Below are 111478 nucleotides of genomic sequence, written 5' to 3'. Positions count from 1 at the left end.
CTGGAGCTGGTCTCCGACCCCCAGGGCGAACGCCTGGCCGTGGCCTCGCACGACGGCCGGCTGCTGCTGATCGACGTGCCGGAGGAGGAGACGGAGGAGGAGACGGAGACAGGGGCGGAGGCGGAGACAGGGGCGGAGGCGGAGACGGAGACACCGGAGCCACAGGAGTCGCAGGAGCCGCAGGCCGGGAGCGATGAGCCCGGTGCCGCCGGACCGCGCGGCACCGTCACCGAGCTGATCCGGTCCGTCAACGGCCCGGTCCGCGACCTCGCCTTCTCCCCCGACGGCTGCTGGATCGCCTGGTCGCACCCCGGCATCGGCCGCTCCCTGCGCCAGATCAAGCTGGCCCGCATCAAGGACCGGCTGATCGTGGACGTGACGAACGGCCGCTTCGAGGACGAGAACCCGGTCTTCACCCGCGACGGCCGCTACCTCGCCTTCCTCTCCTGGCGCGGCTTCGACCCGGTCTACGACGTGCACACCGGCGACCTGTCCTTCCCGCTCGGCTGCCGCCCCTACCTGGTCCCGCTCTCCTCCGCGACCCCCTCCCCCTTCGCCCTCAACCCCGAGGGCCGCCCGGCCGCCGGCGGGCTCGACCCGCTGGAGGACGAGGAGACCGGCGAGGCCGGCGCGGTGACGGTCGAGGTGGAGGGACTGGCGAACCGGGTCACGCCGTTCCCGGTGATCGCCTCCAAGTACTCCGGGCTGCACCCCGTCGCGGGCGGCGGTCTGGTCTGGCTGCGCTGGCCGATCTCCGGGGCGCTCGGCGAGACCTTCGTCAACCCGGCCGACACCAGCGGACGCCCGACCCTGGAGTACTTCAACATCACCAAGGCGAAGAAGTCCGAACTCGTCGACCACCTGGACTGGTTCGCGGTGAGCGGCGACGGCACCCGGCTCGTCGTGGTGGACGAGGGCGACCTGCGGGCGGTGCCGTCGACCGAGATCGGCGACGCCGACTCGACCGTCTGGATCGACGTACGCCGGATCCTGCACGAGGCCGACCCGCCCGCCGAGTGGCGCCAGGCGTACGACGAGGCGGGGCGTCTGATCCGCGCCTACTTCTGGGAGCCGGGCATGTGCGGAATCGACTGGGACGCGGTGCTCGACCAGTACCGCCCACTGGTCGAACGCGTCGCCTCCCCCGACGAGTTCGCCGACCTGCTGCGCGAGGTCCTCGGCGAACTGGGCACCTCCCACGCCTATGTCACCGCCGCCCGCCGCAACGAGGGCCCGCCCCACTACCAGCGCTGGCAGGGCCTGCTCGGCGCCAACTTCGTCCGCCGCGACGGCCGCTGGGTGGTCAAGCGGATCCTGCCCGGCGACTCCTCCGACTCCAAGGCCCGCTCCCCGCTGGCCGGCACGGGCATCCGCGAGGGCGCCGTCCTGACCCACGTCGACGGCCGCCCGGTCGACCCGGTGACCGGCCCGTATCCGCTGCTGGCCGGCTCGGGCGGTACGACGGTGGAGCTGACGTTCCTCACGGCCGAGGGCGACACCGGGCACGCGCGGCGGGTGGCCGTCGTCCCGCTCATCGACGAACGGCCGCTGCGCTACCAGGACTGGGTGGCCAAACGCCGGGCCGTGGTGCGGGAGTTGAGCGGCGGCAAGTGCGGCTATCTGCACATCCCCGACATGGGCGGCTCCGGCTGGGCCCAGTTCAACCGCGACCTGCGGATGGAGGTGTCCCGGCCCGCGCTGATCGTGGACGTGCGCGGCAACGCGGGCGGGCACATCAGCGAACTCGTCATAGAGAAGCTGACCCGTACGATCCTGGGCTGGGACCTGACCCGGGACGCGCAACCGGTGTCGTACACCTCGAACGCCCCGCGGGGTCCGGTGGTGGCCCTGGCCGACGAGGCGACCTCGTCCGACGGCGACATGATCACCGCGGCCTTCAGGCTGCTGAAGCTCGGCCCGGTCGTCGGCCAGCGCACCTGGGGCGGAGTCGTCGGCATGACCGGGCGGCACCGGCTCGGTGACGGCACCGTCATCACCGTCCCGATGAACGCGGCCTGGTTCGACGCCTACGGCTGGTCCGTCGAGAACCACGGCGTCGCCCCCGACCTGGAGATCGTGCGCACCCCCCTCGACTGGGCCGAGGGGCGCCACGCCCAGCTGGCCGACGCGGTGGAGCTGGCGCTGAGCCTGCTGGAGACCAACCCGGCGGCGATCCCCCCGGACTACAGCGACGTGCCGAACCGCTCGCGTCCGAAGCTGCCGCCGCGGACCGGCACATGACGGAACGTGGGGCGCCCTCCGGGAAGAAGGGCGCCCCACGCCGACCGAAGCTCAGCGGCTAGGACTCGTAGTCCCGGCGGAGCCGGTCCTCCACCTGCTGCTCCGTGTCCTCGATGTCACGGTAGTTCTGACCGCCGCGCTGCGGCTGCTGGCCCTGCCGGCCGCTCTGCTGACCGCGCTGGCCGGCCTTCTCCTTGGCCTGGCCCATCTTCTCCTTGGCCTGCTCCTTGGCCTGGCGCGACTTGTCCTGGAACTGGTCCTTCATACCCATGTGGGTTCACTCCCGTGGTGGGTGGGGGTTCAGGCCCCTCTGTGGGGCCTCGACCAGATTCACACGCCCGAACACGCCCTGCATGTCGATCAGTCACGCTGCGTAGCCCTGGCTGCCTCGTCGGCCGCCCCACCTGCGCCGACGAGCCCCGAGCGCATCCCCTGCAGCCGCGGCGCGAACCGCTTCATCTCGCGCTGTCCGACCGTCCCGATGAGCGCCGGCAGATACCCGCGCACGCCCTGCATGCCCCGCAGCCACCACTGCCCGTACACATGCGCCGAGCGCCGCTCGATCCCGGCCACGAGCCGGTCCACCGCGGGACCCAGCGGGTACGTCTTGTTCGACGGCCACGGCAGCCGCTGGCGCAGCTCCCGCATCACGTCGTCCTGGTCGGCGCCGCGCACCATGTCGGTGTCGGTCCAGGACAGGTACCCGACGCCGACCCGCACGCCCTGGTAGCCGACCTCGGCGCGCAGACTGTGCGCGTACGCCTCCACACCCGACTTGGACGCGCAGTACGCCGTCATCATCGGCGCCGGGGTGATCGCGGCGAGCGAGGCGATCTGCAGCAGATAGCCGCGGCTCTCGACCAGCACCGGCAGGAACGCGCGCGCGGTCACCGCCGAACCGATCAGGTTCACCTCGATCACCCGCCGCCAGGCCTGCGGATCGGAGTCGGCGAAGGGCCCGCCGGTCGCCACACCGGCGTTGGCGACGACGATGTCGACCTTCCCAAACCGCGCCTTCACCTCCTGCGCGACCCGGCTCATCGTCTCGTGGTCGGTGACGTCGGCGTACCAGTGGGCGCTGTCGGTGTGCAGCCGCCCGGAGACCTCCTTGAGCGCCTCCTCCTCCAGTCCGACCAGCGCGACCTTCGCCCCGCGCGCGGAGAGTTTGCGCGCCAGCAGCTCGCCGACGCCGCGGGCCGCTCCGGTGACGACCGCGACCTGCCCTTCGAGGCTGACCCTGCTCATGCGACCTCCTTGATCCGCACGGGGTCGGCCCCCGTGACATAGGTGTCGACGAGTTCCCGTATCCGGCCGGTCACCAGCTCGGGCGCCTCGATCGGGGTCATGTGGCCGATGCCGGGCAGCTCGGTGAGGCCGACGCAGTGCGGCAGCGCGGCGGCCAGCGCCCGGGCGTGCACCGGGGGTGTGAGCCGGTCGTCGGTGCCCTGCACCACCGCGGTGGGCGGGCTCAACTCCCGTACGCCGTGGTCGAGGTCGAGCGCCGAGAGAACGGCCGACCAGGCATGTCGGACGGCGCGCGGGCAGGCGTGCACGATCCGCGCGCAGGCCTCCACCCGGTGCGGGGCGGAACCGGCGCCCATGGTGGCGTACTTGAGGACACGCATCGCGAGCGGCGTGACCGGACCGAGGGGGGCGCGCGAACCGAGGATGCGCCCGGTGATCCAGGTGCGCACCCGCCCGGCGCGCAACGGCACCACGCGCGCCTCGGCGACCAGCCGCGAACTGCCCGTGCTGCACAGCAGGACGGCGGCGGCGTGGTCTTGGAAGCGGGGGCGGCCGGACGCGGCCATGACCGTCATGCCGCCCATGGAGTGGCCGACGACGACCGCCTTCTCCCCGGGCGCGAGAGTCGCCGCGAGCACCGCTTCGAGATCGTCCGCCAGCGCCTGGGTGGTGCACGCGGGGCTCGCGGGACTGCGCCCGTGCCCCCTCTGGTCGTAGGCGATGACCCGGTGGTCGGCCGCCAGCTCCCGTACCTGGGCCGCCCAGAACGCCGTCGAGCAGGTCCAGCCGTGGGAGAGGACGACCGGGGGCGCGTTCTCCGGGCCGTGCACCTCGACGTGCAGCCGCGCGCCGTCGGCGGAGACGGCGGTGAGGGTGCGGGCGGGGACGGGCGGGGCGTAGGGGCCGCTCGTGACGGAGGCGGTGCGGCTCATGCGACGGCCTCGCTCTTGCGCGCGGGGGCCGTCACGGGCTTCCGGATCACCTCGTACTCCGCGAGGTCCACCCGCCGGGTCGCGCGCCGGAACTCGGTGGTCGTGCCCGGCCAGATGGTGGTGTTGCGGCCGCTCGCGTCCAGGTACCAGCTGGTGCAGCCGCCGGTGTTCCACACGGTCCGTTTCATGCGTTCCTGGACCTTGTGGTTCCAGGCCTCCACGGCGCCGGGCCGGGCGTCGAGGGCGGTACCGCCGCCGAGGACGTCGAGCTGGCGCAGATAGTCGGCCATGTAGTTCAGCTGGGACTCGATCATGAGGATCATGGAGGAGTTCCCGAGGCCGGTGTTGGGGCCGATGATCGTCATCCAGTTCGGGAACCCCGCCGCCGAGGCGCCGCGCAGCGCCTGCATACCGCTCTTCCAGGACTCGGCGAGCGTGACGCCCTCCGCGCCGACCACCCGCTCGGCGATGGGCATGTCCGTGACGTGGAAGCCCGTACCGAAGATGATCGCGTCGACCTCGGCCGCGGTGCCGTCGGCCGCCACGACCGTCGAGCCGCGGATCTCGCTCAGCCCGCTCGCGACGACGTCCACATTGGGCTTGGCCAGCGCCGGGTAGTACTCGCTGGACAGCAGGATCCGCTTGCAGCCGATGCGGTAGTCGGGGGTGAGCTTGGCGCGCAGGGCCGGGTCCTTGATGGCGCGGGCCATGTTCCGCTTGGCGAGCTGTTCGACGAGGCCGAGTTCGTCCGGGCGCTTGGTGAACGCCTGCACCTGCAACTCCCGGATGCCCCACAGCAGCCCGCGCCGGGCCTGGGCGGTGACGGGCAGCCGCCGGTGCAGCCACCGCTCGGCGCCGCTGATCGCCCGGTCGACGCGGGGCATCACCCACGGCGGGGTGCGCTGGAAGAGGGTGAGCCGGCCGGCCTGGGGCTGGATGGCGGGCACGATCTGGATCGCGGAGGCGCCGGTGCCGACCATGGCGACCCGCTTGCCGCGCAGGTCGTAGTCGTGGTCCCAGCGGGCGGAGTGGAACACCTTGCCCGGGAAGGAGTCGAGGCCCGGGATCTCGGGGACCTTCGGGTCGGACAGCGGCCCGGTGGCGGAGACCACGACGTCGGCGCTCAGCGCGCCGCGGGTGGTCTCGATGTTCCACCGCAGCTTGTCGTTGTCCCAGGTCATCAGCTTGACCTCGGAGTCGAAGCGGATGTGCGGGCGCAGTCCGAAAAGGTCGGTGACATGCTCCAGGTAGGCGCGGATGTGGCGCTGCCCGGAGAAGGTGCGCGGCCAGTCGGGGTTGGGCGCGAAGGAGAAGGAGTAGAGGTGCGAGGGCACGTCGCAGGCGCACCCGGGGTAACTGTTGTCCCGCCAGGTGCCGCCGACGCTGTCGGCGCGCTCCAGGACGACGAAGTCGGTGATCCCCTCGCGGCGCAGCCGGACGGCGGCCCCCAGACCGCCGAACCCGGACCCGATCACCGCCACCCGTACATGCTCGTGCTCGGCCATCCCGAAGCCTCCACGCATCACCTAGGACTCTGCCAGTGATTACTGGCGCAATGGGACTGTAGAGCAGCCGCGTACTGAGCGGTAGGGGGCGGGGGCGGGAAAGTTACCGGCGGTACACCATAGGCTGCGGGAGTGGCAGAGGACGCAGAACACCCCGGGGCCAGGCGTGAGTACCGCATGGAGGAGCTGGCCCGGCTGGCCGGCATCACCGTGCGCACCCTGCGCTTCTACCGCGAACGCAAGCTGATACCGCCACCCCGCCGAGAGGGCCGTATCGCCTGGTACGACGACCACCACCTGGCCCGGCTGCGCACCATCGCCGCCCTGCTGGAGCGCGGCCACACACTGAACGGCATCGCGGAGCTCGCGGACGCCCTCGACCAGGGCCGCGATGTCGCCGACCTGCTCGGCGTCGGCACCCCCACCGAGGAGGAGCCGGTCCGCCTCACCCCCGAGGAACTCGCCGCCCGCTTCGAGGGCGAGGTCACCCCGGAGAACCTCGCGGCCGCCATGGAGCTGGGCTACCTCGGCACCGACGGCGACGCGATCGTCCACATCAGCCGGCGCCTGCTGGACGTGTCGTCCGCACTGGTCCGCGAGGGCATCCCGCTCGCCGAGGTACTGGCGGCCGGCGCCCGTGTCCGCGAACACGCCGACGCCCTGGCCGAACTCTTCGCCGACCTGGTCCTGCGCCACGCCCCCGAGGAGGACCTGCCACGACTGCGCCCACTGGCCCGCAGTGTCGTGGAGGCGGAACTCTCACTGGCACTGGACCGCCGGCTGAACAAACCGGAGCAACGGCCTCAGAGGTCGTAGACGACCGTGACCGGCGCGTGGTCCGACCAGCGCTCGGCATGCGTGGCCGCGCGCTCCACCAGACCCTTGACCGCCTTGCCGGCCAGCCCGGGCGTGGCGACGTGGTAGTCGATACGCCAGCCGGAGTCGTTGTCGAAGGCCCGCCCCCGGTACGACCACCAGGTGTACGGCCCCTCGGCGTCGGGGTGCAGGGCGCGGACCACGTCGACGTACCCGCCCTCGCCGGCGGCGAACACCCGGCCGAGCCAGTCCCGCTCCTCGGGCAGGAAGCCGGAGTTCTTGGTGTTGCCGCGCCAGTTCTTCAGGTCGGCCTGCTGGTGGGCGATGTTCCAGTCGCCGCAGACGAGGACCTCGCGCCCGTCGGCGGCGGCCCGCTCCCGCAGCTCCTTCAGATGGGCGAGGAACGCGTCCATGAAGCGGATCTTCTCGTCCTGCCGCTCGGTACCGACCTCGCCGGAGGGGAGATAGAGGGAGGCGACGGTGACGCCGGGCAGCTCGGCCTCGACGTACCGTCCGCTGCCGTCGAACTCGGCGGAGCCGAAGCCGACCCGGACCCGGTCGGGCTCGCGCCGCGTGTAGAGGGAGACGCCCGCGCGGCCCTTGGCGGCGGCCGGGGCGTGCACCACGTACCAGCCGTCGGGCTGCCGGACCTCCTCGGGCAGCTGGTGCGGCTCGGCGCGCACCTCCTGCAGGCAGACCACATCCGCCTCGGTCCCGGCGAGCCACTCCACGAAGCCCTTCTTCGCGGCGGCCCGCAGTCCGTTCACGTTCACCGAGGTCACAGTCAGCACCAGGGCACGATACCGGCACACTGGTCCGGGTCCGCAAAATCACGGGCCCCCGCCTCCTGCATAGAAGTACGATACTCAGCATGATTATTCGCCGCGTTCGCTTCGATCACCCCGACGCCGTGAAGCTCAACGACGAGGTTCAGGCCGAGTACCACCTGCGCTACGGCGACGGGGGCGACGCCACGACCCTGGACGCCACGGACTTCGACCCGCCCCGGGGTGTGTACCTGATCGCGTACGACGAGCACGACCGCCCGGTGGCCACCGGCGGCTGGCGCAGCCAGGACCGCAACGAGGAGGGCAACGAGGACGGCGACGCAGAGCTGAAGCGGATGTTCGTCATCGAGGAGATGCGCGGCCGGGGCCTGGCCCGCCGGATCCTCGCGGCCCTGGAAGAGGACGCCCGCATGGCGGGCCGGGTCCGCATGGTCCTGGAGACCGGCACCAAGCAGCCGGAGGCCATAGCCCTGTACACCTCCAGCGGCTACGAGCCGTGCACCAAGTTCGGCTACTACCGCCACTACGAGGACAGCCTCTGCTACGCCAAGCGACTCTGAGCGACCGACGGCTCGGCGCGTCCGCGAGCCATCCGGGCCGCCTCCAGTGGCCCGGGTCCGCCCCCGGAAACGACGAAGATCCCGACCGGTCATGAAGACCGACGGGATCTCGTCGTGCAGTGGACCTGAGGGGATTTGAACCCCTGGCCCCCTCGATGCGAACGAGGTGCGCTACCGGACTGCGCCACAGGCCCTTGCAACGAGTGAAACTTTAGCATCCCGATCGGGGTGCTTGGAAATCCGCTCCCTGACTGGTCAGGGCGGGGATTCCGGAGGGTGACCTGGGTCACTCGTTGGCCGCGCGCGGGCGGTCGCCGTCCTCGTACTGGTCGAAGAGCGGCGTGCGTCCGCGTTCCCGCGCCCGCCGTGCCGAGGCCGCACGCCGGGCGTCACTGGGGCCGCCCGCCGGCTTCTCCCCGGCCGCGGGCGCCGGCACCCCCGCCTCGGCCTGCGGCGCCTGCGCCTCCTGCTCCGGGGCGACGGCGCTGGAGCGCGCCGAACTCCAGGTGTCGGGCGCGCCCAGGTCCACGTCGGAGGTGGCGCGCGGGGCGACCGGCGCGGTGACGTACGTCGGCAGGGGCACCGGCACCGGGTCCCAGCTGTCCCCGTGGCCGGGCCGGCGCTGCCGCTCGCGCTGCTGGTCGACCCACTCGGCGTGATCGGTCTGCTCGACGAGGGCGCGCCGGTCGGCGGCGAGCGCGGAGAGGCCGGTGTCCGTCCCGGTGGCCGGGGCTTCCTCCGTCTCGTCGGCGCCGGGGCCCGCGTCGAGCGGCGCGCGGCGGTGCGGCTGGCGCTCCCGCAGCCGCTGGGCCGCGGCCTCGGCGTGCAGGCGGTCCATCTGGTAGGCGAAGCGGCGGCGCTCCTGTGTCCGCAGGTAGGCGATGTACCCGCTCAGCAGGACCGCGGGCACGCCGGGCGCCCACAGGAAGGCGAGTCCGCCGACGGCGGCCACGATCGCGCCGAGGGTGAAGGCGAGGAAAAGCATCACCGTGGTGCGCCGGCGCCGGGCGAGCACCTTCGAGCGCCGGGCGCGCGCCGCGGCCGTCTGCGCCGAGGAAGCGTGCGCCGAGGGCGCGTGCTTCTGCGCCGGCACGAACACGGGGGCGGATTCGGGCGCCGGCTCGGGGGCCGGGTCGCGCGCCGGGTCGGCGTTGCCGGGCGGCTCGACCTCCGGCGCCGCCTGACGGCGGGTCGGAGGCACGGCGAAGGCCCGGACGTCCACCGCGTCGGTGACGGCGTCCGGATCGACGGCGTCCGGCTCCCCCTCCTGGGCGGAGCGCGCCTTCAGGTCCCTGGCGTACCGGCGCTCCATACCCGCCCGTCCGGACAGCAGCCGGATGGCGGTGCTGAAGCGTTCCGTCGGACGGGCCTCGTTCAGCTCGTCCTGCCTACGGAGCCACATCGGCACCAAGTAGGCGGCCCAGGCCCCGACAATGACTGCGTAGATGAGGCCGCTGCTGCTCACGCCTCACACGGTAGAGGGGTTTGCGTGAGGCCATCCGCCAATTGGGCCGGTGTGTCGCACGATCTGGCTGATATTTCGAGCATTTTTTTCGGCGGTGTGATCAGTTCAATTTCGAACACATTTTCAATTTACTGTTCTGATCACTGGCTCTCGGTGCGCTGGGCCCCTTGCGAGCGTGCCCGCTTCCAGCGCGCGAGCAACCCGTCGGGCACCTCTTCCGCGGTGAGCGCGAAGACGAGATGGTCGCGCCACGCGCCGTCGATGTGCAGATAACGCGGCCGGAGCCCCTCCTCGCGGAATCCGAGTTTCTCGACCACCCGCCGGCTCGGCCGGTTCTCGGGGCGAATGCAGACCTCGATGCGGTGCAGACCGACGGTGCGGAAACAGTGGTCCACCGCGAGCGCGACGGCCGTCGGCATCACCCCGCGTCCGGCCACCGCCTCGTCCACCCAGTAGCCGACGTGACCCGAGCACATCGACCCCCAGGTGATCCCGGCGACCGTCAACTGCCCGACCAGCCGCCCTTCGTACTCGATGACGAACGGCAGCATCCGGCCCGCCCCGGCCTCCGAGCGCAGGTGCCGGACCATCTGGCGGTAGGTCGGCCGGTGCACGATCGGCCCGCTCGGTGTGGGCGGCGGGATCGTCGCCTCCCAGGGGCGCAGCCACTCGCGGTTGCGCCGGTTCACCTCGCGCCAGGCCCGCTGGTCGCGCAGCTTTATCGGCCGGAGGACGACATCGCCGTCCGCCAGTACGACGGGCCAGGAAGGGCTGTTCAGCTCGCACCCCCGCTGCTTTCGGGTCTGGGGTGGTCACCGCCGCGGATCTGGTCGACGGCGTGGGCCAGCAGGGGCTCCAGTACGGCGAGGCCGTCGCGCACACCGCCGCTCGAGCCGGGCAGGTTGACGATCAGCGTCCGCCCGGCGACCCCGGCCAGGCCCCGGGACAGCGCGGCGGTCGACACCTTGTCCCGCCCGTGGGCGCGGATGGCCTCCGCGATGCCCGGCACCTCGTAGTCGATCACCGCGCGGGTCGCCTCGGGGGTGCGGTCGGTGGGCGAGACGCCGGTGCCGCCGGTGGTGACGACGGCGTCGTACCCGGACTCGACGCCCTCGCGCAGGGCCGCTTCGACGGGGGCGCCGTCGGGGACGACCCGGGGGCCGTCGACGTCGAACCCGAAGCTCCTGAGGCCGTCGGCGACCAGGGGGCCGCCCTTGTCCTCGTAGACACCGGCGGCGGCCCTGTTGGAGGCGGTGATCACCAGAGCGCGGTAGGTCATGCCCGGCTCCAGTCGCCCGACTTGCCGCCCGTCTTCTCCTCCACCCGTACGTCCGTGATGACCGCTCCCTTGTCGACCGCCTTGACCATGTCGATCACGGTGAGCGCGGCGACCGTCACCGCGGTGAGGGCCTCCATCTCGACGCCCGTGCGGTCCGTCGTCTTCACGGTGGCCCGGATCTCCACGGCGTCGTCCGCGACCGACAGATCCAGTGTCACACCGGACACCGACAACGGGTGGCACAGCGGGATCAGATCCGGGGTGCGCTTGGCACCCATGATCCCGGCGATGCGCGCGGTGGCGAGGGCGTCCCCCTTGGGCACCCCCTCACCGCGCAGCAGCTCGACCACGCGGGGGGACACGAGGACCCGGCCGCTGGCGCGGGCGGTGCGCGCGGTCACGTCCTTTGCGGATACGTCGACCATGCGGGCCGCGCCCGCGTCGTCGATGTGCGTCAGTCGGTCCTGCGAACTCATGGTGGCGGCGCTCCCGGTCCGGGCCCGTCGCAGTGCGGTGCACGGGCCTGCTGTCCGCGACACCGTACCGCCAACCAGGAGGGCTCAGCCGAGCAGGACCACCTCGACCTCGGTGCCGGGCTCGGCGGACTCCATGTCCTCGGGCAGGACGATCAGCGCGTCGGCCTGGGCCAGCGCCGCGATCAGGTGGGAGCCGGAGCCGCCGACGGGGATCACCTCGCCGTCGGCGTACGACCCGCGCAGGAACTGCCGGCGGCCCTTGGGCGAGCGGAGGGCCTGGTCCGCCTTCAGGGTGGCCCGGGTGCGGGGCCGGTGGACGTCCTCCAGGCCCATCAGGGTGCGGATCGCGGGGCGGACGAACAGCTCGAAGGAGACGTACGACGACACCGGGTTCCCGGGCAGCGCCAGCAGCGGTGTGTGGTCGGGGCCGATGGAACCGAAGCCCTGCGGCTTGCCGGGCTGCATGGCGAGCTTGCGGAACTCCACGCCGCTGCCCGCCTCGTCCGCGTCCCCGGCGTACGACAGCGCCTCCTTGACGACGTCGTACGCCCCGACGCTCACCCCGCCCGTGGTCACCAGCAGGTCCGCGCGGATGAGCTGGTCCTCGATGGTGGTGCGGAGGGTCTCGGCGTCGTCGGCGACGGCACCCACCCGGTAGGCGATGGCGCCCGCGTCCCGCGCGGCGGCGGTCAGGGCGAAGCTGTTGGAGTCGTAGATCTGGCCGGCGGCCAGCTGCTCGCCGGGCTGGACGAGTTCGCTGCCGGTGGACAGCACGACCACGCGCGGGCGCGGGCGCACCCGGACCGTGCCGCGGCCGATCGCGGCGAGCAGCGCGATCTGCGGCGGGCCGAGGACCGTCCCGGCCGCCAGGGCGAGGTCCCCGGCCTTCACGTCGCTGCCCTTGGCCCGCACGTGCGCGCGTGCCTCGGCGGGGCGGTACACGTGCACCTGCCCCTCGGCGCCCTCCGGGGCCAGGCTGCGCGCCCGCATGCCGCTCACCGGGCCCTCGCCGAGCCCGCCGTCGGTCCACTCGACGGGGACGACGGCCTCGGCGCCGGGCGGCAGCGGCGCGCCCGTCATGATGCGCGCGGCCTGTCCGGGGCCGACCCGGACCAGGTCGGCCGCGCCCGCCGCGACGTCCCCGACGACCTCCAGGACGGCCGGGAACTCCTCGCCGACGCCCGCCACGTCCGCGACCCGCACCGCGTACCCGTCCATGGAGCTGTTGTCGAACGGGGGCAGGGACACCGGCACCGTGACGTCGTCGACCAGGACGCAGCCCTGGGCGTCGAGCAGTTGCAGCTCGATGGGTTCGAGAGGGCGGACGGTCGAGAGGATGTCCTCCAGGTGCTCGTCCACCGACCACAGGTCGTCCGGGCCGGCGGTGCGGGTCGCGGCGCTGCTCAAGATTGCTGCATCTCCTCGGCTACGAAACTGCGGAGCCAGGTCCGGAAGTCCGGGCCCAGGTCTTCACGTTCGCACGCGAGTCTGACAATGGCACGCAGATAGTCGCTGCGGTCCCCGGTGTCGTAGCGGCGGCCCTTGAAGACGACGCCGTGCACGGGGCCGCCGACCTTCTCGTCCTGCGCGAGCTGCTGGAGGGCGTCGGTGAGCTGGATCTCGCCGCCCCGGCCCGGCTCGGTCGTGCGCAGTATGTCGAAGATGTGCGGGTCGAGGACGTAGCGGCCGATGACCGCGTAGTTCGACGGGGCGTCCACCGGGTCGGGCTTCTCGACCAGTCCGGTGACCTTCACGACGTCGCCGTCGGCGGTGGCCTCCACGGCCGCGCAGCCGTAGAGGTGGATCTGCTCGGGCGCGACCTCCATGAGGGCGATGACGCTGCCGCCGTGCTGCTCCTGGACGTCGATCATGCGCCGCAGCAGCGGGTCCCGCGGGTCGATCAGGTCGTCACCGAGGAGGACGGCGAAGGGCTCGTGGCCGACGTGCGGGGCGGCGCACAGCACGGCGTGGCCGAGACCCCTGGGGTCGCCCTGGCGCACGTAGTGCATGGTCGCCAGGTCGCTGGACTCCTGCACCTTGGCGAGCCGCTCGGCGTCGCCCTTCTTCTCCAGCGCCGATTCCAGCTCGTAGTTGCGGTCGAAGTGGTCCTCCAGGGGGCGCTTGTTGCGCCCGGTCACCATGAGGACGTCGTCGAGCCCCGCCGACACGGCCTCCTCGACCACGTACTGGATCGCCGGCTTGTCTACGACCGGCAGCATCTCCTTGGGAGTGGCTTTGGTAGCCGGCAGGAACCGGGTGCCGAGGCCGGCCGCGGGAATGACAGCCTTGCTGATCCTGGAGTGGGACTGAGTCATGCCCGCCACCCTATCCGGTGCCTTTGTTGGGAATCTGTGGCTCCGGTTGCTTGACCCTCATATGACCTGCATTAAGAAGGGCGCGAGAACGACCAGTGGAACACGACGGACGTACGGACGAGCCTGACAAGCGCATGTTGCGGCGGGAGTTCCTCTCGGTGAGGAACAGGTTGACGGCGGATGACGTGCGGGAGGCGGGCCGTGCACTGGCGGAGCGCGCCCTGGAGCTGCCCGAGCTGGCGCACGGTCGCACGGTGGCGGCGTACGTCTCCGTGGGGAGCGAGCCCGGCACGCTCGCTCTGCTCGACGTGCTGCGCGCGCGGGGCGTGCGCGTCCTGCTCCCCGCGCTCCTGCCCGACAACGACCTCGACTGGGGCGAGTACACCGGCCCCGACTCCCTCGCGCGCGTCCAACATGGCGGAAAAATGGCGCTCTTCGAGCCCTCCGGAGCGCGGCTGGGACCGGACGCCGTGACGGCCGCGGACGTCGTCCTGCTGCCCGGGCTCGCGGTGGACGCGCGCGGGATGCGCCTGGGACGCGGCGGAGGGTCGTACGACCGCGTCCTCGCCCGCCTGGAGCGCGCGGGCGCACACCCCCGGCTCGTGGTGCTGCTGTACGACACGGAGGTCGTCGCCCGGGTCCCGGCGGAGGCGCACGACAAGCCGGTGCACGCGGTGGTGACGCCGTCGGGAGTGCGCAGCTTCCCGGGCCCTGGGCCGGACCCGTCCCGCTGATGCGGAACGGCCCTCCACGCGCGTGCGTGGAGGGCCGTTCCGCGGTCGGCCGCCTCAGGGGGCGGTCACGGCTTGAGGACGAGGGTGTCGCTCGTGCTCTGGTCCACCGCCTTGCCCGAGAACGACCAGGGCAGCAGCTCGCCCTTGGCCCACTTGCCCGTCTGGTCCGTGTAGTGCGCGCTGAACGCGTGCCCGGAGGCGCCGCTCAGGTTGATCCACTTGGACTTGTCGAGGTCGGCGAGGTTGACCACCATCCGCATGGACGGCACCCACACCACGTTGTAGCCGCCGGCGGCGTTCCAGCCGGACGCGTTCACCGTGGACTCGCCGCCGCTGAGCTTCCAGGGGCCGCGGTTCAGGAGGTACTGCAGGACCTTGGGACCCTCGGTGCCGAGTGTCTGGTTCTTCAGGAACAGTCGGTGCAGGCGGCCCCAGCTCCAGGTGTCGATGTCCTTGCCGAGCTTGGCGGTCAGCTCCCAGCGGGCGTCGATCATCGCCCGGCGGAAGAGCTGGTCGCGGTTGTCGGCGCCGGGCCGGGTGCCCGACTTGGGCGTCTTCCACCAGTCGCTGTCCGGCTTGTCCATCAGGGTGCGCACGACCTCGAACCAGCGGTCGCCGCCGTCCGGCTGCGCCTGGTCGGCGTCGCGCTGACCGCACTCGCGCACCTTGGTGTCGTCGTCCACCGGGCCGGTGCTGTCGATCTTGTCGACCCACAGGCACTGCCCCTTGACGCGCACCTCCTTGGGGAGCTTGTTGCCGAAGGAGAGCTTGAGGATGTTGCGCCAGACGGCGTTGAAGTACGCGGCCGCCGCCGAGTCGGCTTCCTGGGTGTAGTCCCAGCCCTCCAGCAGCTTCTGCGCCTCGCGGACGTCCGGGTCGTCCAGGTTGATCTTCAGCAGCTTGGGCACCAGCAGCTTGGCGATCTCGCTGCTGTTGTCCAGCTGCATCTGGCGCATGTCGTCGGTCGAGATCCTGCCGCCGTCCTTGATCTTGGACTCGATCAGGTCGGAGATGCGCTGGCTGCGGGTGCCGTAGGCCCAGTCGGTGGTGAGGGTGTACGGGTACTTCTCCGGGTCGACCACGGCCTGGTTGGCGGTGACGATGTAGCCGCGCTTGGGGTCGTACTCGTAGGGCAGCTCGTCCTGCTTGATGAAGCCCGTCCAGCGGTACTTCGAGTCCCAGCCCGGTGCCGGGATGGCGCCGGTGTCCTTGGCGGAGCGGGTGGGGATCTTGCCGGGCAGGGTGTAACCGATGTGGTTGTCCGTGCTGGCGAAGACCAGGTTCTGCGAGGGCACGTCGAACAGGGCCGCCGCCGCGCGGAAGTCGTTCCAGTCCCCGGCCTTGTCGAGGGCGAACACGGCGTCCATGGTCGTGCCCGGGTCGAGCGCGGTCCACCTGAGGGCGATGCCGTAGCCGTCGCCCCGGTCGGGCGCGGCGGTGTTCACCGAGGCCTTCTTGCCGACCTGGACGAGTTCGTCGTCACGGTCGGACAGCAGCGGCATCCCGTCCTGGGTCTGGCGGACGACGATCGTCTTGGCCTTGCCGCCGGCGACCTTGATGGTCTCCTCGCGGGTCTTGAACGGGCGGACCTTGCCGTCGTACAGGTAGCCGTTCGCGCTCACCTTCTCCAGGTAGAGGTCGGTGACGTCGACGCCGGAGTTGGTCAGGCCCCAGGCGATCTTCGCGTTGTGGCCGATGATCACACCGGGCATGCCGGCGAACGTGTAGCCCGTGACGTCGTACTGGCACTTGCCGGAGACGGTCCGGCAGTGCAGGCCCATCTGGTACCAGACGGACGGCAGGGACGCCGACAGGTGCGGGTCGTTGGCGAGCAGCGGCTTGCCCTTGACGGTGTACTTCCCGGCGACCACCCAGGAGTTGGAGCCGATGCCCTGGCCGTTCACGCCGACGGCCGTCGGCAGGTCGTCCAGGACGTTGTAGAGGCCGCCCAGCTGGCTCGTGAGGCCCGAACCGGTCCCGGCCGAGGCCGAGGAGCCGGTCGTGCCCGTCGTGCCCGCGGAGGAGCCCGTGGCGCCCGTGGTGCCCTGCGAGCCGGTGACGCCGCCCGTCGTGCCCTGCGTGCCGCCCGTCGCCCCCTGCGAGGAGCCGGTGGCGCCGCCCTGCTGGAAGGCCTTGGTCAGCTCGTCGTACTGGCCCTCCTGGACGATCGGCTTGTTACGGCTGTACGGGTACGCCGGGTACAGGTCCTGGATCTGCTGCGGGCCGAGGCGGCTGGTCATCAGGGCGCGGTCGATCTCGTCCTGCATGTTGCCGCGCAGGTCCCAGGCCATCGCCTTCAGCCACGAGACGGAGTCGACCGGGGTCCACTTCTGCGGCTGGTAGTCGTTGGTGAAGCCCAGGGCCGCGTACTCCAGGGAGATCTCCTTGCCGCTCTTGCCCTGGAGGTAGGCGTTGACCCCCTTGGCGTAGGCCTGGAGGTACTTCTTGGTGGCGGGCGACAGCTTGGTGTCGTACTCCTGCTGGGCGATCCGGTCCCAGCCGAGGGTGCGCAGGAATTCGTCGTTCTCGACCTGGCTCTTGCCGAACATCTCCGACAGGCGCCCGGAGGTCATGTGCCGGCGCACGTCCATCTCGTAGAACCGGTCCTGCGCCTGGACGAAGCCCTGCGCCATGAACAGGTCCTCGTCCGAGGAGGCGTAGATCTGCGGGATGCCGTAGCCGTCCCGCTTGACGTCGACCGGTCCGGACAGGCCGTCGAGCCTGATCGTTCCCGTGGTCTGCGGGAAGGAGGCGCGAACCGTGCTGATCGACCAGTACGCCCCGTAGGCGACGCCACCGATGATGGCCAGAACCAGCACAAGCACGATCAGTCGGGCTTTGCGCCCCTTCTTCCTGCCGGACTTGCCGGGCGTGGCACTCGCACTCGTGGTGGCGGTGTCACCCGTTGTGGCGGTGGTGTTGGGGGGCATCGCTGTCCTTGCTGTCCTAACGCGAGCGGCAGGTCGGGCTGTGACTTTGAATGAGCGCTGGAGCAACCATAGGCGCAGGGCCCTGTCCCGCTTGACGCGGAGTCGGGAACCAGCGCGCACGAGCGTTCGATCTTGCCTCGGCGAACGTCAAGAAAGCGTCAAGACTTAGGTAAGCTAACGAAGTAACCGGAGATCACTTGCCCGATCCGAGGAGGAACGCCCGCTGACTGTCCACCACCTCAACCAGCTCCTGCTCGTCTGCTCCGTCGTACTGCTCGTCGCCGTCGCGGCCGTCCGGATCTCCTCGCGCAGCGGGCTCCCCAGCCTGCTCGTCTACCTGGGGATCGGCGTCCTCATGGGCCAGGACGGCATCGGCGGCATCCACTTCAACAGCGCCGAAGTGACCCAGGTCATGGGATACGCGGCCCTGGTCGTGATCCTCGCCGAGGGCGGTCTGGGCACGAAGTGGAAGGAGATCCGGCCGGTTCTGTCCTCCGCCTCCGTGCTGGCGACGGCGGGCGTCGCGATCAGCGTCGGTGTCACCGCGGCGGGCGCGCACTATCTGGTCGGGCTGGAATGGCGGCAGGCGCTCATCATCGGCGCGGTGGTCTCGTCGACGGACGCGGCGGCGGTCTTCTCGGTCCTGCGGAAAATCCCCCTCCCCGCGCGCGTGACGGGAACCCTGGAGGCGGAGTCCGGCTTCAACGACGCCCCGGTGGTCATCCTGGTCGTCGCCTTCTCCACGGCCGGCCCGGTCGAGCACTGGTACCTCCTGCTCGGCGAGATCGCCCTGGAGCTGGCCATCGGCGCGGCCATGGGCATCGCGGTGGGCTGGTTCGGCGCCTGGGGGCTGCGGCACGTCGCCCTGCCCGCCTCGGGCCTCTACCCGATCGCCGTGATGGCCATCGCCGTCACCGCGTACGCCGCCGGCGCCCTGGCCCACGGCAGCGGCTTCCTCGCCGTCTACCTGGCCTCCATGGTCCTCGGCAACGCCAAGCTGCCCCACTGGCCCGCCACCCGCGGCTTCGCGGAGGGGCTCGGCTGGATCGCGCAGATCGGCATGTTCGTCGTCCTCGGCCTGCTGGTCACCCCGCACGAGCTCGGCGACGACGTCTGGCCCGCCCTGGTCATCGGCCTGGTGCTGACGATGGTGGCTCGCCCGCTGAGCGTGACCGGCAGCCTGGCGCCGTTCCGGGTGCCGTGGCGCGAGCAGGCCCTGATGTCCTGGGCCGGACTGCGCGGCGCCGTGCCCATCATCCTGGCGACCATTCCCATGGTGAACGGCGTCGACGCCAGCCGCCGCATCTTCAACATCGTCTTCGTCCTGGTCGTCGTCTACACCCTCGTCCAGGGACCGACCCTGCCCTGGCTGGCCCGCACCCTGCGGCTGGGCGAGACGGGCGAGGCCGCCGACCTCGGCATCGAGTCGGCTCCGCTGGAGCGGTTGCAGGGGCACCTGCTGTCCGTCTCCATCCCCGCGGGCTCCCGGATGCACGGCGTGGAGGTCAGCGAACTGCGGCTGCCGCCCGGCGCGGCCGTCACGCTGGTCGTGCGCGAGGAAAAATCGTTTGTTCCGCTGCCCACGACGGTGCTCCGGCGCGGCGACGAACTGCTGGTCGTCGCCACCGACCCGGTCCGCGACGCGGCGGAACGGCGCCTGCGCGCGGTCGCCCACGGCGGCAAGCTGGCGGGCTGGCTGGGCACGGACGACAACCAGAGGTGAGCCCCGCGGCAATCCCCAGCGAGCCCCTCGGCAATCACAGGTGAGCCCTGCGACGGTGCTCACTTTCACAGGGGCACAAGCCATGATCCCTGTAGTATTAAGGCACCCTGATCGAACCAACTCTGCCTGATGCAGAGCTGGCGCGACCGTATGGCGGCCGGGACGCCCTAGGCAGTGGCACCGGTATCTACCGCAGTTCCGCGCAAGAGGACAGCTCTCGGCGCCCCCGCACGGGCGCGCTACCAGGCGGAAGAAAGGCACGGGCCGTGGCATCCACGGTCACCACCGAGCCGGCGGAGAACCCGTCAGCCTCGTCCCGCCCGGGATACGGACAGCTGCTGCGCACCCGCGGCGCCTGGACCTTCCTGCTCCCCGGCTTCGCGGCACGCCAGCCGTTCGCCATGCTCACGCTCTCCATCGTGCTGCTCGTCCAGCACACCACCGGCTCCTACGGCGCCGCGGGCGCCGTCGCGGCCGCCACCGGCGTCTCCATGGCGCTGTTCGCGCCCTACAGCGGCCGCCTCGCCGACCGCTACGGCCAGCGCGCCGTCCTGGTCCCCGGCGTCCTGGTGCACACCCTCGCCGGCCTCTCCCTGACGGCGCTCGCGCTGGCACACGCGCCCCTGTGGGCGCTGTTCCTGGCGGCCGTCCCGACCGGCGCCTCGGTGCCGCAGGTCGGCCCGATGGTGCGGGCGCGCTGGGGCGTGAAGCTCCAGGGCTCGCCCCTGATGACCACCGCGGCGGCGTTCGAGTCGGTCACCGACGAGCTGACCTTCGTCTTCGGCCCCCTGCTGGCGACCGCCCTGTGCACCGCCGTGACACCGGCGGCGGGCCTGGTCACGGAGGCCGCGCTGACCCTCGTCGGCGGGCTGCTGTTCGCCGCGCAGAAGAGCACGCAGCCGGCGGTGTCCGGTGACAGCGGGCACGCGCGCGTGCGGCACGCCTCCGCGCTGCGCGTCCCGGGCGTGCGCGTGCTGGTCGTCACCTTCCTGGGCATCGGCTCGGTCTTCGGCGGCATGCAGGTCTCGCTCGCGGCCTTCACCGAGTCCATCGGCGAGCCCGGCCTGAACGGCGTCCTGTACGGCGTCTTCGCCGCCGGCAACATGCTGTCCGGCATCGCCTGCGGCGCGATCGCCTGGAAGGCGGCCCCCCAGAAGCGCATCGTGATCGGTTACACGGCCCTCGCGCTGGCGGCGTCCGCGCTGTGGACGGCCCACTCGGTGCTGCTGCTCGCCGCGCTCGGCCTGCTGGTCGGCATGTGCATCGCGCCCTCGCTGATCACGGGCTACACGCTGGTCGAGAGCCTGGTCCCGGCCGGTGCCCGCACCGAGGCCTTCACCTGGCTGACCGGTGCCGTCGCGCTCGGCCAGGCCGCCGCCGTGACGGTCGCCGGACAGCTGGAGGACCGGCTGTGGGACGGCGCCGGGTTCCTGGTGCCGATGGCCGGCACCGTGCTCGCACTGGTGACCCTGGTGACGCTGCGGTCCCGGCTGGTCCCGCGGCACGCGAACCGCACGGTCGCGCGTGGCGTCGGTCACCGCGTGCCGGTCACGGTGGACTGATCCCCGGGAATACGTCACTATGGACCGTCGTTAGCACTCATTGAGTGAGAGTGCCAGGAGGAAGACAGTGCCGACCTACCAGTACCAGTGCACCGAGTGCGGCGAGGGCCTTGAGGCGGTGCAGAAGTTCACCGACGACGCTCTGACCGAGTGCCCCAGCTGCAAGGGCCGCCTGAAGAAGGTGTTCTCCGCGGTCGGCATCGTCTTCAAGGGCTCCGGGTTCTACCGCAACGATTCCCGCGGCTCCACGTCGAGCAGCACCCCGGCGTCGAAGCCGGCCGGCTCCTCGTCCGACTCGAAGACGTCCTCGTCGTCCACGTCGACGTCCTCGACGTCCTCGTCCGGCTCCGCCAGCAGCTCGGCCGCCTGACAACTCACGTCCGGACCCTGCCGTCGCCCGACGGCAGGGTCTTCGGCGTTCCCCGGCGCCCGCTCCCCCGCGCTGTCGCGGGCCGCTAGTGTGCTGGTCATGGCGAACGCAGAGATCGGCGTAATCGGCGGTTCGGGTTTCTACTCGTTCCTGGACCACGTGACCGAGGTCCAGGTGGACACCCCCTACGGAGCGCCCAGCGACTCCCTCTTCCTCGGCGAGATCGCCGGCCGGCGGGTCGCCTTCCTGCCCCGGCACGGCCGTGGCCACCACCTGCCGCCCCACCGCATCAACTACCGCGCCAACCTGTGGGCGCTGCGCTCGGTCGGCGTCCGGCAGGTGCTGGGCCCCTGCGCGGTCGGCGGGCTGCGCCCGGAGTACGGCCCGGGCACCCTGCTCGTCCCGGACCAGTTCGTGGACCGTACGAAGTCCCGGGCACAGACGTACTTCGACGGGCTGCCGCTGCCCGACGGCACCGTGCCGAACGTCGTGCACGTGTCCATGGCCGACCCCTACTGCCCCACCGGGCGGGCCGTCGCGCTGAAGGCGGCCCGCGGCCGGGACTGGGAACCGGTGGACGGCGGCACCCTGGTCGTGGTCGAGGGCCCGCGCTTCTCCACGCGCGCCGAATCGCTGTGGCACCGGGCACAGGGCTGGTCGGTGGTGGGCATGACCGGCCACCCCGAGGCCGCGCTCGCCCGTGAGCTGGAGCTGTGCTACACGTCCCTGACCCTGGTCACCGACCTCGACGCGGGCGCCGAGACCGGGGAGGGCGTCTCGCACGAGGAGGTGCTGGAGGTCTTCGCGGCCAACGTGGACCGGCTGCGGGGCGTGCTGTTCGACGCGGTGGCGGCTCTGCCGGCGACCGGGGAGCGGGACTGCCTGTGCGTGAACGCGCTGGGCGGGATGGATCCGGGGTTCGAGCTGCCGTAGGCCGCCAGGAGAGGGAACGGGAGCGGGAGCGGGACCGGGCGGAACTTCTCGTTCGGGTGGGCGAGTTGTCCACAACCGGTCGGTGATCCACCGGCTCCGGCGGGATCCGGCGCGAGGCCCCATCGTGGGAGCGCAAGCCGAACTCCTCGTCGCAGGCGGTGACCCCATGCCTTCGCCCATGCCTTCACCCATGTCTTCGCCCACCCCGTCCCCGCTCTCCTCGCCCCCGCATCCCCTCCGGCTCCCGCGCCCGCTGGGCACGGACGCTCCGCCGACCCGTGAGGTGCCCCCGTTCGACCCGGTGCGGGTGCGCGGCGGGCGGTACCGGCTGCAACGGCTGGTACGGCATCGCCGGCGGGCCGTCGCGGCCGGCCTCGCGGTGACCGCGGCGGCGCTCGTGGCGGCGGGCCCCGGGGCCGGTACGGAACCAAGTGGCAGGGAGCGGCCCCGCGGCCACCCGGTGGCGGAGCCCGCCCGAGGGCACCCGGGCACGGAACCGGTACCGGGGCACGCGGGGGCGGGTCCTCTACGACGGCACCCGGTGGTCGAGGCGGTGTCGGCGCCGGTGCGGATCGCCGACGCGGCGACGGTGCGGCTGCTCCGGCCCGGTGACCGCGTCGACGTGATCGCCGCGGCGGACCCGTCGGCCGGGGGCGGGCCCCGGGTGCTCGCGCGGGGGGTGCGGGTGACCGAGGTCCCGGAGGTGCCGGAGCCGTCGGCCGGCGCGGCCGAGAGCGGGGCGCTGGTCGTGCTGGCGGTGCCGCGGGCCGCGGCGGCCCGGCTGGTCGGCGCGGGCGCCACCGCACGCCTGGCGGTGACGCTGTGCTGAACCAGTTGCCGTGCGTTCTCGGCGGCTTGCTGTCAAGTCCCTCGATCGAGCGATGGGGGTGGACACACCGGCCGCACCGTGCCGTAGGTTGCGGAGCGTTTCGTTCCACACCCTGTGCATGCGAGGAGAGTCCCCTAGGTGAGCGCGAAGCAGGAACCGAGCGTCTGGCAGGGCTTCAAGGCCTTCCTGATGCGCGGCAACGTCGTCGATCTGGCGGTCGCGGTGGTCATCGGCGCGGCCTTCACGAACATCGTCAACTCGGTGGTGAAGGGGATCATCAACCCGCTGGTCGGAGCGATCGGCACGAAGAACCTCGACAGTTACAGCGCCTGCCTGAAGGACCCGTGCCAGGTGGGCGCGGACGGCACGGTCAAGAGCGGGGTGCCGATCATGTGGGGCTCCGTCCTGGGCTCCACGCTCAGCTTCGTGATCACCGCTGCGGTGGTGTACTTCCTGATGGTGCTGCCGATGTCGAAGTACCTGGCCCGGCAGGCGGCCCGGAAGGCGGCGCGCGAGGGCACGAAGGAGGTCATCGAGGTGACCGAGCTGGAGGTGCTCAAGGAGATCCGCGACGCCCTGGTCGCGCAGCGTGGGGCCGGGCACGACGAGCGCTAGCGGCGCCGCGGCGGACGGCTCAGAGGTGGTGGGGCGGCTTCTCGTCCAGGAAGCGCCGCAGGTCGGCGGCGCTGTCGCCGTCCGGGCGCTCGCCCCAGCCGCGGTCGGTGTCGTCCGAGGACTGCTGGTCCAGCGGGTCGTCGAAGACCAGCGCGGGCTTCGGATCGCGCGGCTCGGGCTCGGGGGCGGTGCTCATGCCACCAGGGTACGGCGCCCACCGGTCCGGCCCGGCGGTCTGCTCCCCCCTGACGCCCGCCGCCCCTCCCCCAGCGCTTGTGAATGCGTTCACAAGATTTCGGGGCGGTTTTCTGCTGTGCTGGGACCATGACGTCGAGTTCCGCCCCGGCGCCCGCCCCCTCGGGCGCACCACAGCCCTCCGGCCCCCTGCGAAGGCTCACCGCGCGCGGGCGCGACGAGGCACACCGCGTCGCCTCCCCGCTGGAGCTGTTCTTCGACCTGTGCTTCGTCGTGGCGATCGCGCAGGCGGGCGTGCAACTGGTGCACGCCGTCGCGGAAGGGCACGCGGGCGAGGGCATCCTCAACTACGCGATGGTGTTCTTCGCCATCTGGTGGGCCTGGATGAACTTCAGCTGGTTCGCCTCGGCGTACGACAACGACGACGCGCTCTACCGGGTCGTCACCCTGGTGCAGATCGCCGGCGTCCTGGTCCTGGCCGCCGGCATCTCCCGGGCCGCCGCGCAGCACGACTTCCTGCTGGTCTGGCTCGGCTATGTGATCATGCGGCTGGCGATGGCCTCGCAGTGGCTGAGAGCCGCGAGATCGGCCACGGGCGCGGAACGGACCACCGCGCTGCGGTACGCGTACGGCGTGCTGCTGTGCCAGGTCGGCTGGCTCGGCCTGGTGCTGCTGCCCGAACCGTACCGGCCGTGGGTGTTCCTCGTGATGCTGATCGCGGAACTGTACGTGCCGCTGTACGCCGAGAAGGTCCAGGAGACCTCTTGGCACCCGCACCACATCGCCGAGCGGTACGGCCTGTTCACGATCATCGTGCTCGGCGAGACGATCGCCGCGGCGACGGTCGCCGTGAAGTCGGGCGTGGACGAGCACGACGCGCTGGGCGAGCTGCTGCCCATCGCGGCGGGCGGGCTGCTGATCGTCTTCGCCGCGTGGTGGATCTACTTCGTGGTGCCCATCCACGGGCACCTGCGCTCCACGCGGCGGGCGTTCGTCTGGGGGTACGGGCACTACCTGGTCTTCGCCTCGGCGGCGGCGATCGGCGCGGGTCTGGAGGTGGCCGTGGAGCAGGCGGTCGGCAAGGCGCACATCTCCACGCTGTCCGCCTCGGCCGCCGTCACCCTGCCGACCGCGCTGTACCTGCTGACCGTGTGGGCACTGCACTCCCGCCACTTCAAGGTCGGCCTCGCCCAGCAGCTCGTCCTCCCGGTCACGGCTCTGCTGGTCATCTGCTGCACCTTCCTGGGCGAGTGGGCGGTGCTCGTGGCGGGGCTCGTGTCCTCGGCGGCGGTGGCGACCGGGGTGATCCTGACGGCGCGCATGGCCGCCCGGGAACGCGAGGCGGGCGCCGCCGCCCCGGCCGCCTGAGTCCTTCGGCCGGGGGCGCCGGCTGGGCCAGACTGGCGTCCATGACAGCTGACGCTTTGACGGATGTCGCCGGGCTGCGGGTGGGGCACGCCACCCGCAGCGGCGACGGCTGGCTCACCGGTACCACGGTCGTCCTCGCCCCCGAGGGCGGCGCCGTCGCCGCCGTGGACGTGCGCGGCGGCGGCCCCGGCACCAAGGAGACCGACGCGCTCGACCCGCGCAACGTGGTGCAGAAGGTCGACGCCGTCGTGCTGACCGGGGGCAGCGCGTACGGGCTCGACGCGGCCTCCGGGGTGATGGCCTGGCTGGAGGAGCAGGGGCGCGGGGTGCCGGTGGGGGTGGATCCGGCGCATGTCGTGCCGGTGGTGCCGGCCGCGTGCGTCTTCGACCTGGGGCGCGGCGGCGACTTCCGGGCGCGTCCGGACGCGGCGACGGGACGCGCGGCGGTCGAGGACGCGGCGGCCTCTGTGCCGGGTGCGCGGGTTCCGCAGGGGTGCGTCGGCGCCGGCACGGGCGCCGTCGCCGGGCGGCTCAAGGGCGGGGTGGGCACCGCGAGTACGGTGCTCGCCTCGGGGACCACCGTGGCGGCGCTGGTGGTCGCGAACGCGGCGGGGGCGGTGCTGGATCCCGAAACGGGCGCGTTGTACGGCGAGTTGTTCCAGGGGCGGGTGGAGTACCCGGACGAGCGCGTGCACGCCGCCGCGCTCCGGCGCCTGGACGAGGCCGCCGCCGGAAACGCGCCCGCGCCGCTCAACACGACGCTGGCGGTGGTCGCCACGGACGCGGACCTCACCAAGGCGCAGGCCCAGAAACTGGCGGGCACGGCGCACGACGGGATCGCGCGCGCCGTGCGCCCGGTGCACCTCCTGCACGACGGCGACACGGTGTTCGCGCTGGCGACCGGCACGCGCCCGCTCGACCCGCACCCGCTGGCGCTCAACGACATCCTGGCCGCCGGCGCGGACCTGGTGACCCGCGCGATCGTACGGGCCGTGCGCGCCGCCGAGTCGACCGCCGGACCGGGCGGAGTGTGGCCGTCGTACGGGGAGTTGTACGGCCGGTAAGGGCGCTCCGCCGGCGTCAGGGGCGGGGGGTTGAGCCCTGGATTGTCGCGGTTCTGTCACGTGATGGCGTTCACGGGAGTGGAGGGGAACCTTCCGCAGTGCCGGAGCCCTCTTTCTCCACGCACTGGAACGGACCACGCACATCACACGAACCTGGAGCAGCCCGTGACAACGCCGGACATTGCAGCGCGGCGCGCACTCGGGGCCTGTGCCGCCCTGATGGTCGGCGCCCTCACCCTGACCGCCTGCGGCGGCAACGCCAACGCGAACAACGACGACGGCAAGGGCGGCAAGGACTCCCCGAAGACGTCGACGGCGAAGATCGCGATCTCGGCCAAGGACGGTTCGACCGGGGCGTCCATCAACGCCACCGGGGTGAAGGTCAGCGACGGCAGGCTGACCGACGTGAAGATGACGGTGGCGGGGTCGGGGCAGACCGTGCCGGGGGCGATATCGGCGGACGGCCACACCTGGAAGCCGAAGGAGCAGCTCGAGCGCGGGACCAAGTACCAGATAGCCGCGACCGCCAAGGACGCCGAGGGGCGTACGGCGGCGGCCAACTCCATCTTCACCACCGTCAGCTCGTCGAACAGCTTCATCGGCACCTACACGCCGGACAACGGCGCGACGGTCGGCGTGGGCATGCCGGTGTCGTTCACGTTCGACAAGTCCATCACCGACAAGAAGGCCGTGCAGTCCCACATCACGGTCAACTCCACCAGCGGCCAGCAGGTGGTCGGGCACTGGTTCGGGGACCGGCGGCTCGACTTCCGGCCGCAGGACTACTGGAAGGCCGGGTCCAAGGTCACGCTGAAGATCGACCTGGACGGCGTCGAGGGCGCGAAGGGCGTCTACGGCGTGCAGAAGAAAACCGTCTCCTTCACGATCGGACGCTCGCAGGTCTCCACGGTCGACGTGAACACGCAGACCATGACGGTGGTGCGGGACGGCAAGACGTTCAAGACGGTGCCGATCTCGGCGGGCAGCCCGCAGCACACCACGTACAACGGGCAGATGGTGATCTCCGAGAAGTTCGTGCAGACCCGGATGAACGGCTCGACGGTCGGCTTCGGTGGGGAGTACGACATTCCGGACGTGCCGCACGCGATGCGGCTGACGACGTCGGGGACGTTCATCCACGGCAACTACTGGTACAATCGGGGCAACCCGCCCTTCGGGCGCACGGGCACCAGCCACGGCTGCGTCGGCCTGGCGGACGTGCAGGGCGCGCAGGGCGCCACAGAGGCCAAGTGGTTCTACGACAACTCGCTCATCGGGGACGTCGTGATCGTGAAGAACTCCCCCGACACGACGGTCTCCCCCGACAACGGGCTCAACGGCTGGAACATGTCGTGGAGCGCCTGGACCGCGGGGAGCGCCGCCTGAGCGGCGGTTTTTGACGGGGTGACGGGGCCGCGCGGGAACTTTTCGCGCGGCCCCGGCGTTTTCCTGGCGTACGTTTTCTCGGTTCCCGGACATGATGTCCGACCGAGGGGCTACGGTATGCACCCACAAGGTGACATGCAGCAACGCCGGGAGAAACCTTGAGCGTTCCGTACGAGACCGCAGCGTACGAACCAGCCGAGTCGCCCGAGTCTCCTGAGGAGCATCTCGCGCGACTCCTCGGCCGTGCCCTGAACTCGTTCGAGCTGCCCGACGAGGTGATACGGCGCCTCGACTGCGCGCTGGCGCACGACAGTTCGCTGCACTCCGCGTACCACAGCGCGGGGCTGCACCGGGAGACGTACCGGCACACCTGGCTGCTCGCCGACGGCGCGGCGGTCACGCTGTGGGAGCTGGTGCACAACCCCACGCCCGGCAGTGCCGCGCAGCACGAGGTGTACGTCGACGAGGAGGAGCTACAGGCCGCCACGGCCCGACTCGGCCTGCCTCCGGAGCCGCAGGACTTCGAGCTGCCCGCGCTGATGCGGCTGTGGGCGATCCCCGAGCCCCGGCAGGTGTTCGCCTCCGACGACTCCGCGGACCACGCGCGCCGGCTGCTGCGCCGCGCCGAGAACTCCGACCGGCCCGGCGCTGAGACGGCGGCCCTGCTGGCGACGGCGACCGCCCACCAGATCACCCAGGCGTTCGGCCGCCCCGGCCGGGCCGGCCGGACGGGGCTGAGCTACGCGCTGTACGAGCACGCCTTCCTGCTGCCCGACGGCACCGAGATCTCCCTGTGGGAGGTCGAGCACACGGCGACGCCCGACGGGCGCCACATGTGCGAGGTGTACATGTCGGAGGACGCGGCGCGGGACGCGATGGAGCGGCGCGCGGCCCGGCAGGGGTAGAGCGCCCGCCTCACGGGGCAGGGTCCGGGACTGCCCGTCCCGGACCCTGAGTGTCTCGCTATGGCCCGCGGCGTGGCTGCCGGAGCGGGCGCGGCTGCCGTCAGGCGGCTATCGGCTGCTTGGCCCCCTTGGGAGCGGCCGCCTCCTGCGCGGCCGGGTCGGCGGCCGCGGACTCGGGGCTCGGCTTGCGCAGGCCCTTGAGGAGGACCACCAGGGCCGTGGTGACGCAGACACCGGCCGCGATCGCCACCAGGTACAGCAGCGGGTTGCCGATCAGCGGGACCACGAAGATGCCGCCGTGCGGGGCGCGCAGGGTGGCACCGAAGCCCATCGACAGGGCACCGGTGAGCGCGCCGCCCACCATGGAGGACGGGATGACCCGCAGCGGGTCGGCCGCCGCGAACGGGATCGCGCCCTCGGAGATGAAGGAGGCGCCCAGCACCCAGGCGGCCTTGCCGTTCTCGCGCTCGGCCGGGGTGAACAGCCGGCCGCGCACGGTGGTGGCCAGGGCCATCGCCAGCGGCGGGACCATGCCGGCCGCCATCACCGCGGCCATGATCTTCATGGCGGAGTCGCTGGGGGTGGCGACGGCGATGCCGGCGGTGGCGAAGGTGTAGGCGACCTTGTTGACCGGGCCGCCCAGGTCGAAGCACATCATCAGGCCGAGCAGGGCGCCGAGCAGGATGGCGTTGGTGCCGGTGAGCCCGCTCAGCCAGTCGGTCAGGCCCTTCTGGGCGCCGGCGATGGGCTTGCCGATCACGACGAACATCAGGAATCCGACGATCGCCGCGGAGATCAGCGGGATCACCACCACGGGCATGATGCCGCGCAACGCCGCGGGGATCTGCACTCTCTGGATGGCCAGCACCACGCCACCGGCGATCAGACCGGCCGCCAGGCCGCCGAGGAAGCCCGCGTTGATGGTCACCGAGATCGCGCCGCCGACGAAGCCGGGGACCAGGCCGGGCCGGTCGGCCATGCCGTAGGCGATGTAACCGGCGAGGACCGGGACCAGGAAGCCGAAGGACACCACGCCGATCTGGAACAGCAGCGCGCCCCAGCTGTCGGCCTGGGTCCACACGAAGTGGTCCATCACCGACGGCGCCTTGTTGATCTTGTAGCCGCCGATCGCGAAGCCCAGTGCGATGAGGAGGCCGCCCGCGGCGACGAACGGGACCATGTAGCTGACGCCGGACATCAGCCACTTGCGGAGCTTGGTGCCGTAGCCCTCGGTGGAGTCGCCCGCGCGCTCGACCGGCGTGCCGGACGGCGCCTGCGCCGGGGCACTCGCCTCGCCGCGCGCCGCCTTCTCGCGTACTTCCGCGATGAGCTGGGCGGGGCGGCTGATGCCCGCCTTCACGCCCACGTCGACGGTCGGCTTGCCCGCGAAGCGGTCCTTGTCGCGGACGGGGACGTCGTGCGCGAAGATCACGCCGTCCGCCGCCGCGATCACCGCCGGGTCCAGCCGGGTGAAGCCGGCCGAGCCCTGGGTCTCGACGGCCAGCTCGATGCCCGCCTCACGGCCGGCGTTCTCCAGCGACTCGGCCGCCATGTAGGTGTGGGCGATGCCGGTCGGACAGGAGGTGACGGCGACGACACGGAAGGGGCGCTCGCCCGGGGCGGGGGTGGCACCCGGCGCCGGGGCGGATCCGCCGGCGACGGTCGCGCCCGGAGCCGGGGCCCTGGTGCCCGCCGCGGCGTCGGCGGAGGCCGCCACCGACGCCGCAGCGGTGTCTTCGGAGGCGTCCGCGGCACCCTGAGGAGGGGGAGTGCCCACGGCGCCCTGGGGAGAGCCCGGGGCGCCCTGGGGAGAGCCCGCGTCCGCTGCGTCCGCCGCACCGCCCGCACCCTCGCCCGCGGCCGTCGGCGCCTCGTCCCCGCGGATCAGCGCCGCCGCCGTGGCCGCGTCCCCCGCCGACCGCAGCGCGTCCGTGAACTCGGCGTTCATCAGCTGGCGGGCGAGGGAGGAGAGGATCGTGAGGTGGGCGTCGTCGGCGCCGGCGGGGGCCGCGATCAGGAAGATGAGGTCGGCCGGGCCGTCCGCGGCACCGAAGTCGACACCGGCGGCGCTGCGCCCGAAGGCGAGGGTCGGCTCGGTGACATGGGCGCTGCGGCAGTGCGGGATGCCGATACCGCCGTCGAGGCCGGTCGGCATCTGGGCCTCACGGGCGGCGACGTCGGCGAGGAAGCCCTCCAGGTCGGTCACCCGGCCCTGGGCCACCATGCGCCGGGCGAGGGCACGGGCCGCCGCTTCCTTGGTGTCGGCGGACAGGTCGAGATCGACCAGGTCCGCGGTGATCATTTCGCTCATCGCGGGCTCCTATGCACGCGTACCGCCCGGGGAGAGAAGTGGGCGGGGGTGGGGACGGGGGTGCGGTGGGGGGACGGGGTGGTGCGGAAGGCGAGGCCGGGGGAACCCCGCCTCCCGCGGGCGGCACGGCGGCACGGGTGGGCCGTGCCGCCCCGTGGCCGCGGCGAGTAACGGGGAGCCTCGCCGCTCGGAGGCCGGTCGGGCGGGCGGTTTCGGCGTCGCGGTCCCGGCGCGTCCGCCCAGCCGGCGGAATCCGGGGCGGGTACCGCCACGCGCGAGCGAGGTCATGACACCGGCTCCGTCAGTTCGCGGTCCAGCGGGACGTCGGCCGTGACCGTCACCGCCGCGGGATCCAGGTCGGCCGGGGTCGGCATCACGCTGCCGGGGAGCTGGACGGCGGCTGCGCCATGGGCGACGGCTGAGGCGAGGGCCTCGGGGCCGGTGCCGCCGGCGATGAGGAAGCCGGCCAGGGAGGCGTCGCCGGCGCCGACGTTGCTGCGGACGGCGACGACGCGCGCGCTGCCGAACCACGCGCCGGTGTCCGACACCAGGAGCTGGCCGTCGGCGCCCAGGCTCGCGAGCACGGCGCGTGCGCCCAGCGCGCGCACTTCCTCGGCCGCCTTGAGCGCGTCCCCCACGGTCACCAGGGGGCGCCCGACGGCTTCCGCCAGTTCCTCGGCGTTCGGCTTCACCACGTCGGGCCGGGCGCGCAGCGCCTCCAGGAGCGCACGCCCCGAGGTGTCCAGCGCGATACGTGCGCCTCCGGCGTGCGCCCGCGTGACGACGTCGGCGTACCAGGAGGGCGCGAGCCCCCCGGGCAGGCTGCCGCAGCAGGCGATCCAGTCGGCGTCGGCGGACTGGGCGCGGATCGTGTCCAGGAGCAGTTCCTGTTCCGCCGCGGACAGCTCCGGGCCCGGCGCGTTGATCTTCGTGAGCACCCCGTCGGCTTCCGCCAGCGCGATGTTGGAGCGGGTGGCGCCGGCCACCGGGACCGGCGCGACCTCGATGCCCTGCGCGTCGAGCAGATCGGCGACGAGCGCCCCCGGCGCGCCGCCCAGGGGCAGGACGGCGACCGTACGCCGGCTGGCGGCGGCGACGGCGCGCGAGACGTTCACGCCCTTGCCGCCGGGGTCCATGCGCTCGCCGGTGGCGCGGACGACCTCGCCGCGCTCCAGGGCGGGGACCTCGTAGGTGCGGTCGAGGGAGGGGTTGGGGGTGACGGTGAGGATCATGCGCGCACTACTTCCGTGCCGCCGCGCTCGATGGCGGCGGCGTCTTCCGGGCTCAGCCCGCTGTCGGTGATCAGCAGGTCCACATCGCTCAGGTCGCCGAAGCGGGCGAAGTGCTCCTGGCCGTGCTTGGAGGAGTCGGCCAGCAGCACCACACGGCGCGCGGCGGCGACGGCGGCCCGCTTGACCGCGGCCTCGGCGAGGTCGGGAGTGGTCAGACCGTGCTCGGCGGAGAAGCCGTTGGCGGCGACGAACAGCACATCGGCGCGGATCTCGCCGTACGCGCGGAGCGCCCAGGCGTCCACGGCGGCGCGCGTACGGTGCCGTACGCGCCCCCCGACCAGGTGGAGCTGGATGCCCGGGTGGTCGGCGAGGCGGGCGGCGATCGGCAGGGAGTGCGTGACGACGGTGAGCCGGGACTCCAGCGGGATGGCCGCGGCCAGGCGGGCGACCGTCGTACCGGCGTCGAGGATCAGCGTGCCCTCGGCCGGCAGCTCGGCGAGGGCGGCCTTGGCGACGCGGTCCTTCTCGTCGGCGGCGGTGGACTCGCGTTCGGCGAGGTCCGGCTCGAAGTCGAGACGGCCGACCGGAATGGCGCCGCCGTGCACCCTGCGCACGAGACCGGCGCGGTCGAGGGCCTTCAGATCGCGGCGGATCGTCTCCGCGGTGACCTGGAACTCCTCGGCCAGCGACAGCACGTCCACCCGGCCGCCGTCACGGGCGAGCCGGAGGATCTCCTGCTGCCGTTCCGGTGCGTACATGTCCGTTCGCCTCCGCCTCATGCCCGAACGTGTGGTTTCACAGGGAGAGTACGTCCGGTTTTCCGGAATGTAAACAAGTTCGGACCAAATTCGGGCACGAACGGACTTCCGGTGTGCGTCCGGACAGCAGTGGGGCCCGGCATCTGATCGGTGCCGGGCCCACGTCATACCTGCTCAGGAAGTGATCGGGTTCCGTCCGGAAGTCGGTCCGGGTTCGCCGGGAAGTCGGTCCGGCTCCGTCACGGAACCAGTTCCGGCTCCTTCGCCACCGCCGGCGCCTCCTGCTCCGCGCCCTCCGCGCCCTCCACATGCTGGGCCGGCCGCTTCGGCAGGGCGGACATCAGCAGGAAGATCGCGCCCATGATCCCGGCGACCCACCACAGCGCGTGCTGGAAGGCGTGGACGTACGCCGGGCCGACCTGCGCGAGCGTGAGCCGGTCGCTGATCTGCCCGAAGAAGACCACCGACACCAGCCCCAGCCCGAGCGCGTTGCCCATCTGCTGCACGGTGTTGATCAGCCCGGACGCGGAACCGGCGTGCTCGCGCGGCACCTCCGAGAGCACCGCGTCGGTCAGCGGCGCGACGATCAGGCCCATGCCGACCCCCATCACGACCAGCGGCAGCGCCATCTGCCAGGAGGCGATGGACAGACCGTAGCGGTGGGCCTCCCACAGGTAGAGCAGCACACCGATGCCCATCACCAGCGCGCCCGCCTGGAGCACCTTGCGGCCGAACCGCGGGACCAGCTGCTGCACCGACAGCCCGGCCGCCGTGGACACCGCGAGGGAGAACGGCACCCCGGTCAGCCCGGCCCGCAGCGGGCTCCAGCCCAGGCCGATCTGCATGTACAGCGTCCAGACCAGGAAGAAGATGCCGAGCGCGACACCGAAGACGGTCTGCACGGCGATGCCCGCGGCGAAGCTCTTCACCCGGAAGAGGGACAGTTCGATGAGCGGGGAACCGTCCCTGGCGGCCTTCCGTTTCTCGTACGACACCAGCGCCGCGAAGACGACGAACGCACCGGCCATGCAGACGTGCCCCCACAGCGGCCAGCCCAGCTCACGCCCCCGAGTGAGCGGATACAGCAGCATCAGCAGGCCCAGCGTCACCAGGGCCACGCCGACCAGGTCCAGCTTCAGCGCCCTGGGGGCCTTCGACTCCGTGATGAAGCGACGGCCCAGCAACCAGGCGATGACACCCACAGGAAGGTTGATGAGGAAGATGGGGCGCCATTCGAGTCCGAACAGGTTCCACTCCGTCAGCAGCGCGCCCAGCAGCGGGCCGGAGACCGCACCGAGGCCGACGATCGCGCCGAACAGGCCGAAGACCTTGCCGCGTTCGTGCGCCGGGAAGGTGGCGTGCACGATCGACAGCACCTGCGGCACCATCAGCGCGGCCATGGCCCCCTGGAGGATGCGGGAGGCGACCAGCATCTCCGGGTTCACGGCGAAACCGCACAGGGCGGAGGCGAGGGTGAAACCGCCGACCCCGAGGAGGAACAGCCGCTTACGGCCGTGGATGTCACCGAGCCGGCCACCGGTGATCAGACCGGCGGCGAACGCGAGGGCGTACCCGGCGGTTATCCACTGGATCTGACTGACCGTCGCATGGGCGCTTCGCCGGATGGACGGGATGGCGATGTTCACGATCGTCACGTCGACCAGGTCCATGAAGGCCGCGGTCATCACGATGGCCAGGGCCAGCCAGCGGGTTCGGTCGGGCGTCCCGCGCCCCGGTGCGGTGTTGCTGTCGTTCGGCGTCATGAGAGAAAGGTAGGACCGCATTAGGTCAGTTGGTGTCCTAGATCTGCGGCATGCTCATCGGTATGACAACCGACACTCCAGCCCGGCTGCTCCAGCTCCTCTCCCTCCTCCAGACACCCCGCGAGTGGCCCGGCGGTGAGCTGGCCGACCGGCTGGGGGTGTCGCGGCGCACCGTGCGGCGGGACATCGACCGGCTGCGGGAGCTGGGCTATCCGGTGCAGGCGTCGAAGGGCGCGGACGGCGGATACCGGCTGGTCGCGGGCAAGGCCATGCCGCCGCTGGTCCTGGACGACGAGGAGGCCGTCGCCATCGCGGTGGGACTGCGGGCCGGTGCCGGGCACGCCGTGGAGGGCGTGGACGAGGCGTCCGTGCGGGCGCTGGCCAAACTGGAGCAGGTGCTGCCCTCCCGGCTGCGCCACCGGGTGTCCACGCTCCAGGCCGCGACCACGCCGCTGACCAGCGGGGACGGACCGAGCATCGCCCCGGAGACGCTGACCGTGATGGCGTCGACGGTGGCGGGGCACGAACGGCTGCGGTTCGCCTACCGCGACAGGGACGGCAGCGCCTCCCGCCGGCTGACCGAGCCGCACCGGCTGGTGTCGACGGGCCGGCGCTGGTACCTGGTCGCGTACGACCTCGACCGGGCCGACTGGCGCACCTTCCGCGTGGACCGGGTGAGCGAGCCGTTCGCGACCGGAGTCCGGTTCCCGCCACGGGAGTTGCCCACGGGAAGCGCCGCCGAGTACCTGCGGCAGTCGATCCACCGGCGACAGGAGACGTACGCGTTCGAGGTGCGGTTCGCCGCGCCGGCGGAACAGGTCTCCGCGCGGGTTGGGCAGTGGCTCGGGACCCCCGAGGACGACGGCACGGGCGGCTGCGTCCTGCGGGGCACCACCGGCGACCCCACGGAGTGGCTGGCGGTGCGGCTGGCGATGGCGGGGTATGAGTTCTCGGTCCACGGGCCGGCGGAACTGGTGGAGGCGGTGCGGGAGTTGGGGGGACGGTTGAGCAGGGCGGCGGGGGGCGGGGGGTAGGGGGCGAGGCGGGGTATAGAAGGCGGGGCGCCCGGGACGTAGGGGCGCGCCTCACGACTCCCCGTCCCCGCCCGCACCTCCGCTCCCACTCCCACGTCCGCCCCCATTCCCACGTCCGCCCCCACTCCCACGTGCGCTCCCACTCCCACTTGCGCTCCCGCCCCCGCTCCCACTTCCACTCCCGCTCCACTGAAAGTCCCGCAGGGCGCGGAGGTTGCGCAGGGCCAGGGCTGCCGGGCTTCCGGGGCCGGTGGGCGGAGTCGTCGTGGTGGCCCAGGACTCGACGGCCACACGGACGGCGGCACCGGCCACGGCCGCGGCGAACCGCAGGTCCGGGCCGGGTCGTACCGGCTGGGCCTCTGCGGTCTCCTGGCCCCCCGTGGCCTCCCGGGCACCCCTCGCCTCCCCGCCCCCCGAGGTCTCGCGTTCCAGCAGGATCTCCGCCAGCGCCCCCTCCGACGCCTGGCACACCTCCGCCCAGACCTTGCGCAGGGCCGGGCTGGTGTCGGCGAGGCGGACCAGGGTGCGGAGCCATTCCCAGGAGGCGGCCGAGACGCCGATGCCGGGGACGAGGGTGTGGTGGACGGCGTGTTCCAGGGCCTCGGGGAGGGACAGGTGGGCCGGGGCCGTACGGACCGCCTCGATCCAGCGTTGGGCGCCGGCCGCGTAGAGCGGGGCGACCGCCTCTTCTTTGGTGGCGAAATAGCGGTAGAACGTGCGCGGTGCGATGCCCGCGGCCTGGGCGATGTCCTCGGCGCGGGTCGCCCGCAGGCCCTGCTGGACGAAAAGGGCTGCCGCCGCCCGGGCGATCTCCATCCGGGTCTCGGCCTTACGGCGTTCGGTGAGGGACACCGGCGCGGAGGCGGAAAACGGCTGGTGGGCGGGGCTGGGGGTGGTGCTCATCCCGGCAGGCTATGCCCGTGTGGCAGAATCTGCCATCCGGCGGTCCACCCCGGGGTTCAGGTACGGGGTGGGCCGCCATTCCAGCATGTCGGCACGCCGAACCGCAGGCCACTCAGGCAGGCCACTCAGGCCCCACAGGCAGGCCGCACAGGCCGCCGCAGACGTCTACGAGAACCTGGACGAGAACCTCTGCGTGAAGAGGCCGGACTCCGGCGCCCGGGGGGGATAGGCGCCGAAGCCCGGCTCGGGAAGTCCCGGCGCCGGGGGGGGGATTGCGTCGGGACGTGGTTCACGTGGGGTCGGCCGAGGTCGGTCGGCCAGGGGTGCGGTGTGAGTGGGGAGTGCGGTTTCCCGGGGCCCACTCCTGGGCCCGGAAGGGTTGTTCCCTCGGGCCCAGGGGTTGAAGCGACGGGACCACGTCATGTTTGCGCCGTCTTTCGCCACCGGGCGTACGCCCCGTACACCCCCTGCGTCACGCCGCCGCGTCGAAACCGGTCTGGTGGGCCAGCTTCTTCAGCTCCAGCAGGGCGTGCTTCTCGATCTGCCGGATCCGCTCACGGGTGAGTCCGTGCTCCTTGCCGACCTCGGTCAGGGTGCGCTCGCGGCCGTCCTCGATGCCGTACCGCATCTTGATGATGGAGGCCGTGCGCTGGTCCAGGCGGCCGATCAGGTCGTCCAGTTCCTCGCTGCGCAGCAGGGTCAGGACGGACTGCTCGGGGCTGACCGCCGAGGTGTCCTCCAGCAGGTCGCCGAACTGGGTCTCGCCCTCGTCGTCCACCGACATGTTCAGCGAGACCGGGTCGCGGGCCCAGTCGAGGACGTCGGTGACGCGCTCCGGGGTCGAGCCCAGCTCCGCGGCGATCTCCGCGGGCTCCGGTTCGCGGCCGTGCTCGCGGTTGAACTCGCGCTGGACGCGGCGGATGCGGCCCAGTTCCTCCACCAGGTGGACGGGGAGCCGGATCGTGCGGGACTGGTCGGCGATGGAGCGGGTGATGGCCTGACGGATCCACCAGGTGGCGTACGTCGAGAACTTGAAGCCCTTGCGGTAGTCGAACTTCTCGACGGCGCGCACCAGGCCGGCGTTGCCCTCCTGGATCAGGTCGAGGAGGGGCAGGCCGCTGCGCGGGTAGCGCCGGGCGACCGCGACGACCAGGCGGAGGTTGGAGCGGATGAAGACGTCCTTGGCGCGCTCACCGGCGGCGACCAGGGCCTCCAGCTCCTCGCGGGTGGCGTCCGTCGTGGACTCCTCCTCGCCGTCGAGGACCTGCCGCGCGAACACACCCGCCTCGATGGTCTGGGACAGCTCGACCTCCTTGGCGGCGTCGAGCAGCGGCGTACGCGCGATCTCGTCGAGGTACATGCCGACCAGGTCGCGGTCTGCGATCTCGCCGCCATGAGCGCGAACACTGCTTGCCGAGTCGGCCGTCTCGCCGGTGGCGGACTGACGACGGGCGACGGCACGGGTTGCCATGCGTGCTCCCTTGCGATGGTGGGCTGGCGGGTGGTCCTGGTGGACGCTCGGCACCGAGGGGGGCCGTCTCTGGGACTCGCTCCGAGACTGTCCCCGAGTGCCCGGCATCCGTGGGAAACAACGACTGGAATCCGGACAGAATTCCCAACCCGCCCCCCGAATTTTCTGATCATGCAGTACCCTGTTCCGCCACGCGGGGAGGCGAGATGCCGTCGGAACACGCTGAGGTGCAGGTCAGACCGGGAATCGAGGGGGACCTCGAAGCCCTTACGGCGATCTACAACCACTATGTACGTGAGACGGCCATCACATTCGATACCGCGATCTTCACTCCGGAAGAGCGCCGCCCTTGGCTGCTCTCCCACCCGGAAGACGGCCCGCACCGGCTGATGGTTGCCACGGACCTGGCATCACAGCAGATTCTGGGGTACGCCACATCCAGCCCTTACCGGCCGAAGCCGGCGTACGTGACGTCCGTGGAGACCTCGGTGTACGTCGCCCCGGACGCCGGTCGCCGCGGGATCGGCACCCTGCTCTACGACGCCCTGTTCAAGGCCCTGGCCGGGGAGGACGTGCACCGCGCGTACGCCGGGATCGCCCAGCCCAACGAGGCGTCCACCCGGCTCCACGAGCGTTTCGGCTTCCGGTACGTCGGCACGTACCACGAGGTGGGCCGCAAGTTCGGCCGCTACTGGGACGTGGCCTGGTACGAGAAGCGCATGTAGGCCCCTCGGCCTTCCCCGGGACCCTTATCCGAACTGCACGGACCGCTTGGCCATTCCCATCCAGAACCCGTCGATCACCGACTTCGGCGCGTCCAGCTCGCCGCCGGCCTCCGCCGCGCCCATGGTGACGAAGAGCGGGGCGAAGTGTTCGGTGCGCGGGTGGGCGTAGCGGCCGGCCGGGGCCTTGTCCAGGAAGTCCAGCAGGGCGTCCCAGTCGCGCGCCTCCAGGGCCCGCCGGCCCCAGTCGTCGAACTCGGAGGACCAGCTCGGCACGCCGCCGGCGTGGCGCAGGGCGGCCAGGTTGTGGGTGAAGAAGCCGGAGCCGACGATCAGTACGCCCTCGTCGCGCAGGGGGGCGAGCCTGCGGCCGATGTCCATCAGGCGGACCGGGTCGAGGGTGGGCATCGAGATCTGCAGGACGGGGATGTCGGCGGCCGGGAACATCTCCACGAGGGGGACGTAGGCACCGTGGTCGAGGCCCCGGTCGGGGATGTCCTGGACGGGGGTGCCGGGGGCGCGCAGCAGCTTGCGGACGGCTTCGGCGAGCGCCGGTGCGCCTGGGGCGGCGTACCGGACGCGGTAGTAGTGCTCGGGGAAGCCCCAGAAGTCGTAGACGAGCGGGACGGTCTCGACCGCGCCGAGGGCGAGCGGGGCCTCCTCCCAGTGCGCGGAGACCATGAGGATCGCCTTGGGCCGGGGCAGACCGGCGGACCAGGCGGCGAGCTGGCCGGGCCAGACGGGGTCGTCGGCGAGCGGCGGGGCGCCGTGGCTGAGATACAGGGCGGGCATGCGCTCCTGGGTGGTGGCGGACATCGCGGCGGCTCCCAGTGGTCCAGGTACTTTAAGTCTCAAGCTCCCCGTGACACACTACGCCCGACTTGTTCAAGTTTCAAGAAGCTGCCTCGTACAGTGGATACATGAACACGGCACCGGACTCCGCCGCCGCACAGCACCGCTGGCTCAGCGACGAGGAACAACGCGTCTGGCGCGCCTACCGGCACGCCACCACCCTGCTGGAGGACCACCTCGACCGGCAGCTGCAACGCGACGCGGGCATGCCGCACATCTACTACGGCCTCCTCGTCGGCCTCGCCGAGGCACCCCGCCGCCGGCTGCGGATGACCGAGCTGGCGATGCAGGCCAAGATCACCCGTTCCCGGCTCTCGCACGCGATCGCCCGGCTGGAGAAGAACGGCTGGGTGCGCCGCGAGGACTGCCCCTCCGACAAGCGCGGCCAGTTCGCCGTACTCACCGACGAGGGCCACGAGGTGCTCCGGCGCACCGCGCCCGGCCATGTGACCGCCGTACGGCAGGCGCTGTTCGACCGGCTCACCCCGGACCAGCAGAAGGCCCTCGGCGAGATCATGGAGATCGTCGCCGAGGGCCTCCAGCCCAACGAAGCGGGTGCGGACCTTCCCTGGCTCCGCTAACGGCTCACGGTCAGTGGGCCACCACCGGCACCGGAACCTCGTCCTCGACACCCTCGCCCGTGATCACCTCGGTGCCGCCGGGCCGGCCGGCGTTGACGAAGGTGAAGGCGATCAGGGAGGCGACGGCGAGGATGCCGACGGCGAACCAGATCGCGCTGCTGTAGCCGTGCACCATGCCCTGGAGCTTCACCAGGTCCTGCTGCGGCTTCGCGGCGGCACCGGCGATGTGGTCCTTGACGTACGAGGTGGTCGCCGAGGCGGCGATGGTGTTCAGCAGGGCGGTGCCGATCGCGCCGCCCACCTGCTGCGAGGTGTTGACCATCGCGGAGGCGACACCGGCGTCCCGGGGCTCGACGCCCTGAGTGGCCAGGGACATCGCCGGCATGAACGCCGTACCCATGCCGAGGCCGAGCAGCACCATCGCGGGCAGCAGCAGGGCGAGGTACGAGGAGTCGATCTCCAACTGGGTCAGCATCAGCATGCCGACGGCGGCGGCCAGGAAGCCCGGGCCCATCAGCAGGCGGGCCGGGACCCGGGTCATCAGCCGGGTGCCGATCTGGGTGGAGCCGGTGATCATGCCGGCCACCATCGGCAGGAAGGCGAAGCCGGTCTTGACCGGCGAGTAGCCCTTGACGATCTGCAGGTAGTAGGTCAGGAAGAGGAACAGGCCGAACATGCCGATGATCGCGAGACCCAGCGAGAGGTAGATGCCGCCGCGGTTGCGGTCGGTCACCACGCGCAGCGGCAGCAGCGGGGCCTTGACCTTCGCCTCGACCACCACGAACGCGAGCAGCAGCACCACGGACGCGACGAACATCGACACGGTCACCGTGTCGCCCCAGCCGTCGGACTCGGCGCGGGTGAAGCCGTAGACCAGCGCGACCAGGCCGAGGGTGGACAGCAGGACGCCCGGGATGTCGAGCGGGTTGCGGTTGCGGCCGCCCTCCGGCTCCCGGATGACGAAGTAGGCGCCGGCCGCGGCGACCACGGCGAACGGGACGTTCACGAAGAAGGTCCAGCGCCAGTCCAGGTACTCGGTGAGGAAGCCGCCGAGGATCAGGCCGACGGCACCGCCGCCGCCCGCGATCGCGCCGTAGATGCCGAACGCCTTGGCGCGCTCCTTGGCGTCGGTGAACATCACCGCGAGCAGCGACAGCGCGGCCGGGGCGAGCAGCGCGCCGAAGACGCCCTGGAGGGCGCGGGCGCCGAACATCATCGCGCCGGTGGTGGCGGCACCGCCGAGCGCGGAGGCGGCGGCGAAGCCGGCCAGACCGAGCACGAACGTGCGCTTGCGGCCCCACAGGTCGGCGATCCGGCCGCCGAAGAGCAGCAGACCGCCGAAGGCGAGAGCGTAGGCCGTGATCACCCACTGCTTGTTGCCGTCGGATATGCCGAGGTCCTGCTGGGCGGCGGGCAGGGCGATGTTCACGATGGTGGCGTCGAGGACGACCATCAGCTGGGCGAGCGCGATGAAGACGAGCGCTTTCCAACGGTTGGCGTCACCGCTCGGAGCGGTGACGCCGGGAGCCTTGAGGGCTGTTTCGGACATGGAGATACCCACTTCGGGACTACCTTCGGGACCACGAGGCTTCGGAACGTCGTGACGGAAGGCGTGACGGAAGACGTGACGGAAGACGTGACGAAAAATGACGAGAAAACGGAGTAAGGCGGAAAGACGAAGAGGCGGAAACGAGGCGGAAGGGCGAAGAGGAACACGGCGGCCGGAGGACTGCCGTGCTGCGAGGGTGGACTGGACGCGGGAGCTGAACTAATCGGTCATCTGATCGGTTCGGACATCTGATTCGGTCAGGAGTCGCGCAGCTCCCTGATGCTGACGGCCTGCCCCGGCAGGGCGGAGCGGGCGGGGGCCCGCAGACCGTCGAGGAAGAGTTGCAGATGGCGGTGGACGAAGCGGTCGCCGCGCATGCAGTCCGTGCCGGCCGGGGGCCGGCTCAGCTGGGCCACGACGATCAGCAGATCGCCGACGCCGACGTCCGGCCGGAGCTGCCCGGCCGCCTTGGCCCGGCCCATGATCTCCTCCACGAGCCGCTCGACGCTCTCGCGGGAGGCTTCCAGGTCGGGGTGGTGCTGGTCGAACGTGCTGGACACCATGGGGCACAGCGCGCTGATCCGCTCGTCGGCGGCGGCGTGCACGAAGCGCTCCAGGGCGGCGAACGCGTCCCCGGTCTCGGCGAGGGCCAGTTCGGCCGCCTCGACCGTGCGGTCCATGACCGAGCAGACGACCTCGCGGACGAGGGCGTCGCGGTCGGGGAAGTTGCGGTACACCGTGGCGTTGCCGACACCGGCCCGGCGGGCGATCTCGTCCAGCGGCACGTCCGGACCGTGCTCGACGAACATCTCCCGGGCGGCGGTGACGATCCGCTCCCGGTTGCGCAGGGCGTCGGCGCGCGGCCGGGGCGCCTTGCGCGGTGCGGGGGCGGTCATGGCCGGCACGGAGTACTCCTAGGTCGATGGGGTGATGCGGGCCGTCCCCGTATCACTCGGCGTATCACTCGGCGTATCACTCGCGTCGCGGGCGATCCGGGGAGCGGGTCCCCGTTTCGCTCGGACACAGGGCTAAACGGGGAAACGATCCCCGGTTATTTCCCGGCCGCCGAAAGAACCCGTGTGACCTGAGACACAATCACCAACCGCCGGGATTCACCCTGGTGCGGCTCCGCTTTCCCACGATCGGTCTCCTCCAGCGCGCGCCCGCAACGGCGCCGACACAGGGTGAGCGCAAGGGTGCAGCCGGAGACCGGGCGGCTGCCGTGGCGCGAAAGGTCCCCGCATGCAGCCGCCGCCTCGCCGCCGCATACGCCCGCGCCGGGTTCTCGCCCTGTCCGTGGTGACCGCACTGACCCTCGCGGTCAGCACCTCGGCCGGGGCCGGGAACCTGACGGCGCCCGCCACCACCGCCGGGCCGGTCAACCTGGCCCGCTCCTCCGCACTCGTACCCTGCATGATCCGTGGCGGCCTGGACGTGCAGATGACCGAGGGCCTGCCCACCCCGCCCGGCTACTCCCGCGCCACGGGCACCGTCCGCGCCCTGACCCTGATGGTCGACTTCCCCGACGCACCCGGCCAGGGCAGCGCGATGGACCGCTACCACGAGTTCTTCCCGCAGACCCAGGAGTGGTTCCGCACCGCGTCGTACGGCCGTCTCGACTACCGCCCCGAGACCCCGGTCACCGGCTGGCTGCGCATGCCGAGATCCTTCCACTCCTACGGCATAGAGCGCGGCGCCCCCTTCGACCCCGGCTACCGCAACCTGGTCCAGGACATCGTGGCCGCCGCCGACCCGACGGTGGACTTCCGCGAGTACGACCTGCTGAACGTGCTCGTCACCCCGAACGCCGGCCCCTCCGCCCTGGACACCGTGCTCTCCGTGACCTTCGCCGGCAACGACGACGCCCCGGTCGCCGACGGCGTCCGCATCTCCAACGCCTCCTTCGTCTACTCCCGCCAGGACGACGGCTCCGGCTCCTACTCCCGCACCGGCTACCGCGTACTGCCGCACGAGAACGGCCACACCTTCGGCCTGCCCGACCTGTACACGCAGGAGGGCGGGGGCGCGGTCGGGCACTGGGACATCATGAGCGAGGACTGGGGCGCCAACAACGACCTGCTCGGCTGGCACAAGTGGAAGCTGGGCTGGCTGGACGGCGGCCAGGTCGGCTGCGCGGCAGGGCGGGGCACCGTCGACTACACCCTGTCTCCGCTGTACAAGCCGGGCGGCGGGAAGCTGATCCTGGTGCCGGTCACCACGCGCACCACCTACGCGCTGGAGGTCCGCGCCCAGGGCGGCAACGACGAGGCGGTGTGCCGTCCCGGCGTCCTCGTCTACAAGGTCGACGCCACCGTCGACACCGGCCGCGGCCCCGTCACCGTCTACGACAGCCACCGCCACAGCGGCGGCTGCACCAGCAGCCCCAACGTCCACACCGAACTCTCCGACGCCCCGTTCGCTCCCGGGGAGAGCTTCAGGGATCCGCGCCACGGGATCGCCGTACAGGTGGTGAGCACGGACGAGGAGGGCAACTACCGGGTGCGGATCACACGGGACAAGTGAGCCGGAGTGACCCGGAGTGACAGGGACGGGCCGGGGTTTACCGTAGGCGTGCCCCGACGCCGTTCCGGAGAGACGATGCCCGCGATGACCGCAGTGGATGCCGCCCTTGCCGGGACCACCGGTGCCGCGGCCGGTACGCCGGCGGAGGTGGTCGGACCGCTGGTGCGCGGGGTGGGCGTGCTGCGGCGGCTCACCGAGGCGGACGGCGCACTGAGCCCGAGCGCGCTGGAACGGGCCACCGGCCTGGCCCGCTCCACCGTGGACCGGATCACCGGCACCCTCGGCCGCATGGGCTACGTCCGCCCCGAGGGCCGGGACATCGTCCTCACCCCGCGGGTGATGGAGCTGGGCAACGCCTACCTGGCCGCCCTGCGCCTGCCCGCACTGCTCGGCGCGCGCGCCGACGCCCTGGCCGACGAGCTGGACGAGTCGGTGTCGCTCGCGGTCGCCGACCTCGACGGCATCCGCTTCATCCACCAGGCCACCCGCCGCCGCGCGCTGTCGGTCAGCTTCCGCATCGGCGACCTGCTGCCGGCCGAACGCACCGCGCCGGGCGCGCTGTTCGCGACCGAGTGGACGGAAGCGGACTGGGCCCACTGGCGCCGGCGCCGGACCACCGACCCCCAGGACACCTCCTTCACGGAACGGGTGGAACGGAGCCGCCGGGACGGCTGGGCCCTGGACGACCAGCTGATCGAGCCGGGCCTGGTCGCCGTCTCGGCACCGGTACGGCACCCCGGAACCGGTCGCATCGCCTGCGTGGCGAGCGTGGTCAGCCACACCAGCCGCCACTCCGCGGCAGACCTGCGCACCAGCCTGCTGCCCCGGCTGCGTACGGCGGTGAAGGCGATGGAGTCCGACCTGCGCGCGGCGCCCCCGGTACAGCCGGGCCCGGCGCCCGCCGGCCTCGCGACGTGGACGACGGCGTCCAAGCACGAACTGGGCCGGGACTTCGTGGAGTCACTGGCCCGCGGCCTGACCGTACTGACGGCGTTCGACGAGGGCCGCCCGGCGCTGACCCTGTCGGAGGCCGCCCACGCGACCGGCCTGTCCCGGGCCACCGCGCGCCGGGCCCTGCTCACCCACGAGCACCTGGGCCTGGTCACCGCCCACCCCGACCGCACCTTCACCCTCACCCCCCGCGTCCTGGACCTGGGCTTCCCACCGCACGCCCGGACGTCACTCCCCCGCCTGGCCCAACCCCACCTGCGATCACTGGCAGCTCATCTGCGGGAACCCACGGCCCTGGCGGTACTGACAGCCGACGGCAAGGAGATCCAGCACACGGCCGGAGCGACTACGAGCCGGGTCCTGACGGCGCACATCCCGGTGGGCACCCGCCTACCGGCAACCGCCACCTCACTGGGCCGAGTCCTCCTGGCAACCACCTCCACCCCCCTGCCCCCCGACCTCCGTGAAGTCAGAACCCAGGGCTACGCCCTGGTGGACGAGGAACTGGAATCAGGCCTGCGGTCCATAGCCGTACCCGTCCGCGACCGCACGGGCCGCACCGTCGCCGCCGTGAACGTGGCCACACACGCGGCCCGCCGCACCCTGGAGGACTGCGTCCACACCCTCCTCCCCGCCCTCCGCTCGACGGCCGACCTCATCCAGACCGACCTCCACACCGCCTCCCGCTTCACCCCCGTCCCCCCGACCTGACCCCCATTCCCCCCACCCCGCCCCACCCTGATCCGGTACCCTGTGGACCAAGCGCCCACCAGGACGCCTACCCACGCCTTCGTAGCTCAGGGGATAGAGCACCGCTCTCCTAAAGCGGGTGTCGCAGGTTCGAATCCTGCCGGGGGCACAGGCAGAAGGGCCAGCTCAGGAGGAGTTTCCTCCCAGGCTGGCCCTTCGGCGTTCCAGGGCCCGTAGTCCACAGACGTGCCACTACGGGCCCGCAGGGTCCTCCTCGGAGGGCTCGGAGGCCGCTCCCGCACCGCCCCGGATCATGGCACCGAGCCGGTCTGCGAGGGCGCGGTCCCAGTCACTGGCCATGTGCTGATGTATCAGCGCGGCCCGCGAGCTACTGTGGCCCATCCGCGTCATCAGCTCCCCCTTGCTGGCCTCTGCGGCCGGGGCCAGGGTGTTGCCCGTGTGCCGCAGGTCGTGGAAATGCAGATCGGCCGATACACCCGCAGCCTTCCGAGCCTTCACCCAGTCCTCCCGGAAGTTGCTCCGCCGTACTTGCCCACCCTGGGGGCCGACGAAGACGTGACCGTCGCGGCCCGGGCAGCGAAGTCCTCCAAGTGGCGCGTCACGTCGCCAAGCAGTTCAGCCGGGAAGGAGACGGAACGAACCCCGGCCGCCGACTTCGGCGCCTTGTCGAAGAGCCGGCCGTCCTGCAGCTCGGCCTGTCCCCAACGCACGGTGACCCTCTAGCCGGCCGTCGCAGTCGCAGACGTGCCCGCCGCGTGCCCCCATCAGCGGACAACCTGAGCGGTTCGAAGAAACAGCAGTACACCATGCACAGCACGTGCGCGATAGTGAGCAATCACTTCGTGAGCATCGTCAAGTGTTCAGCGCTGCCAATATCGCGACGTGCGAGCATCGTGCCAGCACTACCCCCGTCCAGAACTGCATACATTTGCCGCGCCCCTACTCCTGACCCAACCTTTCCTTGCCATAAATCATGGCGGCTTGAGACCACGAACACGCGCTACAGCGCTCAAGCCACCTGTGAGGCGAGGCATCCTTTGCCATCTTCTCGCTCAGCCGCCTGAAGTTCCGAAGGTCCCGAACACGCCCGCAGGGCGCATCAGCCGAGTGATAGATAGTCAGCTCTGGTCCCGGCGTCCAGCGCACCAAGCAGGGAATTCCTTCACTCTCCCTCGCCACCTTGGCCGCTTTCAAGGAGATCTTGCACAGCTCAACATCCGCCTCCCTATGAAGGCGCATGACCCGGGAATGCAAATTTTTCAGAACCTTGTCCCGTTCCTGCCTCAACTCACTGAACACATCAACGTCGCTCACACTCACTCCTAAATCTTTGGGATGACGTCATAGAAGTAGTAGCGCACACAACCACCCAAGGGAGTCACATAATCAACTTTGATCAAGATAGGCATATTCTGACCATTTACTGATAGGGGTGGCTGCTAAGCGATGCGGTTCCCGCACGAGATAGAACAGCAGCACAAAAGCCTCTGACCGTGAGACCTGGTGGGTGGCTGTCCAACTCTGTGATGTCGAGCGTTCGCCGAGGGGGAAGCAGTGCGACCAAGCGGCTGCACTCCGCTCCGCCAAGCGCGCTCCCGGCTCTGCTGCAGGCGCCCACCTGTGCAGAGCCGCTGGCCTACATGAGTCGATCACCCCGGGCGACAGCGAGGAGGCGTCGCTACTCGGCATCCAGAAGGCCGCCCTCGTCACGCGCATTCGGCGGACGTACTACAGCGATCTGCGGCGACCCGTGGAGACGGCGGCCATCGTCGTGCCGGCCGCTCACTGCGAGATCCTCTACGGGATCCCGATCAACCGGTAGCCGCCGTATCCCCCTCAGGGCGTGCCCCAGTCGCGCCCCTTCCGTGCCCGACCGGCCGGGACAGGCATCGTCTTCACCATCGACGTCCAAGAGACGCCAGCGTCGTTGCTATCACCCACGGCGACAACTGGAACCTTCTCGACAACACCCATATCGTCGAGGTCACGACGGGCCAAGTCGTCATCGCCACCGGCAACGACGGCGGCGGCTACTCCGACAGGCCTTCCACTTCGTCGCAGCAGGGGCACAGACTGCGCAGCAGGCCAGTGAGTTGCAGGCCCCCGTTCTGTCCGAACGGGGGCCTGTTCCGCGTCCGGAGTCCACAAAGAGTCCACATCGCCACGTGATCTCGGTGCGACCTCGCCCATTCGAGGGTCTGGACTCCCTGCAGGTGACACGTGGAGTGTCGGCGTCGGGACGGGTAGGCGCGTCCCGCTGTCCTGCGCGGTGCTCGGCGGGGAGGCCGACCCGGGCAGGTGGAGGGGCTCCGTCGGGAGTATGGATTACGCGTCCCCGACGTCGGCGATCTGCTGCTCCTCGCCGACGCCCTTGACGTGCCCTCGCCTCTCTGGTCGCCTGACCGGATCCGCCGGGCCATGGCGGCCCGGCGGCAGGAACCGAAGGGCTTCTGGTGCGTGTCTCAGCCGCCCGCCCAGTCCACCTGCTGGCCCGCGGGCGTGATGGCGATCTCGAACTGTTCCAGGGACGGAGCGTCGTCTGCCTGCCAGCGCAACAGGTGCTCCTCGATGTCGTCCCACAGACGAGCGGGTCCGCCCTGGCGCACCACCGAGCGCGCGCCGTCAGCGTCTGCCCAGAGCACCGCCCATGCGCCAGCGTCGACATCGAGAAGGACGTGCTCCGTCCCGGACGAGCCGGACAGTGTGAAACGTTGCGTGCGGGGCGCCGCGAGTTGAGCGACGAATCGGGCCGTCCAGTCCGTCAGGACATCGGGGCTGAGCCGGGCTGGTCGTTCCTCCCCGGCCACCAGGTCGGGCAGCGTGCCCAGGAGCGGCGGCACCTGGGCACGGGCGAGCATGAACGAGACGGGCTCAAGGACCCGGCCCCGGGCCACACCGTCATCACCGACCGTGAGGCGTGCCAGGCCCGAGGCGTGCATCCATCCGTTGACCGTGGCCAGGATGGTCCCGCCCGGCCGGGCCTGCTCGACCCAGGCGTACGGCACCTCTACCACACTGCATGTCGCGATGACGCGGTCGTACGGTGCGCCATCCTTGTGGCCGGCGAGGCCGTCACCGACCACCAGGTCCGGGAAGTAGCCGCATGCGCCGAGGCTCGTGGCTGCCCGGGTGGACACCTCCGGGTCGACCTCCATCGAGGTCACGAGGCCGTCGCCGAGGCGGTGGCACAGCAGGCCGGTGGAGTACCCCGTGCCGGTGCCGATCTCCAGCACGCGGTGACCGTCCTCGAGTTGGAGGCCTTCCAGCATCCGAATGACCAGACTGGGCAGCGTGCTCGACGACGTGGGCTCGCGCAGGATCTCGCCGCGGATGTCTGCCGGTGCGATCGTGCCGGCCACCTGGGTCACGAACGACTCGTCGTCGTAGCAGCGCACCAGCCAGCCGGGGGACTCTGCCAGTACCGGCCGCCACGCGGTGGGGCCTGGCCCGATCACCCGCTCGAAGAACCCGGCGCGGAGGAACTCATGCCGCGGCACGGACTCGACGGCCGTGCGCCACTCCTGGGTGTGCAGGTGGCCGCCGTCGGCCAGTTGGTCGGCGAGTGCCCGGCGCAGGGCGGTGGTGTCCACGTCGCTCATAGGGGTTTCCTCTCCAGGAGATCGGCCATGGCCGCGAGCATGGGCAGACCGGTCTCCGGTTCGAGCCAGTACCACTGGCCGCTGGGGTTGCACTCCAGAAACCACCATGTCCCCTGCCGGTCGACGGCGAAATCGAATGCGCCGAAGACAAGTCCGAATCGGGCGAGGTAGGCGTACAGGGCGTCGGTGATGCCGGTCGGAGGTACGACGGGGCTGTAGCTGAGCCGGCCGTAGTCGGTGCGCCAGTCCAGCAGGTCCGAGTCGATCCGGACGACGAACACCTCGCTGCCGATGACAGTCACGCGCACGTCCGCGGTCTTGTCGACCATCTGCTGGAACAGGTGCGCTGTGCCGGCGACCGTCGCGTCGATGTCATCAAGTGCTACCTCAGCGACCTTGATGGTGTGGGAGACCCCGTTCACCAGGTAGGCCGGTGCCGACAGGGGCTTGTAGATGGTTGGGCCGTGTCGCTTGATGAACGCCCGTGCGGCGTCCGGCTCGGAGGTGATCAGTGTCGGTGGGACCTGGAAGCCGACGGCCGCCGCGGCGGTGAGGCCAGCCGGCTTGAATTCGGCGTCACCGATCCTCCAGGGGTGATTGACGTACAGGCAGCCCGGCAAGGAAGCCAGCAGGCCGCCGAGTCCGTAGCGGGCCTGGGTGGTGGCGAATCGGGCGTCCTGCTCGGTGAGGTGCGGGTATGAAAAGCCGGAGGGCCTCCGGTAGTAGAGGGAGCGGATCTGTGAGAGTTCAGCGGTCCGGGTGGGCGTGGACAGGGTGCCGTCCACGCCGTCTGCGGTGATGGTGGCCGCGACCGACAGGGCGTGCGGGAAGTCCCCGCTGTCGAACCGCACGACCGGGACGCCCCGCTCGTGCAGCTCGTTGATCACCACGTCGGCGGTGGGGTCGGTCAGGCAGGTGACGACCAGCACCGGACGAGAGTCATTCACTGGTCGTTGTCGCTCCCGGTGTCGTTGTCCTGGGTGGTCCCGTTGCCGTCGGGGCTGGTGCCCGTCGGCGGCTGGGTGCCGGTGCTGGTGCCGTGGCCGGGCATCTCCATGACCTGGCCGGTCTCGCTGAAGAACACGGCGGTCTGGGTGGCCGGGTCCAGCACGGCGCGCGCGTAGCCCGGGCTCATCGCCGGGTACGGGGCCATGCGCCTCAGTCCCCAGGGGATGGGGGTGGTGGTGCCGGACGGCACCGGTGTTCCAGTCGGGAGTCGATCGGAGTGCACGTACAAGGCAGTTCCCCTCGTCGGTCCTTCGGGTGGCCCGCCGTTCGGTTGCGGCGGGAGCGTGGCGAGCGGGTGTGTAGGGATTCGCCGTCGGGACGGGGCGACCCGGCGAGCGAACCTGTGGCCACCCTGCAAGCTCATGCGGATGGCCGACCGGCGCCCACCTCAGGCGCCGGGTTCATCCGCGCCCAGTACCTCGGCACACCGGGCACGGGGTCTATTCGATCCACTCGGTGCCGGTGGCGACCCCCAGGAATTTCCGGCCGTTGCAGTCGCCCACGTGCTGCCGGCCAGCGTGGCGCTGTGGCTTCGAGCACCATGCCTTGCCGTCGAGATGCTCCAGCGCGCAGTAGCCAGCAGCCCGCATGCCCGACTGTGCGGCCTCCGCCTTCCGCGTCGCGAGAGACTTCCGCTCCTCGCTCATCGGATGCTCGCCCGTCTGGTCAGGCACCGGAGGTGGGCGAAGCCGAGGTGAGGCTGGTAGGCCGTCCCAGTCCCGGTAGTGGGTGTGCCAGTCGTCCCAGCTGACGTACCAGGCGAGTCGGGGCCTGTAGCAGGCCAATCTGCACTGTCATCGACGCAGCTCCAAGGACAGGGCCCGTAGACTGCGCAGCATCTCGCAGATGAGCGAGTCGTCAGCGCACTGCTCGCACATGCCAGGGTGGTCGTAGTCCGCGACAAGTACGGCGCGCAGGGTGCACCGGCGACAGCCGCGCAGGAAGAGCGTCGTGCCGGCGGGGCTCGGACGCTCGCCGAGGTCCATGGCCGTCGCGGTGGACAGTGCTCCACCGCACCACACGCACTCGGCCCCGCGTGCCTTGGCGTCAGGAAGGTCGGCCAGGGCCGGCACGGGGATGAACGGCAGAAGGTCGGCGGGGATGTCGACCAGTGGTCCAAGCTGAGCGGGCGTCATGCCGGGTCCTCCGCATCAATGCGGTAACCGTCCGGACCGAGCGCGGCGCCGAGCAGCGTGGGGTCGGTGAGCTGGCCCGTACCGTCCGGGATCGCCAGCCACCACCGCCCACCGAGCGCGCCGGTCACGGGCGGGCATTCCAGCTCCCAGCCGGCCGGGTGCACGGTGAGGCCGACGACGCCATCCAGTTCGTCGGCAAGGCTCGGCGGGAGCAGCCACCAGGCCAGGGGGTGGCTGATGTCGGTGAGTACTGGGCCGAAGTGCGACCCCAGTGCCCGGAGGGCTCCCAGGGAGCGGGACAGTCGCGTCTCTGCCACCCGCCAGTGCGTGCCGGTGGGAATCGCGGCCAGCTGCCCAGCGTCCCACGCCCGCTCTACCGCGGCCCGGTCCGGGGCACAGGACAGAAGCCAGTCCTGGCCCTCGCGCACTGGTGCGAGTGGGATGTGAGGACTCTTGGTCATCGGGCCAGCCGAGTGTTCTGGTGACACCGGCACGACACGATGGTCGACACGCGCATTCCCAGCGCTCGCTGGACGCGGCCCACCTTCATGAGTCCTCGCGCGACCGCCCCGCAGTACCAGCACGCTCGCCCGTGAAGCCGAGCGATGCTTACCGGTCCAGCGACTTGGACCGGCTGCTCGCCGCGTCGTCGCATCCTGGCCTCCATCTGCTGTCTCTCTCGGACAGGCAGAGCATGGACCGCGGCGAGGGCGACAAGGGATACAGCGTGTATCCCCTCAGACAGCACCGATCCACTCGGCGAAGTTGGTCAGCGACTCGGCGTCTGCACGCTTCAGCCGGCGGATTGTGGCCGTGGCCTCCCGCGCCCACGGGTGCTCACGGGTGTGCTGCGGGGCAATGAACCGAGCGGCCCTCAGCGATGCGAACGCATCGTCAGGGCGCCCCGCCCACACCTGCGCTCGCGCCAGCTCGATCCAGAACCCGGAACGGCGCTCCGCCGGCATGGAGTCCGGGGGGGTCCACTCGCCTGCGACGCCGAGGGCGGCCTGGAGGTGGTCGCGGCCGAGGCTGACTGCGACGGACACCTCGTGGGCGCGCACGGAGTCCGGGCCGAACTGGGTGCCGTCGTAGGAACCTTCGGGCAGGGCGTCGCCGAGTCGGCGGGCTTCGGCCAGATGGTGCTCTGCAGCGTCGGAGTCGTCGGCGCGGCCGGCGATGACGGCCGCCCGCATATGCAGGGCGCCGCGGGCGGCGGTTGTCTCCCGGCCGCTCGGGCTGGGGCTGACGTCAATGGCTCGCTCCAGAGCGGCAAGCCCCTGTGCATGGGCGCGCGCGGCAAAGAACGTTTCCGTGCGGACGTAGGCAGCGGTGGCCTGTGCGATGCGGTCCTCGGTCTGGTCGGCGGACCATCGCATCAGGTCAACGAGCCTGGCCGATAGGTCCCGATGCCCGAACTTGAATGCGACGGCGTCCGCGGCGCGGGCGGTTACGGCGAGGAGTTGGGCGGCGCGCAGCCGTTCGGCGCCGGTGCCGTGATGCAGCGCGGCCAGGGAGTGGGTGAGGAGCTGTGGGGCGTGCTCGGCGATGCGGGCGTACTGCGCGTCCAGTCTCCACTCGGTCAGCTGTGTGACGGCCTCGCTCAGCTCGTGCAGCGGGCGGGCCGAGTCGTCCAAGGGGATGTCGTAGGCGGCGATCGCGGCGGAGATGGCGGGGATGGAGGCGTGGACACGGCTGTCGGTGCGGGTGCTGCCGGTGACGATGTGGCTCGGGTCGACAGCGAGTGCGGTGGCGATCGAGTCGAGGGTGTCGTCACTCGGGGAGCGGGCGCCGCGTTCGATGGCCTTGACCATGGCCAGGGAGACGAAGGCGGCTCGCGCGAGGTCAGCCTGTGTCATCCGGCGGGCGCGGCGGATGGTGGCAACGCGGCGGCCGACTTCGATCGCTGTGGGGGTGGGCATACGGCTCCGTTCAGCACATCCACCTCGAATGGTAGCGGGGCCGTGACGGTGTGAGTAGGTGAACGGGTCTCTACTGGGTGATGAGCGCGGCGATTTCCGTGAGGCTGTCGATCCGCCAGTCCGCCGTTGCCGCGACGCCCGGGTCAGTGGCCCACAGGTGGCCCCACGGGCCGCGACGCAGATGAGCAGTGCGCAGGCCGGCCGCCGCGGCGGGGATGGTGTCATTGGCTGGATGGTCGCCGACGTACAGCGTCTCGCCTGGGGCTGCCTGCCCCGCCTCGACGGCCCGCTGGAAGAACTGCGGTTGCGGTTTGGCCACGCCCCACTCCCCGGACGTGGCGATCACGTCGGCCGGCAGGTTGAGGTCACGCAGCAGATCACCCGCGCGGGCAGTCTGGTTCCCGGCGATGACGACCCGAATGCCGAGCCGGCGGAGTTCGGCCAGTGCGGGCCGGACGTCGTCGTACAGGTCGCTGTCGTCCAGGCGCTCGCCGCGGCCCGCGACCTCACGAGCCTGGTACTCGGCTGCGATGTCGATGTCTGGGCGGACGAGACGAAGGGCATCGGCATTGTCACGGCCCTGCGCGACGACGGCGCCGACGAGAGCCGACAGCGTGTGCCGGGGAACACTGAGCCAGTCGGCCCACGATGCCCAGTAGCGGTCGTCACGGACGATCGTCTCGCCCACATCGAAGATCACTGCGCGAATCATGGGCTGAGCGTATCCAGGCGTGACGAAGGCAACCCCGCGCTCCCGAAGGAGAGCGGGGCCGCTATCACGTGCCGATGTCGTGAAGGTACGGTCGGACCTTCTCCGGTATGGGCTGCGGTGGCGGTGGCGCCCCAGCTGGCGACGTACCGCAGGACGTAGTCCCTGGGCGGTGATCCGCTGCCGGTCCGCCTCTGACTGCTGCCGGTCCTGTTCGGCCTCCCGCTTCAGGCGCTCGATGTTCTGGCTCAGCCGGTCAGTGACCGCAGTGAAGTCGTCACGCCGCTCTGCGCCGGGCGGGCGGCGGCGCTGCCGTCGGCCGATGATGGTGGTGACGATGCCGCCGGCCGCCGTGACGATGGCGACGGCCAGCGCGCTCAGCTCAGTCAGCATTTCAGGTCCCACGCGGCGGCTCCGATCCTGCGCGCGGCGGCGACTCCTGTCAGCCGATGGCATACGGTGCTTTTCAGCGTCAGTAGTGCGCCGCAGCGGCCCAGTTGCCGCCGGGGCCGCTGAGCCGGGACGCCAGGCCCTTGACCAAGGTCGCGACGGCGGCCAGACCGGCCGTGCCGACGGCGGCCCCACAGCTGGAGACCGGAAATCCACCCCAGCGCCACAGTCACCGCCGCGCCCCCCGGGAAAGCTCCCCCCTCCAAGGGGGCGGCCAGGGGACCGTCTCCGCCACGCGGGTGCCCCGCACGCCGATGCCGGCGCGGGCCAGTTGGAGGAAGCGTTGCCGGGCTTGTCGGAAGTCCTCGTACGCCTGGTCCCAGCCGCCTTGTTCTGTTGTCGGGAGTTCACGGGCCAGCCACTCCAGGTGCCACAGGCAGTGGTTCAGTCTGACGGCGGCCGTGTTGGTCTTGACGTCCCCCAGCAGCCACACCGTCTCCGCGAGTGCCGAGCGTTGCACCTCCGCCTCCGCCACTTCGGCGAGAACCTCGTCGGTGGGCTCCAGGGGGGCGGCTCCGCTCGCAGCGATGCCCTTGGCGACCGCGATCCGCCGGTAGCGGTGTGCGAGCGCCTTCACGGCGTGGGCGTACTCGGCGTACGCGCTCAGACGACGCTCGTCCCAGCGGACGGACTGCTCCCGGCGCCATCGTGCCTTCTCCACGATCAGGGTTGTCGCCATCGACAGGACGGCGCCCAACGCCACGCCGAGCAACGTCGCCAGTTGACCAGTCAGACCCATGAGTGCTTCATAACCCGCCGGTTCAGGCGGCAATCGCGGTCAATCGGCTGCCTTGGCAGAGGAGTTGGCCATGTTCCCCGCTTTGGTGGAAGGCACTTTCGTGGTGTCCCCCACCGCTGTACGGCCTTGGCCCACGGTTCAGCGCGCTGTCACCGTCGTCGCCCGTCCGGGGGATGCCGGGATGCACGGCGGGCGGGTTTCCGTACGGTCGGTTGCAGGACCGGGTTGTCGCCCGGCCTGCACCTCAGGAGGTTCGTCATGCGGCGCATACGCTCCACGCTCGCCGCCCTCGGCACCCTTGGCGCCGCCGGGGTGCTCGCGGTCGCCGTTCCCTGCTCGGCCTTCGCCGCGAACGGGTTCCTCGTGATCGACGGCGTTCGGCACGACAAACCGAAGGGGTGCTTCGAGATTCCGCACCTGTCGGTCGTCTTCAATGTCTCGGACGTGCCCGCCCTGGTGCACAACGTTCCAGGGTGCGTCGGCGGTTTCGTGCAGATCATTCCTCCCGGGCTGGCGGCTCAGGTGCCCGGGACGCACAGCGTTTTCGTCGGGTGAGCCGACCGCCTCAGCGGACTCTGTGCGTGGCCACGTAGTTCTGGGGGAAGTTCGACGGGTCCTGGTGCCATTGGGCGAGGACCCGGTCGGCGAAGGTTTCGCCGGTTTCGGCCACTTCCCTGAGCGGGTCGAGGTACGTGAGGGCTTCGGGGCGTTCCAGGCCGGTGGCGACCCGGGCGCGCAGGCCGGTCTCGCTCAGGCGGAGGAGTTCCGTGGCCAGGTCGCGTACCGGGCGGCCGGCGAAGGTGGCGTCCAGGCCTCGGCGGGCGATGTCGTCGAGGGCCTCCAGGTGTTGTCCGGGGGTGATGCCGCGCAGGAGGTCCCATACCGCCGCCCGGGTGGGGGCGTCGTAGGTGAGGCCGCTCCAGAAGGCGGGGACCGCGGCCAGCGCCGGGTAGGGCAGGCCGTCCACGGCCCGCAGTTCCAGCGTGTCCCGCAGGCGGACGTCCGGGAAGATCTGGGAGAGGTGGTCGCGCCAGTCCTGGAGGGTGGGCTTGGTGCCGTCCTCGAATCCGTCGGTCAGCAGGGTGCCGAAGGGGACCGGGGGGACCCGCTTGCGGCTGCCGTCCGGCGTGCCCCGGTGGATCATCGGAAGGCTCAGGGCCCAGTCGATGAAGCGGTCGATGGTGAAGTCCTCCCGCAAGGTCACGGGTACGACCCTGGTCCGGGCCGGGTCGGCCAGGCTCCAGAACTGCATGCGGCGGGAGAGCGCACCGCAGGGCTTTCCGCCCTCCAGCGGGGCGTTGACGAAGAGCGCGGCGGCCGGGGTGGAGGCGGCGGCCTGGACCCGGAGCTTCTCGGCGAGGTCGGCCGGTGAGGTGTAGTCGAAGGAGACCTGGGTGGAGAGGATCATGGACATGATCCGCGGGCCCCACATGCCGTCCCGTCCCAGGCTCTCGAAGTGGCCGCGCATGATCGCCGTACGGGAGTGCGGCATCCACTGCACCTCCTCGAAGGACGTGCACGGGTACTGGGCCCCGGGGACGATCGCGAAGCCGAAGCGGTCGGCCACGGCGGCGAGCCGGCGCAGTGTGGCGTGGACGATGTCCATCAGGTCGGCCACGCAGGGTGCGGGCGGCGACGAGTACTCCACCGCGCCGCCGTGCTCCAGCGATACCTGTCCGCCGTCGGGGAGCCGGACACCGACCAGGGTGCCGTAGTCGTGGACGGCCTCGACGCCGGGTTCCGAGGCCAGGAAGTCGAGGTAGGCGCCGATGCCGGACTCTCCCCCGTAGGGGATCGCCCTGCCGGTCCGCGGGTCCAGGGCGGCCGATTCGATCTCGATGCCGACCAGTTCGTCCTGGGAGTTCCGCTCGAAGACGCTGCGGAGTTCGGCCGGCGACAGCGAGGGAGCTGCGGAAGCGATGGACATGACACACCTTGAGGTCGCAGGGGCAAGGGAGCTAAGGCGATGCGGGCAGCCTTCCACGGACGGGGCCCCGGCACCGTCGCACCGGCGCCTACGCGGCGAAGTCGACTCGTGCCCATCGCCCCGGCAGCGCGTACGGTGTCCGGTTCACCGGCCCCTCCCCGGGCGGGCGGAAGTCCACCCGTACGGGGGAGGGGCGCCCGGTGTCAGGGGGGTGCCGTGGTGTCGTCGGTGCCTTCGAGGCGTACCGGCATACGGAGTGCGGCGAGGAGTTCGTACAGGGTCAGGTCCAGTTTCGCGGCGACGTCCTCGGCGGTCCGCTCCGGGCCGGTGCCGTCCCGCTCCCGTCCGATGAGGGTCATCCAGTCACCCGGCCGGGCGTCCGGTACCCCCGTCACGTCGAACTGGGCGCAGTCCATGCCGGGGCGGCCCACCATGGGGCAGCTCCGGCCGCGCAGCAGCCCGGTGAAGTCCGGCGCGTGTCCGGTCACCCCGCGGGAGAAGCCGATCGCCACGGTGGCCAGGCGCCGGCCGGGGGCGAGCACGGCGGACCGGTCGTAGCCCAGCCCCTCCGGGCGGGTGACGGTGACCAGGTCGAGCACCCGGGCGCGTACGGCGACCGCGGGCCGCAGCCGGGCCAGACCGGAAGCCGACCGGCCGGGCAGGTCGCGGCTGTCCGGCAGCAGCAACCCGTAGAGGCCGATGCCCGGCCGCACCCAGTCCGTGCCCTCCAGCGCCGCGGGATGCAGCAGGCCGTGCGTCGCGGCGAGGGACGCCGCCAGGTGCCGGCCGAGCACCGCCCGCGCCCGGCTCACCCGATCCCGGAACGCCGCCGCCTGCTCCGCCGTCTCCTCCGCGTCCCGGGCGGAGCTGGACAGATGGGCGAAGACCCCGGCCACCCGGACGGCTGCGCGCGCCCGGTGCAGCGCGTCGAGCACGGTGTCGAAGTCCCGTTCCTCGCGCGGCCCGAACCGGTTGAAGCCGACGTTGGTGCGCAGCCACACGGTCACGGGCTCGCCCCGCCGCCCGGCCACGGCACTGTGGCGGCCGACCTGCTCCAGGCCGGCTACGGCGGGCATCAGCCGGTACCGGGCACATGCCTCGGCGTTGTCGGCCACGTCGACGTCCATCACCAGGATCGGTACACCGACCCCGTGCTCGCGCAGCGCGGCGCCCTCCGCCACCGTGTCCACGGCCAGCGCCTGTACGCCCGCGTCCACCAGCAGATCGGCGACCGCCGGAGCGCCGAGGCCGTACGCGTCGCCCTTGAGGACCGGCATGATCCCCCGGCCGCCGGCCGCCGCGCGCAGCACCGCCAGGTTGTGGCGCACCGCGCCGGCCGAGACGGTCTTCTCCAGGCGGGCGGCGGCCAGGGACGACGGCCGGCGGACGGGCACGGTCTGCCGATCGGGTGGGACCACCTGGGCTGTCATCCAGCGCTCCTCCGGGCGGACGTTCAGCAAGGACGGCAAGGACGGCAAGGGCAGCAAGGGCAGCAGGTTCGGAAAGTCCGGCAGGACGTCCCGCCATTGAAAACGCGCCCCGGCTCCCGGACCAGAGCGCAATCCGGCCTCCGCCGGTCCGCCTGGCCCGAACGGCTCGCCGTTTCTTTACGTTTCCCTGACGCCCGCGCGGGATCCACGGCCCCTCCTCCCCATGTCCTCCCCGTTGTCCGGATCGCGTCGGAGACGGACGAAGAGGGTCCGGGAGGGTCCGAGAGGGGGGCTGCCGTGGAAGGCACCGTCATCGCAGTGGTCGTGGTCGGCGTCCTGCTGCTGCTCGTGCTGAAGAGCGGGATGCGGGTCGTCAACCAGGTGGAGCGCGGGGTGGTGTTCCGCTGGGGCAAGGCTCTGCCCGGCTACCGGCAGCCGGGCATCACCTTCCTCATCCCCTTCGCGGACCGTATGCGCAAGGTGAACGTCCAGGTCGCGACGATGCCGGTGCCCACCCAGGAGGGCATCACCCGGGACAACGTGTCGGTGAAGGTCGACGCCGTCGTCTACTTCCGGGTCACCGACCCGGTGCGCGCGGCCATCGAGGTGCAGGACTACGTCTTCGCCGTCGGGCAGGTCGCCCAGTCCTCCCTGCGGTCCATCATCGGCAAGAGCGACCTGGACGACCTGCTGAGTGACCGGGAGCGGCTGCACGAGGGGCTGGCCCTGATGATCGACAGCCCGGCCGCCGGATGGGGCGTGCACATCGACCGGGTCGAGATCAAGGACGTCCAGCTGCCGGAGTCCCTGAAGCGGTCCATGTCCCGGCAGGCCGAGGCCGAGCGGGAGCGCCGGGCCCGGGTCATCACCGCGGACGGTGAGTTCCAGGCCGCGCAGCAGCTCGCCAACGCGTCCCGGATCATGTCGGACACGCCCGAGGCCATGCAGCTGCGTCTGCTGCAGACCGTCGTCGAGGTGGCCGCCGAGAAGAACTCCACCCTCGTCATGCCGTTCCCGGTGGAACTGCTGCGGTACTTCGACCGGGCGGTGAAGAAGATCGACGCCGAGGTCGGGACGGAGAGCGCCGCGATCAGGACGGAGAGCGGTCCGCAGAAGGCGCCGGCGCCGGCTGCGGCTCCGGAGAAGGCCGGGACGGAGCCCGCCGAGCAGCCGTAGCCGACGCCAGCATCAGCGTCACGCACACCGAGCCCGCCGCCATCGCCGTCATCGCCCCGGCGGGCGAGGTGAGCTGGGCCAGCGTCCCCGCCGCCGTCGCGCTCACGCCCTGAAGGCTCAGCATGCCGGCCGAGTACAGTCCCAGGGCCTGGCCGGCCATGGCGTCGGGGGTCAGGCTCATCAGCCGCTCCTGCTGGACCAGGCTCGCCCCGAAGCCGACGGAGGCCACGGTCACACAGACCGCCGCCACCGGCACCGGCGGATGCGTGCCGAACAGCAGGTACGGCGTCGCCAGCAGGAGCAGCAGCGGTGTGGCCAGGCGGGCGCGTACGGCGGCGGGGAGCAGCCGGCCGACCGTCACGTCCCCGGCGAACATGCCGAGCGCCGCGCAGGCGAACAGGGTGCCGGCCGCGTGCGGGGCGTACGACACGTACAGCGACTCGCAGCCCACGACCATCCCGTTCGGCAGCCACAGGCCCAGGTAGGTCAGGCGGCGCGGCCGGGACGACCACAGCTCGGCGTTGGTCCGCCAGGTCGCCGACGGCGAGGGGCGCCCGGCGGCCCGGGGCCGGCGGGCGGTCAGGCCGAACCGCAGGACGAGCGCGGCCGTCAGGTACAGGGCCGCCGCCAGCAGCAGGCAGGCGCGCGGGGAGAGGACGGCGAGCAGCGCGCCGCCGGAGGCGAACCCGGCGATCTGCGTCAGCCCGCTCATCATGTTGAACAGCGAACGCCCCGACAGATAGCCGTCCTTGGCGAGGATCTCGTTCAGCAGCCCCCAGCGGACCCCGCCGCCGACGGAGGCCCCCAGGCCCAGCAGGAGGACGACGGCGAGGAGCGCGCCGGCCGGCAGTCCGGGCAGCGCCTGCAGCGCCGTACCGGCCGCGAAGGCCAGCGCGATCGCGGACAGGGCCGTACGCGGGGGCAGCCGGTCGGCGCCGGACAGCAGCACGGTGGCGCCGAGCACCTGGGCGAGCGACGGGCCGAACATGCTCACCGCCGACAGCAGCGGGGAGCCGGTCGCCCGGTACACGAGCGTGGCGAGGGCGAGGCCGCCGACGGTCTGGGCGGCGGTCTGCGCGGCCGCGCCGAGGAAGAGCGGGGTGAACTCCGGGGTGCGGAACAGGGATCGGTAGCTGGGCATGGTCCGGAGTCTCGGCCGGGCCGGAGAGGGCTCGTTATTGTTTCGCCGTCGCGCGAAAGGCCGTAGCCGCGGAAGGACGTACCGGATCATGGGGTGGTGGCAGCTCAACGCCGACACCCTCGCCCGCAGCCGGTTCGTCATCTCGCCGCTCGCCGAGGCCTTCGCCTGTCTGAAGCTGCTGCACGCCGGGCAGGGAGCGCATCCCGGTGAGCAGGCGTGGCTGGGTGCGCATCGGCCCGCCTACCGGGCCCGGCTCGCGGCCGACCCGGTGACGGCCCGGCTGGTCCGGGCCGGGCTGGGGCGGGAGTGGATCGCCGACTTCCTCACCCCGACGCCCCGCGGCGGCGAGAGCTTCGCCGAGGAGGTCGCCCGGGTGCGCGCGGCCGACCCCGGTGCCGCCCGCGCCCATCTGCGGCTCTCCCTGGGCGGGCCGCTCCCGGACGGGCTGGACCGGGACGACCTGCCCGAGCGGGCGGCCGGGCTGCTGGAGTGGGTGTGGGAGGAGACCGTACGGCCGTACTGGGAGCGGCGCCGGCGGGTGCTGGAGGCCGATGTGGTCGGGCGGACGGCGCGGGTGAGCCAGGGCGGCTGGGCGAGTGTGCTGGACGGGCTGCGGCCGGGCGGGACGCGGTGGCTCGGGGACAACCGGTTCCAGGTCAATCGGCACGAGTACCCGCCGCGCGAGATCTCCGGCGCCGAGCTGGTGTTCGTGCCGGTGACCGCGCAGCGCTCGGGGTGGGTGTCCTGGGAGGAGCGGGAACGGTACGCCGTGGTCTATCCCTGCGCCGGCGTCCTGGCCGGGGACGGCGGGCGCGCGGTCCCCGCGGGGCTGGGCGCGCTGCTCGGGACGGCCCGGGCCGGGGTGCTCGTCCTGCTCGGCTCGCCCATGAGCACCAGCCAGCTGACCGCCGTGACCGGACAGGGCCTCGGCTCGGTGGGGCGGCATCTGAAGGTGCTGCGGGAGGCGGGGCTGGTGGAGCGGCGTCGGGCCGGGCGGTCGGTGCTGTACGTGCGGACGGGCGCCGGTGACGCGCTGGTCGAGGCCGGATGGCAAGGCAGCCGTCCGGCGGGGCCAGGGGGAGTCTTCCGGATCAGGCCGGCGGGAACGGGCAGCGCCGTCGGGCCGGCCTGAGCGGGGCCTGGCGCGTGCAGCCGCAAGGCGGAGAAGGGAGTCGATGCGGAGCATCGGCGACCGACGACAACGCGGCAGATGTGCGTGCCAGGCCCCGCGTCGCTGGGCTGATCCGGAAGACACCCCCTAGCATCCGGGCATGACGACTACTGACCACAACGTGCTGGATGTCGAGATCGGGGCCCTCACCGGCGGCTCCGCGAACCTGCCGCAGTACGCCGGCAAGGCCGTGCTCATCGTGAACGTGGCCTCCAAGTGCGGCCTGACCCCGCAGTACTCCGGGCTGGAGAAGCTCCAGGAGCGGTACGCCGAGCAGGGCTTCACCGTGCTGGGCGTGCCCTGCAACCAGTTCCTCGGGCAGGAGCCCGGCACCGCCGAGGAGATCGCGGAGTTCTGCTCGGCGACGTACGGCGTGACGTTCCCGCTGACCGAGAAGGTCGAGGTGAACGGGGAGGGCCGGCACCCGCTGTACGAGCGGCTCGTCGGCTTCGCCGACGACGAGGGGCACACCGGGGACATCCGCTGGAACTTCGAGAAGTTCCTGATCGGCCGGGACGGCCGGGTCGTCGCGCGGTTCTCGCCGCGGACCGAGCCGGAGGCGGCCGAGGTCGTCGCCGCGATCGAGGCCCAGCTGGGCTGATCCCCGACCGCACAGGATCGAGCCCTCTCGGCAAGGACGGCGACTGGTCGAGAGGGCTCTCCTGGTGGTGCTTGTGCAGTTGTTGTGCCAGACAGGGTCAGGGAGAACCCCTCACGCCTTGACCGAGGCCACGAAGGCGTTCCAGGCGTTGGCGGGGAAGGCCAGGATCGGGCCCTCGGGGGTCTTGGAGTCGCGGACGGCGAGTTCGGCGGCGGTGGGCGACTTGACCTCGACGCAGGCGCCGTTGCCCGCGGAATAGGAGGACTTCATCCACGTCTCCGAAGCGCCCTGAATCAGTGCCATGTCCACTCCTGTTACGAGTTGCAGTAGTGCGGTTCACGCCAACCATGTCGTCTGATTGGCGTGATCGACGCTACCGGGCAACTGACCCTGGCGACGTAGTCGTTCACTCGACCGGATGGCATATTCCAGGTGAGCCTTCCACTGGAGCCGACCGACGGTGTACGATCCCGCGCCCGCTGTGGACCCGCCTCAGTCGGCGTACCCTTTCGCCACATCTGCGATGAATTGCCGGGACGCCTCCACATTGAGGGACTGTGCCCGCAGATGCTCGTACATCACGGCGTACTTCTGCACGTCCTGCGCCTTCTCCAGGTACAGGTCGCTGGTGACGCCCTCCAGGTACACCACGCTGGAGTCGGCCGCGTCGGCGAACTCCAAAATCGCGTACTGGCCGTTGAGGCCCGGATGCGCACCCACGTCGAAGGGCAGCACCTGCACGGTGACGTGCGGCAGCTGCGACATCTCGATCAGATGCTCCAGCTGTTCGCGCATCACCAGCCGGCTGCCCACGACCCGCTTCAGTGCCGCCTCGTCCAGCACCACCCACAGCCGGAGCGGGTTGTTCTGGGCGGTGATACGTTCCTGTCGGCGCATCCGCACCTGGACACGCTTCTCGATCTCGGTGGTCGACGTCTCCGGCAACGCGCCCTGCACCAGGGCCTCGGCGTAGGCGCGGGTCTGCAACAGGCCGGTCACCAACTGGGGTTCGTACACCCGCAGCGACTCGGCGTCGGTCTCCAGGCCGATGTACACGCTGTACGGGATGTCGCCGAAGGTGTGCCACCACCCCTGCTGCCGGGAGTCCCGGGCCATCTCCATCAGCGAGTCGACGATCCGCTGGTCCTCGACCTCGTACACCCCGCACAGGTCGCGCACATCGCGCTGACTGATGCTTCTCCGGCCGTTCTCCAGCCTGCTGATCTTCGACTGCGACACGAGCAGCCGCTCCGCCACCTCTTCGGCCGTCATGCCCTTGAGCTCACGGAGCCTGCGCAGCTCCTGGCCCAGCCGGCGCCGCCTGACGGTGGGATTGACATTGGACGCCACGGGACGTGCACCTCCGGCTGCCTGCCTGTTACTTAACACTTTCCGTATCTGCTGTTGAGCAGACTGCCACCAAGGTGCTTTCTACCGCTGGGAAACGGAGGATATGCGGCGCCCCCCTCGAACTCCTGAGCCGCTGGACGCAGTCGAGCGGGACGGCGAGACCAAGAGGTCTCGCCGTCCCGCTCGGACCAGCGGCTCCCGAACCGGGTCTGTGGGGACCGGGACGACGGCTCAGTGGGCCACGGCGCGTGCCATGGACCCGCGGTGCGGCTGCATCGGAACCCCGCGTGCGGGTTCCGCCGCGGCCCTGGCGCCGGACGCGGCCTGCCGGCCGCCCGAGGCCGGGCCACGGCGCGGCTGCGCGACCGCACCGTTCTGCACGTCCATGACGGCGTGCGCGACCAGCCCGCCCATGGGGTCGTGCCGGATCAGATCCCGCAGCCGGGACCTGGACGAACGGCCCTCGTTGCCGGGATACAGATGCTTGCCGAGCCCGACGGCGTGCGCCAGGGCGGCGAGCGCCGCGGTCCGCGGGTCCGGCGGTACGCCGGTGCGGATCGCGGAATCCAGCCGGGCACGGATCTCCCGGCTGATGTCGTTGTCCGTCGCCTGGTAGCGAGTCGTCGGCAACACCCCGCACATCTGACCCGGCACGGCGGCGACCATGCCGCACCGCTCCAGATGCGAGAGGTAGGTCTGGCGGAGCCCGAGTCGGGGCCCGCCGATCCAGTGGACGGCACGCACGGGAGCGCCACGCCTTCGCAGCAACTCCAACGCGCAGTCCAGAGTCGGATCTCCTGTCGGCCGTGGTACCACCACGGCGATACGATCCCCGTCTGGGGCTATCCGTCCGGCCAGCGCCAGCTCCACTAGCTGTGCACCGGCCAGACCGAGGTCGAGCGACTGCGGCTGTGCAGTGGTACCCGTGGCCGGGTCCAGTGCCAGCAACAGAAGCTCCTCCGGAAGTGTTCTGCGGCTCCTGCCCATCCATGCCTCCCCGCGTGGATGAATGACAGGGTGACCCCTCTCACATTGGTCTGTCGAGGGTGCGTGACCGGTTCGTGAGGGAACCGGTAGGTATGTCGTTCTCGTCTACCGCAGGGGCCAAGCCCTCACACAGGACACTGGTACATGGTTCGGACAGGGCGCACACGTGGACGTGCGACGCATGGAGGAGGCATCGGTGGCGGGCGAGTCCCCCGACAGGTCGAAGCAGCGCGAGTCGTCGGCGGAACCGACGTCGGGGAGCGCGGGTTCGATTCCCGAGGCGCGCGATCCGCGTCTCACCGTGTCCCGCGAAAAGGATTCCTCGGGCGGCGGCGGCACGGACATGGCGACGCAGGTCCTGACGGTACGACCGGAACCCCCCACCGATCCGAAGCCGGCCCCCGCCGACGACGATTCCGCCCTCAAGGCAGCGGTCAACGCCTGGGTCCGCGACCCCAAGCCCGACACACCTGCAAACACACCCGAGCACCCCGACCCCAAGTCGGAGGCCGACTCCAAGGCTGAGCCCCCGTCCGACCCGGACACCGAGCCCGAGACTCCGGCTGAGGGTTCGTCCGACACGGAGGACGAGGCCGAGAGCCGGCCTGACGCGAAGGCTGGGGCTGAGGGGTCGTCCGAAGCGGAGACCGAGGACGAGACCGAGGCCGAGGAGCCGTCTGACGCGGAGGCCAAGACGGAGGCTGCCTCGGAGGAACAGGCGGACGCCGACGCGGACGCGGACGCGAAGGGCGAGGCGGACGCGAACGCCGACACCGATGCGGACGCGAAGGGCGAAGCCGAGGCGGAGGCGGAGGCGACCGAGGACGGGCCCGAGACCGCCGACGACGGGGACGCCCCACAGGGGCCACCCGCAGACGACGACGAAAGCCGCACGGGTGGTGCGGGTGGGAACACGGACGCCGAAGGCGAAGCCGAGGCGAACGCACCCGCCGACGCGCCGCAGGCAAACGCGCCGCAGGCAAAGGCACCCGTCGATCAGCCGACCGCCGTCTTCAAGGCCGTACGCCCCAAGAAGCCCGCCGTCGACCAGCCGACGACCATGCTCAAGCTCGGCGGCAAGCCCACCGCCCCGGAGTCCGACTCCGAGCGCACCAGCAAGTTCGTCGCGCTGAAGGACGACCTGACCAAGCCGGCCGCCGCCCCGCAGCCCCCGGACGCCACCACCCCCGTCCCCCAGGTCGGCCCCGAGCGCACCACCCAGCAGCCGCTCCCGCCGAAGCCCCCGCTGGACCTGCTGGCCGAGCTGACGAACACGCCGCCGCCCCCGGAGACCCCGGTCCGCACGCTCGTGCGCCGCATCAAGATCTGGACCCCCCTGGTCCTGCTCCTGGTGATCGTCTTCGCGGTCGTACAGACGTTCCGCCCGCTGCCGTCCCCCACCCTCGCGCTGACGGCCGAGGAGACGTACACCTTCGACGGCGGCAGGACGAACCTGCCGTGGCCCGGCGAGGGCCAGGGCTGGATCGACGCGGACGGCGTCGGCACGATGGGCCACTTCGGCAAGCAGACCCCCGTGGCCATCGGCTCGGTCGCCAAGACGATGACCGCGTACATCATCCTCAAGGAGCACCCGCTGAAGGCGGGCGAGGAGGGCCCGAAGATCAAGATCGACCCGACGGCGGAGAAGGAGGGCGGCTACAACAAGGCCGGCGAGTCCACCCTCGACACCGTCAAGGCCGGTGAGTCCCTGACCGAGAAGCAGGCCCTGTCGGCCGTCCTGATCCCCTCCGCCAACAACATCGCCCGGCTCCTCGCGCGCTGGGACGCGGGCTCGGAGGCGGCGTTCGTGAAGAAGATGAACGCCACCGCCCGGGAGCTGGGGATGACCCACACGACGTACACCGACCCCTCGGGTCTGAAGGAGACCACGGTCTCCACGGCCGAGGACCAGGTGAAGCTCGGCCGCGCGTTCGTGAAGGTCCCGGCCCTCGTCGCCATCAGCAGCGCGGCCAGCTGGACGGACCCGTCGGGCAAGTTCTGGCCCAACTACAACGAGCTGCCGTACAGGATCGGCGCGATCGGCATCAAGACCGGCAGCACCACCGCGGCCGGCGGCAACCTGCTGTTCGCCTCCCGCAAGAAGGTCGACGGGCAGACGGTCACCCTCGTCGGCGCGATCCTCGGCCAGCACAAGAGGGAGATCCTCAAGACGGTCAACACGGTCAGCCAGACCGCGCTGCTCGCCGCGCAGGACGCGCTGACCTCGTCGAAGATCCTGAAGAAGGGCGACGTGGTCGGCTACGTGGACGACCGGCTCGGCGGCCACACCCCGATCGTCGTCACGAAGGACGTCACGACGCCCGGCTGGGCCGGTATGAAGGTGAGGCTGTCCTTCGCCTCCGGGACCGTGCCGCACACCGCGAAGGCCGGCACCCGCGTCGGAACGCTCACCGTGGGTGACGGCACGGCCGGTGCGGTGAAGGTCCCGGTGGCCCTGCAGAAGGATCTGGCCGAGCCCGGTTTCGGCGCCAAGCTGACCCGGCTGGGCTGACCGCCCCGCCCCCGCCCGCGGCGCACCCCGCCCTACGGAGCCCCCACCCGGGAGCCCCGTGGCGGGGTGCGTGCTAGCGTCACGAATCGGGGCAGGTCGCCGGTCCCGGGGACCGGGCCGCGAATGGGACGGAAAACGGCCGGGAACACCGAGGGAAGCGGCCGAGAACAGAAGACGGGACACGGGGAGTGCCTTCAGGTGGCCACAGCGGAGCCGACACGCGCCGACGAAGCAGATCCGGGCCCGGGATCCGGCCCGCGAATACGTCCGTCCATGACGGACACGCCTGACGCGGACAGCCGCACCGCGGACGGCCGCGCCTTCGGCGTACGGACCGACGCACGCACCGGCACACGACCCGACGGGCGCGCACGTCCGCTCGCCGCCCTGGAACCCCTCCGGCAGCGCATGCTCCGGCACCCCGTGCTGTCGGTGACGGCGTTCGCCGGTGTGCTGCACATCATCTGGTTCTTCACGTTCGCGAACAGCGGCGGCGATCTCGCGGCGCAGGACGCGTGGGCGGAGTTCGTCGGCCGGCACCCGGACTCGGCGTACAACCTCGCCTGGTACGGGGGCATGCACCCGGTGTCGTACAGCGTGGTGTCGCCGTATCTGATGTCGGTCCTCGGTGTCCGTACGACGATGATGATCGCCGGGACGGTGTCGGCGGGCCTGCTGACGATGGTCCTCATCCGCAGCCGGTCGGTGAAGAACCCCCTGTGGGCCTCGCTCGCCGGGGTCTTCGCGCTGCTGTGCAACGCGATCTCCGGCCGGGTCACCTTCGGGCTCGGCACGATGTTCGCGCTCGGCGCGGTCGCGGCCGTGTTCTGCTGGCCGCACCGGTGGCGGTTCAAACGCTGGGCGAAGGCGCTGGTCGCCGCCCCGCTGGCCGCGCTCGCCACGATGGCCTCGCCGGTCGCCGGGTTGTTCGTGGGCCTGGTCGCGGTCGCGCTGTTCCTGCAGAAGCGGCGGCCGGGCGCCTGGGCGCTGGGGCTCGCGCCGTCGGCGGTGGTCGCGGTGTCGGCCTGGCTGTTCCCGTTCTCCGGCACCCAGCCGATGATCTTCGGCTCGGTGGTCCTGCCCCTGCTGTACGGCCTGTTCTGTCTGTTCCTGGTGCCGAAGCACTGGGTGACCGTGCGGCTGACGGCCGCCGTCTACAGCGTCTCCGTCGTCCTGGTCTGGCTGATCAGCTCGCAGATCGGGTCGAACATCTCGCGGCTGCCGATGCTGTTCGCGGGCGCGACGCTGATCGCGGCCCTGCCGTACACCGTGCCGAAGTCCCGCAAGTGGTACATGACCGTGTTGGCCTTCCTGGGCTTCGTCGGCTGGCTCGGCTTCAAGTCGGTGGACGACATCATCCACACCACGCCGGCCGCGTCCTGGGCGCGGGAACTGGCCCCGCTCGTCAACGAGCTGCAGAAGGCCGGCGCCGAGAAGGGCCGCGTCGAGGTGGTCCCGGCCCGCTCGCACCGCGAGGCCTCCGCGCTCGCGCCGTACGTCAACCTGGCCCGCGGCTGGAACCGGCAGGCCGACATGGAGCGCAATCCGCTCTTCTACGACGACACGCTCAACTCGGCGACCTACCACGAGTGGCTCCAGCGGTGGGCGGTGCACTACGTGGTGCTGCCCAAGGACAACGTGGACGGGGACGGCGGCGAGCGCGAGCTGCTCCAGCGCGGGATGCCGTACCTGAAGCAAATCTGGGGCGACGCCAACTGGCAGCTGTTCAAGGTGACCGATCCGACGCCGCTCGCCGAGCCGAACGCGGTGGTGGACCGGGCCGAGCAGGGCGAGATGACGCTGCGGGTGCGCAAGGCCGGGCGGATCCTGATCCGGATCCCGTACTCGCCGTGGCTGAGCGTCGTCGACGAGCACGGCAAGAGCCGGCCCTACGAGAAGACCAAGGCGTGTCTGATGGCGACGCCGGAGGACGTCGACGGGGACAAGTGGACCGTGCTGCACGCGCCGAAGGCCGGGACGTACCGGCTGGCCGCGCCCTACCAGCTGCCGCGCGGTACGCCCTGCCCGGACGAGCTGAAGAAGCCGTGACGGTCAGCGGAGCTGGTCGACGTACGTGTCCGTGCCCGGCACCGTCGGGATGAACGGCGCGACCAGCTCCACCCGGCCGAGGCCCGACTCCGCCACCTGCTCGTCCAGGCCGGTGAAGTGCTCCGTCCAGCACTCCCGCGGATCGCGCTCCAGGAACCACAGCAGCGTCAGCCGGGTGCCGACGCCCTCGACCTGCTTGACGTAGGTCATGCGGTCGCCGGGCAGCGGGGTCGGCCGGAACACGGTGACCAGCGCGGACGGGGAACCGGCGAGGCGGCGCGGCAGGTGCCGGGCGCGCAGCCACTCCAGCAGGGCGGCCCGCTGCTCCGGCGAGTCGGTGTCGATCACCTCGAGCACCAGGCCCGGGTACGGGTGGTCGAGGGCGTGGACGTCCCGCGGCCCGGCGGCGCCGTCCCGGTACACGGTCGTCTCGTGGTCCTGGAAGGCCGTGAAGACGTGGGTGCGGTCGTGGTAGACGCGGGCGTCCCGGTTGAGGCGCTGGTTGATGGCGACCGTCCACTTCATGTGGTCGTCGTAGCGGCCGGCGGTGATCCAGTAGGTGGAGAGGTAGCAGCCGGCGGTGACCGGCCGGGCGATCGCCGACTTCTCCGGGTAGCGCAGGAGCTGCAGCTGCCGGGTGGCCACCCAGCGGCGGCCCGCGTACATCCAGGGCATGGCCATCGCGCCGGCGTAGTAGTGGTCGTCCTCGTACCAGCGGTTGTACGCGTACTCGTGGCCGGGGTGCGGCTCGACCATGGTGATCAGGGCGTGGCCGGGGCGGACGCCGTACGGGCCCACGGCGGCCAGCTCGGCGTACCGCTCGCTGCGGGTGTCCTCGCTCATGCGGTTCCCCTTTCCTGCGGTCGCCCATACTCTGACGCTCCGTCAGATAAAGCGCCAGGGTCCGGGAGGCCTCCATGTCGCTGCTCGCGGGCAAGACCGTCGTCGTCTCCGGGGTCGGCGCCGGACTCGGCCACCAGGTCGCCGCCGCCGTCGTCCGGGACGGGGGGAACGCCGTCCTCGGCGCCCGCACCGAGGCGAACCTCGCGCGGACCGCGGCCGGGATCGATCCGGAGGGCACGCGGACGGCGTTCCGGGCGACCGACATCACCGACGAGGGGCAGTGCGAGGCGCTGGCGGCGCTGGCGCGGGAGCGGTTCGGCGGGATCGACGCGGTGGTGCAGGTGGCCGCCCTGGACTCGTACTTCGGCGGGCTGGCGGACGCCGACTTCGCGACCTGGCGGTCCGTCCTCGACGTGAACCTGCTGGGGACGCTGCGGATGACCCGGGCCTGCCTGCCGGTGCTGCGGGCGGGCGGGGGCGGTTCGGTGGTGTTCATCGGGACGCAGTCGGCCGTGGCCGCGCCCTCGCAGGTGCGGCAGGCCGCCTACGCCGCCTCGAAGGGGGCGCTGACCAGCGCGATGTACTCGCTGGCGCGGGAGCTGGGGCCGGACCGGATCCGGGTCAACTCGGTGCTGCCGGGCTGGATGTGGGGGCCGCCGGTGCAGGCGTACGTGCGGTTCACCGCGCGGAGCGAGGGGGTGCCGGAGGAGGAGGTGCTGGGGCGGCTGACCGAGCGGATGGCGCTGCCGGACCTGGCCACCGACGGGGATGTGGCGGACGCGGCGGTGTTCCTCGCCTCGGACCGGGCCAGGAGCATCACGGGACAGTCCTTGCTGGTCAACGCGGGGGAGCTGATGCGCTAGGCCGGTGGCGGTACGGACAAGGACTGTTCATCAATGTGAACGGAGGTCATCACAACGAACATTTTTACCGTGACTTGACCTTCCTCTTGCTTGTCGCGTTCATGTGGACAGAACCACGATCGGGCACATGAACAGTCTCGACTGGGCCGTGCTCATCGGCTACTTCGGTGTGATGGTCGCGATCGGCGTCTGGTCGCACAAGCGCGTGGACAACGTTTCCGACTTCTTCACGGCCGGCGGCAAGATGCCCTGGTGGCTCTCCGGCATCTCGCACCACATGTCGGGCTACAGCGCCGTGATGTTCACCGGGTACGCGGGCATCGCCTACACCTACGGCGTCACCTCCTTCATCACCTGGTCCTTCCCCATCGCGCTCGGCATCGCCATCGGGTCGAAGCTGTTCGCGCCGCGCATCAACCGGCTGCGCTCCCGGCTCCATGTGGCCTCCCCGCTGGAGTACCTGAAGAACCGTTACAACCTGCCCACCCAGCAGGCCCTCGCCTGGTCCGGCATGCTGCTGAAGATCGTGGACGTGGGCGCCAAGTGGGCGGCGATCGCCACGCTGTTGTCGGTGTTCACCGGCATCTCGCTGAACCAGGGCATCCTCATCACCGGCGCGATCACCGCCGTCTACTGCACGATCGGCGGCCTGTGGGCGGACGCGCTGACCGAACTCGGCCAGTTCGTCATCCAGTTGCTGGCCGGCATCTCCATGTTCATCGCGGTCGTGGTGAAGCTGAACGACAAGAACATCGGCTTCCTCGGCGCCTGGGACGAGCCCGCGCTGCACGGCCACGGCAAGCCGCTGGTCGGGCCGTACAGCACGGTGTTCCTGCTGGCGTTCCTGTTCATCAAGCTCTTCGAGTACAACGGCGGCATGCTCAACCAGGCCCAGCGCTACATGGCCACCGGCAGCGCCCGCCAGGCCGAACGCTCGGCCCGGCTGTCGGCGATCCTCTGGCTGGTCTGGCCGGTGGTCCTCTTCTTCCCGATGTGGATGTCCCCGCTGCTGGTCGAGGCGCAGAAGCCGGACGGCTCCGACTCCTACGCCCTGATGACCGAACAGCTGCTGCCGCACGGACTGTTGGGCCTCGTCATCGTCGGGTTCTTCTCCCACACCATGGCGATGTGCTCCTCCGACGCGAACGCCATCGCCGCCGTCTTCACGCGGGACTGCGCGCCGGTGCTCTCGGCGAGGGCGCGGGAGTGGAGCACACGGAGCGGACTGATCGCGGCGCGCGTCACGACGGTGGTCTTCCTCGGGCTGTCGATGGCGGCCGCGACGCAGGTCAACTCCCCCGCTTTCAAGGACATCATCACCGTCGTCATCAAGTGGGTCGCCGGTCTCATGGGCCCGATGGCGATCCCGATGATGCTCGGCCTGCTCCGGCCGTTCCGCCGCTCCGGTCCCACGGCGGCGCTCGTCAGCTGGGCCATGGGGCTGCTCGCGTTCTGGCTGGTCAACTACCCGATCAGCTGGCGGGTCGACGGGGGTGTGCCGCTCCAGTACCAGGTCTCGATCCCGCTCGCCGTCTCCCTGGTGCTGTACATCGTCATCGGCTACCTGAAGCCGGAGGACACGTCGGAGCGGCTGGCGATCATCGAGAAGGTGAACACCGACGGCGACACCGCGGCGGCCGTGCCCGTCCCTGCCGCGGCCGGTGACGACATCGTGGGGGCACCCAACCGGCCCCTGTAGCCTGCGGGTTGATCTTCGACAAGCAGGAACGGGGAAACGAATGGGTCTGGACGGAGTGCGGGCGGCCTCCCGGCTGGTGGGCCGCCGCACCACGCTGCGGTATCTCGCCATCGGTGCCGGCGCGTCGCTGCTCGCCGCGTGCAAGGGGAACGGGGACGACAAGGGCCACGGCAGGACGAAGGGCACCGGCGGTCACGGCGGCGGTCAGGGCGGCGACGCCCCGTCGGGGGCCACCGGAGTGACGGGCCGGGCGTTCGCGGCCTTCGTGCGCGGCTCCTGGAAGGTCACCTCGCAGCCGCCGGGAGCGAGCGCCGAGGCGTACACGTTCAGCCTCACCGTCGGTGACGGGACCTGGGCCATGGACGCCGGCGACCGGTCACCCAGGGGCACGTGGGCGCTCCAGGGCGGCCGGCTCGCCCTCCGGATGCCCGAACGACTGGATCCCGACAGCAGTGACACGGACGAGGCCGCCGCCTCGAACGTGCCGGCCACCGTAGGGGACTCCGTCTCCCTCATGCTGCCCTGGCAGCCGCCCGGTGCGTCGGGCACCGCGTCCGGGGAGCGGCTGGAGGTGGACTACAACAAGAAGGCCGGTCTGCGCATCCGCCACGTCGACGCACACGGCAGCATGACCGTCCACCACTGCGTCCGCGCCTGAATCAGGCCCGCGGATAGCGGGCCAGCCAGCCCGGGGACGCCCCGGCCGGGCTGTGCAACGCCGGGCCCTGGGTCATTTCCATCGCGAAGTCGTCGGCCAGTTCCAGGATCGTGGGGCGGCCCTCCAGTTCGGCCAGCCAGGCCGGGGGGAGGGCCGTTTCGCCGTGGAGGGCGCCGAGGAGGCCGCCGGTGAGGGCGCCCGCGGCGGCGGAGGGGCCGCTCTGGTTCACCGCGAGGCAGAGGCCGTGGCGGACGTCCTCGCCCACCAGCGCGCAGTACACCGACGCGGCCAGCAGCCCGTCCGCCGTGCCGTCGCCGGCCAGTTCCTCCACCCGGGCGGGCGTCGGTATCCCCTGCCGTACCGCGCCGAGCGCGTGCTGGAGGGCGTCCGAGACCGGCTGGTGGCCGGGGCGGACGGCGAGCAGGGCGAGGGCACGCTGCACGGCGCCGTCCAGGCTGTCGCCCCGGGCCAGCGCATGGACGATCACGGCGTACGCGCCCGCCGACAGGTAGGCGATGGGGTGGCCGTGGGTCTGGGCCGCGCACTCCACGGCGAGCTGGACGACCAGTTGGGGTTCCCAGCCGACGAGGAGACCGAAGGGTGCCGAGCGGGCGACCGCCTCCGGGCCCAGCTCCCCCGGGTTCTTCGGGGACTCCAGCGTGCCCATGGTCTCGTCGCCGAACCCGATGAGCAGCGCGCGGGTCGGGTCCCGGCGGGCGTACAGCCACTCCTCGCGGGCGAGCCAGCCGTCGTCCTTGCGGCGCTCGTCGGGCCCCCAGTCCCGCTGGGTGGCCGCCCAGCGCAGATAGGCCCGGTGCAGATCGGTCGGCGGATGCCAGGCGCCGGTGTCACGGCGTACCTGGGCGCGTATCAGCCCGTCCACCGTGAACAGGGTCAGCTGGGTGTGGTGGGTGACGGTGCCGCGCCGCCCGTGGCCGAACGCCAGGTCCAGCAGCCCTTCACCGCCGTACGCGGCCCGGATCTCCTCCAGGGACAGCGGGTCGGCCGGCCCGCCCAGCGCGTCGCCGACCGCGGCCCCGAGCAGTGTGCCGCGCACCCGGCTGCGGAAGTCCTGCTGCTCGGCACGGCCCCAGACGGCACCGGTCGTCGCCCCCACCAGACCTCCCCACGGCACCGTCCGCCTGTACGACGCCCAGCACTGTAATCGACCGGGAACGGTCCGATCAGTGGTGCCCGGCCGGATTCTGGCGCAATGCGTACGGCGGAGGGGGGCGGCCACCAGGGAGAATCCAGCCATGACCACCACCCCCACGCGCCACACCGGCCTCCGTCTTGCCGCCGGTGTGCTCACCGGCATACTCGCCCTCTACATCGCCCTGGTCGCCCTCGGGAACATCACCGACTTCGGGACCAACCAGCAGTTCGTACGGCATGTGCTGGCGATGGACACGACGTTCAAGGACGAGGACCTGATGTGGCGGGCCGTCACCAGCACGGCGCTCCAGGACACCGCCTACGTCCTGATCATCGTGTGGGAGACGGCGGCCGCCCTGGTCCTGATCTGGGGGACGTGGCTGTGGGCGCGGCGGGACCACGACCGGGCCCGGCGGTTCTCCACCTACGGGCTGCTGATGCTGTTGCTGCTCTTCGGTGCCGGGTTCATCGCGATCGGCGGTGAGTGGTTCGCGATGTGGCAGTCGAAGACGTGGAACGGGCTGGACGCGGCGACCCGGATCTTCCTGCTGGCCGGAGTGGCGCTGATCGTCAACCAGTTGCCGTCCGGCCGCCGGGACGCTAGTTGACGACCGCCACCCGCGTGCCCTGGTCGCCGAAGGCCCACAGGACGGCTCCGTCCTCCTTGTGGAGGCGGATCCCGCCCAGCTTCTGGCCGTTGGCGGGGGGCGGGGAGGCGCCGTCCAGGGCGTTGGAGAAGGCGACGTTCACGCCGTCCACCTTGGTGAAGTACATGACGTGCTCGATCTCCACGCCGTCCGAGCCCTTGAGGGACTGGGTGCGCAGGGTGACCGAGTAGCGGCCGGGCCGCGGGCTCACCGTGCCCGGCCACACCGTGAACGTGCGGGTGGCCCTGCCGGTCGCGTCGACCAGCCAGACCCGCTTCTCGCCGAGCGAGTACACGATCCGGCGGCCCTCGCCGGAGTTGTCCGGCAGGGCGTGCTCGGCCGGCGCCTTCGGCGTGAGCGTCGCGTGCGGGCTCGCCGACGCCGATGTGCTGGGCCTGGCCACGGAGGCCGTGGGATGCGGCCCGGCGTCCGCCTGCACGGCGAGGGCGACGACGACCGCGGTCGCCCCCGTCGTCAGACCGGTGACCCAGGCCCACGAGGGCAGTCGGGCAGCCACGGGACGCATCTCCTCCGCTACGGGTCCCCTCTTCTCAGCACAGGGGTCGGATCATCGTACTCAGTCCAGGACCGGCAGCAGTTCCGGCAGGTGCCCGTCGGACGCCTCGGCCGCCCGCTGCCGCTCCTCGGACACCTCGCCGTACAGCGTGGTGCGCGGCTTCGCGGGACGGCCGGCCGCCTCCGCCACCGCGACCAGGTCGCGGACCGACTTGTACGAGCCGTAGGAGGAGCCCGCCATGCGGGAGATCGTCTCCTCCATCAGCGTCCCGCCCAGGTCGTTCGCGCCGGAGCGGAGCATCTCCGCCGCCCCCTCGGTGCCCAGTTTCACCCAGCTTGTCTGGATGTTGGGGATCCAGGGGTGGAGCAGGAGCCGGGCCATCGCCGTCACCGCCCGGTTGTCCCGCATGGACGGGCCGGGCCGGGCGATCCCCGCCAGGTACACCGGCGCGTTCGTGTGGATGAACGGCAGCGTGACGAACTCGGTGAAGCCGCCCGTCTCCCGCTGGATCCGGGCCAGCGTGCGCAGGTGGCCGAGCCAGTGCCGGGGCTGGTCCACATGCCCGTACATCATCGTGGACGAGGAGCGGATGCCCAGCTCGTGCGCGGTCGTGATCACCTCGATCCAGGTGGCCGTGGGCAGCTTGCCCTTGGTCAGCACCCAGCGGACCTCGTCGTCCAGGATCTCCGCCGCCGTACCGGGGATGGAGTCCAGGCCCGCCTCCTTGGCGGCGCAGAGCCACTCCCGGATCGACATCCCGGTCCGGGTCGCGCCGTTCACCACCTCCATCGGGGAGAAGGCGTGCACGTGCATGCCCGGGACGCGCTCCTTCACCGCCCTCGCGATGTCGAAGTACGCGCTGCCCGGCAGGTCCGGGTGGATGCCGCCCTGCATGCACACCTCGACCGCGCCCACCTCCCACGCCTGCTGGGCGCGGTCCGCCACCTGCTCCAGCGAGAGCGTGTACGCGTCCGCGTCCGTACGGCGCTGCGCGAAGGCGCAGAACCGGCAGCCGGTGTAGCAGACGTTGGTGAAGTTGATGTTGCGGGTGACGATGTAGGTGACGTCGTCGCCGACCGCCGACCTGCGCACGTCGTCGGCCACCCGGCACAGCGCGTCCAGCGCCGGGCCGTCCGCGTGCAGCAGGGCGAGGGCCTCGGCGTCGGTCAGCCGGGTCGGGTCGTCGGCCGCCGTGCGCAGCGCCTCGCGCACATCGGCGTCGATGCGCTCCGGAGCCATCCCGGGGGCCGCCGCCTCCCGCAGGGCGTCCCAGTCGCCGTACACCTCGTCGAAGTCGGCGCGCCGGTCGCCCGTACGGCCCTCGGTGTCGATGGACGTGTGCAGGTCCGTGCGGCCGGAGGCGGTGAACACCTCCTCCGGCTCCTGCCAGGGCCGGCCCTCCACGACCGCGTCCTCCCGGGCGAGGCCCGTCTCCGGGTCGGCGAGGGCCGACACGTGCGGGCGCAGCCGCGGATCCAGCCAGGGCTCGCCGCGGCGGACGAACTCCGGGTAGACGCAGAGCCGTTCCCGCAGTCGGAAGCCGGCGGCGCGGGAGCGCTCGGTGAGTTCCTCGATCTGCGGCCAGGGGCGTTCGGGGTTGACGTGGTCGATGGTCAGCGGGGAGACCCCGCCCCAGTCGTCGATGCCGGCGCCGATCAGCCGCTCGTACTCGGCGTCGACCAGGTTCGGCGGGGCCTGGAGGCAGGCCGAGGGGCCCATGATGTGCCGGGCGACCGCCACCGTGGCGACCAGGTCGTCCAGTTCGGCGTCCGGCATGCCGCGCATCGCCGTGTCCGGCTTGGCGCGGAAGTTCTGGATGATCAGCTCCTGGATGCCGTGGTAGGCCCGGGAGATCTTCCGGAGCGCGAACAGCGACTCGGCGCGCTCCTCGTACGTCTCGCCGATGCCGATGAGCAGGCCGGAGGTGAACGGCACGGAGGAACGGCCGGCGTCCTCCAGCACCCGCAGCCGCACGGCCGGTTCCTTGTCCGGGGAGCCGTGGTGCGGGCCGCCCGGCTCGGACCACAGCCGCTCGGCGGTGGTCTCCAGCATCATGCCCATGCTGGGCGCGACGGGCTTCAGCCGCTGGAAGTCCGTCCACGTCATCACGCCCGGGTTGAGGTGGGGAAGGAGCCCCGTCTCCTCCAGGATCCGGATGGAGATGGCGCGGACGTAGGCGATGGTGTCGTCGTAGCCGTGCGCGTCGAGCCACTCGCGCGCCTCCGGCCAGCGGTCCTCCGGCTTGTCGCCGAGGGTGATCAGGGCTTCCTTGCAGCCGAGGGCGGCGCCCTTGCGGGCGATGTCCAGCACCTCGTCGGGGGACATGAACATCCCGTGCCCGGCGCGGCGCAGCTTGCCGGGCACGGTGGCGAACGTGCAGTAGTGGCACTTGTCCCGGCACAGCCGGGTGAGGGGGATGAAGACGCTCTTCGAGTACGTGATGACGCCGGGCCTGCCCGCCGCCTCCAGCCCCGCGTCCCGCACCCGGGCGGCGGAGGCGGCGAGGTCGGTCAGATCCTCACCGCGTGCCTGGAGGAGCACCGCCGCCTCGGCGACGTCGAGGGCGACGCCGTCCCGGGCACGTTTGAGGGCGCGACGCATGGAGTTCTCGGTCGGGCCGGTTCCGGAGGTCGCGGAAGTCGTCATCTCTCGAGCATACGGTCGCGGTGATCACCGCCGAGGAGCACCGCCCGCGAGGAGGGGGCCGTAGGCGTCGAGCGCGCGCAGCACCTCCGCCGCACCGCCGGGCGGCAGCTGCACCACGACCTCCTCGATCCCCAGATCCGCGTAGTGGGCGAGCTTTCCGGGGGTGGGCTGGACGGCGTACGGGACGACCTGGAGGGCGGCCGGGTCGCGGCCCGCGTCCGCCCACACCGAGCGCAGCGCGGGCAGCGACTCGGTCAGCCCCCGCCCGCCGATCGGCAGCCAGCCGTCGGCGAACTCGGCGATGTGCGCGAACAGCTTCGGCCCCGCCGCCCCGCCGACGAGGGTGCGGGGGCCGACGACGGGGCCGCGCGGCTTCTGGGCGGGCTTGGGGTGGGCGAGGCTGGCCCGTACGCTGCCGAACTCCCCCTCGTACGCCGTCGGCTCCTCGCTCCACAGGGCCCGCATCAGCGCCATCCGGTCCCGGACCAGCTCCCGCCGGGTCCGCCAGGTCACGCCGTGGTCGGCGGCCTCCTCCACGTTCCAGCCATAGCCGAGGCCCAGGGTGAAGCGGCCGCCGGACAGGTGGTCCAGCGTGGCGATCTGCTTGGCGAGGTCGATGGGGTCGTGCTGGGCGACGAGGGTGATGCCGGTGCCCAGCGCCAGCCGCTGGGTCACGGCGGCTGCCTGGCCGAGGGCGATGAAGGGGTCCAGGGTGCGGCCGTACTCGCGGGGCAGGTCGCCGCCGGCCGGGTAGGGGGTCGTGCGCTCCGTGGGGATGTGGGTGTGTTCCGGGAGGTAGAGGCCGCAGAAGCCGCGTTCTTCGAGTTCGCGGGCGAGGCGGGTGGGGGTGATGGTCTCGTCGGTGAGGAAGATCGTGACGGAGATGCGCATGGGACATCGTACCGACTGGTCGGTTGCCCGTCAGGGGTTCGCGCGGGTTCCATGTGGCTGGTCGCGTCGTTCCCCGCGTCGCCCAGGGGGCTTACGTTGAGGGTGTGACGACGTTGCGCGGCACCATCGCACCCGGCTCGCCCGACTTCGTGTACCTCCCCTTCGAAGTCCCGCCCGGAACCGGCGAGTTGAAGGTCTCCTACACCTACGACAAACCCCCCGTCCCGCCCGGCACCCCCGGCAACGCCCTCGACATCGGGCTGTTCGACCGGCGCGGCACCGAAGTGGGCGGGCGGGGGTTCCGGGGGTGGTCGGGCGGGGCGCGGACCGAGTTCTTCGTGCGGGCGGACGAGGCCACGCCCGGGTATCTCCCCGGGCCGCTCCGGCCCGGCACCTGGTACATCGCGCTCGGGCCGTACACCGTGGCGCCGCAGGGGCTGTCGTACGAGGTGACCGTCACGCCGGTGGAAGGGACGGCCGGCACGACGCCGGAGCCGGTGTATCCGCCGGACCGGGCCCGGGGGCGGGGCCGGGACTGGTACCGCGGTGACTGCCATCTGCACTCCTGGCACTCCGACGGCCGCCGGACCCCGGCCGAGATCGCGGCCCTGGCCCGGGCCGCCGGGCTGGACTTCCTCAACAGCTCCGACCACAACACCAACGCCGCGCACGCGCACTGGGCCGACGCGGCCGGTGACGACCTGCTGGTGCTGCTCGGTGAGGAGGTCACCACCCGCAACGGGCACGTCCTGGCGCTCGGCACCGAGCCGGGCACCTTCGTCGACTGGCGCTACCGGGCCCGGGACGGCCGCTGGGCGCACTTCGCGCGGGACATCCGCCGGGCCGGCGGCCTGGTCGTACCGGCCCATCCGCACGCCGACTGCGTGGGCTGCGGCTGGAAGTTCGGGTTCGCGGAGGCGGACGCCGTGGAGGTGTGGAACGGGGCCTGGACACCGGACGACGAGATGGCGCTGGCGGCCTGGGACGCGCGGCTGGTGGCGTCGGCGCGGGGCGAGCGGGCGTGGCTGCCGGCGATGGGCGACAGTGACGCCCATCGCGATCCGGACGTGGTCGGGCTGCCCCAGACGGTCGTCCTCGCCGACGGGCTGACCCGGGAGGCGGTCCTGGAGGGACTGCGGGCGGGACGGTCGTACGTGGCCGAGTCGCGGCACGTCTCGCTGACCTTCTCCGCGACGGCCGACGGAGGCGAACAGGCGGGGATCGGGGAGCGGTTGGCGGTCGGGTACGACACCGAGGTGACCGTCCGGCTGGAGGTGTCCGGGGCGCCGCGCTGCTCGGTCCGGCTCGTCACCGACCAGGGGGTGATGCTCACCGGAGGGCCGCTGCCGGTGTCCGGCACCGGGACCGTGGCGTGGCGGACGACCCCGGCCCGCGCGGCCTACGTACGGGCCGAGGTACGGCACGAGACACCGCTGGGACCGGTACCCGGGGCGATGGCCGCGTTCACCAACCCGGTGTTCCTGGGGCGGGTCGGCGACGGGGGGCCCGAGGAAGGGGCATGATGGCCTCGCCACCGAGAGGGACGAGATGTCAGACCGCACCGACCGCAAGCACCGGCTGGTGACCCGCTTCCAGCGGTACGTCGCCAACCCGATCAACCGGCGCCTGCCGTTCCAGACCCTGCTGGAGACCACCGGCCGCACGTCCGGTCTGCCCCGGCGGACCCCGGTCGGCGGGCGCCGGGTCGGCACCTCCTTCTGGCTGGTCTCCGAGTTCGGCCTCAGGTCGCAGTACGTGCGCAACATCCAGGCCGACCCCACGGTCCGGGTCCGCATCGCCGGCCGCTGGCACCACGGCACCGCCCATCTCCTCCCCGACGACGACGCCGTGACCCGGCTGCGCACCCTGCCCCGCTTCAACAGCGCGGCGGTACGGGCGTTCGGCACGGACCTGCTGACGGTACGGGTGGACCTGACGGACTGACGGAGGCGACACTGCGCGCGTGAAGCTCACCACCGCGCCCTCCGCCATCGAACCGGCCCGTGACTTCCCGGATCTGCTGCCGCACGCCCGCCCCGCCGTCCGGCTGCATCCGCGCCGCGGCACACCCGGCCCGTACGACAGCCACATCGGCGGCCCGGTGCTGTGGCCGGCCGCCGAACCATGGCCGGAGTGCGCCGGCCACAAGGACGTGAACGGCAGGGCCTACACCCTCCCGATGGTCGCGGTGGCCCAGTTCACCGCGGCCGGCTTCCCGGAGATCCGCTTCCCCGACGGCACGGACCTCGTCCAGCTCCTGTGGTGCCCCGACTGGCACGACCAGCCGCACCCGGAGGGCTGGGGCCAGGCCTGCCGGCTCTTCTGGCGCCGGGCCGCCGAGGTCACCGGCCCGCCGGCCGAGCAGCCGGCTCCCGAGGAACACCCGGCGTACGACGAGGGCATGATCCCGCGCGCCTGCGTCCTGCACCCCGAGCGGGTCACGGACTACCCCGGCTTCGAGGAACTCCCGGACGGCCTCGCCGGCCGCTTCGAGACCTGGCTGACCGAACGCGGCCTGACCGACGACCTCACCACCGTCCCCGGCTACAAGCTCGGCGGCTGCCTCGACTGGTGCACGACCGGCCTGCCGGACGCCCTGGAGTGCGGCGAGTGCCGGGCGCCGCTGGAGCTGTTCCTGCAGTGCGACACCTACGAGTACCACCTCGGCAGCTGGGCCCCCGACGACGCACCGGACCGTTTCCGGCCGCTGGAGGAACGCCATCTGCGGACGGGCGGCGAGGCCGGCGACGCGTCCCGCGAGCCGGTCGGCATGACCGTCGGCCGCGGGAGCCACGCGGGGCTGTTCGTGTGCTCGGCGGACCCCCGCCACCCGGCGTCGTTCTTCACCCAGTGAAGCCCCAGGTCACCCCGGCCACACCAGGGACTGCACCTCGCTGTAGGCGTGCAGGGCGTACACGCCGACGTCGCGGCCGACGCCGCTCCTCTTGAAGCCGCCGAACGGGGCCTCCATGTTGCGGGCGACCGTGTTGATGCCGACGCCTCCGGCGCGCAGTTGCCGGGCCACGCGGAAGGCGCGGGCCACGTCGCCGGACCAGACGTAGTCGATGAGCCCGTAGTCGGAGTCGTTGGCGAGGGTCACCCCCTCGTCCTCGTCGTCGAACGGGATCACCACCACCACGGGCCCGAAGATCTCCTCCCGGGCCACCCGCATGTCGTTCGCGCAGTCGGCGAGCAGCGTGGGCGTGACGAAGAACCCGCGGTCCAGCGGCGGGCGTTCACCGCCCGTCACGACCACGGCGCCTTCCTCGCGGCCGAGTTCGACGTACGACTCCACGCGCGTCCGGTGCTCGGCGGAGATGACCGGGCCCACGACCGTGTCCGGTTCTCGGGGATCGCCCACCTTCAAGCGGCCGGCGTATGCGGCGAGTTGCTCCACCAGTGGCTCGTACACCCGCCGCTGGGCCAGCACCCGGGTCGGTGCCGTGCAGATCTGGCCGCTGTAGAAGGAGAAGGTGGTGCCGATGCCGGCGACGGCCGAGGGGAGGTCGGCGTCGTCCAGGACGAGTGCGGCGCCCTTCCCGCCCAGCTCCATCAGCTGCCGTTTCATGTCCCGGCCGCACACCTCGGCGATGCGCCGCCCGACGGCCGTGGATCCGGTGAAGCTCACCATGTCGACGTCCGCGGAGGCGACCACGGCCTCGCCCACCGAGACGTCCCGGCCCGAGACGACGTTCACCACGCCCGGCGGCGCCCCGGCCGCCTCCAGCGCCTCGGCCATCCGGTAGACGGAGAGGGGGTCCTGCGGGGCGGGCTTCACCACGACCGTGTTGCCCATCGCCAGGGCGGGGGCGATCTTCCCGGCCGGGTTGGCCCACGGGTTGTTGTACGAGGTGACGCAGGTGACGACCCCGACGGGCTGCCGTACCGCCAGCGCCCCCGTCACCCCGGCCCTCCCCATCGGCCCGGCCTCGTTGATCTGCGGGGCGATCGCCCACTCGGCGCTCTCCACGCGCGCGTACCGGCGGAAGCGGGCGGCGGCCACCCCGACCTGCATCGCACGCGCGGTCGCGGTGGTCGCGCCGGTCTCGGCCCGGGCCAGGTCGGCGTACGGCACCAGCCGGTCCCGGATGATCTCCGCGGCCCGCCCGAGCACCGCGGCCCGCTCCTCCGGCCGGGTCCGCGACCACGCCCCGAACGCCTCCCGGGCCGCCGCGCAGGCCGCCCGCGCCTGTTCCGGCGAGGCCTCCGGCGCCCAGCCGACGGTCTCCTCGGTGGCCGGGTCGGTCACCGGGTAGTGCCCGGCGTCCGGCGCCGGCCACTCCCCGCCGACGAACAGCGGCTGCCCCTCGCTCACCGTGTGCCCACCGTCCGCGTGTCCCGCCCGGACCGCAGTACCCGGCCCGGTACGGCCCCGGTCACCACGTCGTCCCGGATCGCCTCCACCCCGTTCACCCAGACGGCCCGCACCCCGAGCGCCCGGGAGTCCAGCCGGGGGCTGTCACCCGGCAGGTCGTGCACCAGCCGGGCCCGGCCGGCGTCGATCCGCTCCGGGTCGAAGAGGACGAGGTCCGCGTGCCAGCCCTCCCTCACCCGGCCCCGCTCGCGCAGCCCGAAGAGCCGCGCCGGGTCGTCCGTCAGCATCTGCACCGCCCGCTCCAGACCGACCAGCTTGCGCCCGCGCAGACAGTCCCCGAGGAACCGGGTGGTGTACGGCGCCCCGCACATCCGGTCCAGGTGGGCGCCCGCGTCCGAGCCGCCGAGCAGGACGTCCTCGTGCTGCCAGGTCTCGGCGCGCAGCGCCCAGGACGCCGGGTCGTTGTCGCTCGGCATGGGCCACAGGACCGTACGCAGGTCGTCGTCGGCGCAGATCTCCACCAGGCAGCCGAAGGGGTCCTGGCCGCGCTCGGCGGCGATGTCCCCGACCACGCGGCCGGTGAGGTCGCGGTTTGCCTCGCTGTAGGTGTCCCCGATGACGTACCGCCCGAAGTCCGTGAGCCGCCGGAAGACACCGGCCTCCTTCGACCGGGCCCGCCGCAGCATCTCCTCCCGGACGGCCGGGTCCCGCAGCCGGGCGATCCGCTCGGGCACGGGCAGCCCGAGGACCGGCCCCCAGCCGGGTATGAGGTTGAGGGCGCAGAAGGTGCCCAGGGACATGTTCATCGGGGTGAGGATCGGCATGGTGAGCGCCACGACCCGCCCGCCGGCCTTCCGGGCCCGCTCACTCGCGCTCAGCTGCCGCGGCACCCGCTCCGGCACGGCGGCGTCGATGGTGAGCACGTTCCAGTTCAGGGGCCGTCCGGCGGCCGCGCTCATCTCCACGAGGAGATCGATCTCGTCGTCGCTGAACTGGTCCAGGCAGCCGGCGACGATCGCCTCGATCTGCGTCCCCTCGTGTTCCCCGACGGCCTTGGACAGCGCCAGCAGCTCCGCCGGACTCGCGTGCCGGGAGGCGACCGGCTGCCCGTCTCCGTCCGAGTGCGTACCGGACTGCGTGGTGGACAGCCCCCAGGCCCCCGCGTCCATGGCCTCGTGCAGCAGCCGCAGCATGGCGTCCATCTGGTCGGCGCTCGGCTGTCCCCCGACGGCGTCCGGCCCCATCACGTACCGCCGCAGCGCACAGTGCCCGACCATGAAGCCCGCGTTGACGGCGATCCGCCCCTCCAGGGCGTCCAGGTACTCCCCGAAGGAGTGCCAGCTCCAGGGCGCCCCCTCCTCCAGCGCCACCAGGGACATCCCCTCCACCTTGGACATCATCCGCCGGGTGTAGTCGGCGTCCTCGGGGCGGGAGGGGTTGAGCGGGGCGAGGGTGAACCCGCAGTTCCCGGCGGCGACGGTGGTCACGCCGTGGTTGAGGGAGGGGGTGGCGTACGGGTCCCAGAAGAGCTGGGCGTCGTAGTGGGTGTGGGGGTCGACGAAGCCGGGGGTGAGGACGAGACCGTGCGCGTCCTCGGTGGTGCGGGCCGTCTCGGTGACCGTGCCGACGACGGCGATCCGGCCGTCCCGGATACCGACGTCGGCGGTGCGGGCGGGCGCACCCGTGCCGTCCACGACGGTGGCGCCCTTGATCAGGTGGTCCAGCATGCCGGGGACCCCCTTACACAGCCTGCCGGAACCGCGAGGTCCGGTGCACCGGATCCGTGTCGATCCTCGGGATCACGTGCTCCCCGATGAGCCGGATCGTCTGCAGCGTCTCCTCCTTCGGCACCCCCACCGGCAACCCGAAGCTCAGCTGGTCCGCCCCCGCCTGCTCCCACCGCTTGCACTGGCGCAGCACCTCGTCGGGATCGCCGCAGATCAGCAGCTCCTCCTCGATCAGCAGCTCCACGAACTCCGGCGTGTACGGGGGCAGCGTCTCCGGCCACACCGGGAACCCCTCCGGCCGGGGGAAGGTGTCGTGGTAGCGGAAGACCAGCGAGGGCAGGTAGTGCAGCCCGCCGTTCACGGCGATCTCGATGGCCTCGGCGTGCGTGGGCGCGCAGATCGCGGTGGTCGTGACCATCACGTTGTCGTTGACGAAGTCCCCCACCGGCTCGGCGTCGACGATCGCCGTCTTGTACTGCTCCAGCACCCACTCCATGTCGGAGACCTTCTGGATGCTGAAGCCGAGCACGCCGAGCCCCTTCCTCGCGGCCATGGCGTACGACGGCGGGGACCCGGCCGCGTACCACATCGCCGGGTGCGACTTCCCGTACGGCTTCGGCAGGACCTTCCGCGGCGGCAGCTGCCAGTGCTTGCCCTGGAAGCCGGCGTACTCGTCCTGGAGCCACATCTTCGGGAACTCGGCGATGGTCTCCTCCCAGATCTCCTTGGTGTAGTTCATGTCGGTCACACCCGGTATGAACCCGAGGATCTCGTGCGACCCGGCGCCCCGCCCGCTGCCGAACTCGAAGCGGCCCTCGCTGAGGTGGTCCAGCATGGCGACCTTCTCGGCGACCTTCACCGGATGGTTGACCTGGGCCAGCGGGTTGAAGATCCCGGAGCCCAGGTGGATCCGCTCGGTCGCGTGGGCGAGGTAGCCGAGGAAGACGTCGTTGGCGGACAGGTGGGAGTACTCCTCCAGGAAGTGGTGCTCGGAGGCCCAGGCGTACTTGAAGCCGGACTTGTCCGCCTGGATGACGTACTCGGTCTCCTCCATCAGCGCCTTGTGCTCGGCCAGCGGGTCGTTCTCGGCGCGCTTGCCGACGTATCCCTGTACAAAGAGCCCGAATTCCACGGCGGTTCACCGTCCCCGGTCCCGAAGTTTCTGACGCACCGTCAGTTTTCGATGACTGTCGCACCAGCCGCACGGAGGGTCAAGAGATGACGGTCGGTCAGATGACGCTGATCCCCGCCAGCCACCCGCCGTCGATGACGAACGGCTGTCCGGTGATGTACGACGAGTCGTCGCACGTCAGGAACAGCGCCAGCCGCGCCACCTCCTCCGGCCTCCCGATCCGCCCCAGCGGCACGAGCCCCCGGTACAGCTCGTCCAGGGCGCGGCTCGTCTCCTCCGGGTCGGCGTCCGGCTCCAGCCGGGCCGGGTTCGACATCGCGGTGTCGACGGCGCCCGGGCAGACGGCGTTGACCCGGATCCGCCGGTCCGCCAGCTCCAGCGCGGCCACCCGGGTCAGACCGAGCACCGCGTGCTTGGTGGCGGCGTACGTCCCCACGGCCGCCATGCCGGTCAGGGCGGTGTAGGAGGCGGTGTTGACGATCGTGCCCCCGTCGGCCATCTCCGGCGCCACCGCCTTCATCCCCAGGAAGCAGCCGACCTGGTTCACCTGCACCACCTGCATGAACTCTTCCAGCGGGGTGTCCACGAGGGCGTTGAAGCGCAGGATGCCGGCGTTGTTGACCAGCCCGTCGATCCGCCCGTACGTCCGCTTGGCGGCGGCCACGGCCTCCCGCCAGCCGTCCTCCGTGCCCACGTCGAGATGGACGTACAGCGCCCCGATCTCCTCGGCGAGCGCCTTCCCCTGGTCGTCCAGCACGTCCGCGACGACCACCCGCGCGCCCTCCGCCCGGAACAGCCGCGCCTCCTGCTCGCCCTGTCCGCGCGCCGCGCCGGTGACGATCACGACGCGTCCGTCCAGCTTGCCCATGCCGTACTCCTCAGAGGTCGGGGGCCACTTCGGCTCCGAAGGCCGCCATCTGGTCGGTGAGCTCGGCGCGGCCACGGCTGCGGAACCGCACCTGGATCTGGTCCACGCCCATCGCGCGGTACGCGCGCAGGGACTCGGCGAGCGCCTGCGGGGGACCGCTGACCGTGCGCCGCCCGACGTCCCAGCCGGGCCGGCCGACGTACAGGGGCTCGGTGATGGCGCCGATGGTGCAGGGCGCCTCGATGCCCGCCTCCTCCCGCAGCGCCTTGATGCGGGCGATCCGTTCCGGCAACCGCTCCCGGGGGTCCCCCTGCGGCAGCCAGCCGTCGCCCTTGAGCGCGGCCCGGCGGACGGCGGCGGGCGAGGAACCGCCCACCCAGAGGGGGACGTACGGCTGGGCGGGGCGCGGCCGCTGCCCCAGGCCGGCGAAGTCGTAGTACTTCCCGTGATGCTCGGGGAACTCCTCACGGCCGAGGGCGGCCCGCAGGGCGTCGATGCTCTCGTCCAGCACGGCCCCCCGCCGCTCGAAGTCCACGCCGAGCGCCTCGAACTCCTCCCGCACATGCCCGGCGCCGACCCCGAGGATCAGCCGGCCGCCGCAGAGGTGGTCGAGGGTGGCGTACTGCTTGGCCGTGAGCAGCGGGTGCCGGAGCCCGACGACGGCCACATGGCTGAGCAGTCGTACCCGCTCGGTGACGGCGGCCAGGTGGGCGAGGGTGGCCACCGGGTCGTACCAGACCGTGCTCATGGCCGGGGCGAGGCGGCGCGGTACGCCGACGTGGTCGCAGCAGGCGACGTACGCGAACCCCGCCCCGTCGGCCGCCCGCGCCACGGCGACCAGGTCCTCCGGCCCGGCGGAGGTCTCCCAGGGCTCGGTGTAGAGGGTGCTCTGCGACTGGACGGGCAGCTGGATCCCGTACGCCAGGGGGCTCACGCCCGCCACAGCCCTTCCGGGGTGAGCCCCAGCAGCTCGATGGCGTTGCCCCTCACGATCCGGGTCACGGTCTCCGGGTCGAGGTGCCCCATCTGGGCCTCGCCGACCTCGCGGGACTTGGGCCAGGTGGAGTCGGAGTGCGGGTAGTCGGTCTCGTACAGGACGTTGCCGACGCCGATGGCGTCGAGGTTCCTGAGCCCGAAGGCGTCGTCGAAGAAGCAGCCGTAGACGTGCTCGGCGAACAGCTCGGACGGCGGCCGGGTGACCTTGCCGGCGACCCCGCCCCACCCCCGGTTCTCCTCCCACACCACGTCGGCGCGCTCAAGGATGTAGGGAATCCACCCGATCTGTCCTTCCGCGTACATGACCCTCAGGTTCGGGAAACGCTCGAACTTGCCGCTCATCAGCCAGTCGACCATCGAGAAGCAGCAGTTGGCGAAGGTGATCGTGGAGCCGACGGCGGGCGGGGCGTCGGCGGAGGTGGAGGGCATCCGGCTGGACGACCCGATGTGCATGGCGATGACGGTGCCGGTCTCGTCGCAGGCGGCGAGGAACGGATCCCAGTCGTCGGTGTGGACGGACGGCAGCCCGAGATGCGGCGGGATCTCGGAGAAGGCGACGGCCCGGACACCGCGTTCGGCGTTCCGCCGCACCTCCCGGGCGGCCAGGCGGGCGTCCCAGAGGGGTATGAGGGTCAGCGGTACGAGCCGCCCCCGCGCGTCGGGCCCGCACCACTCCTCCACCATCCAGTCGTTGTAGGCGCGGACACAGAGCAGGGCGAGTTCCTTGTCGGCGGCCTCCGTGAACGTCTGCCCGCAGAAGCGGGGGAAGGTCGGGAAGCACAGGGCCGACTGGACATGGTTGACGTCCATGTCGGCGAGGCGGGCGGGCACGTCGTACGACCCGGCCCGCATCTGCTCGTAGGTGATGACTTCCAGCCGGACCTCGTCCCGGGCGCACCCCACGGCGGTGTCGAGACGCGTGAGCGGCCGGCGCAGGTCCTCGTACACCCACCAGTCGCCGATCGGCCCCTCATCGCTGCCCGGTGCACCCATGACGGGCTTGAAGCGCCCGCCCAGGAAGGTCATCTCCTTCAGCGGCGCCCGCACGATCCGGGGCCCGACGTCCCGGTACTTCCCCGGCAGCCGGTCCTGCCAGACGCCGGCGGGCTCAACGGTGTGGTCGTCGACGGAGATGATCAGCGGGAACTGTGTGGTCTCCATACGCCTCACGTTAGCGCCGATCTGACGGTCCGTCAGCTCCACTGCCGCGGCGGCCGGCATGCGGAGAGCTTGTGAGGACCTTGTGGACCGCAACCGTCGGCTTGTGATCGGCGTCTCCCACGGCTGACGCAACCGCCCGGAACAAGGCAAACTGACGGGGTTGTTCATGATGCCGAGGGGGGCGAACGCATGGACGGTGGGCCGCGAGTGCCGGAACAGCGGCGCGCCGACTCCGTGACCATCGCGGAGCCGGCGGCGTTGCGCTTCGGCGTACTCGGTCCCGTGCGGGCCTGGCGCGGCGAGGAGGCGCTCCACACGGGCTCCCCCCAGCAGCGCGCCCTGCTGGCCGCACTGCTGCTGCGCGAGGGCCGCACGGCCACGGCGGCGGAACTCATCGACGCGCTGTGGGGGTCCGAGCCGCCCTCCCAGGCCCTGGCGGCGGTCCGCACGTACGCCTCCCGGCTGCGGAAGGCGTTGAGCCCCGGCGTCCTGGTCAGCGAGTCCGGCGGCTACGCCGTCCGCGGCCTCGGCGAGGGCGCCCTGGACCTGGCGGTCGCGCAGGACCTGGCGTCGGAGGCGGAGAAGGCGCGGACCGCCGGAGACCTGGGCCGGGCCCGCACGCTCCTGAACCAGGCCCTCGACCTGTGGGACGGCGAACCCCTGGCCGGAGTCCCCGGCCCCTACGCCGAGGCCCAGCGGGCCCGCCTGGAGGAATGGCGCCTCGGCCTCCTGGAATCCCGCCTGGACCTGGACCTGGAACAGGGCTGCCACGCCGAGGCGGTCTCGGAACTGACGGCCCTGACGGCGGCGCACCCGCTCCGCGAGCGCCTGCGCGAACTGCTCATGCTGGCGCTGTACCGGAGCGGCCGCCAGGCGGAGGCCCTGGCGGTCTACGCCGACACCCGCCGCCTCCTGGCCGAGGAACTGGGGGTCGACCCCCGCCCCGGCCTCAGCGAACTCCAGCAGCGCATCCTCCAGGCGGACCCGTCCCTGGCGGAGCCGTCGGCCCCCGTGACGGAGCCGACGTCGACCCCGGTCCGCCCGGCCCAGCTCCCGGCATCGGTCCCCGACTTCACCGGCCGCTCCTCCTTCGTGTCGGAACTGACGGAGGTCCTGTCCTCGGCGTCGGAGGCGGAGGGCCGGGTCATGGCGGTGTCAGCCCTGGCCGGCATCGGCGGAGTGGGCAAGACGACGCTGGCGGTGCACGTGGCCCACCGCGCCAGGGGGGCCTTCCCGGACGGCCAGCTGTACGTGGACCTCCAGGGGGCGGGCCCTCGCCCGGCGGAGCCGGAGACGGTGCTGGGCTCTTTCCTGCGGGCGCTGGGCACGGCCGACGCATCGATCCCGGATTCGCTGGAGGAGCGCGCGGCGCTGTACCGCTCGGTCCTGGACGGCCGCCGGGTCCTGGTGCTGCTGGACAACGCCAAGGACGCGGCCCAGGTGAGGCCGCTGCTGCCGGGCACGGAGGGCTGCGCCGCCCTGGTCACCTCCCGCGTCCGCATGCTCGACCTCGCCGGCGCCCACCTGGTCGACCTGGACGTCATGTCTCCCGAAGAGGCGTTGGCGTTGTTCACGAAGATCGTGGGCGAGGAGCGGGTGGCCTCGGAGCGGAAGGCCGCGCTGGACGTCGTGGCCGCGTGCGGCTTCCTCCCCCTGGCCATCCGCATCGCCGCGTCCCGCCTGGCGGCACGCCGTACGTGGACGGTGTCCGTCCTGGCGGCGAAGCTGGCGGACGAACGCCGCCGCTTGGACGAGCTGCAGGCCGGCGACCTGGCGGTCAAGGCCACCTTCGAGCTGGGCTACGGCCAGCTCGAACCGGCCCAGGCTCGCGCCTTCCGGCTCCTCGGCTTGGCCGACGGCCCGGACATCTCGCTGGCCGCAGCGGCCGCGGTCCTGGACCTCCCCGCGGAGGAGACCGAGGACCTGCTGGAGTCCCTGGTCGACACGTCGCTGCTGGAGTCGGCGGCGCCTGGGCGGTACCGGTTCCATGACCTGGTACGGCTCTATGCGCGCGCTTGCGCGGAGAGGGACGAGTGGCCGCCTGGTGAGCGGGAGGCGGCTATGTCTCGGTTGCTGGACTTCTACCTCGCTACGACTGCGGGTGTGTACGCGATCGAGCGGCCGGGGGACCGGTTGGTGGACGACCTGGAATCGACGGAGTACGCGGGGCTGCGGTTCACGGAAGCGACGACAGCGCTCGACTGGCTGTACACGGAGGCCGCGCCGCTACTGGCGTGCGTACGGCAATCGGCTGGGACCGAACGACTGCGGCGGGGCGTCGACCTGCTGTGGGCGGCCAAGGACCTGACCGAGTCAGGGGCGAACTCCCATCAGTACGAGGCGACGGCGCGAGCGATGTGCGAGGCGACTCAGGCGGTGGGGGATGCCCGGGCCGAGGGCAGGGCGCGGACCGTTTTGACCGACGTCCTGCTCGTGTCCGGGCGTATTCAGCAAGCGGAGGCGGAGGCCGAGACGGCAATGCGTCTGGCGGAGGGCGTGGGCGACTCGACCGCTGCCAGTTGGGTGGCCAACAACCGAGGACTGATCTGCCTCCACCAGCGGCGTTATGCGGATGGCCGGGCGTACTTCGATCAGGCCATCGACGGTTTCAGGGCCGCCGAGAACCGCCCGGGCGAAGCCTCGGCCTTGTCGAATCTCTCGCGGGCTCAACTAGGTGTTGGCAACACCACTGAGGCGGTCGAGATCGCCATGCGCGGGCTGGCTGTGTACCTCAGTCTGGGCCGGACCATGCGTCTGGCGAACGGGCATTTCGCGGTGGGCGTCGCGCTGTCTCAGGCCGGTCGGCACAATGAGGCGCTGTCTCAGTTCTCCGAAGCGCGGGCCATCTTCAGCGGGCACCGCCAGCGCCTGTGGGAGGGGACCACGAACTTCCGCATCGCTGAGGTCCTCATGGCTACGCAATGTGTCACGCAGGCAGCCCAGCATGCCGAACAGGCACTGGCCCTGGGATGCATCGGCGGGGACCGGATGCGGGGCAACGTCCTCACGCTCCTTGGGCAAGCCCTGTCCGCGCTGGGCCAGGTCGACCGCGCGAAGGCCTGCTGGCGGGAAGCACTCAGCCTGTACGAGCAGAACAGCGCAGCGGAGGCAGAGGACGTGCGCGCCCTGCTCGCCGCGGGCACTGCGGCGTAACGCCCCCGTGCCGACCGGCGACTGAGGCACGTTCAGCATTCGTTTATCGCTACGCGGCACGCTCGTACCAGTCAGACCATCGCGTCGGGGGGCAGATGGTCCGCTGGAGCCTCCACCGGTTAGTGTGCGGCTCCGAACGCCCGTCCGGCGGCCCTCGGGGGAGCTACCGGACGGGCGTTCCTGACTCCTCACCACAGCGAAGGAAGCATGATGAGCGACACGAAGAAGACCGCGGACGCCAAGCCGCTGGACAACCACATGCCCAGCGAGCCGGCCACGGACGAGACTGTCACCACGCTCGACAACCACATGCCGATCGGGCCGGCAACGGATGCCATCACGACCATGGACAACCACATGCCTGCCCCGCCCGCCCTGGACCTGGACGGCAAGTAAGTCCCGAGGACTTCCATCCCGACGGGGGTCGGCCGCGGCGGCGCGGAGGGGGAGCCGCCGCGGCCGAGCTGTGTCCGGACAACCACGCCGTATCCCGGCAACACGTCGCCGAGGGGCCGGGCGGAAGCTCGGCCCCTCGGCGCGTCACCCCTCCAACTCGCACCACACGGTCTTCTCCACCCCCTGCTCCACACCCCACCGCACCGTCACCGCATCGATCAGCGCGAGGCCGCGCCCGGTCTCGTCGTCCTCCGTGGCAGGCGAGAGCGCGGGAAGGCTCCCCGCCTCCTGATCGGTGACCTCGACGCGGATGCCCCCGCTGTCCGTCCGGGCCACCCGCAACCGGACACACACACCCTCCCCCACATGCCGGATCACGTTGCCCACGAGTTCGGTGACACACAGCTGGACGTCGGCGCAGGGCGCGTCCAGGTAGCGGCGTACGGTGCGGCGCAGCCCCTGGAGTGCCTTCGGTACGGCGACGAACTCGACGTCCAGCGGTGGGCGGCTCGCCTCAAGGCCCTCGCCCCGCAGCACCCTCGCCAGCTTCCGTGCCGTCGCCGTGTTGCAGTTGCCGAGCGCGACCAGGCCGGCCGGGGATTCGTATCTGCCCGCGAAGCTCGGCAGGTCCACCCGGAGGGAGGGGAGGGTGATACCGCGGGCGGAGAGCGCCTCGCGCAGGTCGTCCACGCAGAGGGTGGTGTCGTAGACGGAGTTGCCGCGCTGGGCGGAGGGGAGTTTCGAGGACGACACGGTTGCGTCCGCCTTCCTGTGCTCTCTGTGACGAAACAGTCACACGGTGACGCCGTCGCCGGTACCTTTTGAAGAGGTTTCGGCTGCGCAAGCTCAACTGGCAAACGGCGGTGATGAGTCGTGCCCCCACGCAAAGACCCTGACGCCTCGGCGAACGTCCCCTCCTTCTACGGCGCGGAGTTGCGGTACCGACGGGAGCTGGCGGGGCTCACGCTGGAGCAACTCGCTGAGGGGAGTTTCCGGGGTGTCCCGTTCCTGAGCCAGATCGAGCGCGGGGAGCGGCGGATGCCCCTGGATCTGGCCCGGCACGTCGACAAGGTGCTGGGGACGGACGGGTTTTTCGAGAGACGCTGTGAAGATGCGCGCCGGGCGCGGCAGTCGGGGCATGCGGAGTACTTCGCGGATGTGGCGGAGATGGAGCGGCATGCGGAGACGATCGAAGACTGGGCTCCCATGCTCGTGCCGGGGCTCCTCCAAACACGGGCGTACGCAGAGGCCGTCGTGCACACATCCCTGCCCTGGCTGCCACCCAAGACCGTCGAGAAACAGGTCCAGGCCCGGCTGGAACGCGCAGCGATCTGGAAACGGGAGGAGCGGCCGTCGTTCTGGGCGGTGCTGCACGAGTCCCTCGTCCGCAAGCCCCTTCTACCCCCGACGGAGATGGCGGAGCAGCTGGAGCACATTGCTTACGTGATCCGCTCTACGCAGGGCGTTCTGCAGATCCTCCCGGAAACGGCGCACGCTCATCCGTTCATGATGGGCATGATGAGGGTGATGACCTTCCCGGACGCCCCACCGGTGGCCTACACCGAAGGGCTCCACAATGGCCAACTCATCGACTATCCAGCGCTCGTGAAGGACTACCGCAGGTCGTACGATCTGCTCAGGGCCGCGGCACTACCGCCGGAGACGTCCCTGGCCAAGGTCGAACAAGCGGCAGAGGACTACCGAGATGGCAAGTACCCGGATCGATCTGAGCACCGCACTGTGGCGTAAGAGCAGCTACAGCAACGGCAGCGGCGGCGAGTGCGTCGAAGTGGCCGACGCTCACCCCGACGTGGTCCCCGTCCGCGACTCGAAGAGGGCCCAGGACGGCCCCGTGCTCCTCTTCCGCCCCCTCGCCTGGAACGCCTTCCTCGGCTCCCTGAAGGGCTGACCCACTCGGTTATCCACAGGGCAAGCGGCAGGTCGAGGGTTCTGCGATCTTGCCCGTGTGGAGCGAACGGACTTGAGGGCGCTGGCGGACAGGGGCGTCCTCCTCACCTCACGTGCCGTAGAGGCAGGCTGGCCTCGGCGCAGCCTGACGCGTGCGCTGCGCGGAGAAGGCTGGACGCAGCTCCGGCACGGTGCCTGGGCCGAGCCGGGCCGCGACCCGGACCTGCTCACTCACCTCCGGGCCGTCCAGCTTCGCGTGCCCCAGCTTGTCGTGAGCCACGGTTCGGCGGCCGCCCTCTGGCGGATCGAGCTGCTCGGCGCCGGCCGCAAGGCACCGCTGGACTTCATCGACCCGCACCTCAGCGTCCACCGCCTGGGCAGCGGCGTACGCGTGCACCGGATGTCGCTCGACAGAGGCGACGTGGTGGAGAGGCAGGGGCTACGGCTCACCACCCCCACCCGCACGTGCGTCGACCTCCTGCGTCGTGGCCCGAGGGACTTGGCCGTCGTCGCCGTGGACTCGGCCCTGACCTACCGCAGGGTCGGACGGGTCCGGCGCGCGCCGCTGGTCCGGAGGGACGAAGTCGCCGCCGCGTTGGGGAGGGCCTCACCGGTATCGGGCCGGGCCCGGGACTGGCTCCGGCTGACCGACCCGCTCGCCGGCTCCCCCGCCGAGACGGTTGCCCGACTGCGCATGTACGACGCCGGCCTGCACCCCGAGAGCCAAGCGGAGCTGCGCACCCCGGACGGCAGCCGCCGCGTGGTCGACTTCCTCTTCCGGGCGGCCGGGCTCGGCGTGGAGATCGAGGGGTACGCCTACCACGGCACCCGTGAAGCCCACCGCAGGGACATCGCCCGCTACAACCAGCTCCTCCGCTGCCCCGAGATCCGCAGCCTCCTCCGCTTCAGCGCCGAGGACGTCTTCGGGCGGCCTGGGTACATGGTCACGGAGATCAAGGCGACCCTGGCTTCTCTGACCGGCGATCCCAAGTGACCGTGGGGCCGCTCGCTTCTCGGCCAGAGTCGAGCTTCCGCGAGGTGAGTCAAGGGCGCTCCCGCGTCGCCTTCGGCGATGGGCCTCCGGCCCACCCTTGACACACCTCGCTCCAGCCCGGGGAAGAAGCGAGCGAGCGGCCCGGAAAGGCGGTGGCCCAGCCCGGCACCGGGCCCCGAGGCCGGCTGCGTCCGCACCGTTGGTGAGGGGCGCGGACGCAGCTCACATGCACGCCGGGCTGGTTAAGCGGCTTACGGGAGGGTGGGGGGCGCGGTCGCGCCTCGCATGGACGCCGGGTGGGATTGGCGGCTGCGGCCTTCCCGGCCCGAGGAGGCCGAGGGCGGTTGGGGGTTTGGGGGCTCGGGGGCCTCCATGGCCCCGGAGGAGTCTCCCCCGGCCCGATCCTCGGGTCCGCGCAATCCCCCCCTCCAAACGGTGATTGGCGCAGTTGGGCCAGGAGGCGGGGCAGGTTGGCAGGCGGAACGGCTGGTGAGGGTGGCCCAAATCCGCCAATCACCGAACCGTTGTGAACTGTGGGACCCGTGGGACCTGTGGGTCTCGCCCCACCCACGACCCACGACCCACGACCCGCAAGCCGCCAAGCCAGCCCGGCGTGCCCGCGCGACGCGACCGCGCACCCCTCCCCACGCCGCGAACACAGCCGACCCCAGGGCCCAACCCACCCCAGCCGGCCACTTTCCCCGGGCTGCCCGCTCGCTTCTTCCCCGGGCTGGAGCGAGGTGTGTCAAGGGTGGGCCGGAGGCCCATCGCCGAAGGCGACGCGCAGCGCCCTTGACTCACCTCGCGGAAGCCCGACACTGGCCCAAGAAGCGGGCGGCCCCACGGCAACCGAATCAGCATCCGGTCACCTCAACCCCCTCCCCTCAGCTCTCCCTTCAGTACCTTGCCGCTCGCGTTCCGGGGGAGAGTCGGTACGAACTCCACCGACCTCGGCACCTTGTAGTTCGCCATCTCCCGGCGGGACCAGGCGATCAGGTCGTCCGCGGTGAGGAGGGAGCCGGGGCGGCGGACGACGTAGGCCTTCGCCACCTCGCCCAGGCGGGGGTCCGGGATGCCGATGACCGCCGCTTCCGTCACGTCCGGGTGGGTGCCCAGCAACTGCTCTATCTCCGCCGGGTACGCGTTGAAGCCGCCGACGATGAACATGTCCTTGAGGCGGTCCGTGATGCGCAGGTTGCCCGCCGCGTCCAGGACGCCTACGTCGCCCGTGCGCAGCCAGCCGTCCTCCGTCATCGTTTCCGCCGTCGCCGTCGGGTCGCCGTAGTAGCCCCGCATGACGTTGAAGCCCCGGACCAGCACCTCCCCGGGGGTGCCGGGTGGGGCGGCCACTCTCACCTCCGTGCCGGGGATCGGTCGGCCGGAGGTGGAGGCGATCACCGTGGGAGGGTCGTCGCGGCGGCACATCGTGACGATGCCGCTCGCCTCCGAGAGGCCGTAGGCCGTGAGGACCGTGTCGACGCCCAGTTCGTCGCGCAGGCGTTCCACCAAGGTGAGGGGGACCACGGCCGCGCCCGTCACCACCAGGCGGAGCGTCGAGAGGTCGTAGGAACCGCGGGACGGGTGGTCCAGCAGTGACTGGTGCAGGGTCGGGGGGCCCGGCAACACCGAGATCCGTTCCGCCGCGATGTTCGCCAGCGCCGTGTCCACGTTGAACACCGGCTGCGGGATCATCGTCGCCCCGCGCATGAGGCAGGCGAGCACCCCGGCCTTGTACCCGAAGGTGTGGAAGAACGGGTTGATGATCAGGTAGCGGTCGGAGCGGCGGAGGCCGGCCAGGTCCGCCCAGGTCTCGTACGCCCTCAGGGTCTGGCCGTGCGTGATCACCGCGCCCTTGGGGCGTCCCGTCGTACCCGAGGTGAACGTGATGTCGGAGGGGGACGATCTGGTCAACCGTGCTTCGCGGGCTTCGACGTCCCCTCCCGGCACCCCCTCCCCCGCCGCCAGGAAGTTCTTCCACGTCTCGAAGCCGGGCGGCGCGTCGTCCGACAGGACCACCACCCGCTCCAGGTCCGGCAACGCCGGCAGCGGGCCTCCTTCAGCCGGTCCCACCCCCGCCGCCCGCCTCAACGACGCCACGTACGACGTGCCCAGGAACGTCCCCGTCACGAACAGCAGCCTCGTCCCGCTGCGGCGCAGTACGTCCGTCGCCTCGCCGCCCTTGAAGCGGGTGTTCAGCGGGACCAGTACCCCGCCGGCCGAGACCGCGCCGAGGGCCGCGACGATCCAGTCCAGGGAGTTGGGGGCCCAGACAGCCACCCGGTCGCCCACCTGCAGGCCGTTCGCCAGGCAGGCCGCCGCCGCCCGTTCCACCCGGGCGCCCAGTTCGGCGTACGTGGTTCTCGTGCGGCCGTCCACCACGGCCTCCCCGTCCGCGTACCGCTCGGCCGCCCACCGCACCAGTTCCGGGATGGTTTTCCATGATGGCGACCCGGTCATACGTCCGGCCTCCCCCACAAGACGAGCAGTAGCTGACTCTCCGTCAGATTAGCTGTAATCTGACGAGCTGTCAGGAGAGGGGGACCTCATGGCAGGGTCACCAGGGATCAAGGACGCCGTCGCCATCGTCGGGATCGGACAGACCGCGTTCGCCAGACACCTCGCCGAGGACGAGAAGACGCTCGCCTGCCGGGCCGTGCTCGCCGCGCTCGATGACGCGGGGATCGCGCCCGGTGAGGTCGACGCGCTCGCCTCCTACACGATGGAGGAGACCGATGAGGTGGAGCTGGCCAAGGCCGTCGGCTTCGGGGACCTGACCTTCTTCAGCAAGGTCCCCTACGGCGGGGGCGGCTCCTGTGCCACCGTCGCGCACCTCGCCGGTGCCATCGCCTCCGGGCAGGCCACCGTCGGGGTTGCCTGGCGGTCGCGGAAGAGGGGGAGCGGGCCCCGGCCGTGGACGAACACCGCCGTCCAGCTGCCCACCCCCGCCCAGTGGACCCGTCCCTTCGGCCTGCTCCGCCCCGCCGACGAGATCGCCATGCTCACGCGCCGCTACATGCACGAGTACGGCGTCAGCCGGGACCACCTGTTCAATGTCGCGCTGGCCTGCCGGAACCGGGCCAACCAGAACCCCGCCGCCGTCATGTACGAACGGCCGCTCACCCGCGAGATGTACATGACCTCCCGGTGGATCAGCGAGCCGCTCTGCCTCTACGACAACTGCCTGGAGACGGACGGGGCGCTGGCCTGTGTGGTCGTCGGCAAGGAGCGCGCCCGGGACTGCGCCAAGAAACCCGTCTACGTGCACGCCGCCGCGCAGGGGCTGCCCGCCCAGCACCACGGCATGGTCAACTACTGGAACGACGACCCGCTCACCGGCCCCGCCTGGACCGCCGCCCGGCATCTGTGGAAGCACGCCGACTTCACGCCGGAGGACGTCGACGTGGCGCAGATCTACGACGCCTTCACCGCCCTCATACCGCTCTCGCTGGAGGGCTACGGCTTCTGCGCGCGCGGCGAAGGGGGCGCGTTCACCGAGCAGGGTGCCCTGGAGATCGGCGGGCGGCTGCCTCTCAACACCGGCGGGGGCGGGCTCAGCGAGGCCTACGTGCACGGCTTCAACCTCGTCAACGAGGGCGTCAAGCAGTTGCGCGGGACCAGTACCGCCCAGGTCCCGGGCGCTTCGACCTGCCTGGTCACGGCCGGTGAAGGCGTCCCCACCTCCGCTCTCCTCCTCAGGAGCTGACCGCCATGCTGAGTCCCGTCACCGACCCCGACGGCGCCCCCTTCTGGGAGTACGCGGCCCGTGGCGAGCTGCGCGTCCAGGCGTGCGGCGACTGCGGTGAACTCCGCTTCCCGCCCCGTCCCTGCTGCCCGCACTGCCAGTCCTTCGCGAGTGAGTGGCGTGCGGTGTCGGGGCGGGGGCGGGTGTGGTCGTACGTCGTGCCGCATCCGCCGCTGCTGCCCGACTACGCGGAGCAGGCGCCGTACAACGTGGTCGTCGTGGAGTTGGAGGAGGCTCCTCGGATACGGCTCGTGGGGAACGTGGTCGCGTCCGCCGGGGCGCCGCTCGGCTCCCTCGATCCGGCGCGCCTCAGGATCGGCGCCCGGGTGCGGGCGGTGTTCGCGGGCGGGCTGCCGCAGTGGGTGCTCGCGTGAACACCGTCCGGCTCGACGTCGACAAGGGCGCGGGGGTCGCCGTCGTCACGCTGGACCGGCCCGAGCGGCTCAACGCCATCGATCTGGAGATGGTCCGGGAACTCCGAGAAGTGTGGCGGGGATTGCGGTTCGACGACTCCGTGCGGGCCGTCGTGCTCGCCGGGAGCGGGGAGCGGGCGTTCTGTACGGGCATCGACCGGGACGCCGTCGTGCCGCAGCCCGACTCGCCGTACATGCAGGACGATCCGCTGCTGGGTGTGGGGCCCAAGGCGAACGGGCTGTGGAAGCCGGTCGTCGCCGCCGTGGAGGGGATGGCCTGCGGGGGTGCCTTCTATCTGCTCGGCGAGTGCGAGTTCGTCGTCGCCGGGGCCGACGCCACCTTCTTCGACCCGCACACCACCTACGGCATGGTCAGCGCCTACGAGTCGATGCTCATGGCGCAGCGCATGCCGTACGGGGAGGTCGCGCGGATGGTGCTCATGGGCAGCGCCGAGCGGCTGTCGGCGCGGCGGGCCCATGAGGTCGGTCTCGTCTCCGACGTCACGGAGAGGGGTGGGGCGTTGGGGGCCGCCGCCGGCTGCGCCGCCGTCATCGCCGGGTATCCGGCGGAGGCGGTGCAGGGGACCGTGCGGGCGTTGTGGGCGGCCCGGGAGGCCTCTCTCGCCCCGGCGTTCGCGCAGGCACCGCATCTGATCTCGCTGGGGAACCTGCCGGGCGAGCGGCAGGCGGAGCTGTTCGCCGCCCGCCGCCCGCAGTTCAGGACGCGGTGAGCCTCACCAGTTGTAGGAGGCCACCGGGTCCAGGTCGCAGTGGTCGACCTGCGGGGCGCTCTCCTTGGCGTTGTCCACCGGCACCTTGATGGTCCTGCTGCCGTTCGCGGGCACGCTGACCTCCTTGATGGTGCCGTTGACCGTCATGTCGTCCGCGTCCTCGAAGACGATGTGGACGTCGAAGCTGCTCTCGGCGGCGTTCGGGTTGGTGACCTCGATGGTCGCGTACGGCTTCTTCACCGTCGCGCAGCTCACCAGCCGGGCCGTGCCGTCCTGGTGCTCGGAGGGGGTCGGTGTGCTCGCCGATCCGCCGGACGAGCTTCCGGAGGTGTCGTCGCCGTAGTAGTCGTCGTCATCGTCGTAGTCGTGGTGCGTGCCCGAGCCGTAGCCGCCGCCCGACGACGTGGACGAGGAGCTGTCGTGGTCCTGGCTGGAGCTGCTGCACCCGCCGCCGCTGCCGTGGCTGCCGCTGTGTCCGTGGCCGCGGCTCTTGAATCCGGTGAGCGCCAGGACGACCAGGACCGATACCGCCGTGAGTCTGAGCATGTGTCCCCGTCGATGCATGCCCAGCACTCTAGGGGATGCCTGTCACGGTCATGTCACTGTGTGGCGACCGCCGCGTACCCGGCGTAGCGTCTGCCCTGAGAGCGGTGCGGGCACCGCTCCCCCGCGACGACGGCCGCCGTCCCAGGCCCTTCCGTGTAACCGGTACGACGGCCGTCACCCGCTCAAGCGGTCCGCGCGGTCCCCGTGCCCTTCTCCGCGTCCAGCGCGTACACGCACCGGTCCTTGCTGCACGCGTACACCACGCCGTCCTTGACCACCGGGGAGCCGGTGATCTCGCCGCCGGTGGCGAGCTTCCAGCGCAGGCGGCCGTCGTCGGCCTTCAGGGTGTAGAGGAGGTGGTCGGTGGAACCGAAGTGGATGCGGCCCTCCGCGACGGCGGGCGCGCCCACGACCTCGCCGCCCGCCTGGAAGCGCCACTTGGGGGTGCCGGTGACCGCGTCCAGGGTGTACAGGCCCGTGCCGCTGCCGACGTGCACGTGCCCGGCGGCCACCAGGACCGGCTCGATGGAGGAGCGGGCCTCGGTGGCGATGCGCCAGCGGTCGCGGCCGTCGGTGGCGTCGAGGGCGTAGACCGTGCCGAGGTAGTCGGCGAGGTACACGCCGCCGCCGGTGACGGCCGGGCCCGGGGCGAAGGCGGGCGGGCTCAGGAAGACCGCCGGGGCCTCGAAGTGCCAGCGGACCATGCCGCTCACCGCCTCGACGGCGAGCACGCGGGTGCCGGCGGAGACGTAGACGTACCCGTCGGGGGCGGGGGTCAGCCGGACCGGGACGCCGCCGCAGGAGGCCGCGTCGCCGATGGGGTACGACCAGCGCTCCTCGCCGGTGCGGGCCTCCAGGGCGCGCAGCCGGGCGTCCTGCCAGACGTACACCGTGCCGTCGTGGACGACCGGGCCCGCCTCGGGGGACTCGAAGTCGGTCTGGCAGCCGGTGATCTCCCACAGCTTCTGCCCGCCCGCGGCCTCCCAGGCCTGGACGCCGCCGCCGCGGGTGCCGGTGACGACGGTGCCGCGGTCGGCCTTGAGGGAGTACACCCAGGCGTCCGTGGACAGCCGCCACAGGTCGGTGCCCTCGCGGGCGTCCAGGGCGAACAGGGTGGGGCCGTCGGAGGCGTGGATACGGCCGTCCGCCACCGCCATGGACCAGGCGACGTCCCGGGTCTTGAAGCGGCGCCGGCCGGTGCCGACGTCCAGGGCGTGCACCTCGAAGGAGGTGACGTAGACCAGGTCGCCGTCGACGGCGGGGGTGCCCCACACGTCGTTGGACATGCGGAACCGCCAGGGGCGCCAGCCGCTCGCCGTCTCCGGGGGCGTCGGCGGTACGGGCGGTACGGCGGGGTCGGCGCCGGCCACGCCGGTGCGCGGCCGGGACCAGCTGGCGACCAGGCCGGCCTCGGGCGGGGGTGCCTTGACGGCGGCGGCCCGGGCGTCGGCGACCCGGGGGCCGGGGCCGATGGGCACCGGGGCGCCGGCCAGCCGGAGCGGGCCGGTGTCGGGGGCGCCGGCCGGGACGGACACCGGGGCGCTCGCGGGCACCGGGACCGGGGGGTCGTACGGCGGTGGCGGGGGTACGGCCTGCCGGTCGCCGCTGCGCGGGCCGCCGGTCGGGGCCTGGGCGGGCTTGGCGATGGGGCGTCCGCCGCGGCCGCGGGCCTCGATGAGGGCGACCGCCTTCTCGGGCAGCCAGGCGGAGGCGGTGCCGCTGTCGTCGGAGCCGGAGCCGAACAGGTGCGGGGCGAGCTGGGCCTGGAGGTCGGCCGGGGTGGGCCGGGCGGCGGCCTCCATCTGCATGCAGGCCTCGATCAGCGGGCGCAGCTCGTCCGGGAGCCCGGTGAGGTCCGGGCCCTCGCGGAGCAGCATGAAGACGGTCTCGACCGGGTTGGCGCCGTGGAAGGGCGGGTGGCCGGTGGCCGCGAAGACGAGGGTGGAGCCGAGGGAGAAGACGTCGCTGGCGCCGGTGACGCTGCGGGAGTCCTTGGCCTGCTCGGGGGACATGTAGGCGGGGGTGCCGACGGCGACGTTCGTCATGGTCAGACGCGTGTTGGAGACGCCCGAGGCGATACCGAAGTCGATCACCCGGGGGCCGTCCTCGACCACGAGCACGTTGGAGGGCTTGAGGTCGCGGTGGACCAGCCCGGCGCCGTGGATGGACTGGAGGGCCTCGGCGACGCCCGCCGCGAGCCAGCGCACGGCCTGGGCCGGGAGGGGCCCGCACTCGTTCACTATCTCTTCCAGCGAGGGCGCGGGGACGTAGGCGGTGGCCAGCCAGGGCACGGCGGCGCGCGGGTCGGCGTCGACCACGGCCGCGGTGTAGAAGCCGGAGACCGCGCGGGCCGCCTCCACCTCGCGGGTGAAGCGGACGCGGAAGAGCTGGTCCTCGGCCAGCTCGGTGCGCACCGTCTTGATCGCCACGCGCCGGCCGGACGCCGAGCGCGCGAGATAGACCAGCCCCATGCCGCCGGCGCCCAGCCGGCCCAGCACCTCGAACGGCCCGATCCGCCGCGGATCGTGCTGCGTCAGCTGATCCACCACTTGCCTGCCACCTCCCCGTACGAGCCGCGCCACTCTCCATATGTACGCGACCGGAGTGCAGCGTCTCACCACCGCACCGCCCTGGCGGCACGCACCCCGATTCTTCCTGGCCGGGCGGCCGGTTGCGAACCCGGTGACAATCGGGGTGTCTCATGCCCAACCCGACCAAAGCGTACGGATCAGCGCCGCAGCAGCGCGAACGACGCCCCCTGATTGTCGGTGACGACGGCCACTCGTCCGTACGACGTCTCGAAGGGTGGCGCCTGGACGCGCCCGCCGAGCCGCTGTACGGCCCCTAGGGCGTCGTCCAGATCCGTCACCCGGAAGTGGACGAGGAAGTGCGGAGGCATCTCGGCCGGGAAGACCTCGGTGACGTGCGCGCGGCCGAAGTCGGGCTCGGCGTCGGTGCCGAACAGGGCGTCGTGGAAGAGGCCGCCGTAGAAGGTGTTGGCCGCGGCGGTGTCCCGGGTGTACAGCTCGGCCCAGACGAAGGTGCCCGGCTCGTGCCGCCGCCCGAAGCCGGGGTGGGTGCCGGGCTGCCAGAGGCCGAAGACCGCACCCTCGGGGTCGGCGGCGAGGGCGGCGGTGCCGAGGTCGCCGACCGGGAACGGGGCCATGACCACCTGCCCGCCGGCCGCCGTGATCCGCCGGCCGAGGGCGCCCGCGTCGGAGGTCGCGAAGGAGACCGTCCAGACGGTGGGCATACGGCCGTCCGTCTTGGGCGCCAGCGAGGCGACGCGGTCGCCGTCCAGCAGGGCCCACACCGAGGAGCCGTACGCCTCCTGGAAGGTCCATCCGAAAAGCTCACCGTAGAACCGCTTGCCCGCCTCCACGTCGGGCAGCTCGGCGTCCACCCAGCAGGGGACGCCCTCCCCGTATGCCTCTTCGTTCGCGGATGCCCTGTTTTCGGCCATGCCGTCAAAGTAACCGGGCCGCGCGCACCCCGCAGACCAGGCACACCATCCCCGATACCCCCGTGCACCCCATTTGCAGTCGGCCGAATCGCGCTCCGATCACCCCTCGGTAAGCTGACGGCATGACAGGACAAGTGCGTACCGTCGACGGCCGCGTGGCCGGCCGGCGTGGGCAGGCGACCCGGCAGAAGCTGCTCGACTGCCTCAGCGAGATGCTCAGCTCCTCCCCGTACCGGGACGTCAAGGTCATCGATGTCGCCCGGAAGGCGGGCACTTCGCCCGCGACCTTCTACCAGTACTTCCCCGACGTCGAGGGCGCCGTCCTGGAGATCGCCGAGCAGATGGCGACCGAGGGTGCCGGGTTGACCGAACTGCTCGAAGGGCGCAGCTGGGCCGGCAAGTCCGGTTGGGCCACCGCGCAGGAACTCGTGGACGGATTCCTGGAGTTCTGGCGGAACAACGACGCGATCCTGCGGGTGGTCGACCTCGGCGCGGCCGAGGGGGACAAACGGTTCTACAAGATCCGTATGAAGATCCTGAACTCGGTCACCAACTCCCTCACGGACTCCATCAAGGAACTCCAGTCCAAGGGCCGGGTCGACAAGGACGTGAACCCGGCGGCGGTGGCCGGTTCGCTGGTCGCGATGCTCGCGGCGGTGGCGGCCCACCAGAAGGGCTTCTCCTCCTGGGGTGTGAAGCAGGCCGAACTCAAGCCGAACCTCGCGTTGTTGGTGCACCTGGGCGTGACCGGCAAGAAGCCCTCCAAGTAAGTACGCACCCGTTGCCAGGGTCCAAGTCCTGTCAGGCAGGCGGTGGTTCACACGGTGAGCCACCGCCTGCCGTCTACGCCGGCAACGGCCTGTCCCGCACCACGTGCTTCATCACCAGCGTCGACGTCAGCCGCTGCACCCCCGGCAGGGTCGCCAGCCGCTCGTCGTACAGCCGCTGGAAGGCGGCCAGGTCGGCGGTGGCCACCCGGAGCAGGTAGTCCGGCTCGCCGAACAGCCGCTGGGCGTCCAGGACGTGCTCCAGCTCGCCGACCGCCCGCTCGAACTCCGCGACCGTGTCCCGGTCCTCCTGGCGCATGGACACGAAGACCAGCGCCTCGAAGTTCAGGCCGAGCGAGGCCGGGTCCACCACCGCGCGGTAGCCCCGGATGGCGCCGGACCGCTCCAGCTCGCGCAGCCGCCGGTGGCAGGGCGAGACGCTGAGCCGCACCCGGGCGGCCAGCTCGGTCACGGTCAGCCGCCCGTCCTGCTGCAGCTCGGCAAGGATTTTCCGGTCCACGTCGTCCATGAAGTAGATATTTGCGCAGAAGCGGCGATCATGGGCAAACTCCGGGAACACTTTCGGGCCATTCACACCTAATGTCCCCTGTATGGACTCGGCACTGCTCCTCTCCTTCCTCCTCGTGGACCTGCTGCTGGTGTGCGTACCGGGCGCCGACTGGGCGTACGTCATCACGACCGCGCTGCGCGGCGCCTCGGTACCGCGCGCGGTGGCGGGCCTGGTCTGCGGCTACGCCCTGCACACGGCGCTGGCGACGGCGGGCCTGGCCGTGCTGGTGGCGGGCTCGCCCCGGCTGCTGACGGCCCTGACGGTGGCGGGCGCGGGCTATCTGCTCTGGCTGGGCTGGGGCGTCCTGCGCCGCCCGGCGGTCCCGGACGCGGACAGCACGGCAGCGCCCGAGGGCCGGCTCTTCCTGCGCGGCGCCACGATCAGCGGCCTGAACCCCAAGGGCCTGCTGCTCTATCTCTCGGTGCTCCCCCAGTTCCTCACCCTCAGGGGCAGCCACCTGCCCGTCCCCGCCCAGACGGCTGCCCTCGGCCTCCTCCACATGGCGTGCTGCGCGGCCGTCTACCTCACCGTGGGCACCCTCGCCCGCGCCCTCCTCGCGGCGCGGCCCACGGCGGCCCGGGCGGTGACGCGTACGTCGGGGGCGGCGATGCTGGGGATCGGCGCGTTCCTGCTCGCGGAGCGGCTGGCGACGCTCTAATCCGGGTTCCTGGTGAGCCGGAACAGCCGGATCTCCCGCTCCACCCGCGCCTGGTAGGTGGCGTACGGCGGCCAGAACGCCAGCAGTGCCTGCCAGACGGCGGCCCGCTCCTCGCCCGTGAGCAGCCGGGCCGTGACCGGGAAGTCCCGGCCCTTCCAGCTCACCGAGGCCTCCGGGTGGGCGAGGAGGTTGTGGGTCCAGGCGGGATGGACGGGGCGGCCGAAGTTGGAGCCGACCAGGATCCAGGTCCTGCCGTCCTCCTCCGGCATGCAGGCCAGCGGGGTCCGGCGGGGCCGCCCCGTCCTCGCTCCCGTCGAGGTGAGGACCACGCCGGGCAGCAGCTGGGCGCTGAGCAGCACCCGGCCCCTGGTGAGCCGGTGCACGCCCCGGTCGAGGGCCGGGACGACATGCGGGGCGACCTTGGCGAACAGCCGGGTGGAGGACGCCTTCTGCACGAGCCGGACGCCGAGTGCCGCGGGCATCAGACGGCCACCTCCCCGCCCGCGAACAGCCCGGCCGTCTCGGCGGCCCGGTCGCGGAGCCGGTGCACCGGGCCGAACAGCAGCTCGTCGCCGGCCGCCCGCTTGAAGTACAGGTGGGCGTCGTGCTCCCAGGTGAACCCGATCCCGCCGTGCAGCTGGATCCCCTCGGCGGCGGCCCGGCGCAGCGCCTGAAGCCCCTGGGCGAGGGCGAGTGAACCGGCCCGCTGCCCCCGGCCGGCCGCCCAGGCGGCGTAGTACGCGGCGGACCGGGCCGCCTGGACCTCGACGTACACGTCCGCCAGCCGGTGCTTGACGGCCTGGAAGGAGCCGATGGGGCGCCCGAACTGCCTGCGCTGTCCGGCGTATTCGACGGTCCGCTCCAGGATCCGGTCGGCGGCGCCGACGGCCTCGGCGGCGAGCACGGCGGCGGCGGTGTCGCCGAGTGCGGCGAGGGCGGGGCGCGCGTCCGCGTCCTCCGATCCCAACAACTCGGCGCTCACGTCCCGTAGTTGCACGCGGCCCTGGGGGCGGGTGGCGTCCAGCGCGGTCTGCCGGGTGCGGGCCAGGCCGGCCGCGTCCCCCGGGACGAGGAACAGCAGGGTCCGCGAGCGGGCGAAGCCCCCGGTGTGCGCGGCGACGAGCAGCGTCCCCGCGCTGTGCCCGTCCAGCACCTGCGCGGCCTCCCCGTACAGCCGCCAGCCACCCTCCGCCCGCCGTGCCTGCACCCCGCCGGCCCGTCCGCCGCCGGCGCTGTACGTGTCGTTCCCGCCGGTCAGGGCGAGGGCGGTGGTGAGGGCGGGCCCGGGGACGGCGAGGGTGGCGGTGAGGGTGCCGGCGGCGATCCGGGGCAGCAGGCCGGCGCGCTGGTCCTCGGTGCCGAGGGCGAGGACCAGCGGGGCGGTGAGGACGGAGGTGGCGAGCAGCGGTGAGGGGGTGAGCGCCCGCCCCACCTCCTCGCAGGCGAGGGCCAGTTCGGTGACGGAGCAGCCGGCACCGCCGTACCGCTCGGGGAGGGCGAGTCCGGGCAGGCCGAGCCGGTCGGCGAGGGCCGACCACAGCAGGGGGTCGTGTCCGGCGGGGGTGTCGGCGGCGGCCCGCACCTCTGCCGGGCCGCAGCGTCGGTGCAGCAGCTCGCGCAGGGTCCGGCGGATCTCGTCCTGCTCGGCGGTGAGGCGCGTGTCCATGGCCTTCCCTCCCCATCTGACGGGGCGTCATATTAGGTGGGCCGGAACGAGATGCCCAGAGGGAGGAGCCCGCTCATGGGCCGAGGGAGCAGGAAGGCCGCCGTGGTCGGTGTGGCCCTGTCCGACTGCGGACGGGTGGACGACGCGACGCCGTACGCGCTGCACGCCCAGGCGGCCCGCCGGGCCCTCGCCGACGCGGGCCTGGACCGGGCGGTGGTCGACGGTTTCGCCTCCGCCGGCCTCGGCACGCTGGCGCCGGTGGAGGTCGCCGAGTACCTGGGCCTGCGCCCCACCTGGGTGGACTCCACCTCGGTCGGCGGCTCGACCTGGGAGGTGATGGCGGCGCACGCGGCGGACGCGATAGCGGCCGGCCACGCGGGCGCCGTGCTGCTGGTCTACGGCTCCACGGCCCGCGCGGACATCAGGGCGGGCCGCCGCACGGGCACCCTGTCCTTCGGCGCGCGCGGCCCCCTCCAGTTCGAGGCGCCGTACGGCCACACGCTGATCGCCAAGTACGCGATGGCGGCCCGCCGGCACATGGTCGAGTACGGCACGACGATCGAGCAGCTGGCCCAGGTGGCCGTCCAGGCGCGGGCGAACGCCGCGCTGAACCCGGAGGCGATGTTCCGCGATCCGATCACCGTCGACGACGTCCTGTCCGGCCCGATGGTCGCGGACCCCTTCACCAAGCTGCACTGCTGTCTGCGCTCGGACGGTGGCGCGGCGGTCCTGCTGGCGGCCGAGGAGTACGTACGGGACTGCCGTACGGTCCCCGTCCGGATCCTCGGCACCGGCGAGCACGTCTCCCACGCCGCCATGTCGGAGTGGGAGGACTTCACGGTCTCCCCGGCGGCGGTGAGCGGCCGGCTGGCGTTCGGACGGGCGGGGGTGACCCCGGCGGACATCGACTTCGCGGAGATCTACGACGCCTTCACCTACATGACCCTGGTGACCCTGGAGGACCTGGGCTTCTGCGCGAAGGGCGAGGGCGGGGCGTTCGTGGAGAAGGGCCGGCTGCTGGTCCGGGGCGGGGAGCTGCCGGTGAACACGGACGGGGGCGGGCTGTCGGCCCAGCATCCGGGGATGCGGGGGCTGTTCCTGCTGGTGGAGGCGGTACGGCAGCTGCGCGGTGAGGCCGGGGAACGGCAGGTGCGGACCCGGGACGGCGGGTTGCCCCGGCTGGGCGTGGCCTCGGGGACCGGGGGCTGGTTCTGCTCCTCGGGGACGGTGGTGCTGGCACGGGACTGAGCGGGACCGAGCGGGGGAGGCGGGGCCGAGCGGGAGGGCGGGGGGGGTGGCGCGGGACTGAGCGCCGCGTCAGCGGTGATACTCGCCCCATGGCACAGCACGATCTTCACGAACTGCTCCGCTCGCTGCGGGTCTGGGACCCCGAGGTGACCCAGCTGCCGCCCTTCGACCCCGACACGGCTCCGCCCACCCCGCTGGCCCTGTTCACGTCCTGGTTCGCGGAGGCGGTGGCGGCGGGGCAGCCCGAGCCGCACACCATGTCGCTGGCGACCGTGGACGAGGAGGGCAGGCCGGACGTACGGATCGTGATGCTGCACGGCGCCGACCCGGACGGCTGGGCGTTCGCCACGCATTCCTCCAGCCGCAAGGGCCGCGCGCTGGCCGCCCGGCCGTACGCCGCCCTGGTCTTCTACTGGCCGGTGCTGGGCCGCCAGGTGCGGGTGCGGGGCCCGGTCACGTCCGCGCCGTCCGAGGAGAGCCAGGCCGACCTGCACGCCCGGTCCACGGGCGCGCTGGCCGCCGCGCTGACCGGCCGGCAGAGCGAGGAGCTGGCCTCGGTGGCGGAGCTGCGGCGGGCGTCGGAGGCGGCCTGGGAGCGGGCCCGGGCGAACCCCGGGGAGCCGTCGCCGACCTGGACCCTGTACCGGCTGCGCCCGGAGACCGTGGAGTTCTTCCAGGGGGACCCGGACCGGCGGCACGTACGCCTGGAGTACCGCAGCACGGAGTTCGGCTGGAGCCGGGCGCTGTTGTGGCCGTGAGAAGTTTCTTCCTCCGCCGGTCACACTTCCGCGCCGCCGTCCGTCAGGGCAGTGAAAGCAACTGACAAGCAGCGAGGAGACGGCGATGGAGAAGCGTTCGATCACGGCCGAGGTCCCGATGGCCCCCCGTATGCCCGAGGACCCCGCGCAGCTCGTGCCCGAGCTGGCGGAGGTGTCGGCGGCGCTGTTCCGGGCCACCGGCAACGGCTCGGTGCCGCGCTCCACGATCAGCCTGGTTCAGCTGCGGGCCGGGCAGATCGTCGGCAGCACCTATCTGACCGTGCTGCACACGGGCTTCCTGCGCAAGGCCGGGCAGTCGGAGGAGCGGATCACCTCGGTGGCGTCCTGGCAGGACTCGCCGTACTTCACCGCCGCCGAGCGGGCCGCGCTGGCGCTGGTGGAGGCCGTGCTCCAGCCGTCGGCGTCCGGCGAGCGGGTCTCCGACGAGCTGTACGCGCAGGCGGCCGAGCACTACGAGGGCAAGGCGCTCGCCACGCTGATGTTCGCGATCGGCCAGGTGAACTTCTTCGTCCCCGTGGCGCTCATCGCCAAGCCGGTGCCGGGCCGGTCGTTCACCGACCCGTGGAACTGAGCCGGTCCGGGCCGGGCTCGCGGCCGCCCGGCCCCGCCCGGAACACCGGGATCCCGTGCCGGAACGTCACCTCCAGCGGCATTCCGGCCCGCACGGTGTCCTCCGGGCAGTCCACCAGTTCCGTCATCATCCGGGGGCCCTCGGCCAGGTCGACGACCGCGGCCAGGTAGGGGACGCGGGCGGTGAACGGGGGCAGGTCGTTGCGGTGGACCGTGGACCACGTGTAGAGCGTGGCCCGGCCGCTCGCCTCCTC

At 71.8% G+C, this 111478-nt stretch carries 102 protein-coding genes, 2 tRNA genes and 2 pseudogenes (2 of these 106 cut by a window edge); 47 read left to right on the top strand and 59 right to left on the bottom strand.

Annotated elements, in window-relative coordinates:
* On the top strand, positions 1 to 2241 hold the 3' portion of the coding sequence (locus ACZ4U1_RS10765) for a S41 family peptidase (protein WP_467902017.1). Its footprint begins 1125 nt before the window's first position; the window shows 2241 of its 3366 coding nt (coding positions 1126–3366); its start codon lies off the left edge, out of view; the stop codon is at positions 2239 to 2241.
* Between the two features lie 58 nt (positions 2242 to 2299).
* Here ACZ4U1_RS10765 and ACZ4U1_RS10760 read toward each other — a convergent pair whose 3' ends face one another.
* From ACZ4U1_RS10760 to ACZ4U1_RS10745, 4 genes are all read right to left on the bottom strand, one after another.
* Positions 2300 to 2512 carry a hypothetical protein gene (locus ACZ4U1_RS10760; protein ID WP_467902016.1) on the bottom strand — a complete coding sequence of 71 codons (213 nt, stop codon included), beginning with the start codon at positions 2510 to 2512 and terminating at the stop codon, positions 2300 to 2302.
* 89 nt (positions 2513 to 2601) lie between these two features.
* Positions 2602 to 3486 carry an SDR family oxidoreductase gene (locus tag ACZ4U1_RS10755; protein ID WP_467902015.1) on the bottom strand — a complete coding sequence of 295 codons (885 nt, stop codon included), beginning with the start codon at positions 3484 to 3486 and terminating at the stop codon, positions 2602 to 2604.
* Positions 3483 to 4418: an alpha/beta fold hydrolase gene (locus tag ACZ4U1_RS10750; RefSeq protein WP_467902013.1), complete on the bottom strand. Its 936-nt coding sequence runs from the start codon at positions 4416 to 4418 to the stop codon at positions 3483 to 3485. Before ACZ4U1_RS10750 ends, ACZ4U1_RS10755 begins: the two co-directional genes overlap by 4 nt.
* On the bottom strand, positions 4415 to 5923 hold the full coding sequence (locus ACZ4U1_RS10745; RefSeq protein ID WP_467902012.1) for a flavin-containing monooxygenase: 1509 nt from the start codon (positions 5921 to 5923) through the stop codon (positions 4415 to 4417). The genes ACZ4U1_RS10750 and ACZ4U1_RS10745 overlap by 4 nt, the downstream gene beginning before the upstream one ends.
* Positions 5924 to 6100: 177 nt before the next feature.
* Here ACZ4U1_RS10745 and ACZ4U1_RS10740 point away from each other — a divergent pair, with 177 nt between their 5' ends.
* Positions 6101 to 6739, top strand: coding sequence for a MerR family transcriptional regulator (locus ACZ4U1_RS10740; RefSeq protein ID WP_467902275.1), 639 nt, complete (start codon positions 6101 to 6103; stop codon positions 6737 to 6739).
* Here ACZ4U1_RS10740 and ACZ4U1_RS10735 read toward each other — a convergent pair.
* The gene (locus ACZ4U1_RS10735) at positions 6727 to 7530 is read right to left on the bottom strand and encodes an exodeoxyribonuclease III (RefSeq protein ID WP_467902010.1); all 804 of its coding nucleotides are present in this window, start codon (positions 7528 to 7530) and stop codon (positions 6727 to 6729) included. The genes ACZ4U1_RS10740 and ACZ4U1_RS10735 overlap by 13 nt on opposite strands.
* 80 nt (positions 7531 to 7610) lie before the next feature.
* Between ACZ4U1_RS10735 and ACZ4U1_RS10730 the strand changes: the two genes are divergently transcribed.
* Entirely contained in the window at positions 7611 to 8087 is a 477-nt protein-coding gene (locus tag ACZ4U1_RS10730; RefSeq protein WP_467902009.1) for a GNAT family N-acetyltransferase, read from the top strand.
* Positions 8088 to 8207: 120 nt separating this feature from the next.
* On the opposite strand, the gene ACZ4U1_RS10725 is transcribed toward ACZ4U1_RS10730, so the two are convergent.
* The 7 genes from ACZ4U1_RS10725 to galU all read right to left on the bottom strand — a co-directional run bounded on the left by ACZ4U1_RS10725 (position 8208) and on the right by galU (position 13622).
* Positions 8208 to 8281: transfer RNA gene (locus ACZ4U1_RS10725), tRNA-Ala, on the bottom strand.
* Between the two features lie 92 nt (positions 8282 to 8373).
* Complete coding sequence (sepX, locus tag ACZ4U1_RS10720) at positions 8374 to 9552, bottom strand: divisome protein SepX/GlpR (RefSeq protein WP_467902008.1); 1179 nt, start codon at positions 9550 to 9552, stop codon at positions 8374 to 8376.
* A 140-nt stretch (positions 9553 to 9692) separates the two neighbouring features.
* Positions 9693 to 10331 carry a GNAT family N-acetyltransferase gene (locus tag ACZ4U1_RS10715; RefSeq protein WP_467902273.1) on the bottom strand — a complete coding sequence of 213 codons (639 nt, stop codon included), beginning with the start codon at positions 10329 to 10331 and terminating at the stop codon, positions 9693 to 9695.
* The gene (locus ACZ4U1_RS10710; RefSeq protein WP_467902007.1) at positions 10328 to 10831 is read right to left on the bottom strand and encodes a MogA/MoaB family molybdenum cofactor biosynthesis protein; all 504 of its coding nucleotides are present in this window, start codon (positions 10829 to 10831) and stop codon (positions 10328 to 10330) included. Before ACZ4U1_RS10710 ends, ACZ4U1_RS10715 begins: the two co-directional genes overlap by 4 nt.
* Positions 10828 to 11307: a cyclic pyranopterin monophosphate synthase MoaC gene (gene moaC, locus ACZ4U1_RS10705; protein ID WP_467902006.1), complete on the bottom strand. Its 480-nt coding sequence runs from the start codon at positions 11305 to 11307 to the stop codon at positions 10828 to 10830. The genes ACZ4U1_RS10710 and moaC overlap by 4 nt, the downstream gene beginning before the upstream one ends.
* Positions 11308 to 11391: 84 nt before the next feature.
* Positions 11392 to 12714, bottom strand: a complete 1323-nt coding sequence (glp, locus tag ACZ4U1_RS10700) for a molybdotransferase-like divisome protein Glp (protein ID WP_467902004.1) — start codon at positions 12712 to 12714, stop codon at positions 11392 to 11394.
* Positions 12711 to 13622, bottom strand: coding sequence for a UTP--glucose-1-phosphate uridylyltransferase GalU (gene galU, locus ACZ4U1_RS10695; protein ID WP_467902003.1), 912 nt, complete (start codon positions 13620 to 13622; stop codon positions 12711 to 12713). The genes glp and galU overlap by 4 nt, the downstream gene beginning before the upstream one ends.
* A 134-nt stretch (positions 13623 to 13756) precedes the next feature.
* On the opposite strand from galU, the gene ACZ4U1_RS10690 reads away from it, so the two are divergent.
* Positions 13757 to 14356 carry a 5-formyltetrahydrofolate cyclo-ligase gene (locus tag ACZ4U1_RS10690; protein ID WP_467902272.1) on the top strand — a complete coding sequence of 200 codons (600 nt, stop codon included), beginning with the start codon at positions 13757 to 13759 and terminating at the stop codon, positions 14354 to 14356.
* Positions 14357 to 14421: 65 nt separating this feature from the next.
* Here the strand turns inward: ACZ4U1_RS10690 and ACZ4U1_RS10685 are convergent, their stop codons facing one another.
* Entirely contained in the window at positions 14422 to 17286 is a 2865-nt protein-coding gene (locus tag ACZ4U1_RS10685) for a penicillin acylase family protein (RefSeq protein ID WP_467902002.1), read from the bottom strand.
* Positions 17287 to 17509: 223 nt separating this feature from the next.
* On the opposite strand from ACZ4U1_RS10685, the gene ACZ4U1_RS10680 reads away from it, so the two are divergent.
* The 6 genes from ACZ4U1_RS10680 (at position 17510) to mscL (ending at position 23318) form a co-directional block, all read left to right on the top strand.
* Positions 17510 to 19009, top strand: coding sequence for a potassium/proton antiporter (locus tag ACZ4U1_RS10680; protein WP_467902270.1), 1500 nt, complete (start codon positions 17510 to 17512; stop codon positions 19007 to 19009).
* Between the two features lie 266 nt (positions 19010 to 19275).
* Positions 19276 to 20571 (top strand): MFS transporter, encoded by a 1296-nt coding sequence (locus tag ACZ4U1_RS10675; protein ID WP_467902001.1) that lies wholly within the window; start codon positions 19276 to 19278, stop codon positions 20569 to 20571.
* Positions 20572 to 20638: 67 nt separating this feature from the next.
* Complete coding sequence (locus tag ACZ4U1_RS10670) at positions 20639 to 20941, top strand: FmdB family zinc ribbon protein (protein ID WP_467902000.1); 303 nt, start codon at positions 20639 to 20641, stop codon at positions 20939 to 20941.
* Between the two features lie 99 nt (positions 20942 to 21040).
* Positions 21041 to 21874 carry an S-methyl-5'-thioadenosine phosphorylase gene (locus ACZ4U1_RS10665; RefSeq protein WP_467901998.1) on the top strand — a complete coding sequence of 278 codons (834 nt, stop codon included), beginning with the start codon at positions 21041 to 21043 and terminating at the stop codon, positions 21872 to 21874.
* Positions 21875 to 22064: 190 nt separating this feature from the next.
* Positions 22065 to 22703: a hypothetical protein gene (locus ACZ4U1_RS10660; RefSeq protein ID WP_467901997.1), complete on the top strand. Its 639-nt coding sequence runs from the start codon at positions 22065 to 22067 to the stop codon at positions 22701 to 22703.
* 138 nt (positions 22704 to 22841) lie between these two features.
* Positions 22842 to 23318 carry a large conductance mechanosensitive channel protein MscL gene (gene mscL / locus ACZ4U1_RS10655; RefSeq protein WP_467901995.1) on the top strand — a complete coding sequence of 159 codons (477 nt, stop codon included), beginning with the start codon at positions 22842 to 22844 and terminating at the stop codon, positions 23316 to 23318.
* 19 nt (positions 23319 to 23337) lie between these two features.
* Here mscL and ACZ4U1_RS10650 read toward each other — a convergent pair whose 3' ends face one another.
* A complete protein-coding gene (locus ACZ4U1_RS10650) occupies positions 23338 to 23514 on the bottom strand; it encodes a hypothetical protein (RefSeq protein ID WP_467901994.1) in 177 nt (58 codons plus the stop codon).
* Between the two features lie 128 nt (positions 23515 to 23642).
* On the opposite strand from ACZ4U1_RS10650, the gene ACZ4U1_RS10645 reads away from it, so the two are divergent.
* The 4 genes from ACZ4U1_RS10645 to ACZ4U1_RS10630 all read left to right on the top strand — a co-directional run bounded on the left by ACZ4U1_RS10645 (position 23643) and on the right by ACZ4U1_RS10630 (position 28236).
* A complete protein-coding gene (locus tag ACZ4U1_RS10645; RefSeq protein WP_467901992.1) occupies positions 23643 to 24881 on the top strand; it encodes a low temperature requirement protein A in 1239 nt (412 codons plus the stop codon).
* A gap of 41 nt (positions 24882 to 24922) precedes the next feature.
* The gene (locus ACZ4U1_RS10640) at positions 24923 to 25945 is read left to right on the top strand and encodes a P1 family peptidase (RefSeq protein WP_467901990.1); all 1023 of its coding nucleotides are present in this window, start codon (positions 24923 to 24925) and stop codon (positions 25943 to 25945) included.
* Positions 25946 to 26110: 165 nt separating this feature from the next.
* A complete protein-coding gene (locus ACZ4U1_RS10635; protein ID WP_467901989.1) occupies positions 26111 to 27331 on the top strand; it encodes a L,D-transpeptidase in 1221 nt (406 codons plus the stop codon).
* Between the two features lie 158 nt (positions 27332 to 27489).
* A complete protein-coding gene (locus ACZ4U1_RS10630; RefSeq protein ID WP_467901987.1) occupies positions 27490 to 28236 on the top strand; it encodes a DUF6227 family protein in 747 nt (248 codons plus the stop codon).
* 100 nt (positions 28237 to 28336) lie between these two features.
* Here ACZ4U1_RS10630 and ACZ4U1_RS10625 read toward each other — a convergent pair whose 3' ends face one another.
* The 4 genes from ACZ4U1_RS10625 to ACZ4U1_RS10610 form a co-directional block, all read right to left on the bottom strand.
* Positions 28337 to 30547 carry a PTS fructose transporter subunit IIABC gene (locus tag ACZ4U1_RS10625; protein ID WP_467901985.1) on the bottom strand — a complete coding sequence of 737 codons (2211 nt, stop codon included), beginning with the start codon at positions 30545 to 30547 and terminating at the stop codon, positions 28337 to 28339.
* A 284-nt stretch (positions 30548 to 30831) separates the two neighbouring features.
* Entirely contained in the window at positions 30832 to 31779 is a 948-nt protein-coding gene (gene pfkB, locus ACZ4U1_RS10620) for a 1-phosphofructokinase (RefSeq protein WP_467901984.1), read from the bottom strand.
* A complete protein-coding gene (locus tag ACZ4U1_RS10615) occupies positions 31776 to 32537 on the bottom strand; it encodes a DeoR/GlpR family DNA-binding transcription regulator (RefSeq protein WP_356145813.1) in 762 nt (253 codons plus the stop codon). Before ACZ4U1_RS10615 ends, pfkB begins: the two co-directional genes overlap by 4 nt.
* Positions 32538 to 32776: 239 nt before the next feature.
* Entirely contained in the window at positions 32777 to 34300 is a 1524-nt protein-coding gene (locus tag ACZ4U1_RS10610; RefSeq protein WP_467901983.1) for an MFS transporter, read from the bottom strand.
* A gap of 62 nt (positions 34301 to 34362) precedes the next feature.
* On the opposite strand from ACZ4U1_RS10610, the gene ACZ4U1_RS10605 reads away from it, so the two are divergent.
* Positions 34363 to 35334 (top strand): helix-turn-helix transcriptional regulator, encoded by a 972-nt coding sequence (locus ACZ4U1_RS10605; RefSeq protein ID WP_467901982.1) that lies wholly within the window; start codon positions 34363 to 34365, stop codon positions 35332 to 35334.
* Between the two features lie 51 nt (positions 35335 to 35385).
* On the opposite strand, the gene ACZ4U1_RS10600 is transcribed toward ACZ4U1_RS10605, so the two are convergent.
* Together ACZ4U1_RS10600 and ACZ4U1_RS10595 are read right to left on the bottom strand one after the other, a co-directional pair.
* The gene (locus ACZ4U1_RS10600; protein ID WP_467901980.1) at positions 35386 to 36237 is read right to left on the bottom strand and encodes a TetR/AcrR family transcriptional regulator; all 852 of its coding nucleotides are present in this window, start codon (positions 36235 to 36237) and stop codon (positions 35386 to 35388) included.
* Between the two features lie 472 nt (positions 36238 to 36709).
* Positions 36710 to 37708, bottom strand: a complete 999-nt coding sequence (locus ACZ4U1_RS10595; RefSeq protein ID WP_467901979.1) for a sigma-70 family RNA polymerase sigma factor — start codon at positions 37706 to 37708, stop codon at positions 36710 to 36712.
* 206 nt (positions 37709 to 37914) lie between these two features.
* On the opposite strand from ACZ4U1_RS10595, the gene ACZ4U1_RS10590 reads away from it, so the two are divergent.
* Positions 37915 to 38433 carry a GNAT family N-acetyltransferase gene (locus tag ACZ4U1_RS10590; protein ID WP_467901977.1) on the top strand — a complete coding sequence of 173 codons (519 nt, stop codon included), beginning with the start codon at positions 37915 to 37917 and terminating at the stop codon, positions 38431 to 38433.
* A 24-nt stretch (positions 38434 to 38457) separates the two neighbouring features.
* On the opposite strand, the gene ACZ4U1_RS10585 is transcribed toward ACZ4U1_RS10590, so the two are convergent.
* Positions 38458 to 39246, bottom strand: coding sequence for a dioxygenase family protein (locus ACZ4U1_RS10585; protein ID WP_467901976.1), 789 nt, complete (start codon positions 39244 to 39246; stop codon positions 38458 to 38460).
* 104 nt (positions 39247 to 39350) lie between these two features.
* On the opposite strand from ACZ4U1_RS10585, the gene ACZ4U1_RS10580 reads away from it, so the two are divergent.
* Positions 39351 to 39863, top strand: coding sequence for a MarR family winged helix-turn-helix transcriptional regulator (locus ACZ4U1_RS10580; protein WP_467901974.1), 513 nt, complete (start codon positions 39351 to 39353; stop codon positions 39861 to 39863).
* Between the two features lie 10 nt (positions 39864 to 39873).
* Here the strand turns inward: ACZ4U1_RS10580 and ACZ4U1_RS10575 are convergent, their stop codons facing one another.
* Both ACZ4U1_RS10575 and ACZ4U1_RS10570 read right to left on the bottom strand, forming a co-directional pair.
* Positions 39874 to 41412: an MFS transporter gene (locus tag ACZ4U1_RS10575; RefSeq protein WP_467901972.1), complete on the bottom strand. Its 1539-nt coding sequence runs from the start codon at positions 41410 to 41412 to the stop codon at positions 39874 to 39876.
* A 257-nt stretch (positions 41413 to 41669) separates the two neighbouring features.
* Positions 41670 to 42308, bottom strand: coding sequence for a TetR/AcrR family transcriptional regulator (locus ACZ4U1_RS10570; protein WP_467902268.1), 639 nt, complete (start codon positions 42306 to 42308; stop codon positions 41670 to 41672).
* A gap of 346 nt (positions 42309 to 42654) precedes the next feature.
* Between ACZ4U1_RS10570 and ACZ4U1_RS10565 the strand changes: the two genes are divergently transcribed.
* From ACZ4U1_RS10565 to ACZ4U1_RS10555, 3 genes are all read left to right on the top strand, one after another.
* Positions 42655 to 43935, top strand: a complete 1281-nt coding sequence (locus ACZ4U1_RS10565; protein ID WP_467901970.1) for a M6 family metalloprotease domain-containing protein — start codon at positions 42655 to 42657, stop codon at positions 43933 to 43935.
* A 75-nt stretch (positions 43936 to 44010) separates the two neighbouring features.
* Positions 44011 to 45597 (top strand): IclR family transcriptional regulator domain-containing protein, encoded by a 1587-nt coding sequence (locus ACZ4U1_RS10560; RefSeq protein WP_467901968.1) that lies wholly within the window; start codon positions 44011 to 44013, stop codon positions 45595 to 45597.
* Positions 45598 to 45672: 75 nt separating this feature from the next.
* A tRNA-Arg gene (locus tag ACZ4U1_RS10555) sits at positions 45673 to 45745 on the top strand.
* An 83-nt stretch (positions 45746 to 45828) separates the two neighbouring features.
* Here ACZ4U1_RS10555 and ACZ4U1_RS10550 read toward each other — a convergent pair.
* Positions 45829 to 46313: pseudogene (locus ACZ4U1_RS10550) on the bottom strand (tyrosine-type recombinase/integrase); the annotation flags it as partial.
* A 947-nt stretch (positions 46314 to 47260) separates the two neighbouring features.
* Here ACZ4U1_RS10550 and ACZ4U1_RS10545 point away from each other — a divergent pair.
* Positions 47261 to 47419: pseudogene (locus tag ACZ4U1_RS10545) on the top strand (GntR family transcriptional regulator); the annotation flags it as partial.
* Positions 47420 to 48059: 640 nt separating this feature from the next.
* On the opposite strand, the gene tgmC reads toward ACZ4U1_RS10545, so the two are convergent.
* The 9 genes from tgmC to ACZ4U1_RS10500 form a co-directional block, all read right to left on the bottom strand.
* Entirely contained in the window at positions 48060 to 49196 is a 1137-nt protein-coding gene (gene tgmC, locus ACZ4U1_RS10540) for an ATP-grasp peptide maturase system methyltransferase (RefSeq protein ID WP_467901966.1), read from the bottom strand.
* Complete coding sequence (gene tgmB / locus ACZ4U1_RS10535; protein ID WP_467901964.1) at positions 49193 to 50143, bottom strand: ATP-grasp ribosomal peptide maturase; 951 nt, start codon at positions 50141 to 50143, stop codon at positions 49193 to 49195. The genes tgmC and tgmB overlap by 4 nt, the downstream gene beginning before the upstream one ends.
* A complete protein-coding gene (gene tgmA, locus ACZ4U1_RS10530) occupies positions 50140 to 50568 on the bottom strand; it encodes a putative ATP-grasp-modified RiPP (RefSeq protein ID WP_467901962.1) in 429 nt (142 codons plus the stop codon). The genes tgmB and tgmA overlap by 4 nt, the downstream gene beginning before the upstream one ends.
* Positions 50569 to 50644: 76 nt before the next feature.
* Positions 50645 to 50878, bottom strand: a complete 234-nt coding sequence (locus tag ACZ4U1_RS10525; protein ID WP_467901960.1) for a hypothetical protein — start codon at positions 50876 to 50878, stop codon at positions 50645 to 50647.
* Positions 50879 to 50998: 120 nt separating this feature from the next.
* A complete protein-coding gene (locus tag ACZ4U1_RS10520; protein WP_467901958.1) occupies positions 50999 to 51340 on the bottom strand; it encodes a hypothetical protein in 342 nt (113 codons plus the stop codon).
* Positions 51337 to 51657: a hypothetical protein gene (locus ACZ4U1_RS10515; RefSeq protein ID WP_467901956.1), complete on the bottom strand. Its 321-nt coding sequence runs from the start codon at positions 51655 to 51657 to the stop codon at positions 51337 to 51339. Before ACZ4U1_RS10515 ends, ACZ4U1_RS10520 begins: the two co-directional genes overlap by 4 nt.
* A gap of 420 nt (positions 51658 to 52077) precedes the next feature.
* Positions 52078 to 53259 (bottom strand): helix-turn-helix domain-containing protein, encoded by a 1182-nt coding sequence (locus ACZ4U1_RS10510; protein ID WP_467901954.1) that lies wholly within the window; start codon positions 53257 to 53259, stop codon positions 52078 to 52080.
* A 70-nt stretch (positions 53260 to 53329) separates the two neighbouring features.
* Positions 53330 to 53971, bottom strand: coding sequence for an HAD family hydrolase (locus ACZ4U1_RS10505; protein ID WP_467902266.1), 642 nt, complete (start codon positions 53969 to 53971; stop codon positions 53330 to 53332).
* 616 nt (positions 53972 to 54587) lie between these two features.
* Positions 54588 to 55157 (bottom strand): hypothetical protein, encoded by a 570-nt coding sequence (locus ACZ4U1_RS10500; RefSeq protein ID WP_467901952.1) that lies wholly within the window; start codon positions 55155 to 55157, stop codon positions 54588 to 54590.
* 258 nt (positions 55158 to 55415) lie between these two features.
* On the opposite strand from ACZ4U1_RS10500, the gene ACZ4U1_RS10495 reads away from it, so the two are divergent.
* Positions 55416 to 55712 carry a hypothetical protein gene (locus tag ACZ4U1_RS10495; protein WP_467901950.1) on the top strand — a complete coding sequence of 99 codons (297 nt, stop codon included), beginning with the start codon at positions 55416 to 55418 and terminating at the stop codon, positions 55710 to 55712.
* A 10-nt stretch (positions 55713 to 55722) separates the two neighbouring features.
* On the opposite strand, the gene ACZ4U1_RS10490 is transcribed toward ACZ4U1_RS10495, so the two are convergent.
* Both ACZ4U1_RS10490 and alr read right to left on the bottom strand, forming a co-directional pair.
* Positions 55723 to 57084: a glutamate-cysteine ligase family protein gene (locus tag ACZ4U1_RS10490; protein ID WP_467901948.1), complete on the bottom strand. Its 1362-nt coding sequence runs from the start codon at positions 57082 to 57084 to the stop codon at positions 55723 to 55725.
* A gap of 203 nt (positions 57085 to 57287) precedes the next feature.
* Complete coding sequence (alr, locus tag ACZ4U1_RS10485) at positions 57288 to 58514, bottom strand: alanine racemase (protein WP_467901946.1); 1227 nt, start codon at positions 58512 to 58514, stop codon at positions 57288 to 57290.
* Between the two features lie 297 nt (positions 58515 to 58811).
* Here alr and ACZ4U1_RS10480 point away from each other — a divergent pair, with 297 nt between their 5' ends.
* Complete coding sequence (locus ACZ4U1_RS10480) at positions 58812 to 59690, top strand: slipin family protein (RefSeq protein WP_467901944.1); 879 nt, start codon at positions 58812 to 58814, stop codon at positions 59688 to 59690.
* On the opposite strand, the gene ACZ4U1_RS10475 is transcribed toward ACZ4U1_RS10480, so the two are convergent.
* The gene (locus ACZ4U1_RS10475) at positions 59605 to 60831 is read right to left on the bottom strand and encodes an MFS transporter (protein ID WP_467901942.1); all 1227 of its coding nucleotides are present in this window, start codon (positions 60829 to 60831) and stop codon (positions 59605 to 59607) included. The two genes, ACZ4U1_RS10480 and ACZ4U1_RS10475, sit on opposite strands and share 86 nt — an antisense overlap.
* Before the next feature lie 88 nt (positions 60832 to 60919).
* Between ACZ4U1_RS10475 and ACZ4U1_RS10470 the strand changes: the two genes are divergently transcribed.
* Together ACZ4U1_RS10470 and ACZ4U1_RS10465 are read left to right on the top strand one after the other, a co-directional pair.
* Entirely contained in the window at positions 60920 to 61963 is a 1044-nt protein-coding gene (locus ACZ4U1_RS10470; RefSeq protein ID WP_467901940.1) for an ArsR/SmtB family transcription factor, read from the top strand.
* 139 nt (positions 61964 to 62102) lie between these two features.
* Positions 62103 to 62603, top strand: coding sequence for a glutathione peroxidase (locus ACZ4U1_RS10465; protein ID WP_189294865.1), 501 nt, complete (start codon positions 62103 to 62105; stop codon positions 62601 to 62603).
* Positions 62604 to 62714: 111 nt separating this feature from the next.
* On the opposite strand, the gene ACZ4U1_RS10460 is transcribed toward ACZ4U1_RS10465, so the two are convergent.
* The 3 genes from ACZ4U1_RS10460 to ACZ4U1_RS10450 form a co-directional block, all read right to left on the bottom strand.
* Complete coding sequence (locus ACZ4U1_RS10460) at positions 62715 to 62906, bottom strand: DUF397 domain-containing protein (RefSeq protein WP_467901938.1); 192 nt, start codon at positions 62904 to 62906, stop codon at positions 62715 to 62717.
* Positions 62907 to 63095: 189 nt separating this feature from the next.
* A complete protein-coding gene (locus ACZ4U1_RS10455) occupies positions 63096 to 63953 on the bottom strand; it encodes a helix-turn-helix domain-containing protein (RefSeq protein ID WP_467901936.1) in 858 nt (285 codons plus the stop codon).
* 231 nt (positions 63954 to 64184) lie between these two features.
* Positions 64185 to 64940, bottom strand: a complete 756-nt coding sequence (locus tag ACZ4U1_RS10450; RefSeq protein ID WP_467901934.1) for a GOLPH3/VPS74 family protein — start codon at positions 64938 to 64940, stop codon at positions 64185 to 64187.
* Positions 64941 to 65121: 181 nt separating this feature from the next.
* On the opposite strand from ACZ4U1_RS10450, the gene ACZ4U1_RS10445 reads away from it, so the two are divergent.
* Together ACZ4U1_RS10445 and ACZ4U1_RS10440 are read left to right on the top strand one after the other, a co-directional pair.
* Positions 65122 to 67452 (top strand): D-alanyl-D-alanine carboxypeptidase, encoded by a 2331-nt coding sequence (locus tag ACZ4U1_RS10445; RefSeq protein WP_467901932.1) that lies wholly within the window; start codon positions 65122 to 65124, stop codon positions 67450 to 67452.
* Between the two features lie 198 nt (positions 67453 to 67650).
* Complete coding sequence (locus ACZ4U1_RS10440) at positions 67651 to 69501, top strand: MFS transporter (protein ID WP_467901930.1); 1851 nt, start codon at positions 67651 to 67653, stop codon at positions 69499 to 69501.
* A 3-nt stretch (positions 69502 to 69504) separates the two neighbouring features.
* Here the strand turns inward: ACZ4U1_RS10440 and ACZ4U1_RS10435 are convergent, their stop codons facing one another.
* Entirely contained in the window at positions 69505 to 70344 is an 840-nt protein-coding gene (locus tag ACZ4U1_RS10435; protein ID WP_467901928.1) for a hypothetical protein, read from the bottom strand.
* A gap of 74 nt (positions 70345 to 70418) precedes the next feature.
* On the opposite strand from ACZ4U1_RS10435, the gene ACZ4U1_RS10430 reads away from it, so the two are divergent.
* From ACZ4U1_RS10430 to ACZ4U1_RS10420, 3 genes are all read left to right on the top strand, one after another.
* Positions 70419 to 71207, top strand: coding sequence for an SDR family oxidoreductase (locus ACZ4U1_RS10430; RefSeq protein ID WP_467901926.1), 789 nt, complete (start codon positions 70419 to 70421; stop codon positions 71205 to 71207).
* A gap of 127 nt (positions 71208 to 71334) precedes the next feature.
* On the top strand, positions 71335 to 72906 hold the full coding sequence (locus tag ACZ4U1_RS10425; protein WP_467901924.1) for a sodium:solute symporter family protein: 1572 nt from the start codon (positions 71335 to 71337) through the stop codon (positions 72904 to 72906).
* A 40-nt stretch (positions 72907 to 72946) separates the two neighbouring features.
* Entirely contained in the window at positions 72947 to 73564 is a 618-nt protein-coding gene (locus tag ACZ4U1_RS10420; RefSeq protein ID WP_467901922.1) for a hypothetical protein, read from the top strand.
* A gap of 1 nt (position 73565) precedes the next feature.
* Here ACZ4U1_RS10420 and ACZ4U1_RS10415 read toward each other — a convergent pair whose 3' ends face one another.
* Complete coding sequence (locus ACZ4U1_RS10415) at positions 73566 to 74681, bottom strand: ADP-ribosylglycohydrolase family protein (protein ID WP_467901920.1); 1116 nt, start codon at positions 74679 to 74681, stop codon at positions 73566 to 73568.
* Positions 74682 to 74820: 139 nt separating this feature from the next.
* Here ACZ4U1_RS10415 and ACZ4U1_RS10410 point away from each other — a divergent pair, with 139 nt between their 5' ends.
* Entirely contained in the window at positions 74821 to 75327 is a 507-nt protein-coding gene (locus ACZ4U1_RS10410; protein ID WP_467901919.1) for a DUF2165 domain-containing protein, read from the top strand.
* Here the strand turns inward: ACZ4U1_RS10410 and ACZ4U1_RS10405 are convergent.
* Genes ACZ4U1_RS10405 through ACZ4U1_RS10395 form a run of 3 tightly spaced genes read right to left on the bottom strand, consistent with a single transcriptional unit; the run spans position 75320 to position 79420 of the window.
* Positions 75320 to 75883, bottom strand: coding sequence for a hypothetical protein (locus ACZ4U1_RS10405; protein WP_467901917.1), 564 nt, complete (start codon positions 75881 to 75883; stop codon positions 75320 to 75322). The genes ACZ4U1_RS10410 and ACZ4U1_RS10405 overlap by 8 nt on opposite strands.
* A gap of 60 nt (positions 75884 to 75943) precedes the next feature.
* Entirely contained in the window at positions 75944 to 78529 is a 2586-nt protein-coding gene (locus ACZ4U1_RS10400; protein WP_467901915.1) for a bifunctional FO biosynthesis protein CofGH, read from the bottom strand.
* Positions 78530 to 78553: 24 nt separating this feature from the next.
* Positions 78554 to 79420, bottom strand: a complete 867-nt coding sequence (locus ACZ4U1_RS10395) for an LLM class F420-dependent oxidoreductase (RefSeq protein WP_467901913.1) — start codon at positions 79418 to 79420, stop codon at positions 78554 to 78556.
* A gap of 104 nt (positions 79421 to 79524) precedes the next feature.
* Here ACZ4U1_RS10395 and ACZ4U1_RS10390 point away from each other — a divergent pair, with 104 nt between their 5' ends.
* From ACZ4U1_RS10390 to ACZ4U1_RS10380, 3 genes are read left to right on the top strand one after another with little or no spacing between them, the layout of a single operon-like run.
* The gene (locus tag ACZ4U1_RS10390; RefSeq protein WP_467901911.1) at positions 79525 to 80943 is read left to right on the top strand and encodes a CehA/McbA family metallohydrolase; all 1419 of its coding nucleotides are present in this window, start codon (positions 79525 to 79527) and stop codon (positions 80941 to 80943) included.
* Between the two features lie 25 nt (positions 80944 to 80968).
* Positions 80969 to 81364, top strand: coding sequence for a nitroreductase/quinone reductase family protein (locus ACZ4U1_RS10385; RefSeq protein WP_467901909.1), 396 nt, complete (start codon positions 80969 to 80971; stop codon positions 81362 to 81364).
* 19 nt (positions 81365 to 81383) lie between these two features.
* On the top strand, positions 81384 to 82274 hold the full coding sequence (locus ACZ4U1_RS10380) for a hypothetical protein (protein WP_467901907.1): 891 nt from the start codon (positions 81384 to 81386) through the stop codon (positions 82272 to 82274).
* Between the two features lie 9 nt (positions 82275 to 82283).
* On the opposite strand, the gene ACZ4U1_RS10375 is transcribed toward ACZ4U1_RS10380, so the two are convergent.
* The 6 genes from ACZ4U1_RS10375 to ACZ4U1_RS10350 form a co-directional block, all read right to left on the bottom strand.
* A complete protein-coding gene (locus tag ACZ4U1_RS10375; protein ID WP_467901905.1) occupies positions 82284 to 83735 on the bottom strand; it encodes an aldehyde dehydrogenase family protein in 1452 nt (483 codons plus the stop codon).
* Positions 83732 to 85462 (bottom strand): N-acyl-D-amino-acid deacylase family protein, encoded by a 1731-nt coding sequence (locus tag ACZ4U1_RS10370; RefSeq protein WP_467901903.1) that lies wholly within the window; start codon positions 85460 to 85462, stop codon positions 83732 to 83734. The genes ACZ4U1_RS10375 and ACZ4U1_RS10370 overlap by 4 nt, the downstream gene beginning before the upstream one ends.
* A 13-nt stretch (positions 85463 to 85475) precedes the next feature.
* Positions 85476 to 86594, bottom strand: a complete 1119-nt coding sequence (locus ACZ4U1_RS10365; RefSeq protein ID WP_467901901.1) for an LLM class flavin-dependent oxidoreductase — start codon at positions 86592 to 86594, stop codon at positions 85476 to 85478.
* Positions 86595 to 86691: 97 nt separating this feature from the next.
* The gene (locus ACZ4U1_RS10360; protein WP_467901898.1) at positions 86692 to 87462 is read right to left on the bottom strand and encodes an SDR family NAD(P)-dependent oxidoreductase; all 771 of its coding nucleotides are present in this window, start codon (positions 87460 to 87462) and stop codon (positions 86692 to 86694) included.
* A gap of 10 nt (positions 87463 to 87472) precedes the next feature.
* On the bottom strand, positions 87473 to 88396 hold the full coding sequence (locus ACZ4U1_RS10355) for an LLM class F420-dependent oxidoreductase (protein ID WP_467901897.1): 924 nt from the start codon (positions 88394 to 88396) through the stop codon (positions 87473 to 87475).
* The gene (locus ACZ4U1_RS10350; RefSeq protein WP_467901895.1) at positions 88393 to 89619 is read right to left on the bottom strand and encodes an amidohydrolase family protein; all 1227 of its coding nucleotides are present in this window, start codon (positions 89617 to 89619) and stop codon (positions 88393 to 88395) included. The genes ACZ4U1_RS10355 and ACZ4U1_RS10350 overlap by 4 nt, the downstream gene beginning before the upstream one ends.
* Positions 89620 to 89808: 189 nt before the next feature.
* Here ACZ4U1_RS10350 and afsR point away from each other — a divergent pair, with 189 nt between their 5' ends.
* The gene (gene afsR / locus ACZ4U1_RS10345) at positions 89809 to 92772 is read left to right on the top strand and encodes an SARP-family global regulator AfsR (protein ID WP_467901893.1); all 2964 of its coding nucleotides are present in this window, start codon (positions 89809 to 89811) and stop codon (positions 92770 to 92772) included.
* Positions 92773 to 92982: 210 nt separating this feature from the next.
* On the top strand, positions 92983 to 93168 hold the full coding sequence (gene afsS, locus ACZ4U1_RS10340) for a regulatory protein AfsS (RefSeq protein ID WP_467901891.1): 186 nt from the start codon (positions 92983 to 92985) through the stop codon (positions 93166 to 93168).
* 144 nt (positions 93169 to 93312) lie between these two features.
* On the opposite strand, the gene ACZ4U1_RS10335 is transcribed toward afsS, so the two are convergent.
* Positions 93313 to 93921, bottom strand: coding sequence for an ATP-binding protein (locus ACZ4U1_RS10335; RefSeq protein ID WP_467901889.1), 609 nt, complete (start codon positions 93919 to 93921; stop codon positions 93313 to 93315).
* Between the two features lie 120 nt (positions 93922 to 94041).
* Between ACZ4U1_RS10335 and ACZ4U1_RS10330 the strand changes: the two genes are divergently transcribed.
* The 3 genes from ACZ4U1_RS10330 to ACZ4U1_RS10320 all read left to right on the top strand — a co-directional run bounded on the left by ACZ4U1_RS10330 (position 94042) and on the right by ACZ4U1_RS10320 (position 96070).
* Positions 94042 to 94917 (top strand): helix-turn-helix domain-containing protein, encoded by an 876-nt coding sequence (locus ACZ4U1_RS10330; RefSeq protein ID WP_467901887.1) that lies wholly within the window; start codon positions 94042 to 94044, stop codon positions 94915 to 94917.
* The gene (locus tag ACZ4U1_RS10325; protein ID WP_467901885.1) at positions 94874 to 95077 is read left to right on the top strand and encodes a DUF397 domain-containing protein; all 204 of its coding nucleotides are present in this window, start codon (positions 94874 to 94876) and stop codon (positions 95075 to 95077) included. Before ACZ4U1_RS10330 ends, ACZ4U1_RS10325 begins: the two co-directional genes overlap by 44 nt.
* A 255-nt stretch (positions 95078 to 95332) precedes the next feature.
* The gene (locus ACZ4U1_RS10320; RefSeq protein ID WP_467901883.1) at positions 95333 to 96070 is read left to right on the top strand and encodes a hypothetical protein; all 738 of its coding nucleotides are present in this window, start codon (positions 95333 to 95335) and stop codon (positions 96068 to 96070) included.
* Between the two features lie 870 nt (positions 96071 to 96940).
* On the opposite strand, the gene ACZ4U1_RS10315 is transcribed toward ACZ4U1_RS10320, so the two are convergent.
* The gene (locus ACZ4U1_RS10315; RefSeq protein WP_467901882.1) at positions 96941 to 98527 is read right to left on the bottom strand and encodes a FadD3 family acyl-CoA ligase; all 1587 of its coding nucleotides are present in this window, start codon (positions 98525 to 98527) and stop codon (positions 96941 to 96943) included.
* An 88-nt stretch (positions 98528 to 98615) separates the two neighbouring features.
* Here ACZ4U1_RS10315 and ACZ4U1_RS10310 point away from each other — a divergent pair, with 88 nt between their 5' ends.
* The 3 genes from ACZ4U1_RS10310 to ACZ4U1_RS10300 are packed head-to-tail and all read left to right on the top strand — an operon-like array spanning position 98616 to position 100956.
* Complete coding sequence (locus ACZ4U1_RS10310; protein WP_467901880.1) at positions 98616 to 99773, top strand: lipid-transfer protein; 1158 nt, start codon at positions 98616 to 98618, stop codon at positions 99771 to 99773.
* 5 nt (positions 99774 to 99778) lie between these two features.
* Positions 99779 to 100186, top strand: coding sequence for a Zn-ribbon domain-containing OB-fold protein (locus ACZ4U1_RS10305; RefSeq protein ID WP_467901879.1), 408 nt, complete (start codon positions 99779 to 99781; stop codon positions 100184 to 100186).
* A complete protein-coding gene (locus tag ACZ4U1_RS10300) occupies positions 100183 to 100956 on the top strand; it encodes an enoyl-CoA hydratase/isomerase family protein (protein ID WP_467901877.1) in 774 nt (257 codons plus the stop codon). The genes ACZ4U1_RS10305 and ACZ4U1_RS10300 overlap by 4 nt, the downstream gene beginning before the upstream one ends.
* 3 nt (positions 100957 to 100959) lie before the next feature.
* On the opposite strand, the gene ACZ4U1_RS10295 is transcribed toward ACZ4U1_RS10300, so the two are convergent.
* From ACZ4U1_RS10295 to kbpA, 3 genes are all read right to left on the bottom strand, one after another.
* Positions 100960 to 101520: a hypothetical protein gene (locus ACZ4U1_RS10295; protein ID WP_467901875.1), complete on the bottom strand. Its 561-nt coding sequence runs from the start codon at positions 101518 to 101520 to the stop codon at positions 100960 to 100962.
* Positions 101521 to 101684: 164 nt separating this feature from the next.
* Positions 101685 to 104051: a protein serine/threonine kinase AfsK gene (gene afsK / locus ACZ4U1_RS10290; protein WP_467901873.1), complete on the bottom strand. Its 2367-nt coding sequence runs from the start codon at positions 104049 to 104051 to the stop codon at positions 101685 to 101687.
* Between the two features lie 179 nt (positions 104052 to 104230).
* Positions 104231 to 104965 (bottom strand): AfsK-binding protein KbpA, encoded by a 735-nt coding sequence (kbpA, locus tag ACZ4U1_RS10285; RefSeq protein ID WP_467901871.1) that lies wholly within the window; start codon positions 104963 to 104965, stop codon positions 104231 to 104233.
* Positions 104966 to 105087: 122 nt separating this feature from the next.
* Here kbpA and ACZ4U1_RS10280 point away from each other — a divergent pair, with 122 nt between their 5' ends.
* Positions 105088 to 105735, top strand: a complete 648-nt coding sequence (locus ACZ4U1_RS10280; protein ID WP_467901870.1) for a TetR/AcrR family transcriptional regulator — start codon at positions 105088 to 105090, stop codon at positions 105733 to 105735.
* A gap of 73 nt (positions 105736 to 105808) precedes the next feature.
* Here the strand turns inward: ACZ4U1_RS10280 and ACZ4U1_RS10275 are convergent, their stop codons facing one another.
* A complete protein-coding gene (locus ACZ4U1_RS10275; protein WP_467901868.1) occupies positions 105809 to 106261 on the bottom strand; it encodes an Lrp/AsnC family transcriptional regulator in 453 nt (150 codons plus the stop codon).
* A gap of 82 nt (positions 106262 to 106343) precedes the next feature.
* On the opposite strand from ACZ4U1_RS10275, the gene ACZ4U1_RS10270 reads away from it, so the two are divergent.
* Complete coding sequence (locus tag ACZ4U1_RS10270; protein ID WP_467901866.1) at positions 106344 to 106961, top strand: LysE family translocator; 618 nt, start codon at positions 106344 to 106346, stop codon at positions 106959 to 106961.
* Here ACZ4U1_RS10270 and ACZ4U1_RS10265 read toward each other — a convergent pair.
* Positions 106958 to 107443, bottom strand: coding sequence for a nitroreductase/quinone reductase family protein (locus ACZ4U1_RS10265; RefSeq protein ID WP_467901864.1), 486 nt, complete (start codon positions 107441 to 107443; stop codon positions 106958 to 106960). The two genes, ACZ4U1_RS10270 and ACZ4U1_RS10265, sit on opposite strands and share 4 nt — an antisense overlap.
* Positions 107443 to 108627 carry an acyl-CoA dehydrogenase family protein gene (locus tag ACZ4U1_RS10260; RefSeq protein ID WP_467901863.1) on the bottom strand — a complete coding sequence of 395 codons (1185 nt, stop codon included), beginning with the start codon at positions 108625 to 108627 and terminating at the stop codon, positions 107443 to 107445. Before ACZ4U1_RS10260 ends, ACZ4U1_RS10265 begins: the two co-directional genes overlap by 1 nt.
* Positions 108628 to 108702: 75 nt before the next feature.
* On the opposite strand from ACZ4U1_RS10260, the gene ACZ4U1_RS10255 reads away from it, so the two are divergent.
* From ACZ4U1_RS10255 to ACZ4U1_RS10245, 3 genes are all read left to right on the top strand, one after another.
* On the top strand, positions 108703 to 109875 hold the full coding sequence (locus ACZ4U1_RS10255) for a thiolase C-terminal domain-containing protein (protein WP_467901861.1): 1173 nt from the start codon (positions 108703 to 108705) through the stop codon (positions 109873 to 109875).
* Between the two features lie 89 nt (positions 109876 to 109964).
* Positions 109965 to 110633 carry a pyridoxine/pyridoxamine 5'-phosphate oxidase gene (locus ACZ4U1_RS10250; protein WP_467901859.1) on the top strand — a complete coding sequence of 223 codons (669 nt, stop codon included), beginning with the start codon at positions 109965 to 109967 and terminating at the stop codon, positions 110631 to 110633.
* Positions 110634 to 110718: 85 nt separating this feature from the next.
* Positions 110719 to 111225 (top strand): carboxymuconolactone decarboxylase family protein, encoded by a 507-nt coding sequence (locus ACZ4U1_RS10245; protein ID WP_467901857.1) that lies wholly within the window; start codon positions 110719 to 110721, stop codon positions 111223 to 111225.
* Here the strand turns inward: ACZ4U1_RS10245 and ACZ4U1_RS10240 are convergent.
* Positions 111206 to 111478, bottom strand: partial view of a Zn-ribbon domain-containing OB-fold protein gene (locus tag ACZ4U1_RS10240; RefSeq protein ID WP_467901855.1) — the 3' portion only. It continues 186 nt past the right edge of the window; the window shows 273 of its 459 coding nt (coding positions 187–459); its start codon lies off the right edge, out of view; it ends in the stop codon at positions 111206 to 111208. The two genes, ACZ4U1_RS10245 and ACZ4U1_RS10240, sit on opposite strands and share 20 nt — an antisense overlap.

It is taken from the genome of Streptomyces sp. NPDC028928, from assembly GCF_055564915.1.
Note: the sequence above shows the minus strand (reverse complement) of the source record. Positions and strands in the feature narration are given on the sequence as shown.

Excerpts from the sequence above, each read along its gene's own strand:
- ACZ4U1_RS10690 (WP_467902272.1), top strand. The coding sequence starts at position 13,757 with ATGTTGCGGCGGGAGTTCCTCTCGGTGAGGAACAGGTTGACGGCGGAT.
- moaC (WP_467902006.1), bottom strand. The coding sequence starts at position 11,307 with ATGAGTTCGCAGGACCGACTGACGCACATCGACGACGCGGGCGCGGCC.
- ACZ4U1_RS10295 (WP_467901875.1), bottom strand. The coding sequence starts at position 101,520 with ATGCATCGACGGGGACACATGCTCAGACTCACGGCGGTATCGGTCCTG.
- tgmC (WP_467901966.1), bottom strand. The coding sequence starts at position 49,196 with ATGAGCGACGTGGACACCACCGCCCTGCGCCGGGCACTCGCCGACCAA.
- ACZ4U1_RS10625 (WP_467901985.1), bottom strand. The coding sequence starts at position 30,547 with ATGAGCGAAATGATCACCGCGGACCTGGTCGATCTCGACCTGTCCGCC.
- ACZ4U1_RS10425 (WP_467901924.1), top strand. The coding sequence starts at position 71,335 with ATGAACAGTCTCGACTGGGCCGTGCTCATCGGCTACTTCGGTGTGATG.
- ACZ4U1_RS10685 (WP_467902002.1), bottom strand. The coding sequence starts at position 17,286 with ATGCCCCCCAACACCACCGCCACAACGGGTGACACCGCCACCACGAGT.
- ACZ4U1_RS10490 (WP_467901948.1), bottom strand. The coding sequence starts at position 57,084 with ATGTCCATCGCTTCCGCAGCTCCCTCGCTGTCGCCGGCCGAACTCCGC.
- ACZ4U1_RS10745 (WP_467902012.1), bottom strand. The coding sequence starts at position 5,923 with ATGGCCGAGCACGAGCATGTACGGGTGGCGGTGATCGGGTCCGGGTTC.
- ACZ4U1_RS10310 (WP_467901880.1), top strand. The coding sequence starts at position 98,616 with ATGGCAGGGTCACCAGGGATCAAGGACGCCGTCGCCATCGTCGGGATC.
- ACZ4U1_RS10265 (WP_467901864.1), bottom strand. The coding sequence starts at position 107,443 with ATGCCCGCGGCACTCGGCGTCCGGCTCGTGCAGAAGGCGTCCTCCACC.
- ACZ4U1_RS10250 (WP_467901859.1), top strand. The coding sequence starts at position 109,965 with ATGGCACAGCACGATCTTCACGAACTGCTCCGCTCGCTGCGGGTCTGG.
- ACZ4U1_RS10710 (WP_467902007.1), bottom strand. The coding sequence starts at position 10,831 with ATGACCTACCGCGCTCTGGTGATCACCGCCTCCAACAGGGCCGCCGCC.
- ACZ4U1_RS10385 (WP_467901909.1), top strand. The coding sequence starts at position 80,969 with ATGTCAGACCGCACCGACCGCAAGCACCGGCTGGTGACCCGCTTCCAG.
- ACZ4U1_RS10350 (WP_467901895.1), bottom strand. The coding sequence starts at position 89,619 with ATGGAGACCACACAGTTCCCGCTGATCATCTCCGTCGACGACCACACC.
- ACZ4U1_RS10730 (WP_467902009.1), top strand. The coding sequence starts at position 7,611 with ATGATTATTCGCCGCGTTCGCTTCGATCACCCCGACGCCGTGAAGCTC.
- ACZ4U1_RS10665 (WP_467901998.1), top strand. The coding sequence starts at position 21,041 with ATGGCGAACGCAGAGATCGGCGTAATCGGCGGTTCGGGTTTCTACTCG.
- ACZ4U1_RS10245 (WP_467901857.1), top strand. The coding sequence starts at position 110,719 with ATGGAGAAGCGTTCGATCACGGCCGAGGTCCCGATGGCCCCCCGTATG.
- ACZ4U1_RS10430 (WP_467901926.1), top strand. The coding sequence starts at position 70,419 with ATGTCGCTGCTCGCGGGCAAGACCGTCGTCGTCTCCGGGGTCGGCGCC.
- alr (WP_467901946.1), bottom strand. The coding sequence starts at position 58,514 with ATGACAGCCCAGGTGGTCCCACCCGATCGGCAGACCGTGCCCGTCCGC.
- ACZ4U1_RS10565 (WP_467901970.1), top strand. The coding sequence starts at position 42,655 with ATGCAGCCGCCGCCTCGCCGCCGCATACGCCCGCGCCGGGTTCTCGCC.
- ACZ4U1_RS10605 (WP_467901982.1), top strand. The coding sequence starts at position 34,363 with ATGACAACCGACACTCCAGCCCGGCTGCTCCAGCTCCTCTCCCTCCTC.
- ACZ4U1_RS10500 (WP_467901952.1), bottom strand. The coding sequence starts at position 55,157 with ATGGGTCTGACTGGTCAACTGGCGACGTTGCTCGGCGTGGCGTTGGGC.
- ACZ4U1_RS10435 (WP_467901928.1), bottom strand. The coding sequence starts at position 70,344 with ATGAGCGAGGACACCCGCAGCGAGCGGTACGCCGAGCTGGCCGCCGTG.
- ACZ4U1_RS10460 (WP_467901938.1), bottom strand. The coding sequence starts at position 62,906 with ATGGCACTGATTCAGGGCGCTTCGGAGACGTGGATGAAGTCCTCCTAT.
- ACZ4U1_RS10280 (WP_467901870.1), top strand. The coding sequence starts at position 105,088 with ATGACAGGACAAGTGCGTACCGTCGACGGCCGCGTGGCCGGCCGGCGT.
- ACZ4U1_RS10315 (WP_467901882.1), bottom strand. The coding sequence starts at position 98,527 with ATGACCGGGTCGCCATCATGGAAAACCATCCCGGAACTGGTGCGGTGG.
- ACZ4U1_RS10585 (WP_467901976.1), bottom strand. The coding sequence starts at position 39,246 with ATGTCCGCCACCACCCAGGAGCGCATGCCCGCCCTGTATCTCAGCCAC.
- ACZ4U1_RS10305 (WP_467901879.1), top strand. The coding sequence starts at position 99,779 with ATGCTGAGTCCCGTCACCGACCCCGACGGCGCCCCCTTCTGGGAGTAC.
- ACZ4U1_RS10590 (WP_467901977.1), top strand. The coding sequence starts at position 37,915 with ATGCCGTCGGAACACGCTGAGGTGCAGGTCAGACCGGGAATCGAGGGG.
- ACZ4U1_RS10580 (WP_467901974.1), top strand. The coding sequence starts at position 39,351 with ATGAACACGGCACCGGACTCCGCCGCCGCACAGCACCGCTGGCTCAGC.
- ACZ4U1_RS10465 (WP_189294865.1), top strand. The coding sequence starts at position 62,103 with ATGACGACTACTGACCACAACGTGCTGGATGTCGAGATCGGGGCCCTC.
- ACZ4U1_RS10560 (WP_467901968.1), top strand. The coding sequence starts at position 44,011 with ATGCCCGCGATGACCGCAGTGGATGCCGCCCTTGCCGGGACCACCGGT.
- ACZ4U1_RS10255 (WP_467901861.1), top strand. The coding sequence starts at position 108,703 with ATGGGCCGAGGGAGCAGGAAGGCCGCCGTGGTCGGTGTGGCCCTGTCC.
- ACZ4U1_RS10450 (WP_467901934.1), bottom strand. The coding sequence starts at position 64,940 with ATGGGCAGGAGCCGCAGAACACTTCCGGAGGAGCTTCTGTTGCTGGCA.
- ACZ4U1_RS10400 (WP_467901915.1), bottom strand. The coding sequence starts at position 78,529 with ATGACGACTTCCGCGACCTCCGGAACCGGCCCGACCGAGAACTCCATG.
- ACZ4U1_RS10610 (WP_467901983.1), bottom strand. The coding sequence starts at position 34,300 with ATGACGCCGAACGACAGCAACACCGCACCGGGGCGCGGGACGCCCGAC.
- ACZ4U1_RS10520 (WP_467901958.1), bottom strand. The coding sequence starts at position 51,340 with ATGACGCCCGCTCAGCTTGGACCACTGGTCGACATCCCCGCCGACCTT.
- ACZ4U1_RS10495 (WP_467901950.1), top strand. The coding sequence starts at position 55,416 with ATGCGGCGCATACGCTCCACGCTCGCCGCCCTCGGCACCCTTGGCGCC.
- ACZ4U1_RS10660 (WP_467901997.1), top strand. The coding sequence starts at position 22,065 with ATGTCTTCGCCCACCCCGTCCCCGCTCTCCTCGCCCCCGCATCCCCTC.
- ACZ4U1_RS10755 (WP_467902015.1), bottom strand. The coding sequence starts at position 3,486 with ATGAGCAGGGTCAGCCTCGAAGGGCAGGTCGCGGTCGTCACCGGAGCG.
- ACZ4U1_RS10260 (WP_467901863.1), bottom strand. The coding sequence starts at position 108,627 with ATGGACACGCGCCTCACCGCCGAGCAGGACGAGATCCGCCGGACCCTG.
- ACZ4U1_RS10615 (WP_356145813.1), bottom strand. The coding sequence starts at position 32,537 with ATGTACGCACCGGAACGGCAGCAGGAGATCCTCCGGCTCGCCCGTGAC.
- ACZ4U1_RS10370 (WP_467901903.1), bottom strand. The coding sequence starts at position 85,462 with ATGCTGGACCACCTGATCAAGGGCGCCACCGTCGTGGACGGCACGGGT.
- ACZ4U1_RS10640 (WP_467901990.1), top strand. The coding sequence starts at position 24,923 with ATGACAGCTGACGCTTTGACGGATGTCGCCGGGCTGCGGGTGGGGCAC.
- ACZ4U1_RS10420 (WP_467901922.1), top strand. The coding sequence starts at position 72,947 with ATGGGTCTGGACGGAGTGCGGGCGGCCTCCCGGCTGGTGGGCCGCCGC.
- ACZ4U1_RS10645 (WP_467901992.1), top strand. The coding sequence starts at position 23,643 with ATGACGTCGAGTTCCGCCCCGGCGCCCGCCCCCTCGGGCGCACCACAG.
- ACZ4U1_RS10750 (WP_467902013.1), bottom strand. The coding sequence starts at position 4,418 with ATGAGCCGCACCGCCTCCGTCACGAGCGGCCCCTACGCCCCGCCCGTC.
- ACZ4U1_RS10475 (WP_467901942.1), bottom strand. The coding sequence starts at position 60,831 with ATGCCCAGCTACCGATCCCTGTTCCGCACCCCGGAGTTCACCCCGCTC.
- ACZ4U1_RS10470 (WP_467901940.1), top strand. The coding sequence starts at position 60,920 with ATGGGGTGGTGGCAGCTCAACGCCGACACCCTCGCCCGCAGCCGGTTC.
- ACZ4U1_RS10410 (WP_467901919.1), top strand. The coding sequence starts at position 74,821 with ATGACCACCACCCCCACGCGCCACACCGGCCTCCGTCTTGCCGCCGGT.
- ACZ4U1_RS10595 (WP_467901979.1), bottom strand. The coding sequence starts at position 37,708 with ATGGCAACCCGTGCCGTCGCCCGTCGTCAGTCCGCCACCGGCGAGACG.
- ACZ4U1_RS10600 (WP_467901980.1), bottom strand. The coding sequence starts at position 36,237 with ATGAGCACCACCCCCAGCCCCGCCCACCAGCCGTTTTCCGCCTCCGCG.
- kbpA (WP_467901871.1), bottom strand. The coding sequence starts at position 104,965 with ATGGCCGAAAACAGGGCATCCGCGAACGAAGAGGCATACGGGGAGGGC.
- ACZ4U1_RS10505 (WP_467902266.1), bottom strand. The coding sequence starts at position 53,971 with ATGATTCGCGCAGTGATCTTCGATGTGGGCGAGACGATCGTCCGTGAC.
- ACZ4U1_RS10650 (WP_467901994.1), bottom strand. The coding sequence starts at position 23,514 with ATGAGCACCGCCCCCGAGCCCGAGCCGCGCGATCCGAAGCCCGCGCTG.
- afsS (WP_467901891.1), top strand. The coding sequence starts at position 92,983 with ATGAGCGACACGAAGAAGACCGCGGACGCCAAGCCGCTGGACAACCAC.
- galU (WP_467902003.1), bottom strand. The coding sequence starts at position 13,622 with ATGACTCAGTCCCACTCCAGGATCAGCAAGGCTGTCATTCCCGCGGCC.
- afsR (WP_467901893.1), top strand. The coding sequence starts at position 89,809 with ATGGACGGTGGGCCGCGAGTGCCGGAACAGCGGCGCGCCGACTCCGTG.
- ACZ4U1_RS10325 (WP_467901885.1), top strand. The coding sequence starts at position 94,874 with ATGGCAAGTACCCGGATCGATCTGAGCACCGCACTGTGGCGTAAGAGC.
- ACZ4U1_RS10360 (WP_467901898.1), bottom strand. The coding sequence starts at position 87,462 with ATGGGCAAGCTGGACGGACGCGTCGTGATCGTCACCGGCGCGGCGCGC.
- ACZ4U1_RS10270 (WP_467901866.1), top strand. The coding sequence starts at position 106,344 with ATGGACTCGGCACTGCTCCTCTCCTTCCTCCTCGTGGACCTGCTGCTG.
- pfkB (WP_467901984.1), bottom strand. The coding sequence starts at position 31,779 with ATGATCCTCACCGTCACCCCCAACCCCTCCCTCGACCGCACCTACGAG.
- ACZ4U1_RS10510 (WP_467901954.1), bottom strand. The coding sequence starts at position 53,259 with ATGCCCACCCCCACAGCGATCGAAGTCGGCCGCCGCGTTGCCACCATC.
- ACZ4U1_RS10575 (WP_467901972.1), bottom strand. The coding sequence starts at position 41,412 with ATGTCCGAAACAGCCCTCAAGGCTCCCGGCGTCACCGCTCCGAGCGGT.
- ACZ4U1_RS10570 (WP_467902268.1), bottom strand. The coding sequence starts at position 42,308 with ATGACCGCCCCCGCACCGCGCAAGGCGCCCCGGCCGCGCGCCGACGCC.
- ACZ4U1_RS10395 (WP_467901913.1), bottom strand. The coding sequence starts at position 79,420 with ATGCGCATCTCCGTCACGATCTTCCTCACCGACGAGACCATCACCCCC.
- ACZ4U1_RS10740 (WP_467902275.1), top strand. The coding sequence starts at position 6,101 with ATGGAGGAGCTGGCCCGGCTGGCCGGCATCACCGTGCGCACCCTGCGC.
- ACZ4U1_RS10445 (WP_467901932.1), top strand. The coding sequence starts at position 65,122 with ATGGAGGAGGCATCGGTGGCGGGCGAGTCCCCCGACAGGTCGAAGCAG.
- ACZ4U1_RS10275 (WP_467901868.1), bottom strand. The coding sequence starts at position 106,261 with ATGGACGACGTGGACCGGAAAATCCTTGCCGAGCTGCAGCAGGACGGG.
- tgmA (WP_467901962.1), bottom strand. The coding sequence starts at position 50,568 with ATGAGCTTGCAGGGTGGCCACAGGTTCGCTCGCCGGGTCGCCCCGTCC.
- ACZ4U1_RS10760 (WP_467902016.1), bottom strand. The coding sequence starts at position 2,512 with ATGGGTATGAAGGACCAGTTCCAGGACAAGTCGCGCCAGGCCAAGGAG.